The 115,343-nt window shown below is 49.0% G+C and carries 92 protein-coding genes (1 of these 92 only partly in view); 45 read left to right on the plus strand and 47 right to left on the minus strand.

What is annotated here, in order from left to right:
• The coding region (locus BFC18_RS19380; protein ID WP_070127263.1) for a PKD domain-containing protein at window positions 1-2,652 on the plus strand (2,652 nt) is incomplete at its 5' end.
• 49 nt (window positions 2,653-2,701) lie between these two features.
• Entirely contained in the window at window positions 2,702-3,289 is a 588-nt protein-coding gene (locus tag BFC18_RS19385; RefSeq protein ID WP_070127265.1) for a hypothetical protein, read from the plus strand.
• Here the strand turns inward: BFC18_RS19385 and BFC18_RS19390 are convergent.
• Window positions 3,279-5,402 carry a tetratricopeptide repeat protein gene (locus BFC18_RS19390; RefSeq protein ID WP_070127266.1) on the minus strand — a complete coding sequence of 708 codons (2,124 nt, stop codon included), beginning with the start codon at window positions 5,400-5,402 and terminating at the stop codon, window positions 3,279-3,281. The genes BFC18_RS19385 and BFC18_RS19390 overlap by 11 nt on opposite strands.
• Window positions 5,403-5,634: 232 nt before the next feature.
• Entirely contained in the window at window positions 5,635-6,459 is an 825-nt protein-coding gene (locus tag BFC18_RS19395) for an inositol monophosphatase family protein (RefSeq protein ID WP_070127267.1), read from the minus strand.
• A gap of 170 nt (window positions 6,460-6,629) precedes the next feature.
• Between BFC18_RS19395 and BFC18_RS19400 the strand changes: the two genes are divergently transcribed.
• On the plus strand, window positions 6,630-7,202 hold the full coding sequence (locus BFC18_RS19400; protein ID WP_070127268.1) for a DUF502 domain-containing protein: 573 nt from the start codon (window positions 6,630-6,632) through the stop codon (window positions 7,200-7,202).
• 18 nt (window positions 7,203-7,220) lie between these two features.
• Here BFC18_RS19400 and BFC18_RS19405 read toward each other — a convergent pair whose 3' ends face one another.
• On the minus strand, window positions 7,221-8,000 hold the full coding sequence (locus BFC18_RS19405) for a hypothetical protein (protein ID WP_070127269.1): 780 nt from the start codon (window positions 7,998-8,000) through the stop codon (window positions 7,221-7,223).
• Between the two features lie 288 nt (window positions 8,001-8,288).
• Here BFC18_RS19405 and BFC18_RS19410 point away from each other — a divergent pair, with 288 nt between their 5' ends.
• Window positions 8,289-9,188, plus strand: a complete 900-nt coding sequence (locus BFC18_RS19410; protein ID WP_070127271.1) for a LysR family transcriptional regulator — start codon at window positions 8,289-8,291, stop codon at window positions 9,186-9,188.
• Here the strand turns inward: BFC18_RS19410 and BFC18_RS19415 are convergent.
• Complete coding sequence (locus BFC18_RS19415) at window positions 9,185-9,796, minus strand: glutathione S-transferase family protein (RefSeq protein WP_083273192.1); 612 nt, start codon at window positions 9,794-9,796, stop codon at window positions 9,185-9,187. The genes BFC18_RS19410 and BFC18_RS19415 overlap by 4 nt on opposite strands.
• A 384-nt stretch (window positions 9,797-10,180) precedes the next feature.
• Here BFC18_RS19415 and BFC18_RS19420 point away from each other — a divergent pair, with 384 nt between their 5' ends.
• Together BFC18_RS19420 and BFC18_RS19425 are read left to right on the plus strand one after the other, a co-directional pair.
• Window positions 10,181-10,687 (plus strand): YgjP-like metallopeptidase domain-containing protein, encoded by a 507-nt coding sequence (locus BFC18_RS19420; RefSeq protein ID WP_070127273.1) that lies wholly within the window; start codon window positions 10,181-10,183, stop codon window positions 10,685-10,687.
• 28 nt (window positions 10,688-10,715) lie between these two features.
• Window positions 10,716-11,066, plus strand: coding sequence for a YacL family protein (locus BFC18_RS19425; RefSeq protein WP_070127563.1), 351 nt, complete (start codon window positions 10,716-10,718; stop codon window positions 11,064-11,066).
• Window positions 11,067-11,333: 267 nt separating this feature from the next.
• On the opposite strand, the gene BFC18_RS19430 is transcribed toward BFC18_RS19425, so the two are convergent.
• On the minus strand, window positions 11,334-12,005 hold the full coding sequence (locus BFC18_RS19430; RefSeq protein ID WP_070127275.1) for a hypothetical protein: 672 nt from the start codon (window positions 12,003-12,005) through the stop codon (window positions 11,334-11,336).
• 92 nt (window positions 12,006-12,097) lie between these two features.
• Window positions 12,098-13,003: an AraC family transcriptional regulator gene (locus BFC18_RS19435; RefSeq protein WP_070127276.1), complete on the minus strand. Its 906-nt coding sequence runs from the start codon at window positions 13,001-13,003 to the stop codon at window positions 12,098-12,100.
• Between the two features lie 397 nt (window positions 13,004-13,400).
• On the opposite strand from BFC18_RS19435, the gene BFC18_RS19440 reads away from it, so the two are divergent.
• Genes BFC18_RS19440 through BFC18_RS19450 form a run of 3 tightly spaced genes read left to right on the plus strand, consistent with a single transcriptional unit; the run spans window position 13,401 to window position 19,202 of the window.
• Complete coding sequence (locus BFC18_RS19440; protein WP_070127277.1) at window positions 13,401-14,627, plus strand: efflux RND transporter periplasmic adaptor subunit; 1,227 nt, start codon at window positions 13,401-13,403, stop codon at window positions 14,625-14,627.
• A gap of 20 nt (window positions 14,628-14,647) precedes the next feature.
• A complete protein-coding gene (locus tag BFC18_RS19445) occupies window positions 14,648-17,806 on the plus strand; it encodes an efflux RND transporter permease subunit (RefSeq protein WP_070127279.1) in 3,159 nt (1,052 codons plus the stop codon).
• The gene (locus tag BFC18_RS19450) at window positions 17,799-19,202 is read left to right on the plus strand and encodes an efflux transporter outer membrane subunit (protein ID WP_070127281.1); all 1,404 of its coding nucleotides are present in this window, start codon (window positions 17,799-17,801) and stop codon (window positions 19,200-19,202) included. Before BFC18_RS19445 ends, BFC18_RS19450 begins: the two co-directional genes overlap by 8 nt.
• 14 nt (window positions 19,203-19,216) lie before the next feature.
• Here BFC18_RS19450 and BFC18_RS19455 read toward each other — a convergent pair whose 3' ends face one another.
• Complete coding sequence (locus tag BFC18_RS19455) at window positions 19,217-19,936, minus strand: hypothetical protein (protein WP_070127283.1); 720 nt, start codon at window positions 19,934-19,936, stop codon at window positions 19,217-19,219.
• Between the two features lie 298 nt (window positions 19,937-20,234).
• Here BFC18_RS19455 and BFC18_RS19460 point away from each other — a divergent pair, with 298 nt between their 5' ends.
• Window positions 20,235-22,019 carry a tetratricopeptide repeat-containing sulfotransferase family protein gene (locus BFC18_RS19460; protein ID WP_070127285.1) on the plus strand — a complete coding sequence of 595 codons (1,785 nt, stop codon included), beginning with the start codon at window positions 20,235-20,237 and terminating at the stop codon, window positions 22,017-22,019.
• Between the two features lie 291 nt (window positions 22,020-22,310).
• Window positions 22,311-25,418, plus strand: coding sequence for a TonB-dependent receptor domain-containing protein (locus tag BFC18_RS19465; protein ID WP_070127287.1), 3,108 nt, complete (start codon window positions 22,311-22,313; stop codon window positions 25,416-25,418).
• A gap of 174 nt (window positions 25,419-25,592) precedes the next feature.
• Here the strand turns inward: BFC18_RS19465 and BFC18_RS19470 are convergent, their stop codons facing one another.
• The 3 genes from BFC18_RS19470 to BFC18_RS19480 are packed head-to-tail and all read right to left on the minus strand — an operon-like array spanning window position 25,593 to window position 28,432.
• Entirely contained in the window at window positions 25,593-26,612 is a 1,020-nt protein-coding gene (locus BFC18_RS19470) for an amidohydrolase family protein (protein ID WP_070127288.1), read from the minus strand.
• A 28-nt stretch (window positions 26,613-26,640) separates the two neighbouring features.
• Window positions 26,641-27,729 carry a 4-oxalomesaconate tautomerase gene (locus BFC18_RS19475; protein ID WP_245680439.1) on the minus strand — a complete coding sequence of 363 codons (1,089 nt, stop codon included), beginning with the start codon at window positions 27,727-27,729 and terminating at the stop codon, window positions 26,641-26,643.
• Window positions 27,730-27,733: 4 nt separating this feature from the next.
• Window positions 27,734-28,432 carry a 4-carboxy-4-hydroxy-2-oxoadipate aldolase/oxaloacetate decarboxylase gene (locus BFC18_RS19480; RefSeq protein WP_070127565.1) on the minus strand — a complete coding sequence of 233 codons (699 nt, stop codon included), beginning with the start codon at window positions 28,430-28,432 and terminating at the stop codon, window positions 27,734-27,736.
• 120 nt (window positions 28,433-28,552) lie between these two features.
• Between BFC18_RS19480 and BFC18_RS19485 the strand changes: the two genes are divergently transcribed.
• Window positions 28,553-29,764: a LysR family transcriptional regulator gene (locus tag BFC18_RS19485; protein ID WP_083273194.1), complete on the plus strand. Its 1,212-nt coding sequence runs from the start codon at window positions 28,553-28,555 to the stop codon at window positions 29,762-29,764.
• Window positions 29,765-29,809: 45 nt separating this feature from the next.
• Here BFC18_RS19485 and BFC18_RS19490 read toward each other — a convergent pair whose 3' ends face one another.
• Entirely contained in the window at window positions 29,810-30,694 is an 885-nt protein-coding gene (locus BFC18_RS19490) for a helix-turn-helix domain-containing protein (protein ID WP_083273195.1), read from the minus strand.
• A 105-nt stretch (window positions 30,695-30,799) separates the two neighbouring features.
• Here BFC18_RS19490 and BFC18_RS19495 point away from each other — a divergent pair, with 105 nt between their 5' ends.
• Both BFC18_RS19495 and BFC18_RS19500 read left to right on the plus strand, forming a co-directional pair.
• Entirely contained in the window at window positions 30,800-31,201 is a 402-nt protein-coding gene (locus BFC18_RS19495; RefSeq protein ID WP_070127293.1) for a protocatechuate 3,4-dioxygenase, read from the plus strand.
• Window positions 31,194-32,039 carry a class III extradiol dioxygenase family protein gene (locus BFC18_RS19500; protein ID WP_070127295.1) on the plus strand — a complete coding sequence of 282 codons (846 nt, stop codon included), beginning with the start codon at window positions 31,194-31,196 and terminating at the stop codon, window positions 32,037-32,039. Before BFC18_RS19495 ends, BFC18_RS19500 begins: the two co-directional genes overlap by 8 nt.
• Window positions 32,040-32,133: 94 nt before the next feature.
• Here BFC18_RS19500 and BFC18_RS19505 read toward each other — a convergent pair whose 3' ends face one another.
• Complete coding sequence (locus BFC18_RS19505; protein WP_070127297.1) at window positions 32,134-33,120, minus strand: aldo/keto reductase; 987 nt, start codon at window positions 33,118-33,120, stop codon at window positions 32,134-32,136.
• A gap of 50 nt (window positions 33,121-33,170) precedes the next feature.
• Here BFC18_RS19505 and BFC18_RS21790 point away from each other — a divergent pair, with 50 nt between their 5' ends.
• Complete coding sequence (locus BFC18_RS21790) at window positions 33,171-33,314, plus strand: hypothetical protein (protein ID WP_170826631.1); 144 nt, start codon at window positions 33,171-33,173, stop codon at window positions 33,312-33,314.
• Here the strand turns inward: BFC18_RS21790 and BFC18_RS19510 are convergent.
• From BFC18_RS19510 to BFC18_RS19520, 3 genes are all read right to left on the minus strand, one after another.
• Entirely contained in the window at window positions 33,303-34,244 is a 942-nt protein-coding gene (locus BFC18_RS19510; protein ID WP_070127569.1) for a Gfo/Idh/MocA family oxidoreductase, read from the minus strand. The two genes, BFC18_RS21790 and BFC18_RS19510, sit on opposite strands and share 12 nt — an antisense overlap.
• A gap of 69 nt (window positions 34,245-34,313) precedes the next feature.
• A complete protein-coding gene (locus BFC18_RS19515) occupies window positions 34,314-35,207 on the minus strand; it encodes an amidohydrolase family protein (RefSeq protein ID WP_070127298.1) in 894 nt (297 codons plus the stop codon).
• Between the two features lie 301 nt (window positions 35,208-35,508).
• The gene (locus BFC18_RS19520; protein ID WP_070127300.1) at window positions 35,509-36,396 is read right to left on the minus strand and encodes a helix-turn-helix domain-containing protein; all 888 of its coding nucleotides are present in this window, start codon (window positions 36,394-36,396) and stop codon (window positions 35,509-35,511) included.
• Window positions 36,397-36,516: 120 nt separating this feature from the next.
• Between BFC18_RS19520 and pobA the strand changes: the two genes are divergently transcribed.
• Window positions 36,517-37,725 carry a 4-hydroxybenzoate 3-monooxygenase gene (gene pobA / locus BFC18_RS19525; protein WP_070127301.1) on the plus strand — a complete coding sequence of 403 codons (1,209 nt, stop codon included), beginning with the start codon at window positions 36,517-36,519 and terminating at the stop codon, window positions 37,723-37,725.
• A gap of 77 nt (window positions 37,726-37,802) precedes the next feature.
• Here pobA and BFC18_RS19530 read toward each other — a convergent pair whose 3' ends face one another.
• Window positions 37,803-39,383, minus strand: a complete 1,581-nt coding sequence (locus tag BFC18_RS19530) for an L-lactate permease (RefSeq protein ID WP_070127303.1) — start codon at window positions 39,381-39,383, stop codon at window positions 37,803-37,805.
• A gap of 334 nt (window positions 39,384-39,717) precedes the next feature.
• On the opposite strand from BFC18_RS19530, the gene BFC18_RS19535 reads away from it, so the two are divergent.
• The gene (locus tag BFC18_RS19535) at window positions 39,718-40,461 is read left to right on the plus strand and encodes a class II aldolase/adducin family protein (protein ID WP_070127305.1); all 744 of its coding nucleotides are present in this window, start codon (window positions 39,718-39,720) and stop codon (window positions 40,459-40,461) included.
• A gap of 163 nt (window positions 40,462-40,624) precedes the next feature.
• On the opposite strand, the gene BFC18_RS19540 is transcribed toward BFC18_RS19535, so the two are convergent.
• A complete protein-coding gene (locus BFC18_RS19540) occupies window positions 40,625-41,527 on the minus strand; it encodes a lactate/malate family dehydrogenase (RefSeq protein ID WP_070127307.1) in 903 nt (300 codons plus the stop codon).
• Between the two features lie 233 nt (window positions 41,528-41,760).
• Window positions 41,761-42,711 (minus strand): LysR substrate-binding domain-containing protein, encoded by a 951-nt coding sequence (locus tag BFC18_RS19545; protein ID WP_170826632.1) that lies wholly within the window; start codon window positions 42,709-42,711, stop codon window positions 41,761-41,763.
• A 93-nt stretch (window positions 42,712-42,804) separates the two neighbouring features.
• Here BFC18_RS19545 and BFC18_RS19550 point away from each other — a divergent pair, with 93 nt between their 5' ends.
• Entirely contained in the window at window positions 42,805-43,719 is a 915-nt protein-coding gene (locus BFC18_RS19550) for a dimethylarginine dimethylaminohydrolase family protein (RefSeq protein WP_070127310.1), read from the plus strand.
• A gap of 10 nt (window positions 43,720-43,729) precedes the next feature.
• Window positions 43,730-44,968 (plus strand): M20 family metallo-hydrolase, encoded by a 1,239-nt coding sequence (locus tag BFC18_RS19555; protein WP_070127311.1) that lies wholly within the window; start codon window positions 43,730-43,732, stop codon window positions 44,966-44,968.
• A 73-nt stretch (window positions 44,969-45,041) separates the two neighbouring features.
• On the opposite strand, the gene BFC18_RS19560 is transcribed toward BFC18_RS19555, so the two are convergent.
• From BFC18_RS19560 to BFC18_RS19585, 6 genes are all read right to left on the minus strand, one after another.
• Entirely contained in the window at window positions 45,042-45,362 is a 321-nt protein-coding gene (locus BFC18_RS19560; RefSeq protein WP_070127313.1) for a 2Fe-2S iron-sulfur cluster-binding protein, read from the minus strand.
• A 109-nt stretch (window positions 45,363-45,471) separates the two neighbouring features.
• Window positions 45,472-46,608, minus strand: coding sequence for an aromatic ring-hydroxylating oxygenase subunit alpha (locus BFC18_RS19565; protein ID WP_070127315.1), 1,137 nt, complete (start codon window positions 46,606-46,608; stop codon window positions 45,472-45,474).
• Window positions 46,609-47,062: 454 nt separating this feature from the next.
• Complete coding sequence (locus BFC18_RS19570; RefSeq protein ID WP_070127317.1) at window positions 47,063-48,436, minus strand: YjiH family protein; 1,374 nt, start codon at window positions 48,434-48,436, stop codon at window positions 47,063-47,065.
• 402 nt (window positions 48,437-48,838) lie between these two features.
• On the minus strand, window positions 48,839-49,696 hold the full coding sequence (locus BFC18_RS19575; protein ID WP_070127319.1) for a hypothetical protein: 858 nt from the start codon (window positions 49,694-49,696) through the stop codon (window positions 48,839-48,841).
• Window positions 49,690-51,300 (minus strand): tetratricopeptide repeat-containing sulfotransferase family protein, encoded by a 1,611-nt coding sequence (locus BFC18_RS19580; RefSeq protein WP_070127321.1) that lies wholly within the window; start codon window positions 51,298-51,300, stop codon window positions 49,690-49,692. The genes BFC18_RS19575 and BFC18_RS19580 overlap by 7 nt, the downstream gene beginning before the upstream one ends.
• Before the next feature lie 79 nt (window positions 51,301-51,379).
• Window positions 51,380-53,755 (minus strand): TonB-dependent receptor, encoded by a 2,376-nt coding sequence (locus tag BFC18_RS19585; RefSeq protein ID WP_070127322.1) that lies wholly within the window; start codon window positions 53,753-53,755, stop codon window positions 51,380-51,382.
• Between the two features lie 320 nt (window positions 53,756-54,075).
• Here BFC18_RS19585 and BFC18_RS19590 point away from each other — a divergent pair, with 320 nt between their 5' ends.
• Together BFC18_RS19590 and BFC18_RS19595 are read left to right on the plus strand one after the other, a co-directional pair.
• Window positions 54,076-54,981, plus strand: a complete 906-nt coding sequence (locus BFC18_RS19590) for a LysR substrate-binding domain-containing protein (RefSeq protein ID WP_070127323.1) — start codon at window positions 54,076-54,078, stop codon at window positions 54,979-54,981.
• A complete protein-coding gene (locus BFC18_RS19595) occupies window positions 54,981-55,802 on the plus strand; it encodes a response regulator transcription factor (protein ID WP_070127325.1) in 822 nt (273 codons plus the stop codon). Before BFC18_RS19590 ends, BFC18_RS19595 begins: the two co-directional genes overlap by 1 nt.
• Here BFC18_RS19595 and BFC18_RS19600 read toward each other — a convergent pair.
• The 3 genes from BFC18_RS19600 to BFC18_RS19610 form a co-directional block, all read right to left on the minus strand.
• Window positions 55,782-56,210 carry a type II toxin-antitoxin system YhaV family toxin gene (locus tag BFC18_RS19600; protein WP_070127572.1) on the minus strand — a complete coding sequence of 143 codons (429 nt, stop codon included), beginning with the start codon at window positions 56,208-56,210 and terminating at the stop codon, window positions 55,782-55,784. The genes BFC18_RS19595 and BFC18_RS19600 overlap by 21 nt on opposite strands.
• Window positions 56,211-56,257: 47 nt before the next feature.
• Window positions 56,258-56,587 (minus strand): type II toxin-antitoxin system PrlF family antitoxin, encoded by a 330-nt coding sequence (locus tag BFC18_RS19605; protein WP_070127326.1) that lies wholly within the window; start codon window positions 56,585-56,587, stop codon window positions 56,258-56,260.
• A 161-nt stretch (window positions 56,588-56,748) separates the two neighbouring features.
• Window positions 56,749-57,699, minus strand: coding sequence for a LysR family transcriptional regulator (locus BFC18_RS19610; RefSeq protein ID WP_070127327.1), 951 nt, complete (start codon window positions 57,697-57,699; stop codon window positions 56,749-56,751).
• A 97-nt stretch (window positions 57,700-57,796) separates the two neighbouring features.
• On the opposite strand from BFC18_RS19610, the gene BFC18_RS19615 reads away from it, so the two are divergent.
• The 3 genes from BFC18_RS19615 to nadS all read left to right on the plus strand — a co-directional run bounded on the left by BFC18_RS19615 (window position 57,797) and on the right by nadS (window position 61,165).
• Complete coding sequence (locus BFC18_RS19615; RefSeq protein ID WP_070127329.1) at window positions 57,797-59,239, plus strand: NAD-dependent succinate-semialdehyde dehydrogenase; 1,443 nt, start codon at window positions 57,797-57,799, stop codon at window positions 59,237-59,239.
• Window positions 59,240-59,243: 4 nt separating this feature from the next.
• Window positions 59,244-60,530: a 4-aminobutyrate--2-oxoglutarate transaminase gene (gene gabT / locus BFC18_RS19620; RefSeq protein ID WP_070127330.1), complete on the plus strand. Its 1,287-nt coding sequence runs from the start codon at window positions 59,244-59,246 to the stop codon at window positions 60,528-60,530.
• Between the two features lie 347 nt (window positions 60,531-60,877).
• Window positions 60,878-61,165, plus strand: coding sequence for a NadS family protein (nadS, locus tag BFC18_RS19630; protein WP_070127331.1), 288 nt, complete (start codon window positions 60,878-60,880; stop codon window positions 61,163-61,165).
• 33 nt (window positions 61,166-61,198) lie between these two features.
• Here nadS and BFC18_RS19635 read toward each other — a convergent pair whose 3' ends face one another.
• Window positions 61,199-61,597: a rhodanese-like domain-containing protein gene (locus BFC18_RS19635; RefSeq protein ID WP_070127333.1), complete on the minus strand. Its 399-nt coding sequence runs from the start codon at window positions 61,595-61,597 to the stop codon at window positions 61,199-61,201.
• 104 nt (window positions 61,598-61,701) lie between these two features.
• Here BFC18_RS19635 and BFC18_RS19640 point away from each other — a divergent pair, with 104 nt between their 5' ends.
• Entirely contained in the window at window positions 61,702-62,655 is a 954-nt protein-coding gene (locus BFC18_RS19640) for a helix-turn-helix domain-containing protein (RefSeq protein ID WP_211481052.1), read from the plus strand.
• Window positions 62,656-62,773: 118 nt separating this feature from the next.
• On the opposite strand, the gene BFC18_RS19645 is transcribed toward BFC18_RS19640, so the two are convergent.
• The 3 genes from BFC18_RS19645 to BFC18_RS19655 form a co-directional block, all read right to left on the minus strand.
• The gene (locus tag BFC18_RS19645; protein WP_070127335.1) at window positions 62,774-63,208 is read right to left on the minus strand and encodes a (R)-mandelonitrile lyase; all 435 of its coding nucleotides are present in this window, start codon (window positions 63,206-63,208) and stop codon (window positions 62,774-62,776) included.
• A 62-nt stretch (window positions 63,209-63,270) separates the two neighbouring features.
• Complete coding sequence (locus BFC18_RS19650; protein ID WP_083273197.1) at window positions 63,271-64,065, minus strand: carboxymuconolactone decarboxylase family protein; 795 nt, start codon at window positions 64,063-64,065, stop codon at window positions 63,271-63,273.
• A gap of 9 nt (window positions 64,066-64,074) precedes the next feature.
• The gene (locus BFC18_RS19655; RefSeq protein WP_070127336.1) at window positions 64,075-64,539 is read right to left on the minus strand and encodes a (R)-mandelonitrile lyase; all 465 of its coding nucleotides are present in this window, start codon (window positions 64,537-64,539) and stop codon (window positions 64,075-64,077) included.
• A 398-nt stretch (window positions 64,540-64,937) separates the two neighbouring features.
• On the opposite strand from BFC18_RS19655, the gene BFC18_RS19660 reads away from it, so the two are divergent.
• Genes BFC18_RS19660 through BFC18_RS19670 form a run of 3 tightly spaced genes read left to right on the plus strand, consistent with a single transcriptional unit; the run spans window position 64,938 to window position 68,949 of the window.
• Entirely contained in the window at window positions 64,938-65,396 is a 459-nt protein-coding gene (locus tag BFC18_RS19660; protein WP_070127338.1) for a (2Fe-2S)-binding protein, read from the plus strand.
• A complete protein-coding gene (locus BFC18_RS19665; protein ID WP_070127340.1) occupies window positions 65,396-67,624 on the plus strand; it encodes a xanthine dehydrogenase family protein molybdopterin-binding subunit in 2,229 nt (742 codons plus the stop codon). Before BFC18_RS19660 ends, BFC18_RS19665 begins: the two co-directional genes overlap by 1 nt.
• 14 nt (window positions 67,625-67,638) lie before the next feature.
• Window positions 67,639-68,949, plus strand: a complete 1,311-nt coding sequence (locus BFC18_RS19670; RefSeq protein ID WP_070127342.1) for a c-type cytochrome — start codon at window positions 67,639-67,641, stop codon at window positions 68,947-68,949.
• 164 nt (window positions 68,950-69,113) lie between these two features.
• On the opposite strand, the gene BFC18_RS19675 is transcribed toward BFC18_RS19670, so the two are convergent.
• The 3 genes from BFC18_RS19675 to BFC18_RS19685 form a co-directional block, all read right to left on the minus strand.
• Window positions 69,114-69,332: a hypothetical protein gene (locus BFC18_RS19675; protein WP_070127344.1), complete on the minus strand. Its 219-nt coding sequence runs from the start codon at window positions 69,330-69,332 to the stop codon at window positions 69,114-69,116.
• Between the two features lie 56 nt (window positions 69,333-69,388).
• A complete protein-coding gene (locus BFC18_RS19680; RefSeq protein WP_211481053.1) occupies window positions 69,389-70,207 on the minus strand; it encodes a hypothetical protein in 819 nt (272 codons plus the stop codon).
• Window positions 70,208-70,787: 580 nt separating this feature from the next.
• Window positions 70,788-71,669 carry a LysR family transcriptional regulator gene (locus BFC18_RS19685; protein WP_070127349.1) on the minus strand — a complete coding sequence of 294 codons (882 nt, stop codon included), beginning with the start codon at window positions 71,667-71,669 and terminating at the stop codon, window positions 70,788-70,790.
• A gap of 154 nt (window positions 71,670-71,823) precedes the next feature.
• Here BFC18_RS19685 and BFC18_RS19690 point away from each other — a divergent pair, with 154 nt between their 5' ends.
• The 5 genes from BFC18_RS19690 to BFC18_RS19710 all read left to right on the plus strand — a co-directional run bounded on the left by BFC18_RS19690 (window position 71,824) and on the right by BFC18_RS19710 (window position 77,688).
• The gene (locus tag BFC18_RS19690; protein WP_070127350.1) at window positions 71,824-72,825 is read left to right on the plus strand and encodes an amidohydrolase family protein; all 1,002 of its coding nucleotides are present in this window, start codon (window positions 71,824-71,826) and stop codon (window positions 72,823-72,825) included.
• Window positions 72,826-72,990: 165 nt separating this feature from the next.
• The gene (locus BFC18_RS19695) at window positions 72,991-74,199 is read left to right on the plus strand and encodes a CaiB/BaiF CoA transferase family protein (protein WP_070127352.1); all 1,209 of its coding nucleotides are present in this window, start codon (window positions 72,991-72,993) and stop codon (window positions 74,197-74,199) included.
• Entirely contained in the window at window positions 74,196-75,479 is a 1,284-nt protein-coding gene (locus BFC18_RS19700; protein ID WP_070127353.1) for a serine hydrolase domain-containing protein, read from the plus strand. The genes BFC18_RS19695 and BFC18_RS19700 overlap by 4 nt, the downstream gene beginning before the upstream one ends.
• A gap of 9 nt (window positions 75,480-75,488) precedes the next feature.
• Entirely contained in the window at window positions 75,489-76,775 is a 1,287-nt protein-coding gene (locus BFC18_RS19705; protein WP_070127354.1) for a CitMHS family transporter, read from the plus strand.
• Window positions 76,776-76,782: 7 nt separating this feature from the next.
• The gene (locus tag BFC18_RS19710) at window positions 76,783-77,688 is read left to right on the plus strand and encodes a hydroxymethylglutaryl-CoA lyase (RefSeq protein ID WP_070127355.1); all 906 of its coding nucleotides are present in this window, start codon (window positions 76,783-76,785) and stop codon (window positions 77,686-77,688) included.
• A 5-nt stretch (window positions 77,689-77,693) separates the two neighbouring features.
• Here the strand turns inward: BFC18_RS19710 and BFC18_RS19715 are convergent, their stop codons facing one another.
• Together BFC18_RS19715 and BFC18_RS19720 are read right to left on the minus strand one after the other, a co-directional pair.
• Window positions 77,694-79,265 carry a sugar porter family MFS transporter gene (locus BFC18_RS19715; RefSeq protein WP_070127357.1) on the minus strand — a complete coding sequence of 524 codons (1,572 nt, stop codon included), beginning with the start codon at window positions 79,263-79,265 and terminating at the stop codon, window positions 77,694-77,696.
• A complete protein-coding gene (locus BFC18_RS19720) occupies window positions 79,252-80,253 on the minus strand; it encodes a LacI family DNA-binding transcriptional regulator (RefSeq protein WP_070127358.1) in 1,002 nt (333 codons plus the stop codon). Before BFC18_RS19720 ends, BFC18_RS19715 begins: the two co-directional genes overlap by 14 nt.
• Window positions 80,254-80,539: 286 nt before the next feature.
• On the opposite strand from BFC18_RS19720, the gene BFC18_RS19725 reads away from it, so the two are divergent.
• Entirely contained in the window at window positions 80,540-83,059 is a 2,520-nt protein-coding gene (locus BFC18_RS19725) for a glycoside hydrolase family 3 protein (RefSeq protein WP_070127360.1), read from the plus strand.
• A gap of 22 nt (window positions 83,060-83,081) precedes the next feature.
• On the opposite strand, the gene BFC18_RS19730 is transcribed toward BFC18_RS19725, so the two are convergent.
• Window positions 83,082-84,329, minus strand: coding sequence for a TolC family protein (locus BFC18_RS19730; RefSeq protein ID WP_070127362.1), 1,248 nt, complete (start codon window positions 84,327-84,329; stop codon window positions 83,082-83,084).
• Window positions 84,330-84,550: 221 nt separating this feature from the next.
• Here BFC18_RS19730 and BFC18_RS19735 point away from each other — a divergent pair, with 221 nt between their 5' ends.
• The 3 genes from BFC18_RS19735 (at window position 84,551) to BFC18_RS19745 (ending at window position 90,253) form a co-directional block, all read left to right on the plus strand.
• Entirely contained in the window at window positions 84,551-86,158 is a 1,608-nt protein-coding gene (locus BFC18_RS19735; RefSeq protein WP_083273198.1) for a BamA/TamA family outer membrane protein, read from the plus strand.
• Window positions 86,159-86,259: 101 nt separating this feature from the next.
• Complete coding sequence (locus tag BFC18_RS19740; protein ID WP_070127363.1) at window positions 86,260-87,210, plus strand: efflux RND transporter periplasmic adaptor subunit; 951 nt, start codon at window positions 86,260-86,262, stop codon at window positions 87,208-87,210.
• Window positions 87,203-90,253 (plus strand): efflux RND transporter permease subunit, encoded by a 3,051-nt coding sequence (locus BFC18_RS19745; protein WP_070127365.1) that lies wholly within the window; start codon window positions 87,203-87,205, stop codon window positions 90,251-90,253. Before BFC18_RS19740 ends, BFC18_RS19745 begins: the two co-directional genes overlap by 8 nt.
• Window positions 90,254-90,340: 87 nt before the next feature.
• On the opposite strand, the gene BFC18_RS19750 is transcribed toward BFC18_RS19745, so the two are convergent.
• Together BFC18_RS19750 and BFC18_RS19755 are read right to left on the minus strand one after the other, a co-directional pair.
• Window positions 90,341-91,768, minus strand: a complete 1,428-nt coding sequence (locus tag BFC18_RS19750; RefSeq protein WP_070127366.1) for a sensor histidine kinase — start codon at window positions 91,766-91,768, stop codon at window positions 90,341-90,343.
• The gene (locus tag BFC18_RS19755) at window positions 91,765-92,442 is read right to left on the minus strand and encodes a response regulator transcription factor (RefSeq protein ID WP_070127368.1); all 678 of its coding nucleotides are present in this window, start codon (window positions 92,440-92,442) and stop codon (window positions 91,765-91,767) included. Before BFC18_RS19755 ends, BFC18_RS19750 begins: the two co-directional genes overlap by 4 nt.
• Window positions 92,443-92,637: 195 nt before the next feature.
• Here BFC18_RS19755 and BFC18_RS19760 point away from each other — a divergent pair, with 195 nt between their 5' ends.
• A complete protein-coding gene (locus BFC18_RS19760; protein WP_070127370.1) occupies window positions 92,638-94,242 on the plus strand; it encodes a phosphoethanolamine transferase in 1,605 nt (534 codons plus the stop codon).
• On the plus strand, window positions 94,233-94,640 hold the full coding sequence (locus tag BFC18_RS19765) for a diacylglycerol kinase (protein ID WP_070127371.1): 408 nt from the start codon (window positions 94,233-94,235) through the stop codon (window positions 94,638-94,640). Before BFC18_RS19760 ends, BFC18_RS19765 begins: the two co-directional genes overlap by 10 nt.
• Window positions 94,641-94,656: 16 nt before the next feature.
• On the opposite strand, the gene BFC18_RS19770 is transcribed toward BFC18_RS19765, so the two are convergent.
• The 3 genes from BFC18_RS19770 to BFC18_RS19780 form a co-directional block, all read right to left on the minus strand.
• Window positions 94,657-97,035 carry a fatty acid cis/trans isomerase gene (locus tag BFC18_RS19770; RefSeq protein WP_425388401.1) on the minus strand — a complete coding sequence of 793 codons (2,379 nt, stop codon included), beginning with the start codon at window positions 97,033-97,035 and terminating at the stop codon, window positions 94,657-94,659.
• Window positions 97,036-97,195: 160 nt separating this feature from the next.
• Window positions 97,196-100,138 (minus strand): TonB-dependent receptor, encoded by a 2,943-nt coding sequence (locus BFC18_RS19775; protein WP_070127373.1) that lies wholly within the window; start codon window positions 100,136-100,138, stop codon window positions 97,196-97,198.
• 63 nt (window positions 100,139-100,201) lie between these two features.
• Window positions 100,202-102,868: a glycoside hydrolase family 16 protein gene (locus BFC18_RS19780; RefSeq protein ID WP_070127374.1), complete on the minus strand. Its 2,667-nt coding sequence runs from the start codon at window positions 102,866-102,868 to the stop codon at window positions 100,202-100,204.
• A 343-nt stretch (window positions 102,869-103,211) separates the two neighbouring features.
• Here BFC18_RS19780 and BFC18_RS19785 point away from each other — a divergent pair, with 343 nt between their 5' ends.
• The 6 genes from BFC18_RS19785 to BFC18_RS19810 all read left to right on the plus strand — a co-directional run bounded on the left by BFC18_RS19785 (window position 103,212) and on the right by BFC18_RS19810 (window position 109,578).
• A complete protein-coding gene (locus BFC18_RS19785) occupies window positions 103,212-104,804 on the plus strand; it encodes an ABC-F family ATPase (protein WP_070127582.1) in 1,593 nt (530 codons plus the stop codon).
• A gap of 91 nt (window positions 104,805-104,895) precedes the next feature.
• The gene (locus BFC18_RS19790) at window positions 104,896-105,750 is read left to right on the plus strand and encodes a patatin-like phospholipase family protein (protein ID WP_070127375.1); all 855 of its coding nucleotides are present in this window, start codon (window positions 104,896-104,898) and stop codon (window positions 105,748-105,750) included.
• Between the two features lie 75 nt (window positions 105,751-105,825).
• Window positions 105,826-106,251, plus strand: coding sequence for a Zn(2+)-responsive transcriptional regulator (gene zntR / locus BFC18_RS19795; protein WP_070127376.1), 426 nt, complete (start codon window positions 105,826-105,828; stop codon window positions 106,249-106,251).
• Complete coding sequence (locus tag BFC18_RS19800) at window positions 106,248-107,555, plus strand: SO_0444 family Cu/Zn efflux transporter (protein WP_070127378.1); 1,308 nt, start codon at window positions 106,248-106,250, stop codon at window positions 107,553-107,555. The genes zntR and BFC18_RS19800 overlap by 4 nt, the downstream gene beginning before the upstream one ends.
• Window positions 107,556-107,592: 37 nt before the next feature.
• A complete protein-coding gene (locus BFC18_RS19805) occupies window positions 107,593-107,970 on the plus strand; it encodes a DUF3703 domain-containing protein (RefSeq protein WP_070127379.1) in 378 nt (125 codons plus the stop codon).
• 102 nt (window positions 107,971-108,072) lie between these two features.
• Window positions 108,073-109,578, plus strand: coding sequence for a glycoside hydrolase family 30 beta sandwich domain-containing protein (locus BFC18_RS19810; protein ID WP_070127381.1), 1,506 nt, complete (start codon window positions 108,073-108,075; stop codon window positions 109,576-109,578).
• On the opposite strand, the gene BFC18_RS19815 is transcribed toward BFC18_RS19810, so the two are convergent.
• The 5 genes from BFC18_RS19815 to BFC18_RS19835 form a co-directional block, all read right to left on the minus strand.
• Window positions 109,568-111,130 (minus strand): tryptophan halogenase family protein, encoded by a 1,563-nt coding sequence (locus BFC18_RS19815; RefSeq protein ID WP_070127382.1) that lies wholly within the window; start codon window positions 111,128-111,130, stop codon window positions 109,568-109,570. The genes BFC18_RS19810 and BFC18_RS19815 overlap by 11 nt on opposite strands.
• Before the next feature lie 20 nt (window positions 111,131-111,150).
• A complete protein-coding gene (locus tag BFC18_RS19820; protein WP_070127384.1) occupies window positions 111,151-112,647 on the minus strand; it encodes a tryptophan halogenase family protein in 1,497 nt (498 codons plus the stop codon).
• A 10-nt stretch (window positions 112,648-112,657) separates the two neighbouring features.
• Entirely contained in the window at window positions 112,658-113,692 is a 1,035-nt protein-coding gene (locus BFC18_RS19825) for a cupin-like domain-containing protein (RefSeq protein ID WP_070127386.1), read from the minus strand.
• 38 nt (window positions 113,693-113,730) lie between these two features.
• On the minus strand, window positions 113,731-114,453 hold the full coding sequence (locus BFC18_RS19830; protein ID WP_070127388.1) for a SapC family protein: 723 nt from the start codon (window positions 114,451-114,453) through the stop codon (window positions 113,731-113,733).
• Between the two features lie 174 nt (window positions 114,454-114,627).
• Window positions 114,628-115,343, minus strand: partial view of a TonB-dependent receptor gene (locus tag BFC18_RS19835; RefSeq protein ID WP_070127390.1) — the 3' portion only. The gene runs 2,350 nt beyond the window's last position; the window shows 716 of its 3,066 coding nt (coding positions 2,351-3,066); the start codon falls outside the window, past its right edge; its stop codon occupies window positions 114,628-114,630.

Raw genomic sequence — 115,343 nt, forward strand, 5'->3', positions numbered from 1 at the left:
GGCTATGTGGAGGAAACCATCGAATTAGGTGATATTGATACCTGGCAGTTTGATGGTGACGCCGGCGACATTATCTCCATGCAGATTACTGATGAAGACTTAGCAGGGCTGGCACCGCTAGTTCGGATTTATACCCCTTCAGGCGCATTTCTGCAGAGCACCTATGATCACAATGTTGCTCGGTTCGACCGTTTAGAACTTCCCGAATCTGGCAGCTACACCGTGGTCATGCAGGACGCAAACATTTCGGGCTCCAGTGGTCATCACCAAACCGGTGACTATCGGATCTACTTTGTTAAGCCGCCAGTCAATGAGCATGGCTCCCTAATAAATGGTGGTTACGTTGAGGAAACCATCGAATTAGGCGATATCGATACTTGGCAATTTGATGGAGATGCAGGCGACATTATTTCCATACAGATTACTGATGAAGACTTAGCAGGGCTGGCGCCGCTGGTTCGTATCTATACTCCTTCTGGTGCATTTCTACAAAGTACTTATGCCCACGGGGTCGCACGCTTTAACCGTCTAGAGCTCCCCGAATCAGGCAATTACACCGTGGTGGTTCAGGACGCGGATATTTCCGGCTCGGGTGGTCATCATCAAACTGGCACCTACCGTATCTACTATGTTAAACCTCCTGTAAGCGAACATGGTGCGCTCGTAAGTGATGGATATGTCGAGCAAGTCACTGATTTCGGCGATCTCGATACATGGCACTTTGACGCAGCCAATGGCGACACTATCAGCATCGAAATATTCGACATAGACTTAGGCCCATTCGCGCCGTTTGGACAACTTTACGACCCTGACGGACTCTTCCTGACCAGATTTATTGATCACGACATTGCCTTACTAAACGAATACCCGCTACTCAAGACTGGAACTTACACTTTAGTTGTCCAGGATGCAGACATTTCTGGCTCATCGTCATATGAACAAACCGGCCCCTACCGCATCGGCTTCAACCTTGAACCCGGCGAGCCTGAACCGGTACCACCGTCTGCGTCAATCTATACGCCAGGCAGTGTCTATCGCTTCGAAACCATCACCCTGGATGGCTCAGGTTCGACCGATCCTGATGCCGCGCCGCTACCGTTAACCTACGACTGGACCATAGTGTCACTGCCCGTGGGTAGCGAACTAGACCCCGGCGCACTTGATGATGTGACATCGGATTCAGCGACAATCGTTCCCGACGTCAGCGGTGAATATGTCTTCTCGTTAACGGTTGACGATGGTTTGTTCACCGACATCGCTGAAGTAACGGTAACCGTGATGAACCGGGCTCCAGTAGCCATTGCCGGAGAAGACCGCGAAATGGCCACCGGTGGTGTGGTAAGCCTTGATGGTAGCGATTCCTACGATTCGGAAGGTGATACGCTGACATACAGTTGGAGCTTCGTTGACGTGCCTGCAGGTAGTTCGGCTGACATCGATGAGCCAGCAGCGGTTCTCACTAGCTTCGAGGCCGATATCCAAGGGGTATATGTGGTGGCACTGGTTGTGAACGATGGCGAAGCCAATAGCACTGCAGATACGGTAACCATAACCGTAATTGATGAAAATGTGGCTCCGGTTGCACTTTCTTCCGTGCCTCTGGAAGCATTGGTGGGTGATACCGTGATGCTTTACGGTACTGACAGTTACGATCCGGATAACGGCCCATCCCCGCTCAGCTATGAATGGTACTTTGGCAGCATTCCGGTGGATAGCGGTTTAACCAACGCAGACATTGCCGACAGCACTACTGATACGGCGAGCTTTGTCCCAGACGTAGACGGTAACTTCACTGTATGGCTTACCGTCAGTGATGGCGAACTTAGCAACAGTATATCAGCAACCACGTACATTGGTGCGTTGCCAGTGTGCTCCCTCAATGCCGAAGCGGGCGCTAACGTGACGGTGGATTTGGGCGATGTGGTATCGCTGGATGGCTCGAACTCATCGTTCACGGATGCGTGTACTGATGTTGCGTTCTCCTGGCAGTTCGTCTCGGTGCCAGGCGGCAGCGTGCTGGATAATGACGACATTGCCAACCGCAACACAAGTGAAGCGTCATTCATGCCTGATACCGACGGCGCATTTGTTCTTAGACTCATGCTGGAAAGCGGTGAAACAGTTTCAGCTGACAATGTGACGATTTCCGTTGAAGCGAATGAATCCCCCATTGCGATAGCGGGGGAAGATCAAACGCAGGAAGTACAAAGCACTATCACGTTAGATGGTTCAGCCAGTTACGATCCGGATAACGGGCCATCGCCGCTCACGTATCTATGGCAGGTCGTGAGTCAACCTTCAGGCAGTAATGTTGCCTTATCTACACCCACCGCTGCAGTTTCTGGCTTCTTTGCAATGCTGCCGGGAGACTACGTGTTAAGTCTCACAGTGAGTGACAGTGTGGCCAGTGATATTGACGAAATTGTCATCAGCATAGAAGCCGAAGAAGAACCTCTGCGTTGTGACGTAAACGGTGATAATGTAGTCGATAACACCGACATCATGGCTATCTTCGCCAGCCGTTATTCGCCAGCGACGGGGCCTGACGACCCTGCTGATTTCAATGGTGATGGTGTGATCAACGTACTGGATGCAAGGGGCTGCGTATTACAGTGCACCTATACGAACTGTGCTGTTCAACAACCACAATAATGTTTTAACGGGGCTCACCTGAGCCCCGAATATCAGACAAGGATTGACTATGAAACACTTATGTATTTTATCTTCGGTTATGTTAATGCTCGGTTCTGCAACAGCGAGTGCTGCGCCGGTGTTATCTTTTGGTGAGCTGGAACAGGATTATCTTTATAGCGCTTATGAGGGCGACAGCTTAGAGATCCCAGTTTGGATTTCTGGGTTAGATCCCGAAAATGTGGGTGGCTTCGATGTGACGTTTACCTTCGATGAACCCGTCACCGATCTTGTCAGCGTCGATTTCTCCCTCGACAGCGTTGGCACGTTCATTTATGACAGCGTAGATTCCTATGGAGAGGTAACACTTTCAGCAGTCAGTCTGGATTGGGATCTCAGCGGCCAACCATCCGCTTTCCAAATCGCTTCACTGACATTTTCTGCGGTAAGTGCAGGATTAGGGCAAATGATGTTTACCGATGTGCTGCTATCTGACGATTTTGGTTCTCCACTGAGCCTGGCCGACAGCTTTATCGCAGATATCAATGTAATGAGCGTGCAAGTGCCACCAACACCGGTTCCTGCGCCACCAGCGGCAGGCCTGATGCTGTTCAGTCTGCTCTTATTACCACTGCGAAAACGCCTGTTTAAATCGTAAAGTCTGGCGACGCAACAAATCCCGGGCAACTCCCCTCTATGGATTTTTTGAGGCGGATTGCCCGCTCTTTATCCCCCATATACAACCAACTCAGACTCAGGTGAAATCGTGTCAGCATGTCCTTGTTTTCTTCAAGGGCTAGGGCCTCTTTTTTCAAAGTGTCGAGCAGCGCTTCCGATGCCAGCGCTTTATCAATTTTCATCAATCGAACATACACACTAATACGCACGGCCTTTTGCATGTCGCTGGCCTCGCCTTTGGTTAAAATCGCATCGAGATAGTCCAGACTCTTAAGATACAACGCCCGCGCGTCATCAATTTGCCCCAGGTGATAATAGGTATCAGCCAAATTAACCCAATACTGGAACAGCTCAGTTTGATTAGACTCCTCACTTTCCAGTTTCTGGTACACGCTCAGTGCATCGTCGTACTGCTCAAGATAATAATACAGCGTCGCAAGGTTTGACGTGATGACCGGATGTTCTGGAGAAACGAGCAGTGCGTGTTGATAGGTGTTGCGAGCATCGGCTAAATCGCCGTGACAAAACTGATAAGTGCCAAGATTCGTAAGCGTTTCTAATCCCTCCCAATCCTGCACCGCTTCCTGAGACCAGGAAATCGCTTTCTCCACCTGACCGGTAAAAAAGTAAACCCTCGCTAGCGTGAAAGGCAGTTTCCATTGCTCTGGTTCAAGCGCAATCGCTTTGATTAACGCCTGCTCTGCAGACTTGATATATTGCTCTTCTCCCGACTGACGAAAGCGCTGTACCTCAACTTCAGCAAACAATTGCAACGCCGCTGTATTGTCTGGGTCGCGGGCAAACAACTGTTGCAAGTATTGTGCAGCCAAATTCGCGTCTCCCGCCTTGCGGGCAAGCGCTGAACTGGCCAAAAGCACCGTTGGCGAATCTGCATTTAACGCGCGAGCTCGCTCGCACTCAGACTCAGCCTCTGCAAGATAACTCTTCTCGCCACTGAAGATGTGTTGTTGCACCAGAACATTACACAGGGTGCCGTGGGCATCAGCAAAGTCCGGGCTTTGACGTATTACCCGGTGTAGGACATCAGATAATTTAAGCAACACGGCTTCGTTACGTTCGCCCTCTAACAGGGTTAACCCATCGACATAGCGTTTATAGTTTTCCCAGTCTGGCGTATCCGGTGTTGCCTCGCCCTTGTCGGCATGTTCAATGGCCGAAGAGATGGATTCACGGACATAGGTTGACGACGCCGACGCGATAAAATGACCAGACCAGAAATGTGACATCCCCTCTTCATCATAGAGCGACAGCCGCAGTAAGACATGCTTGCCTATTTTGAGCAGTTCACCGGTAACAACCAGTTCCGCCTTCTCATCTGAAATAATCGAGGGTGGACTTAGCGCAGCCCCATAGCGAAAGCCAGAGCCCGGCACAAATGTACTCACACTGGCTACGGCCTCTTCCAACATTTGTGTGTAGGTGAGCTGTCCGTCGTCGCCCTCTATCGGCATCACAGCAACCACATTGCGGTGAAAAAGCCCCTGCTCTGAAGACACAATGTCTGATTTTTGTGGTGCAATATCTTCCGGCACCTGATTCACGATGCCAAAAGCAACGGCAATCACCACAGCAACAGAAGCCACTAACCACTTCCATCGACCCGGATGCTGCTGTACTGATTCGGATTGCGGATCGGACGCCGTGACTGGAGAATCAAGTGCATCTGAAGTGGTTGCTAGTGGTGAGGGAGAAGCTGAAGTAGCTGTTACGTCGTCTGCATTTGAATATAACGACCACGTGGGGCATGACAGAGCGTTTGCCACCCGTTCCAGACTTTTCAAATCGACTGGCTGACTAAATACCCTGCTTACCAGCGAACGCGGGATTTTATCTAACCCCTCGATTTCCTGAATTTTGCGTGCAAGTTCGGTTTTAGATCGAATTCCTGCTTGGGCCATGGCCTGATTGAGCTTTATCTGCGACGCAATAACGCCGCGTTCCCGACTAGCAGAAGCATCTGGCACTGAGGTGTCGGCGCTTTTATTATCGGTACTTTTGTTATCGTTGCTGGGATTGCTAGCGCTAGGATTACCGTCACGCTTATTACTGGTGCTATCGTTGTTGCTTTTCACGATCACTCCTAATGTTCCATCATCAGGTGTACAGCCTCACTCACCACTACGTTGTAATGTATTATCATGAGAACGCGCAGCATCACAACAAACAGCCGCCGCGAATTCACGATTCCAGGTCAAAATAAAAAGAAGTATTTACACGAAACGGTGCTAATGATTTCTCATCGCATTTAAAAAAAACTGAAAGCTGAATTTATCGTTATTCGACAAGTCGTTATTCAACATGTCGTTATTTAACAAATAGGGCAGCCACTTCCTGCCAGCGCGTTTCGCTTTCAGCCACCAGCAATTTACCGGTGATCTGAGGTGAATATTCGCTTCCATCAATCATTCGTGCCACAGCCCCAGCCTCCTGAGTAATTAGCAAACCCGCACCATGATCCCAAATATTCAACTTATTCTGGAAAATCACAAACGACACCGCACCGGTATTCAGCAAGCGGTATTCGGCAGCGGCACAGCGGTAATCCATGATTCGGCCCATTTTGTTGGCCACTTCAATAGCTTGCTGACGCTCGGCATCTTTAGTCACGCCAAAGGAATAGCAACACATGGTATCGGTAAGTGACAGTGCGTTATGACGACCCGCGGTTAATGGTTGGTCAACACCATTAATGCGCTGAAAAGCACCCTGCCCTTTTATCGCCCACAGGTAATCGCCTGTCACAGGCTCCAGAATAATGCCGCCAATCACTGTTCCTCGCGTAGCGATGGCAAGCATAACACCAAAATTTACTGACCCATTCGCGTAGTGCCAGGTGCCATCGATGGGGTCAAGCACGAAAGAAAGCTCTGCTTCAGCGAACTTATCCAGCGATGCAGGATCGTCGTACACACTTTCCTCACCAATCAACAATGCATCGGGGTACAACGCCACTAACCTGGAGAGTATGAAGTCCTCAGCCGCTTTATCTGCCACCGTTACTAAATCGTGATGATTGAGCTTCTCTTCAATTTGTCCGCTTTGTAATTGTCTGAATCGCGGCATGATTTCCACTTCTGCCGCTTGCAAACAGATTTCCGCTAGCTGATGAATTTGTTCTTGGGTGATCACGATGAATATCCTTTTTAGGCGTGGCAGATTCTTAATCATCTTATCATGACAGGTTGCCGATGGTATGACAGCAGCTTTCACTGTATTGCTTCAACGCTGCACTAGCTTTCTCTGGAGAAGTACTTACAGAGTGGTCTACAATGCCACACTCGCTTCCTTTCAGGTTTACCATGTTTAACAAATTGCTGTTGTTGCCCGTAAAGGGCTTAGTCACCATTCTACCCTTCGCCATAACCATTTATTTTCTGGTGTGGCTGGTAAGCACCACCGAAGCCCTACTCTCGCCCTTTATCCCGGCCGAATATTATTTTCCCGGATTAGGCGTGGTTACCGTCATCATCGCCCTTTCTGTTATCGGTATTCTGATTAATGCTTATCTGTTTAACTGGGTGATTTCGCTAGGTGAGCGTATTTTTGCCCGTCTGCCGGTTATAAAAACCCTGTTTGGCGCGGTAAAAGATGCGGTAGAGCTGTTTGAAGTGAAAAAGGGCGAGGAGACTAAAAAAGCCGTGGCCGTAGATATGGACAACGGCATTAAGCTTATTGGGTTCATGACCAACGACAAAGTGGCCAACAAGCTCTTTCCCGGGGAAGATAAAGTCGCTGTTTATCTGCCCATGAGTTACCAGATTGGCGGTTATACGCTCTACCTTTCCCGGGACAAAATCACACCACTGGATATTGATGTAGAAACCGCTATGCGCATTGCAGTAACGGGCGGTAATTCGATAGAAAAAGAGTAATTCAGGCCTACAGAAAACCTAGAAAAAATGCATTATCTCAATGTCCATCAGGGTGTGCTCTTTTGGACATTGAATGAAATCGATGATCCAGCCCCGCCCATTTTCTAGCGGCGGATGGGTCACACTCATCGCGCTATTTGGATAATGCTTGTTACAGGTTACGCAGTAACTTTGGCCAATCCCTGCCGCCACCATATTTCTGATGATATAGCGAAATTCTCCGCGACAACCGGCGATTTCGCTGTAAAACTCCATACTACTGTCGGCACACTCGGCCCAGCGCTGGATAAGCTGCGTATCGCTTACTTCATCAGGATCGTCTTCCCGCAAATTAATGGTTAGTGTCTCGCTATTCTCAATTTCATAAGGCGAACCATGACGCCCTTCAGCCAAAAACGCCGCCACATCCTTGGCTTCGAAAATAAAGATTCCACTGTCGTCTTTATCGAACCCTCTGAACCCACTGCCATATTCATAAATATATTTACCGCAGAAAGGCGGATTTTTGTAAACACCCTGACGAAAAGCGATTCTTCTTCTCTCTTCTTCAGGGTCGATAGGCATGGGTTTTGGCAGTCTAAAAGACTTCGATTGTTCGAGAACCGGTTTAAAAGAACCCCGACTTAACGCTGCAATAAAGAATAGTGGCCAGAACAGCAATTCGAAAGGAAAGAAGATTGCCAACGCCTTTTTGGAATATGGCCGTTCTAGTGTTTTACGATAGTAGAGATGAAACCCAAGGGTAACCGAGGCGGTTACCAGCCCGATGAGCAAATAATAAGAAAAAAAGCGCAGCAAACCCGGTTACTCCTTTATCCAGTTCGCGTTTTTTACATAAATACCAGTTTATGCGCATAACTTCTTCAAAAAATTGATTTTTCTGTTTATTGACTTAGAGAAAGTCGAAATTTTTAGAACAAAGGAAACTCAGTCAATACAAAAAAAGCATTATTTCCAGCCTTAGAATGTTCAAATATCAACATTTGAAGAAGTTTTATATTTATTTGATTGTCGTGAAAAACCATTTTTCGTAAGTTTGCATACAAAATTAATAATAATTTAAGAAAAACTAATTAAGGAGGCAGAATGCGACTCGACCCTCGCATGCTCAGGCAGTTTTTGGCCGTCTGCCGCGAAGGAACGATAAGCGGCGCCGCCAAAGCTGAACATGTTTCTCAACCTTCTATCTCTATGGCCATGAACCAATTGGAGCGGGTATTAGAGGTAAAGCTGTTTCAACGCTCGTCAAAAGGCATGATGTTAACTTCTGCAGGTAAAGCCCTGAAGTTGAAAGCCATGAGCGTGGAAAACTTACTGCAAACTGCACAACACGAAATAAGATTACTCGCAGAACAGGTCAATGGCCCCCTCCATATTGGCGGTACGCCAGGAGCGCTTTCATCCGTGATGGGCCAGGTAATGAGCAGCTTTTGCGAAATGTACCCCACGTTCAATTTGCAGCTGACAGAATGCGACGAAGACAATGCACACCACCTGCTAAGAACCTATAAATTAGATATCGCCATTCTGACGACTGGCATGGCCAGTCCGCCGGAAGAGTTTTGTGAGGAAACCTTATATTCAGACGCCTTCTCACTGGTTGTCGGCCAGGCCAACAGCCATTTGCCCAATGAGGTTAAGCTTGAATCACTGAGTACCATGCGTTGGTTAATGCCAGATAAGGTAGGCGGTTTCAGACATCAATTGAATGCACTGTTTTTGGGGCATTATACCAGCCTTCCGAAAAATATTGTGGTAACAGATTCGGTGCTCGCCACTAAACAGATACTCATCAATACCGATTACATTGCGTTATTGCCCACGGAATTAGTGAAAACAGAACTGGAGCACGGCTTACTGCGCGCGATCAATATCGCCAATGTAACTGCCAACCGAAAGGTTGGCCTGCTATGGCTGGCTGAGCGACAAATGAGTCCTTTTGCCCAGGCATTCATTGATCACGCGAGTCACTTTACCTATCGCTAATACAGACTGTCTTTTGATTGCGCACGGTAAATTACCGGAATGCGCGTCAACCTCTCATAATGTTCGGTGATTCTGCCGAACGCAGAAAAATCGAACCCAGCTTCTTTTAGATGTCTCACCATGCAGTACAAATAAACATCGAGCACGCTCCAGTCTTCTTCGCACCAGAACATGGAGTTTTTCAGGCGCTTCTGAATAACCTCAAAAGCCGATTTCAATTGTTCTTCAGCCTGATTTTTTAATACCAGCGCATCGAAGGAAAGCCCACTGGCATAGTTACAATACTGCATGCAGTGGGGCTGAATGTGGCTGGTTATCCAGGAGAGGAAGCAGGTCGACTCGATGAACGTTAACGACCGGGGTAAGATCTGCGCCACAGGATATTTCTTATGCAGGTAGAAGATAATGCCTAACGCCTCGGTAATGGTACCATCAGGCGTAAGCAGAGACGGCACTCTTCCCTTAGGATTAACTTTTAAATACTCTGGGCTTTCATGCTCTAATTTATCAATATCAATTCTATTTAACTTGTACTCTACCCTCGCTTTTTCAAGCGCGACGGTAACCACCATAGAGCATGGGCTGTGAGAGGCAAATAACGTCAACATGCTTTGACTGCCCTACACAAAGCGAATCGTGCATCTGTCTTGCTCACCTTTCTAGTGAAGGTGTTTAAGCGCACCATAAACAACGGTCTAATTCCTATTTACAATCTTAAAACCGCGCCACACTACCCCGAAAAATAGCATCTGAATAGTATTGATTTTTATGTGTGATATAACTCAATTTGATACCATAAGATCCGACCAGAAAAGTTAAATTATGTGTTTTTTCAGTATGATAAACAGAGTGAATATCAACCTACAATAATGTAAATCGGCAGTTCGCAATCCATTCACGGATATTATTTTATACTGTCGATAAAGTACGAAGGTTATGATGAAGGTAAGGTATAATTACTGCGTTCAAGCGTTACAGAGAAACCGTCAGATATGTCGCAGTCGTTGACTTACCTTTCCCACTATCCGCAGCATTTACAAGATCAGATTCAACAACTGATAAACAAAAATCAGTTGGGCGACTGGCTGCGTTCCCGCTATTCCAGTGTGCATAACATCAACAATGACAAGGATTTACGGGAGTACGCGCTGGAGATTAAGAATCACTACATGAAGAAAACCCAGCCGTTAAGTAAGGTGATATACGACAGTAAAATTCATGTGGTAAACCACGCCCTCGGCCTACACTCATATGTGTCTCGCGTTCAGGGCGGAAAATTAAAAAGTAAAAATGAATTGCGTGTCAGTGATCTTTTTAAACGCACCCCAGAACCATTTTTAAATATGATAGTGGTTCACGAGCTGGCGCACTTAAAAGAAAAAGATCACAACAAAGCGTTCTATAAGCTATGTCAGCACATGCTGCCCGACTACCATCAGATTGAATTTGATGTCCGGGTGTATCTCACCGAAATGGATGCCAATGGCACCGTGTTTTAATTCAATAAAAAACAGTAGTGAAAGAAGTATGGATTTTGAGTTTCTAACCGATGTCACCGGGCAACCTCTTGCGCGATGCGACATGGAAAGTGAATATTTTGGCGATTGGCTAAGTCATGACATTGGCAGCGACAAAGCGCTGATCACGTCATTACTGCATAATCTCGACCGTTTATTAGGAAGACAAATCCCCGACTACGAATTTGTTGGCAAAATTTATCACCTTACTATTGCCGATGAAGAAGTCGATTTGTTTCTCAATAACAATGACATTGCCGACAGCCAATTTGAAGATGAACAACCTGATGGTCCGGTCGCGGGCTGTGGCTTAGTGGAACTTAAGCACCTGCTAGCAAGTTGGCAGGCGTTTATAGCCTAACTGTAGCTTTCCTGCTAACGATAACGTGCTAATGATTCTCTGAATTGGCCAGTAACTTTACTAGTCCACCAAAGGCCAGCGCAGTACCTGCAGATAACAGCAAAAACAATATCGATTCCATTTCATTGCCTCCCAGTATCTAATGATCTACGTGATTTAACCAAAAAAACTCTGCCCAACTGGGCAGAGAACTACACGATTTACGTTTTGGATGGGTCCTGAACTACAATACGCCGGCATGAGCACATTTGCAAATGATAATTATTTTTATTTGAGAGGTGTAGCACTTATGCTTTGTTTACTTTGTAAATGCTTCATCTGCAACAGCACAGCACCGCGGGTAATCACGCTTGCCCCATTAAGTACAAGTAACGGCCATGCTTGCGCAAAAGGCATGGTCAATCCAAACAATAACGTACTGATATCTTTCGCTAAGATACCGTAAAACAATCCGAATGACAGTGAACCTATGTGCTGACGACGACGCAACAACAACCACTGATGCAGCGTACCTTGAATGAGGATCACCGTTACCAGCAACATCAGCGTGTTGGCCCCGAGTTGCGCCAAGGCTGGAAACGGCCGGAACCCCATAGAAATGAATCCGCCCACCAGCGCCGCTGCCGCCAACAACGACACCCCAGCGGCTGAGCTCGTGCGCCTTAATCGCCATATGCGCACAAGAATGACCAATGTCAGCAAACATGCGCCACAGCGTGTCCACACTAGATAATGATTAAACGGCTCAACCCCAATGCCAAAAATGAACATGGCGTAAAAGGCGAAGAAACTGGAGCCAAACTGGTTCAGCGACAGACTGTGGTTATCCTCTTCTACCTTTAATTGTTGTTGACTGATGCGCCGGATTTGCGCAAGCAAGCCCACCCAGGTGAAAATGAAAATGGCAGAACTGAGTAATCCCAGCAAGTGGTAAAGCATAATGGTGAAGCATTACAAATGAAAAGAGCATGGATTGTACCATGCTCTTTTTAATAAACCGCTTACGCGTTTAACTCACTTTTTCCCGTGACTCAGGCACCGACACTATTGCGCACGCGGTTAATATCCGCCGCTGGCGGCGCACCAAATAGTCGGCTGTACTCCCGGCTAAACTGAGACGGGCTGCCGTAACCCACTTTGTAGCCTGCCGTGGCTGCTTCCAGCCCTTCGTGGATCATAATTCGTCGCGCTTCGTTTAAGCGTAACTGCTTTTGATATTGCAGCGGCGACATACTGGTGACCGACTTAAAGCTGTTATAAAGCGCTGATTCGCTCATGTTTACCGCGTTTGCCAAATGCTTAACTTTCAAAGGCTCATCAAAATTGTCGCGGATCATTTCAATCACCTTGCTCATTCTGCTCGCGTTGCTGTCGTGCATCAAAAACTGGCGCAACTGCACGCCGCCAGGGCCATTCAGCACGCGGTACATCAACTCCCGTTTCAACATGGGCAGCAGCACCGGGATGTCTTTAGGGGTTTCATGTAACTGTAGCAGCCGTTGAAATACTGAAAGAATGCCTTCATCCACGTCGTAATTATTCATGCAACAGCCATTCGGCCCGTTTGCATAAAAGCCTTCGCCGATATCGCTCACCAATTCGGACAAAATGCGCATATCCAAATCGATGCTTACACCCACATAGGGTTTCTCGTTACAGGCATTCACTATTTCGCCGATAACCGGCAACATTACCGGCACCATAAGATAAGACATCTCTTTAAAGTTGATTTCTTTTTCACCCATTCGTAGCTTTTTTCCACCCTGCAATAACAGGCAGAACATGGGCTCGTAAATAGTGGGGTGCGTGCAACTTGTATTGCAGGAGCGTACGGTTTTTAACCCCGGAACGTTAGTTTGCCTGACACCATCGCCATCGTTAATTCGCGATGTAATATCGATAAGCTCTTGCTGATAAAGTTGGATTTTTTCATTCATTTTGGCGGTTCCGGTATTGCGTTCATGCGTCAATATGATGATAAGATAGCGCAATATTAAAGAATTATGCAATCAAACAATTTGCTGACCTAAAGTTTTCCATAAAGTAAAAATTGTTAACTACGCTTAAAATTAAAACGCAACACATTGATTTAGATAAAAATAATACCAAGACAACCGTTTTAAGCCATTTTTAACGTCACTTGTACAATTCTTTTCAATCATTGCACAATCCTACAAGTTAAACAGAATCGTGCAATCATCAACAAGTATCGTGTATTAAACAAACTGTTTAGAAACACTAAAATAGCTTCCATCAAATTTCTGCGATCAGCCTGTTTTATTTATCAGTGAAAACGGGGCGGGATCGTTTTCTCAAAATTTAAGGGAGTAACCCATGTCCAGATTTATCACCCCCACACTCGTTACAAGTGCAATTTTGGCCAGCGCGGTACTTGGCGGTTGCAGTGAAGCCAAAGATCCCGCTATGCAGGCAGCCACAGCCCCGGAAGTGAATGTGGCCAATGTTGTTTCAATGCGCCTCAGTGAATGGGATGAGTTCAGCGGTCGTTTGCAAGCACCAGAATCCGTTACCCTGATCCCTCGCATTTCAGGTTACGTTGAACAAATCCTGTTTGAAGAAGGTGCGCTGGTAAAAGCGGGTGACGTACTGGTTAAAATTGACCCTCGCCCTTTTGAAGTGGATGTGGAGCGACTACAAGCACAGCTGGATAGCGCTGAAAGCCATATGAACCTCACTGAATCCTTATTTCAACGGGGTGAGTCGTTGGTGAGTAAAAATGCTATTTCGCAGGAAGCGCTGGATAATCGCCGGGCAGAATGGCTTGAAGCAAAAGCACAGACAGCAGCGATTCGCGCTGAATTGAAACAGGCGGAGTTGTCGTTATCCTACACCGAAGTGGTTGCCCCCGTGAGCGGACGGGTGTCAAACGCCACCATCACTAAAGGTAACTACGTGTCTGCGGGTAGCAGTGAACTCACCCGCATTGTGTCCACAGAAAAGATGTATGCCTGGTTCAGCGTGGATGAGCAAACCTATTTGCAATACGCCCGCAATGGTCTGATCAACAACCCGAAAACGGCAGCGCAAACCGTATCGATGGGTCTATCTGGTGACGACGATTTTCGTTATCACGGAGCGATTGAGTTCGTTGATAACCGCATCGATGCACAAACCGGTTCCATTCGTATTCGTGCCACTTTCCGTAACGAAGATGGCTCGCTGATGCCGGGCATGTACTCAAAAATCCGCCTTGCTGGCAGTGATGTTCACGATGGCATTCTGATTGATGAAAAAGCCATCGGTACAGACCTTAACAATAAATTCGTGCTGGTTGTCGACAGCAACAACACCGTGACCTACCGGAAAATCGACCTTGGCGAATCGCTGGGTGATTTACGCATTGTGGAAAACGGCTTGAGCGAAGGCGAGAGCATTATCGTTAATGGTCTGCAACGTGTTATGCCCGGCATGCAAATCACCCCGGCAACCGTAGATATGGCCGATGAATCCACCCTGGCCGCCATTCGCACCAGTCAGCAGCAACTTGAACCAGAAAGCCTGGCACTGAATGTGTCGGTTAATGGCGTAGTTGTAGAATAATAACAGGAACAAGCACACCTATGTTTTCACGATTTTTTATCCACCGGCCTATCTTTGCCACTGTGCTGTCACTGCTGTTTGTGATCACCGGTGGCATTGCAGTCTGGCAATTGCCCATTACCGAATATCCGGAAGTCGTACCGCCCACGGTGGTGGTTACCGCCAGCTATCCTGGAGCCAACCCGCAGATCATTGCTGACACAGTAGCATCGCCACTGGAGCAGGAAATCAACGGCGTTGAGAATATGCTCTACATGTCGTCGCAATCTACAGCAGACGGCACCATGACACTTACCGTCACTTTCGCCATCGGCACCAATGCCGACCTGGCGCAGTCTCAGGTTCAGGCACGGGTCGACCGTGCGGTACCTCGTCTGCCGCAAGAAGTACAACGTCTGGGCGTGGTGGCTGAGAAGTCATCGCCAAACCTTACGCTGGTAGTGCATTTGTACTCGCCGGATGAACGTTATGACATGCTGTATTTGTCTAACTTCGCGACCCTGAACGTGCGTGATGAACTCGCTAAGATCAGTGGCGTAGGACAAGTCCGCCAGTTCGGTGCCGGTGAATTCAGTATGCGCGTGTGGCTTGATCCTTCGCGGGTTGCCGCGCTTGGTTTAACGCCAGTAGATATCTCCAACGCCATTCAGGAACAAAATCAGCAAGTTGTTGCCGGAAGCCTGGGTGCGCAGCCTGTTAAAAATGCCGATTTCAACATTTTGATGAATGTGAAAGGTCGTCTCGCTTCAGTAGATGAGTTTGAAGACATCATCATCAAAGTGGGCGAAAACGGTGAAATCAGTCGTTTGAAAGACGTAGCACGGGTCGAGCTGGGTGCCGATTCCTACGCCCTGCGTTCTACCATTGATAACAATCCGGCCGTGGGCATGGGCGTGTTTCAGATGGCAGGCTCTAACGCCATTCAGATCTCCGAAAATGTACGCGCCACCATGGACAATTTGTCGCAGACATTTCCGGAAGGCGTGAGTTATGAAATCGCCTACGACCCTACTGTGTTCGTTCGCGGCTCCATTCAGGCAGTAGTAAAAACCCTGCTTGAAGCCATCGTGCTAGTGGTGATTGTGGTTGTGCTGTTTCTACAAACCTGGCGCGCCTCTATTATCCCTCTGGTTGCCGTGCCGGTATCGTTAATTGGTACCTTTGCTTTTATGCAGGTGATGGGCTTCTCGCTTAACGCCCTGTCGCTGTTCGGACTAGTACTGGCGATTGGTATCGTGGTAGACGACGCCATCGTGGTAGTGGAAAACGTTGAACGTAATATCAGTGAAGGCCTGGCACCAGTGGAAGCCACCATCAAGGCAATGAAAGAAGTGACCGGCCCCATTGTTGCCACAACGTTGGTGTTGGCGTCGGTATTCATTCCAACCGCTTTTATGACCGGGCTCACAGGCCAGTTTTACAAGCAGTTCGCGCTCACTATTACTATTTCTACCTTTATCTCAGCGATTAACTCACTGACTTTGAGCCCTGCCCTGTCAGCTGTGCTGTTGAAAGGTCATGACGCCCCTAAAGACTGGCTGTCTAAAGGTATCGACACCCTGTTCGGACGCTGGTTGTTTGCGCCCTTTAACCGGTTCTTCAGCAAGCTTTCTGACGGCTACGGTTTTGTGGTTAAACGCATCATCCGGGCTGGTGCACTGGTACTGGTGGTGTATGCAGGACTGGTAGCACTCACTGGCGTTCAGTTTCAATCTACGCCAACCGGTTATATCCCGGCACAGGATAAACAATATCTGATTGCGTTTGCACAACTGCCCAATGCAGCCTCGCTGGATCGCACCGATAAGGTGATCGAACAAATGTCAGCCATGGCGCTGGAACACCCGGGTGTTGCCAATACCATTGCGTTTCCTGGTCTTAGCATCAATGGCTTCACCAATGCTACTAACAGCGGGATTGTGTTTGTCACGCTGGATGATTTTGACGAGCGCAAAGATCCGTCGCTTTCTGCTAATGCCATTGCGGCACAGCTGAATGGGAAGTACAGCACCTTAAAAGATGCCTTCGTTGCCATATTCCCGCCACCACCGGTAATGGGTCTGGGTACCATTGGTGGGTTCCGTCTGCAACTGGAAGACCGTGCCGGTTACGGCTTTGAGGAACTGAACCGGGTGACCATGGAGATCATGCAAAAAGCCGCCACAACACCAGAACTGGCCGGAGTATTCTCGGGATATCAGGTGAACGTGCCGCAAATCGATATCGATGTGGATCGTGAAAAAGCCAAGCAACAAGGCATCGATCTCAACACGCTGTTCAGCACGCTACAGGGCTACATGAGCTCGACTTACGTAAACGACTTCAACTTGTTTGGTCGCACCTACCAGGTGAACATGCAGGCCGATCAGCAGTTCCGAGCCTCAGCCCAGCAAGTTGGTCAGCTAAAGGTAAGTAATGCGCAGGGAGAAATGGTCTCGCTGGACTCGTTTATCCGCGTTAACGACACCGCTGCGCCAGACCGGGTAATGCACTACAACGGCTTTACTACCGCAGAGATTAACGGCGGTGCAGCACCGGGATACAGCTCTGGTGAAGCGCAGGCAGCTATTGAGCGTATTCTCGATGAAACTCTGCCAAACGGCATGACTTACGAGTGGACAGAGCTGACCTATCAGCAAATTCTCACCGGTGATGCCAATATGCTGGTGTTCCCGCTGGTCATCGTACTGGTATTCATGGTGTTAGCTGCACAATACGAGAGTCTGCGTTTGCCTCTGGCCATTGTGTTGATTATACCGATGACGTTGTTGTCGGCACTGAGCGGCGTCATGCTGTACCACGGTGACAACAACATTCTCACGCAAATTGGACTCATCGTATTAGTCGGCCTGGCCACCAAAAACGCCATCCTGATTGTGGAATTTGCCAAAGAACTGCAGGAACAAGGATTAAGCCGGATGGATGCCATTCTGGAAGCTGGACGTTTACGTCTTCGCCCCATCCTCATGACTTCCATCGCTTTCATTATGGGCGTGGCACCGCTCGTGTTTTCTACCGGTGCGGGTGCAGAAATGCGTCAGGCCATGGGTGTTGCCGTATTCTCAGGCATGATTGGCGTTACCTTGTTCGGCTTGCTGCTTACCCCACTGTTTTACTACCTGCTCACGCGTGAAACGCCGACACAGAAGCCATTACAAGGAGAACAGGATAATGCGTAGATCTGTTACTTTCCTGGCAACCGCAGTGGCGGTTGCCACCCTGGCGGGCTGCACGGTCGGCCCAGACTATGAAAAGCCGCAACAGGTTGCCAACGTAGCGCTTGCTGACTACGTGGCTGCCCCAGCGTTACAAACCTGGTGGACTGAGTTTGAAGATCCCGCCCTGTCTGTGCTTATCGCTACCGCAATAAAGCAAAACCGGGATTTACAACAAGCGGCGGCGAATGTGGCAAAAGCCAATGCGGCGTTTCGTCAGGCTGGCGCGAATCGTTGGCCCGACGGTGACCTGTCGTCATCCTATCAGGTGAGTGAAAATGCCACCTTGTTTGCCGCCGACGATAACGTGATTAATCGCAGTTACACCAACGGCCTGTCGTTAAGCTGGAATGCCGACCTCGCCGGTGGCCTGAAGCGTGCGCAGGAAGCCGCTTCAGCCCAGGCGCAACAGGCAACCATGCTATGGCAAGACGCGAAATTGCAAATTATTAGCCAGGTAGCTGCCAGTTATGGCGACTACCGCGGTGCCCAGCGCCGCCTGTTTTACGCCGAGATGAACCGCAATTTTCTGCAACAAAGCATGGACGTGATCCAGGCACAGATTGAAGCTGGCAGCGCTACCGAATTTGAAAAAGCCCAGCTTGAAGTTCAAATGCGCCAGGTAGAAACGCAGATCCCCGCCATCCGGGTAACGCAGAAAACCGCGCATAACACACTGGCGGCATTGCTGGGCCAAACGGCTGAATCACTGACCATCGGCGGTGGCGCGGGTATTCCCGCACTGCAAACCCCGGTAAAAATCGATGACAGCATCAATTACCTGCAATATCGCCCTGACGTGGCCTCTGCCGAACGAAACCTGGCTGCCATGACAGCTCAGCAGGGAGTGGCAACGGCAGAGCTTTACCCCGACGTTTCGGTGAGCGGTTTTCTTGGCTTTTTATCCTCGCCGTCACTTGCGCTGAACAGTGCCAGTCAGAGCTGGAATGTTACACCGTCAATTCGACTATTACCGCTCAACCTGGCCGCAGTGAATACCCGTATTGATATGGCAGAAGCCGATACGGCCATCGCGCTTTCACAGTTTGAGCAAACGGTTGTTGAAGCGGCCAATGACATGCAACTGTCTTTCGACACGTATGGCCTTACGCGGGAACAGCTGGTAAGTGCACAGAGTCAGTTCGAAGCCAGTGAACGGGCAGCCAAAATTGCCCGGGCCCGTTATCGCTCAGGCACCACAGATTTCCTGCAATTACTCGATAGTGAACGGGAATTGCTGGATAGCCGGGATCAACTTGCGGTAGTGGAAGTCGCGCATTTTCAGCGGTTGGTTGGGGTGTACCGGGCGTTTTCCGGTGCTTTACAGACCGAATCTGAATTACAGGCATCAGCCCGATAACAGTAAAGGGCGCGTTACGCGCCCTGTGCTGTAAACAAAGAAGAAGAGACAGTTTGTGTTCTGGGCGTTGGCGATACATTAAACACGATAAACATCAGAAAGGTGCAATATACAGTCGCGACCAGTAAAATGAACGCGCTGAGATCCTGTTGCATCAGCATCGCCAGCGGCACAAACAAGGCGACGGGCACGAAGGCCAGAAAGGTTTTCCACCGCAGCATCAACGTCATCCAGATATGCTCCCCCTGCTGACGGGAAAGGTTCAGGCCATTACAGAAATGGGCAATCACGTAAGGCATCAGTTGAGCAACACAAATTGCCGCGCCCGCAACCACGATTCCCATCACCGAAAAACCGTCCCACGTCATCGCCTGTTGCCCTTCAACAGAAGGCATCATCGCTGCTAAAGACGTTGCTACGACATAACCCACCCAACTCAGTGCTGTCATCGCCACAACGGCAGGCAAGAATAAGCGTTGCTGGTGTTTAAGTTCGTCGAACAATCCAGTAAGTGTTCCAAAACGATAGTGAATACTTACACAACACACTACCATTGTAACCAGTAGTCCGTAGGCACCCATTTTGAGCGGGAACAGAGAAAAAGGAATGGCCGTAACCGCAAAAGCTAATAGCAGTAAAGCACCAGATACAATGGGCGCATTGCCAATAAAGCGGCACATTTCCTTGTAGCCCCGGATATAATCCATTGAAGAAAGATTAGTATTAATTTGCATAAGGAAGACCTCTGAAGACAAGTGGTTACTATATGCACAACGCTTAAAATTTGAAGACTTCAAACATTAAACCGGGTATCACTAATACTACCCACGTATAGCTGACAATACCTTTTAAGCGCTACCTATCCACACAAATTGCCTGCATTTCAGCGTGTTCGGTTCTCGCCAACCACGCTTCTGCAATAAATAATTGCTGCAGTGATAAATGATTGCTGTTAGCCTTTTCGATGAAATTTCCGCTGCATGCCACCATCGGCCTTAATACAATACCCATAACTCAGGTCTTTCTTTACCCATGTCTCACGCATCTAAACAACAACTGCTAGACCAGGCTAATCACTACATTGTTGCGCAACAGTGGGATGAAGCCGTGAAGGTGCTGTACGTAGGCGTTAAGCAATTCCCTGAATTTTATGAGGCGTGGTTGCTATTTAGTCGCGGCTTATATGAGGTGGGACATATCAGGGAAGCCGTGCAAATTGTTCAGCATGCTGAACAGTTAGATCCGCTACAACCCGACTTTCTACATATACAGCAATGTATGCAACGCAAAGCGCTTGCTGAGGCAGAGCAGAGAGCCAGACAAATGCTCTCACACACTGCAAATCACCCGAAAGCGTGTTTTACCCTGGCAAGTATCGCGTTAACGCAAAATCAACCCGATGAAAGCACTGCCTGCCTGGAACCCGCAACTAAGGTGCACCCTGCCAATGCAACCCTGTGTCATTTGTTGTCTACCTCCTACGATAAGGCCGGGCGCTTTGAGCATGCAATAAAAGAGGCGACAAGGTTAGTCTCGCTCGATAATGGGCCAGACCCATTATGGATACTCATTAATTTGCTACTCAAGTATGGTCAATACTCGGCACTGCTTGCGCGCTGCGACGAGGCTGAGAAGCACCTTGCCAGCAATCCCCAAGCGCTTAGCAAACTCAATGTTATTCGCGGTCAGGCATACCGCATTCTGGGTAAACGTGAGCAGAGTATTCGTTGTTTACAAGCCAGTATTAATGCCAATGCTAATAATGCTGACGCCTGGTGGGCGCTGGCAGACTTTAAAAATTACCATTTCAGTAACGATGAAAAAGCAAAATTGGGCGGCTTGGTTAATAGTAACGTTCCTGCCCACATTCGTTGCCCGGCCACCTTTGCGTATGCCAAATTAAGTGAAGCTGAAAACCGTCCCGCAGAATCGTTTGCGCTGTACAAACAAGCTAATGCACTGAAGAACACGGCAGGGTTTACTCCGTTAGCAATACAAAAAGAGTGTGAAAATCGCATTCATACGTATCGGCGTCAGTCGCTCGCCTCACAGGCAGCAATAGACCACCAGCAACCGGTGCCCATATTTATTGTGGGCCTGCCCCGCTCCGGCTCTACCTTAATAGAGCAAATGCTGGCAAGTCACACCCAAATTGAAGGCACCATTGAACAACCCACGCTGCCCGCCATTGAACGCCAGGCAGAACGGCTGGCAGCGAAGCAATATGGCTGCAACTTGTCGGACGCGCTGCACCAGCTCAAATCGGATGACCTTGCCTCTCTTGGGCAAGCCTATCTCGATAATGGAAGATTATTCCGTACAGGCGAACGTCAGTTTTTTACCGACAAACAGCCCTTCAATTACCGTTTGGTAGGACTCATTCATAAAATTCTGCCGCAAGCGAAGATCATCGATGTCAGACGCAATCCCATGGATTGTGGATACAGCCTATATAAACAGTACTTCCCCCACGGTGTTTATTTCAGTTATGACCTTGCCCATATTGCCGATGCGTTTAATGCCTATGAGGCGCTAATGCATCATTGGGATGATGTACTGCCTGGAAAAGTGCTAAAGGTGCAATATGAGAATTTGGTGGCAGCACCGGAAGACGAGTTGACGCATATTTTGCACTATATTGGTTTGCCCTTTGAGCAATCATGCCTCAACTTTCAACATTCCGGGCGAGCCGTTCACACTGCAAGCAGCGAACAGGTGCGCCAACCTATCAATTTTGATGGTATTGATAGATGGAAGCCGGTTGCAAACGAGCTTGATGATCTAAAAAAGCGCCTGAATTCACTTAAAATGGCGTAAAAATAGTTATTCAGCCAAATAAGATATCTATTCAACTTGATTAGTTATCCATTCAACGATAAATTTCCGCCCAAAAAAACACAGACTGCTGTAAGCGCACCTTAAAAGTGCAAACTGTCGCACCAAATTGGTTTATCGCCCCTTTTTTTTGCTCTTTTCGTGCTCACTGTCCGCACCATTCAGCTCCATAAAACTTGGTATGAAGTGTGCTCAGTACATTACTTAGTCATATCGTGTCATAAAAATTACAAAAACATACATAAATAAAAATCCGTTTCACAGGAAACCACTATGAAAGAACACACACATCAACTCGGCAGAAAGCGTTCTGCGGTCTCTTTATGTATTGCTGCGGCGTTAAGCTCAGGATATGCCTTCGCTCAGGAAGCCGAAGAAAACCTGCAAGACGTTGAGGTGGTGAATATCACCGGTTCTCGCATTCCAACCGATCCTAACGTGATTTCTTCTGTCCCTGTTCAGTCGCTGAACAGCAAAGATATCTCAATGTCCGGTGAGCTTAACCTGGCTGATGTGGTGGCCGACATTCCTGCCCTGATTTCGTCGCAAACAGCAGAGAACTCCGCTAACGGCGGAAATGCGCTAAACCTGCGTGGTATGGGTGATGAAAGAACCCTGACTCTGGTTAACGGCCGTCGTCACGTTGCAGGTTTCCGTGGTACGTCTGCGGTTGATATCGGTACCATTCCCCGCGCTCTGGTTGAACGTGTTGAAGTGACCACTGGTGGTGCTTCTGCAATTTACGGTGCCGATGCGGTAACCGGTGTGGTTAACTTCATCCTGAAAGATGACTTTGAGGGTGTTCAAATTAATGCGACCGGCGCACTGCCAGAAGAATCGGGCGGTGATTCCTATGCGTTAGACGGAGCGTTCGGTAAGAACTTCGACGATGACAAGGGTAACATTGTGCTTACCTTGTCTTACGAAAAAGAACAGGAACTGCTGCACGGCGACCGTTCATGGTCTCGAAATAATGGCATTTCTCGAATTGTACCAAACCCAGGCGGTGACACCCAACTGCAGTTAGCTGATGACGTTCGTTACTGGCTCACCTCAAACGAAGGCTCTGTAGCCCCAGGTTTTGATGGTCGTGATGTCACTTACCTCGATATTAACAGCAATGGTATTGCTGACTGTCAGGAGTCTTTAGGAGGTCAAACTGGCTATCTGGCAGGCTGCTGGATCACTAATCCGGATGGCACAATCCGGGTTAACAGCGATGGTCCAATTTATAATGGTCTGCTCAGTAGTGGCGGCGACGGTGCAAGAGCGACCTTCGACAACGACACGTTAATGCCGAATACCGATAAAGTCATTGTTAACCTGAATGGTAATTACCAGATAAACGATGAACTGAATGCGTTTTTCGAAGCCAAATATGTGAAGGCGGATACCACGTCTTACGCAGAATACGATTCATACTACGATACTCTGGCTATCCTGCCAGATAACCCGTTTGTCCCGCAACAATTACAACCTGTAATGGATGAAACCGGCTATTTGTTGATTACCCAGGATGCCATCGGCTGGGATGACGATGAAACTACATACACCCGTGAAACTCAGCGCTTTGTTGGCGGTTTCACCTGGGATTATTCTTACGACCACTCGTTAGAATTTGCCGTTAACTACGGTCGTTTCACCCGTGAAGACGAATACTCTGAACAAATCACCGACCGCGTATTTGCGGCAATGGACGCCACCACCGATGCAAACGGAAACATTGTTTGTCGTTCCGACATCGACCCTACTGCGGCATACGAAATCGACTATTTTGTTGCCCAGAATAATTACGCCAACGGTGCTTATTCAAGCAGCAACTACTACACCTTCACGCCTGGCGATGGCCAGTGTGCTCCGCTGAATCCTTTTGGTACTTTTGCCGCAAGTCAGGCAGCACAAGATTTCATTACTGCCCGCATGCGCGACAAAACCACTCTTGAGCAAACCGTGGTTAGTCTTACCGGTGTTGGTCAGTTTGAAGTGATGGAAAGCGTATTGGATGGCCCATTAGGTTATGCAGCGGGTCTTGAATACCGTGAAGAGTCGAGTGAAAGCGTACTGGACCCACTTGCCCGCGGTATTTTGCCTGAAGGCACATCATTCACAGCTGGTCAGCAGGTTAGTGAAGTTTCACCTTGGCTGTACTTCCTTACCGGCATTGATAATGTTCAGCAATTCAACACGTCAGGTGAATATGACGTGATTGATGCATTTGTAGAAGTGCGCTTGCCAATCTTTATGGATCGTGAGTTTGCCTACGAATTTACCCTCGATGGCGCCATTCGTATGGCTGACTACTCCACACTGGGTAATGCAACCACCTGGAAAGTCGGCTTCTCTTACAGCCCCATTGAGGACCTTAACCTGCGTGGTACCTACTCTGAAGCGGTACGGGCACCTAATATTTCAGAGCTGTACGACCCGCAAATTCCTATAACTGTTGATCTGGACGAAGATCCTTGTGATCCAGCCAACATTGGTGCAGGTACCTCATCACGGGTTGCTAACTGTGTTGCTGGCCTTGAAGCCGCTGGCGTACCTACCGAAGACATCGTCGACGCCGATGGTAACTACATCTGGCTTAACCCGCTGACAGCCCGTTTCTCAGGTACTTCCGGTGGTAACCCAGAACTTGATGTTGAAACTGCAGAGACAGTAACAATTGGTACTGTATATCGCCCGAGTTACCTTGAAGGTTTCAGCATTACACTCGATTACTGGAGCGTGGAAATCGAAGATGCTATCGCAGCAGTAGATGCTGCAGATATCCTGAACGGTTGTTACGATTCAGCAAACTTCCCGGGTATTGATTATTGTAACCAGTTTACCCGTCGTGCTGATGGTGGTCTTAACGGCTTGGATACTTTCTCACAAAACTTCGCTTCAATCGAAGCTGAAGGTTATGACGTGTCTGTAAACTACCTCTTCAGTATTGGCGCCAACGACTTCGGTGTAAGTTTAGTAGGAACCCGTCAGGAAAAACTGAACCGATACATCAATCCGCTTGATATGTCTGACGTTGATGTTGATCTCGAAGAAATTCGAACGCCGGAAACAGTAGGGAACATCGAACTGAGCTGGACCCGCGGCGACCTGAGCATGGCCTTCCAGACTACGTATCAGAGCCGTCAGGCTTATGATGAAATGGAAGAATCGCTGGGTATCAACGGTTATCAACAACTGTTTGGCGCCGGTGGTGGTTTCTTTGGCAGCACGCTTATTCACGATATCAACGTAAGCTACCAGCTTGAAGAAGGTCTGGCAGTATTTGGTGGTATCAACAACCTGGCTGACGAAGAACCGTTCGCAACGCAAACAGCATGGCCTGTTGGCCCACGCGGTCGAACTCTGTTCTTAGGTGTTAATTACACAATGTAATTCCACCGTGTGACTGACGGCGGGCTGGTAAGCATTATCGTTCCGCCAATCCAGTTCACTGTATAGCAGCGCAAATAAAAACGGTTGGTTACATCAGTAACCAACCGTTTTTTATTGCGTTTTGAGGCAAAACTCACTGGAGAAAGCAGAAAGGGCTGCCTTCCCAGTAACGTACTACATACTCATAGATTTCAGTTTAGCGTCGAGACGCGGGTAGACCCGTCGTGCATTGCCTGAGTAAACCTGCTCGCGGTGCGCTTCGCTTAAATCCAGCGTATCCACATACCGCTTTGTATCATCAAAATAATTACCGGTTTCCGGATCAATACCCCGCACTGCACCCACCATTTCTGAGCCAAACAGAATGTTGTCGATGTCGATTACGTCGAACAACAGGTCGATACCCGGCTGGTGATACACACAGGTATCAAAATATACGTTCTTCATTACATGCTCTCGCAATGGCGGCTGCCCAAGCATGTCTGCAAGTCCACGATAGCGACCCCAGTGATAAGGCACCGCACCACCGCCGTGAGGAATAACGAAGCGTAGCTCAGGAAAGTCTTTAAACAGATTGCCTTGCAGGAATTGCATGAAAGCGGTGGTATCCGCATTCATATAATGGGCACCGGTGGCGTGGAAGTTGGCGTTACAGGAACCGGAGACGTGCACCATGGCAGGCACATCCAGCTCTACCATCTTCTCATAAAACGGATACCAGCTTTCGTCGGTGAGCGGCTTTGATGTCCAGTGTCCGCCTGATGGATCAGGGTTGAGGTTACAACCCACAAAACCCAGTTCAGTCACACAGCGTTCCAGTTCTTCCACCGAGTTTTGAATTGGTACGCCGGGCGACTGGGGCAACTGACAAACGCCAATGAACCGTTCAGGGTAAAGATCCACCACGCGCTTGATGAGGTCGTTACATGCTCTGGTCCACTGCTTGGATACAGCCTCATCACCCACGTGATGTGCCATGGCAGACGCCCGTGGGGAGAAAATCGTCATGTCCAGACCACGCTCATTCAATAGTCTGAGCTGATTCTTCTCGATACTCTCCCGGATCTGATCGTCGCTGATATGAGGGACTTCTGGTAGCGCTTTACCGGTCTTGTACGCTTCAATCTGCGCTTCGCGGAACAACTGAAGTGGTTCCGGTGCCGTTGTGTAATGGCCGTGGCAATCAATAATCATAATGCTTCCTACCTACTTTAATTCAGGTTCAGCGCGATAAAAACGCGCTTTCAGGGATCATCACTTCACCGCGCATTAGCAGCCGGGCAGTTCGCACCAGTGCGGCTTTTTCAACGGTGAGCGTATCCAGCGAATCAGCACCGCTAACTTGCATAGCAACAGTAAACTGACCGGTGGGATGTTCAACCTGAATGGATGACAGGTTGCCCCAGCCTTTGCAGTATCCGTAGGCGATGGAACCGTCTACCACGCAGGCTGTTGCAACACTAACTGAACCGAGTACACCAATTGCATCGTGAACCCGGTGTGGAATAAAGGAACGGGTATTTATCTGCCCGCCATTCTGTGCCGCCGAGACCAGCGTCATCTTCGGCACGGTTTTGCTGGTAACGTCGCCCAGGTTCATTGCCCTGCCTGCTTCCAGTCGTATCGCTTCAACTTTTTCTTTCAGTGCACTATTGGCTTCCAGCGTTTCCGGGCTCTCATCACCTGCAACGCCTAACGCTGCAGCATCGAGGATCACCACTGGCATGCCATTATCAATACAGGTAACTTCTACACCCGCGAATTCGTCTTTCACGTTTCCGGTGGGAAACAGTGCGCCACAGCTAGAGCCGGCCACATTTTCAAAGTCGATCAGCACCGCTGCTGCCGTTCCGGGCACACCGTCGATGGCGGTATCACCTTCGTAAACCGGCTTGCCATCACGCACTTCAACCTGAGCTGTTGCCAGCGCACCGGTGTTCACCATGTGGATACGCACGTTGGTTACACCGTCTTCAACCTCAACCAGACCATGTTCAATGGCGAACGGACCCACACCAGCGAGGATATTGCCGCAGTTCTGCGCGTCGCTCACCACGGCTTTATCAACAACCACTTGTAGAAACAAATAGTCAACGTCCGCATCGTCACGGGTTGACGGACTGACCACTGCAACCTTGCTGGTGAGCGGATGGGCGCCGCCCACACCGTCAATTTGACGGGGATCGGGAGAACCCATGGCGGCGAGTAGTACCGCGTTCCGGGTTTCAGCGTCAGCAGGTAAATCGCTGGCCATAAAATACAGGCCTTTAGACGTACCGCCGCGCATCAAACTACAGGGAATGGCGCGCACTACCCTATTCTCCCTTGCTGTGTTCTTCGTAGGTCACGTACTTGAGACCTTTTTCAGCCAGACGGCCACGCATGTTGTATATATCCAAGCCTAACTCGCCAGCAGCCAGACGGTCGCGCTTTGAGGCTTCGTTTTCAACACGCTTTAATACTTTCTCATGCACTGCATCGGCTTCGCTGCGAGCAACCACAACCACACCGTCGTCATCAGCTACAATCATGTCGCCGGGATTAATCAGCGCACCAGCACACACCACCGGCACGTTTACACTAGCGATGGTCTCTTTGACTGTGCCTTGAGCAAAAATGGCTTTCGACCACACCGGAAATTCGATTTCTTTCAGGGTGGCAGTATCGCGCACGCCGCCGTCGATGATCAGGCCTTTCACGCCACGGGCTTTTAACGAGGTCGCTAACAAGTCGCCAAAAAAACCATCGATACACGGGCTGGTTGGCGTAACTACCAGCACATCACCTGGCTGACACTGTTCAACGGCAACGTGGATCATCCAGTTATCGCCAGGGGCAACCTGACAGGTCACCGCAGGGCCAGCAATAGCAGCGGGACGATAAATCGGACGCATATAGTCGGCTAACAAGCCTTTACGGCCTTGCGCTTCATGTACGGTGGCCGTTTCGGCCCCCTGATAGTTTGCAATAGTTTCGTCGCCCGGACGCGGGCAGCCAGTCACACAAATTGCCATGTTCATAACCTTCTTTGTTCTGATGACAAAAGTATGCGCCTGCGAACCCAACAAATCCGTTTAGAAAGATGTAAAAATCCATTAGTATTTGCTATATCGAATTAAAGCTCAGAGTTCATAGTGCTGTTACTGAATATCCGCCATCTTTACTGCGCCCTTGAAATACGGAAGTTTTCCAACCTTTCCGAAGCCGCAAGGCAGGTTCACCTTACCCAGTCTGCCCTCACGCAAAGCATTAAGAAGCTGGAAGATAAGATTGGTTTCCGACTGTTCTCAAGGGGCACCACCGGTATGTATGTCAGTGAAGCGGGTGACGTGTTTCTCAAGCGTTTTGAAAGGGCTTTTGCGCTACTTGAGCAATATGCCAGCGGGCAATTCACCACCGATCGCACGGCGCGTATCACCTTTTTGCGTGGTATTAATTCCCGACAACTGTCAGCCATTATAAAAATGGTAGAGCTTCAAAATTATACCCATGCCGCACGTGTACTTGATATTGCTCAACCGACCTTGCATCGAACCATGCGTGATTTAGAAGCGCTGTGCAGTGTTACCTTGTTCAACCGTTCGCCTTCCGGGGCAGAACCCACGTGGCGAGCCCGCCGTCTTGCCCGTGTGGCAGGTCTGTATTTTGCTGAGTTGCAGCAAGGCTTTGATGAGGTAAAGGCCCTCGACGGTAAACACTTTGGTACTCTGAAAATCGGCAGCTTGCCACTGGCGCTTTCAGAACTTGTGCCCGCAACGGTGCTAAAAGTCATGGACGCAGTACCGCAGTCCGATGTGAGTATTGTTGATGGCCCCTATGAGGAACAGCTACATGCCTTGCTGCATGGTGACATTGATGTGCTGATTGGTGCGCTGCGTCCACCAGATATGGAAGAGCTTCTGGAACAGGTTCCTCTGTTTGAAGACAGATTGTCGTTGGTCGCTCGCGCCAACCATCCCATTCTACATGCAGACTCAATGGAAAGTGGCGACTGGCAACAGGTTCAGTGGATTGTGCCGAAAAAAGAAACCCCAGCACGGCTTATCTTCGATGAATTTATCGTGTCGCGTAAACTTCCGGTGCCCCATGATGTGATTGAATGTAATTCTCTCACCGCCATTCGTGGCCTGCTGATGAAGAGCGATCGGGTAGCCATGCTCCCAGCCAGACAAGTAGAAGTGGATGTTCGCGCGGGCCTACTGGCGATTTGTGATATGAAATTAAAAGATCCGCCACGGGCCATTGGTTACACTATTCGTAAAGACTGGATACCCACCAAACTGCAAAATATGTTTATTTCCGTATTGCACGCTGAATGCGCTGCAGAATCGACAATCTCGGTTTAAATAAAGTTTCGCAACAGCACTAAGTCCGCGAGGGTGAAAACACCTTCAAGCTTTCCCTTCGCGATCATGGCTGCGTGACTGTTCCCGAAACCCTTTGGGCGACAACTTTTCGTGTTTGCGAAAAAATCGAGAAAAATGTGAGGGCTCGTTAAAACCGAGGCGGTCGGAAATGGTAGCAATACTCATGTCAGCAAACACCAGATAGCGTTTAGCCTCTGTTAACAAATACTGATGAATGAGTGCCAGCGCATTTGCGTTAGTGGCAGTTAAACAAATTTGGTTAAGATGCGCGGCGGTGACACCAATTTGCTGTGCGTACCATGCAACATTGTGCCGACTGGCGCCATGCTGTTGAATGAGCTGTCTGAACTGCGTAAATTTTTGCTCCGGCTTCGATGGGCGACCAGACTGTTCGGGTAGCGATTGCTTAATACGCGCCAGTGAAATAAACAACTGCTTTAGCAGCACCTGGATCATTTCAACACGATAGCTGTGCCAATTGGTATCTTCCGTTTCGAGCCGCGAAGCCACTTCAGCAACGTCTTTTTCATCACCCGGCGGTACCGCAATTACTTTACCTTCGTTGAGGAAGTCTGTGCCCGCGGCAGGTAGCCACAATTCGTTGACAATAGGCGACGCCACTGAAAATACTGTGCCTTCTGAGCCTTCCCGCCAGCGAAAACCGTGTATAAGCCCCTCTGGCACCGACACCACGCACGGCGCACTCACTGTTAACGTCTTTCCATCAAGCACAACTTCTCCACCACCTTTTAACACCAGAAAAAGTTGATGTATGCCTTTATGACGGTGCGGACTGATTAACCAGTCATGCCGGGCACTGCGAGAATAAAGCGGCTCACTGTAAAAGAACTCTTTGTGACTGGTTTGTGGATCACCATAAAAATCCACATAGTCCATGGGAGTTAACATTAAATTAATAAATCCATGAAATTGACAAGTAATAGCTAAATATAGGCATTCTTTCGTCAATAAATCTACCTAAAATACAACAATCTTTGTTAATAGGAGAGCATCATGGGATGGCAGGAACGAGATTATGACAGCATTCCAGGCACGTATGTGTTCGACGGCAAGCGTGCTAACCCAGCGTATGCGCTGAATAAATTACTGTATACCCTCAACGAGGAGCACTGTCGTTTGGAGTTTGCTGCTGACCCGGAAGCATACTGCGACAAACTTGGTGTAAAAGGCGAATTTAAAAAAGCCGTTCTGGAAGAAGACTTCCTTGGCATGCTTCGGATGGGTGCCAATATTTACTTCATGGCTAAAATGGCAATTCCACGGGGCACCTCTGTACAGGATGCAGGGGCAGCATTTCAGGGTATTACCACTGAAGAGTTTATCGCCAATCTGCAAAAACGTGCGGAAGGCCTGACAGACAAAATTAAATCAAGAGGAGACTACTGGAATGGCTAAAATTATTGGCGGAATCACCAGCTCCCACATTCCAGCGGTAGGCAATGCCATCAGCAATAATCTGCAACAGGAACCCTACTGGAAACGCTTTTTCGATGGCTACGGCCCAGCGAAAGAATGGCTTAAAAACGCACGTCCAGATGTTGTCATCGTGGTGTATAACGACCATGGACTTAACTTCTTTTTAGATACTGTGCCAACCTTTGCCCTTGGCTGCGCCGACGAATATTTTAATGCCGATGAAGGTTGGGGATTAAAACCGGTTGCGCCGTTCAAAGGCAATGCACCACTTTCCTGGCACCTTGCCGAGTCATTGGTGGAGCAGGAATTCGACATCACGATGTGTCAGGAGATGAAAGTGGATCACGGCTTTGTGAACCCCATTCGCGCATTGTATGGTGACCACGAAATCTGGCCGGTGGAGGCAATTCCGTTGGCAGTGAATACCGTGCAACACCCCGTGCCAACGGCTCGTCGCTGTTACAAGCTGGGTAAAGCGCTCGGTAAGGCGCTGGAAAGCTACCCTGAAGATACCCGCGTCGTGATCCTGGGTACCGGTGGTATGTCACATCAGCTGCAAGGAGAACGGGCCGGTATCATCGACACCGATTTCGATTTGGAGTGTATGGACAAAATTGCCACTGATCCTGAATGGTTTGCCAACCTCTCCAACACCGACATTATGCGGATTGCCGGTACCGAAGGTATTGAAACCATTATGTGGATGGTCATGCGCGGGGCATTAAAAGACGATGCCAAAGTCATTCACAAGCACTATCACGCGCCTATCTCAAACACGGGAGCGGGTGTATTAGTGCTGGATAACGAAGCGGAGTAAGGGCCTTTTTCAACTTCTTCGTTATAACATTCGCCCATAAAAAATGGCCTGCCAGTGAAAACTGACAGGCCATTTTTCATTTGCGATAACGCGTTTAAAAATCTTCGGTATCGATATCTGCTTGAGCGCCCGCACCATAACGTGCGCCCTGCACACTTTGACGGTTAATAATGTCGTCGGCGTGAGCCAGTACAGACTCTGCGATGTCAGCGTCACTGGCACCGATATCTTCAGTAAGATGGGTTTCACTTTTTGTACCAGGCAGCGCATGAATATGTTCGCCCTGCGCCAGTACCCACGCAATCGCCAACTGCGCCGGTGTCACGCCGTTGTTTTTCGCCAGGTCTGCAAATTCTGCATAAAGGGATTTATTGGCAATCCAGTTTTCGCCCTGGAATCTCGGCATCCCTTTTCGAATATCGCCCTCAGCCAAAGCAGCCGGATCATCAATACCACCAGCAAGGTAGCCCCGGGCCAACGGACTGAATGCCACAAAATCGATGCCCAGATCTTTACAAGCCTCCAGAACAGCAATTTCTGCATTGCGCGTCCACAGAGAATATTCGGTTTGTAATGCTGCAATAGGATATTCTTTATGTGCCCTTCGCAATGATTCTGCAGACACCTCAGACAAGCCAACGGCGGCAATTTTGCCTGCTTTCACCATATCGCCTAACACGCCCACGCTTTCTTCCAAGGGTACGTCTTTATCGATGCGGTGCAGGTAATACAAATCGATTTGCTCTACCTGTAAGCTTTGTAATGCGGTATCTAAGGTTTTCACCAAGGTTTCAGGACGACCGTCGATAACACGTTTGCCGTTAACGCCGGTCATGCCGCACTTACTGGCCAGAAAAATCTCGTTGCGGAAACCTTTGATGGCTTCGCCCACCAGTTTTTCATTCTCGCCAAAACCATAAAGCGCGGCAGTATCGAAATGGGTAATACCCTGCTCAAATGCAGAGGCCAGCAAACTGCTGGCCTGTTGTTGAGAAACGGAATCACCATAAGCATGGTTGAGGTTCATACAGCCGAGACCGATCTCGGACACTGACTTACCTGCCAGCACTCGTTGTTTCACTTTTTCTCTCCTTTGCTCAAACAAGGCCGCCTCTTACGGTGTGCGCGCGGGTGAAGTCAGAAACACGCCGTGAATCCATCCTTGGAGGCTCTGCTGCAGCATCCATGCTGCAGAAGGTTTCTGACTTTACCCGCGCTCCCATCAGCGAGGCGGCACCTTTGCTTATTCGCGCTTCAATTAAATTACGCGTTTAACTGCTGCTCAAGATCGTGCAGTACTTTGTAGCAGTTAATGACTTTGTGTACGCTGCTGTTCGGTTCACGGCCTTCTTTAATGGCTGCCAGGAACTCGCGATCCTGCAATTCGATACCGTTCATAGACACGTCTACTTTTGATACATCGATCGCGTTTTCGCGACCATCAACCAAATCATCGTAACGGGCAATGTAAGTGCCGTTGTCACAGATGTAACGGAAGAAGGTACCTAAAGGACCATCGTTATTGAACGACAGTGACAACGTACAAATTGCCCCATTTTCTGCCTGCAGTTGAATAGACATATCCAGTGCAATGCCCAGTTCTGGGTGAATCGGGCCCTGGATTGCGTTCGCTTTCACAATGGGTGATCCGGCTTGGTATTCAAACAAATCAACGGTGTGCGCAGCATGGTGCCACAGCAGGTGATCGGTCCACGAGCGGGGCTCGCCTTTGGCGTTAATGTTCTTGCGGCGGAAGAAATAGGTTTGTACATCCATTTGTTGGATATTCAGTTCGCCAGCGGTAATTTTGTTATGCACATACTGGTGTGACGGATTAAAGCGACGAGTATGACCTACCATGCAAATCTTGCCGGTTTCCTGCTGGGTTTTTACTACCGCTTCGGAATCTTCCCAGCTATCCGCCAGTGGAATTTCAACCTGTACATGTTTGCCCGCCTTCATACATTGAATAGACTGGGCCGCATGTTGTTGTGTAGGCGTACAGAGGATGACTGCATCGGCGTCTGATTCCAGCGCGTCTTCCAGCGAGGTGTAAACGTTTGGAATGCCATAGTCGTTGGCAACGGCTTGCGTTTTTTCTGCATTGCGTCCAACCAGACCAACGACTTCTGCGCCGTCGATGTTTTTCAGACCATCCAAATGTTTAATCCCGAAAGCGCCGGGACCTACCACGATTACTTTCATTTTATTCTCCAAAATACTGTTCTGCATTCACTCGGGTAGCGCAGCATAGGTTTGCTACCCTACTGAAGATTAATCCGCCCAATAAAGGCGCATAGGGTTATCAATCAATAATTTTCGTTGAAGTGCCTCGGTAGGCGCGATTTTCGGGATCACGTCAACCAGATGACCATCATCAGGCATATGATTTTTCATATTCGGGTGCGGCCAGTCGGTGCCCCACAGAACGCGATCTTCAAAGCGGGTTACCACTTCGCGGGCAAACGGCACCACATCTTCATAGCGGCCTTCAGGACCCACCAACGATAACCGTTCCGGACAGCTCACCTTCGACCAGAAGTTCTTGTTCTCTTCCATTAATTTCAGGAACAGCGCAAACTCAGAGCCATCGACCGGTTTGGAAATATCCGGGCGCCCCATGTGATCGACCACAACCGTGGTGGGCAAGCTAGTAAAGAAATCGTACAATTCTGGCAATTCCTGTGATTCAAAATAAATCACGATATGCCAGCCCAGTGGCTTAATCTTTTCTGCAATGGTGCCCAGTGAGTCGAAAGGTAATGCATCAACCAAACGTTTCACGAAATTAAAGCGAACTCCACGCACACCAGCGGCATGCAAAGCCTGAAGCTCTTCATCGGTAATGTCAGCTTTTACCGTGGCGACGCCCCGGGCCATCCCATTGGAATGGTTAAGGGCATCAACCAGAGCGCGATTGTCGGCACCATGACACGTCGCCTGTACAATGACATTGCGACTGAAGCCAAGGTAATCTCTCAATGCCCAAAGCTGGTCTTTAGAGGCATCGCAAGGGGTGTATTTTCGTTCTTGTGCAAAAGGGAACTGATCGCCGGGGCCAAATACATGACAATGCGCATCGACCGCACCTTCCGGCACCACAAATTCTGGTTTTGACGGCGACTGATGCCAGTGCAACCAGTCAGCATCAACAGTAAATTTACCCATTCAGTAATCCTTGGCTTGCAGATTAAATTGTACAATCAGTACATTAAGAAAGATGCTGTTCGCGGTAACCAGTCGATAATTAAGGCCCGAAATACCGTGAACATATTCACATATCACCAGTATGCCTAATTGAGATACGTGCTGCTCTTTAGAAATTCGTAAACAGACATTACTTTTTTCTATATCTAAACCTTAAAATAGCCACAACAATTACTCACAACGCCATATTTTATGGGGCTCAGGCTGAAATAAATAAATTTGATATTCAGTTTTAATTTAATGGCATCAAGACACCACGATACTAGAGATCGCTGTTGCGCCGGAAGTCACCTGCGGTGACACCTTCAGACTGTTTGAAGAACCGACAAAAATAGCCGGTATCCTTAAAGCCTAACGTGGTGGCAATTTCTTCTAGTGACTGACGGGTATAGATAAGCCGCCTTTTGGTTTCGTTAATGAGTTTCTGCTGGATCAGTTTTTTCGGCGTGGTGTGCAGGTGATGCTGACAAATACGACTTAAGGTAGATACCGAAATAAACAATCTAGCTGCATAATCCGCCACCGTAAGATGTTCGATAAAATGTTTATCGATAAGTTCACGAAATCCCAGCAGTACTTTTGAATCACGGCCAGAAATGCTGGCGTGAGAACTGCCTTCCTTGACCTGACGGGCAATAGAAATGAACAACAATTTGATAATCATGTTAATGCTGAGCGCCGCCCCCACACCAGGGTTTTGCATTTCTTCGGCCAGTAATTTCAAGTAGTTGGAGAAGCGCTGCGCCTGTTCTTTACCCTTAAATTCAATGGCTCTCGGGGTCCACACTGCCTGGGTAAATTCAGCAATGTCTCCACCGGAATTGATTTCATTGATCACATCGGTATTCACCGATAACACATAGCCATGGGTGTAAGGAGCAAAATTAAAACCATGTACCACGCCGGGGGGAATGGTCACCAGCCAGTCTCCGGAGAGTTCCAGCGTTTCGTCATCTAACTGCACCGTCCAGTTGTTGTCGAACACGCAAAGAATTTGCAACAGCTTGGCATGCCGGTGAAGCGAAATTTCCCATTCCAATCCCGCACTGCGGGCGCGAATATCTTCTAAGTGCACGAAATCGGCACTGAGCTTCAGAAAAGACTCACCGTACAAGTCGTAAAACGGGATATCCGGAGACTTAGAAACCATTTACATTAATTACAAATCGCTAACTTGATTAAAAAGTACAATAGAATGCACCGAATTTGAATTATTCTTTGCAATAATTTTACGCACTATGAAGCATATTCCCCTGAGTCAGGAAAGATTATGCAAACAGTAAAAACACAAGTCGCCATCATTGGCGCCGGTCCTTCAGGGCTGCTTCTGGGTCAGCTGCTGGCAAAAGCAGGCATCGACAACGTCATTATTGAACGGGTATCGGGTGAGTACATTCTCGGTCGGATCCGCGCAGGTATTTTAGAACAAGGGTTTGTCGATTTGGTCCGCGAGGCCGGTGTGAATGCGCGAATGGATGCCGAAGGCCACGTTCACGACGGTTTTGATATTGCTTACTACGGAAAGCGTTTCCGTATTGATTTAAACAAACTGACCGGTGGTAGCACCGTTATGTGTTATGGCCAGACAGAGATCACCCGCGACCTGATGGAAGCGCGTGAAAGCAGTGGCCTGACAACCTTTTATGAGTCGTCAGATGTTGAGTTACACGGCGTTAAAGATGCGCCTCATGTAACCTTCACCCAGAATGGCGAGAAGATCACCGTGCAATGTGATTTCATCGCTGGCTGCGACGGCTTCCACGGCGTGTCTCGCAAAACCATTCCCGAAGAAAAACGCAAAGAACATGAACGCGTTTACCCGTTTGGCTGGTTAGGTGTGCTCAGTGATACGCCACCGGTTAGCGATGAACTGATTTACTGTAAAACGGCCCGCGGCTTTGCCCTGGCCAGTATGCGTTCAGAAACCCGTTCACGCTATTACCTGCAGGTGCCGCTTACCGATAAGGTGGAAAACTGGAGTGATGAGCTGTTTTGGGAAGAGCTGAAGAAGCGGTTACCGGAAGATGCCGCCAACCGTTTGGTAACCGGCCCGAGTATTGAAAAATCTATCGCTCCCCTGCGCAGTTTCGTATGCGAACCCATGCAATGGGGCAACTTGTTCCTGGTGGGCGATGCCGCTCATATTGTACCGCCTACCGGTGCAAAAGGCCTGAACCTGGCAGCCTCAGATGTCTCCACGCTGTATAAACTGTTACAGAAGTTCTACAAAGATGGTGATGAAAATGCGCCTACCCGTTACTCAGAAATTGCATTACGCCGGGTGTGGCACGGCGAACGTTTCTCGTGGTGGATGAGTAATATGCTGCATGATTTTGATGAAACAAACGCATCAGGAATGGATAAAGCCACCTTTGACCGCTTTATGCAGTCTGAACTGGATTTTTACCTCAATTACGAAGAAGGCCAGAAAGTGATAGCCCGACAATATGTGGGCATGCCTTACGAAGCCATTGAATAACCTGATTTGTTTTCGCGAATGTAAGCCGGGCGCTAGCCCGGCTTTGACAACGTATTTTACAGCATCAGCACATACTCTTATAAAAGCACGCGCAGAATAACTTGCCCCATAAGCGCGGCAACCAGCGCATAAACCAGCATGGGCAGAATGGTTCTTTTTATCAGCGCCCCCTCCTGATTTTTAATTCCCAGAATAGAACACACGGCAATAATGTTGTTCAGGCAAATCATGTTGCCCATGGAAGCGCCCACCGATTGCAACGCCAACACCACCGTTACAGGCAAACTGGTTTGCAACGCAATGCTGTGCTGAATACCACCAAAAGTGAGATTTGAAACGGTAGCAGAACCTGAGAAAAAAGAGCCCAGCGCACCAAGCAGCGAAGCCACGTAACTCCAGTTTGCTCCCATGGTGTCTGCCAGCGTATTTGCAATAATGAAGATGGGTGCATTGTCATCGCCCTGCATCATAAAGTTGACCATCATCAAGGCACCAACAAGGGCCAGAGCAGGCAATTTTATGCGCTGCCAGGTATCGGAAGTGGCTCGCTGGAGCTGACATTTTGTTAAGGCGAGTATAGGAATTAGCAGAATGACGGTGACCACAAAGGGAATGATCGCCGGTACATAAAGTGTTTTATACGACCATGCCACGGTAGTACCAAAGATGTTCGACCACGATAGTATGAGTGCCTGACTCACACCAAAATCGCCAACCGAAAACCAGAGGCTAGTGTCGTTAAGCCAACCTTTAATTGGCCATTGTTTGATGCGGGTGACGATAAGAATCGCGATCAGCAGTAAGAACGGCGACAGTGCTTTGAAGACCGCTGCCGGATTCAGTGAAGCCTCCTTCAAATCGTTGTTATCGCTTTGTCGCGCAAGACCAATATGAAACTTCGCCGCCAAAATGGTAAGACAAAGCCCCACGGCCCCGCCAATTAACGATGGAAATTCATAATTCACCTGCGCCAGCAGGTAATACGGTGCGGTGCAGCTTAATGCACTCATCACAACAAAAATGCCGTTGTCGCGAATCGCTTTCCAGCTCACCAGAAACCGTAATGCCAACGCAGGAATGATCAGGCTAGCAACCAAATGAATCAGCGCCGTCCATTGCGATGTGGCCAGAAGCTGCGCTTCACTAAGTTCCAGCGCTGCAAAACCAAACCAGGCGGGCGTCCCCACTGCGCCAAACGACACTGGAACACTGTTCATCACCAGTGTAAGCAGCGCCACCCGCATAGGATTAAACCCTAACCCCACTAAAATTGGCGCGGCAATCGCAGCCGGGGTACCAAAGCCAGACGCCCCTTCCAACATAAACGCAAACGCCCAGCCTATGATCATAAGCTGTGCAACCTGATTACGGCTTATCGATTCCAGCCATTGCCTTAAGGTATTCTCGGCACCGGATATGACCAGCACACGATTAAGTAAAATAGCCCCGGCAACAATAGAAATAGGCGTAAGCACAGACAGCCCTCCGGCCACGGCATTAGCCAGTAACGTAAGCCTGTCTGCCTGAAAATAGAAAACCTGTAGCAAACCCGCGAAAAGCGCAGTAAGTGGTAATGCCACATGGGCCGCCAGCGGATGCTGCTTAGTCATACTCCAAACGAGAAATACAACGGGAAGTGCAGCGATTAACGTATCCATGTCAGGCTCCGGAATAAATAATAGGAAGGCGCGCCTTATGGCGGTGATTTACAAATACTGTATCATCGGTCAGATAATTTAATGATGACTTTACTGTTTATACTGACAAATATTAAGTCAGTAAGTATTGATCTTCGTACCTCAAATGCTTTGCTGCACAACAGTCTCCCGGGGTTTCACCATCATATATGCAAACCTTGTTAAGACACCTTTCTCACCAGACACCAATTGCCATGAACTTTACGCATAGCATCAGAAAAATAAATTAGTTGAGACAGAGCCAAAGAATTATTACCGTTTACGGCAAACCATTTAATGACTTAGGAATAAACGAATGGCAGTGAGTGACCAGGACGAAAAGCAGTTGAGGATCGACCTCGCCGCGGCATACCGATTACTAGATCTCAACAACTGGAGCGACATGATCTTTACCCATCTGTCTGCCCGTGTGCCAGGTTCAGAAGATCGCTTCCTGCTCAACGCCTATGGCCTGCTACCAGAAGAAGTGTGCGCGTCCAACCTCATAGAAGTGGATGTTAAAGGTGAAAACGCTAACATCAGCCCCGAGTCGGTTAACCCGGCTGGTTTTACCATTCACAGTGCGTTGCACCTTGCTCGCGAAGACGCCCACTGTGTTATGCACACCCACACCATGGCGGGCATGGCGGTGTCTGCGCTGGAGGAAGGTTTGCTGCCAGTGAACCAGACCAATATGGAATTCTACAACCGCGTGGCTTACTACGATTATCAGGGCGTGCCGCTGGAATGTGACGAGCGTGAAGCCATCGTAGCTGCCATGGGCGATAAGAACAGCATGATCCTGCGTAATCACGGCCTGCTGACCGTTGGCCGAAGTGTGGAAGAAGCCTTCTATCGCATGTACTACCTGAACAAAGCCTGTGAAATTCAGGTTGAAGCCATGAAGACCGGCGGCAAGTTGCTGTTACCTGATGATGATGTATGTGAACACGTTGCCGAGCAGATGGCCAACCCGCGTTATAACGCGCAAAGTATTGATCTCATCTGGAAAGCCATGCTGCGTAAACTCGACCGTATCGACACCAGCTATCGCGATTAATCGAGCCAGGCATTGAGCGAGTAACTGGAGCGGTGAGCGAATTATTCCTCACCGCTTTTTTGTAGACCAGCTAAGCGAACTGAAAAAAAGACCCGCAACGAGGCGGGCCCAACGGAGAGCGAAAAAACCGGAAATCTGGCCTTTCGCGAACACTCAGGAAAATCTATTGATTGACAAATTTGCGGATTATCGCCGCCGAACCATCGAACTTAATCTGTTCCTGTTCATTTAGACTCAGGGTAAAACGCATCCCCAGCCCGCTACGCATAATCTGCGTGGGATGGCTGATATAGCACCCCGCCCTTTCATCGAACACCGACACCGAAAACACCTTTTCGCTGTCGTCAAAAATCGCTTCACAAATTTTGCTGGTGATACCAGCAATACCATATTCAGTGCACTTTTTGCCGTTGTATATTGCCGTAGCAGCATGAGCAACCTGTCGCTCCAGCTCGTCTTTCGCTCCCTGGGGAATATCCCAGCTATTGATGTGACGATTTGCCACATGCACAGACGACCACACCACAAATTGTGAATCGCCATGCTCACCGCCCATGAAACCATGCACATCGCTGGGACTTACCTTCAGCAAATTACCCAGCAGGCGTTGCAGGCGCAGGGTATCTAACGAGGTGCCAGTACCGAAAACACGACTTTTCGGTAATCCGGACGCTTCCTGCAACACCTGTGTGATGACGTCACATGGGTTCGTGATATTCAGGACGATGCCGGTAAACCCAACCGTCTTAAGCTTGCTGGCAAGCTCAAGTATACCGGCGCTGTTCTCATTGAACTCGTCCAGACGATCAATCGACGTAATCACCTTCGGACCGATGGCCACGACGATAATATCGGCGCGAAGCATGGCAGACGTGTCGTTTGCGCGGATAGTCACATTACCGTCAAACGCGATGTTAGCATCCTGGAGATCAAGGGCATGACCTTCTGCCTTGCCGTTGTCTGCATCCACCAATGTCAATTCTGAAACCATTCCTCTGGTTACCAAAACGTGTGCCAGTGATGAGCCGACATTCCCACAGCCAAATATCGCTACATGTCTGTTCATTGTTACTACTCCGATTAATCTGCGTACAGTTTAACCAGCTAAAAACCGCGGTTTCTAACGGCGTTTTTTAATGGTGCTATGAGTTTTTGTAATGGCATTTGCGGAGCGGTACCGTGGACGGGATAAGATATTGTGAAAATGAACCGTCTGCCGCAGGGATGCGGCAGCCGAGCCCACATGGATGTGTTCACGGCGTGTTCATGAAGGCTACCACCCACACCGGCCAAAAGGCCTCAAACCCCCTCGATGGCTTCGTAGACGGCGCGATTCAGGCGCGCGCCGCCTTTTTCCAAGCTGCTGATGATGGTTTTGAGTACGAGCAACGTGCGTTGGTTCATCCGCTCTCTGGGCTCTGTAACCAGGTATACAGATTCACCGATTTGATAATCCGTTTCGATGATTTTCATTAGCCTACCTTGCTGAATATCTTCTTGCACTTCCATCACATCCGCCAGCGCAAGCCCCATCCCTAACCGCGCAGCTTCAATTGCCTGGTAAGCGTAATCGAAATAGGTGTGCCGGGTTACGTCGCGAATATCAAGCCCATGGGAAGCCATCCACTGCGGCCACTGATTCAGCCTGTCGTGCAATAACGGATGAGCCAGTAATGCCGCGGGGGATGCCTGCCGCTGGCCATTCACCAGCTTCGGACTACAAACCGGCACATAGTATTCATCGTAGAGCTTACGTATCACCCTGCCTTTATCCGTTGGCGCCCCCAACGTTAATGCAATATCGTACTCCTGACTCAGCGATTCCTGTAGCGGCTCCAGCGTTTTAATCCGCAGGGTTATTTCCGGATATTGCTTTTGCACATTCGATAAAATCGGCATCAACCAATTCATCGAAATAGTTGCTGTACACGCTACGATTAATTCACCTTCGATCTGCGTGGGATTCATGTAGTGCAAGCCCCGGTTTAGCTCTAAGAACGCTGTCTGCACCGACGCCAACAACCTGCTGCCTGCCGGTGTCAGCTGCACGCCATTACCCTCCCGGTGAAACAGATTACTTCCCAGGCGCTCTTCTAGCTGCCGAATATGACGACTAAGCGCAGAATGAGAAACGTTCAGCTCTTCTGCTGCACGGCGCACATGACTATGTCGGCCCGCCGCCTCAAACGCACGCAATGCCGTTAGCGGTATCTGTCGCAAATCCAGATAGGGAGATTGCTCTGGTCTCATTTTGTCACCAAGGTGGTAGATTTTCGTTACTTGCCTACACCAATTAACACCATAAACTGGAAAAAACATCAATGCTTATGGAGCAAAAAGTCGATGACTGATACCAGTTTTTTCCGTCGCCGGGTTGATAACGGTGGTACTGAAAGGATGCCTCATTGGGGCATGAATTCTGAATATGGCGTACTACAAGATGTACTGATTGGTCCTATGGACAACTACACATGGCAGATGGGCAACGCCATGTCACGCCGTTCAGTTCGCCTCGGTCGCAGCTTCGACAAAGAAATCGCCAAACAGCAATACCAGGAAATGGTCGATATTTACGAGCACTGTGGCGTGAAAACGCACTTTCTCAAGCCAGATTCAAACCTGCCGTATCAAATTTATGCCCGTGACTCATCGGTGATGACACCGTGGGGCCCAATTGTTACCCAAATGTACAGCCCCTGGCGTCGTGGAGAATGGCTAGAAGTCGTGAAGTTTTATCAGCAAGCCGACATTCCTCTTTACGATGTGGTGACAGCCGGCACCTTTGAAGGCGGCGACTTCATGGTGCTTGAGCCCGGTGTGATCTTGTGTGGTTACACCGGCGAGCGCACCAGTCAGGAAGGCCTTGACCAGGTGCGGGGCTGGCTGGAAAAAGAAGGCTGGGAATTCCGCGCTTATCAGTTCGACCCGTACTTTCTGCATCTCGATGTAAAAGTGGCCATGCTGGCCGAGAAACTTGCCGCTGTATGTACTCAGGCCGTTGAACAAGAACAGCTGGACTGGTTCAAATCCCGTGGTATCGAAATTATCGATCTGTCTTATCGCTCTGTTCTTGAATTAGGTGTTAACGTAGTAGCACTGGGTAACGACCGCGTACTGGTGCCTGCAGGCAGCACAGAATTGGTAGAAAAAGCCAAGGCCCACGGACTGGAAGTGTTCAGCCCGGATATGTCACAGTTCACATCGGGCGGTGGCGGTGTTCACTGCATGTGTCAGCCATTAAGCCGTAAAGATGCATAGGAGATAAAGGATGTCAGTACTAGCCATAAATGGTGAACGTCTGTGGTCTACCCTGATGGAAATGGCCCAAATCGGTGGCACCGCAAAAGGGGGCTGTAATCGCCAGGCATTAACCGACGAAGATAAAATTGGCCGTGAATTGTTTATTGGCTGGTGCAAGGACATTGGTTGCACGCTGCGCGTTGACCAGATGGGCAATATGTTCTTGCGAATGGCCGGTCAGGATAACTCTCTGGCTCCGGTGATTACAGGTAGTCACCTCGATACTCAGCCTACCGGCGGTAAATTCGACGGTGTTTACGGTGTACTCGCTGGTTTGGAAGTGCTTCGAACTCTTCATGACGCCGGTATTACGCCTCTGCGCCCCATTGAGGTTGCCGTATGGACCAATGAAGAAGGTGCCCGCTTCTCCCCGGCGATGGTCGGTTCAGGTGTCTGGTGCGGCGAGTTTGATCTGGAATACGGATTGAGCCGCACCGACAAACAAGGCGTGTCGATTAAAGAGGCACTGGAAAAAATCGGCTTTCTGGGCGATGAACCCTGTAAGCCCTTCCCGGTAAAAGCCGCATTCGAATTGCATATCGAGCAAGGACCTATTCTGGAGTCGTTGGAAAAGCCCATCGGCGTGGTTAAAGGTGTGCAGGGTATGCGCTGGTACGACTTAATCATTGACGGTCAGCCGGTTCATGCGGGCCCGACTCCCATGGAGCAGCGTCGTGACCCATTTATGGCACAGTCCGCTATCGTAACGGAACTGTATGCCTTGGCAGCCGAATATTCGCCCTTAGCGCGCGCCACGTTTGGTGATATAAAAGCCGAACCAGGGTCTCGCAATACGGTTCCCGCACGTATTACCCTGGCCGTTGATTTACGCCATCCCGATCAGACCATCCTCGATGAAATGGACGCTAAGTTCCGCGAAATCGCGAAAAATGCCTGCGAAAAATTCAATCTTGATTTTGAAATCAAAGATGAATGGAACTCCCCGGCTGTCGAGTTTGATAAAACCTGTGTCGATGCGATGCGTGAATCAGTGCAAGAAAAAGGCTATGCCTTCGAGGAAATGTTCTCGGGTGCCGGTCATGATTCGGTATACACGTCGCGGGTTATTCCCACATCAATGATTTTCATCCCGTGCGAGAAAGGCATTAGCCACAACGAAGCCGAGAACGCCACGCCCGAAGACATCGAAGCTGGCTGCAATGTTCTACTTGGGGCCATGCTGAAAGTGGCGAATAGTGCGGAATAAGCAGGATTTCGGTGTCCTGAATTAAACATATAAAAAAGGGCGCATCAGCGCCCTTTATGCTTTGATAAGCGACTTACCACTCTGCTTCAGGCACATGAATAATGGCACCATCGAGGATGTCGGTCACTTTGATCTGACATGACAAACGGCTGTTCGGCTGTGGCTCTATAGCGCTCTCCATTACCGAAAATTCTACTTCATCAGCGGTACCAATTTTGTCAATCCAGGCATCATCAATGATGCAGTGGCAGGTGGCACAAGAACTATTACCACCACAATCAGCAGTGATTTCCTCAATTCCCGCATCTACCGCGGTTTGCATGATTGAATCACCCTCAAAAGCATCAACAACTTTTATGCTTTCGTCAGGCAGGATAAATGTAATATTTGGCATTGTTTGACTCCAACAGGTCTTTTTCTTGGCCTGGTATAAACGATTGAACGTGCGATGTAGCAGTTGGTTACTGACTACACCGCAGCAATGATGAAGGGCTGTTAAGCGCCTATTTAGCCTGCATCTTTGACAACCACATTTTATGGAATGCCATGCCCACCTGATCCCAGGCTTGCACCAAATGTCCCTGATCCGCCACTGATGAGGTGCGGGAATGCTGAAGCTTGTCCAACAGTTCGATGTCCTGCTGGTTTACCTCGTTCAACACATCACTTAAGCGGGTGCGTTCTTCCACGAACTCGTCACTGGCCGCTTCGTCACTGGTAACGTAAATCGTCAGGGTCTCATCGGTTTTCGCTACGCTTGTGGGTTTCACCACAATGGTCTGTACCCAGCACGGATCAACAAAAAACAGGGTGTTGGGGAAAATGCCGAACCACTGCTGGGTTCCGCGTTTCTCTTCTGCCAGACCGTTCCAGTGCGGCAGTTGTTTAGCGGTTTTCGCCGGTTTGCTGCTGGCGCCATGAGGTAAACGCAGGCCAACAATATCGTCAGACAGGAACAAATCATCCTGCCCCAGCGCAGACTCAATGGAGCAGGCCTGAGAATGCACGAACGGCACGTGGTAGCCGTCGAGGAAGTTGTCTACGGCGAGCTTCCAGTTCACCTCACCGGAATAGTCGGTGGAACTCACATGACGCATATCCTGATGGGGATACTCAGCGAGCAGTTCGTCCAGCGGCTTTATGAACTCTTCAAACGGCTGGGCATCGCCAGACACGTTAACGAAAATAATGTCCCACCAGATCGCAAAACGCACTGGGATAAGGCCTTTATCGGCTTTGTCTTCTGCAGAGATGGGCTTGTTTTCACTGCCATAGAAACGGGGCGCGCCCATCAACTCACCATCAAGTTTGAACGACCATTTGTGGTACGGGCAAACCAGTGTGCGCTTGTTGCAGGGTCCATCCACCAGCGGTGCGCTCTTGTGGCGGCACACGTTATGGAATACCCCAATGCCGCCATCTTTGTTTCGGATTGCAATGAGAGACACACCGGCGATACGTACCGGCATAATGTCCCCGGGCTTTTTCAGCTGTTGAGCACAGCCAATGCTGGCCCAGCCTTTGGCAAAAACGTTGTCTTTCTCTTGTTCGTAGAGGGTTTGTTCTGCAAAAACAAAACCCGGCAAACCGTGTTTCGAAACCGCTTCGCTATCGATGTTTTCTACTTGGGTAATGCGCATTTATTTCACTCGCCTGTTGACTCTGTTTTATCTTTTTTCTATCTCCGAATCAGACCATATTCGCAGTCAATCCGGTATACGAAGAATGTTATGTTTTGCTGCTGAGGCTGGCATGCTGCACGAACGCCGACAGGGCTAAGCGCATTACGCCCTGTATCGAGCATGGCGTAACCCCTTCTGGCCCGGGGAGGGCATTACCTTCGAGAACACGGCGTAAACCCATCCCTGGGGCCTCGGCTGCCGCTTCCCTGCGGCAGACGGTTCACTCCGGTAATACCCTCCCCGGTCCGCGGGTTTAACGTTCGCGACACACAGGGCGTAATGCACAGCCCGAACTGTGGCGTTCTCTCCGGTTGCTTATAGCCTCTTCGGCCTTAGACAAAGTTGATAATTGCCAAGAAAAAAGCACGGCTTTCCCCGGGCCAGAAGGGCTTATGCTATCCCTCCATCCGCATCAGAACAGCAGGTGCGCTATCACGGTGAGAATGGGCAGCGCAATGATGGTTCTGATGATGAATATCAGTATTAAGTGTTTCACTGATAACGGAATGCTGGAGCGCATGATCAGAATGGCGCTTTCTGCGAAGAAGATGAGCTGAGTAACAGACAAACCAGCCAGTACAAACTTGGTGATTGACGAGGTCAGTTCACCCGCAATAATGGTGGGAACAAACTGATCGAAAAGCCCCAATACCACGCCCGGCGCCGCTGCTGAGGCTTCCGGAATATTCATCACATCCAGCAGCATACTGATTGGGTATGTGAGGGTTTGGAATACTTCGGTGTTGTAATATAGTGCTAACGTGAACAGTTCGATGGTCATCGCTGCAGGCATCATCATCAGATAAATATCCATCATCGAGTGCCAACCACGGGCCAGAGACTGCTTAGGCGACGGTGCTTTTTCAGCCACGCCAACGGCGCGGGCGACAGCGTGTTTGATACGGGATTCACCGTCATCCACGTCTTCATTCAGTGTTTTACCGTGGGCAGGATAATACTCATCTTTAATCCAGCTCAGCGGTGGTAAACGGGGCGTGATCACAGCGCATAAGGTACAAATCAGGAACATGGTGCCATACAGCTGCAGGAAGTAATCGCCTATGCCCGCCACGTTGGCGGTGAGTAGAACAAAGGGAACCGATACTACTGAGAAATTCGTCGCGATAACCGAAGATTCGCGAGCACTGTAGTAGCCTCTTTCGTACTGCGCATTGGTGAGTACCACGGCAATAGACGATGAACCGACCCAGGAGGCAATGGTGTCGATGGTAGCGCGACCCGGCAGGTTAAACAGTTTCTGGAAAGGACGCTGCAGCATGGTACCGACGAATTCCAGCAGACCGTAGTCGGTGAGGAATGGCAGCAGCAGACAGCCTAAACCCACCAGCAGAAATACCGCACCAGCAACGTCAACATAAGCCGTCACGCCAGTCTGATCGGAAATAAGCCACTGCGGCCCAACCTGCATCACCGTCATCACGGCAAAAATGGCGGCGCTCACGTTCACCACAACCCAGACCCAATGTGAGGCAATGAGCCGATCAGACATGGGTAGCTTTTGCGCCATGTGTTTTGGCGATACGTTGTAGATGACTGAAACCACTGCCGCCAGCACAAAACAGCCTGAAGTAAAAATCCCCATGCTGTCGCCGAGCCAGTCAGATATCTTACCGGTAAGAATACCTAGCGCGATGGTCCAAGAACCCTCCACGTAAAGCGGGGTAAGGAAAAATAAGACCCCGAAAAGGGAACAGCCAAGAAGCTTTGACCATGTTACTAAACTGCTGGAATCCTGCATGTCTAATGCCTGCTCGTTATCACTCATTTTTGTATCTCCGTAACACGTAATGTCGGCCTCAGTTCCGATCCAACCGCGTTTTCAAATTGCTTCCCGCTTACTGGATAGCTTGGCAATATCTTGTACATTAATATCGATAATGTGTTGCTTGAACCATGCCAGTCTTCGCTTAATAGCGTGGTTATCCCGCTAATGACTGTTTGGTCAGATTTGCGGCATCAATGGCCCATAATTGTGTGTAAATCGGCCAAAATATTTTGTTCAGAGGCGTAACGCTAAACCGGTTTTTGCTGAGTGAAGCGTTCGCATGGCTTGAGTTTCAAAACCGCACCTCTTTGGCGCACCTGTTGCCTACCCATGGTGCGCACGCCCCATATCGGTTCATCCATACCAACACACATATTTAACGTCCGTTTATTCTTCGCGAAGTCACGCGGATGTAACGGCCTTATCCCACAAACTCTCTGCGGTTTCTTTCAACAGCAGGGCTTCTTCCCAGCGATCGCTGAGCTCGTATCCATCGGCGCCAGTCATGGCATAAACAGGCGGACCGAGTTCGCTTAAGAATACGCAGCGGGCATCGCTGTCTTTGCCGTGGCGTGCGATGTACTGCTCGAAACCTTCCAGCCACCAGCTCTGGAACAATTCAAACCAAGGTTTGTGTTGGGGGAATAGAATCGGCACCTGAACTTGCTCACGGGTAGCAACACGGCCATGGAAGGCCTCGGCGCGGGTAAGAAACTGGGACATACGCTTATGCGCATTTTCGTGAAGTGGCAAGTACCATTCTTGGTTGACCAATGTGTGCGACAGGTCTGCCACCATCAGCAACTCAGGCACCCGCTCCATCAGTTGCAGCGTAAAAAGCAAATCGTTGGTCATGCAGTTACGGTGAATTTCAACATGGGTTTTCACCCCACCTTCCTCACCAATGCGCAGCCATTCTTTGGTAGTGGCGGCCACGTCGTCAACGCTCCATGGCTCTATCTGACCGACGATGGCAATGAATCGAGGCTGTACAGGCTGGCGGGTAACAAAGCTAACAATTTCCTCGTAATGAGGAACGCTTTGCACGAAAGCGTTGTAGCAAAGGGCGAGGCCAAATTCCTGCAGCAACGGCATGGCTTCTTCAACAACCTCTTCAGTGTGATAACCGAGGTCAAAACTCACGCCTTTGAATCCCGCACCGGCGATTTTTTCTATCTTTTCCCGAAGGGTCCACTCGAACCCATCAGGCCGCTTGAATTCCATCGCCCACATGGACTGAAATACATCCAGTGCTACCATTTTATGTCCTCTTCAGTTAAGGGAGTCACACCCTCTTTTTCCAGTTGTTTTTTTAGTGATAAAAGCGCGTCTTCGTAGTGTTTCCACTGCCCTACATAGCGGCTGTGCAGTGGTTCTTTTATTTGACTGGCGCTGGCGGTTTGCGTGGCGCCAGCCTGGTTATGAAATGCAAGGCAGGCTGGCTCCCAGCTGAGATTGCAGAAATCCAGCATGCTGCGAACGGTGTTTTCAGGCTGCGCAACGAGGGTCTCATAATTCACCGTGTGCACGCGCTCGCCGTAGGTTTGCTGCCATTGATTCATCATCTGCTGATAGGCCGGCATGTAGGCGGCAATATCATCCAGCGAATAGGAATAGTCGTAGCCTCGGGTGAACAGCATTTTGAAATTGCTGAACGCGGTATCCATGGTGTTACGGGTGACCTGAATAATCCTGGCGTTGGGAATAGCAGCCAAAATAACCGGCACAAACAGCGCATTTAGCGGCAGTTTGTCGGTGAATATTCCGGTGCAGGCTAGCAAGTCACGGCTAAGGGCCATATAGCGTTCGCCGATGGCGTTAAAATTGACGCCGGATATTTTTTTAAGCGCTTCAGCCGTCACGCCTTCCGGCCCTTCAAACCAGCTTTTGCCACTGGCTTCCAGTAGCGTCATCGGCATAAAGTTCAGCTCGCCGCCGCTGGTAACAGCAGAATGGGTTGTGAGAATACGCTCAACCAAGGTAGTCCCCGTGCGCGGCATACCAACGATAAATACCGGGCCGGGTTCATCAGACTGAGTCAGCGCGGGAAATGCGTTATTTGAAACCAGCGACTGCATGGCCCGGATGCGAGCAATTTCGTGTTCAGTGGTGAAAGTCTGCTGGGCTTTTTTTGCCGCAGCGCCCAGACTGAATACTTCAAAGGCAGAAGCAAAATCCCCCTGCTCTTCCAGCACTTTACCTCGGGCGTATTGTAGAGACGCCAGCACCATATCGCTTGACGTTGCATCCCTTGAATGTGTGCTCAGGCATGCGTCAATTCGGGCCAGCGTGTCGTCATCAGCCCGGTGCTTTTTCACATGCGCCAGCGCGCTGCAGGCTTCTACACTGGCGGGGTTGCCGTTAAGTACTGCACGCAATAGTGCAGCTGCTTCGTCCAGCTTACCGGTATAGCGCAAAATGGCTGCCAGATTATATTTCGCTTCAACATTGTCACTGTCGACGCTGAGAAGTTGCCTGTAGACATTTTCCGCTTTCGCGTAATCCAGCCCCTGAAAGTACAGCAGTGCCAGAGCGGCTAAGTCAGACACAGTCATGATCGATGTCAAAGCATCAAGCCGATTTAGCACTTTACGGGTGGCATTCCAGGCGCTGAATCCGGCATACACCTTTGCCAGATGCAACAGATAGGTGGGGTTTTCAGGTACAAGGTCCACGGCTTTCAACGCCGCATTTACCGCCATACGGTTTTGCTTCAAACGCAAACTGACTTCAGACAACAACTGCCAGCCGCGGGCATCATCAGCATGGGTTTTGACAAGTTGAATACAGTCCGCCGCAGCCGCATCGAAATTACGCTGTGCAATATATTGCTCAATTCTGGCGTGGGTTTCAGACTGGTTCATGTTTTACTCCGACTGTATTCAACTTAACAAAATGAGAGAGCTGGCTGACCGCAACCGGTCAGCCGTGCTCTTTATTGAATCAGAAAGAATAACTAGCTGAAATACCAATGGTACGCGGGCGCACGCGGTAAGCTGGATCAGCTAGCTGATCGGCATACTGCAAACCATATTTCGGACTGGAGTACAGTTCGTCATTACCACTGCTTGTCATGTCATCGGCGTTGGTCAGGTTGTCGGCGTAAACGCGCAGCGTCCAGTCGTCTTTACTGAAGGCGATGGCGGCATTAAGCAGAGTGGAACTGTCGATGGTATCAATGGTTTGCTCGTCATACCCGGTGATGAATGACCCTTTGTACGACACGCCTAAACGACTCACCATTGCTATGCCATCGAACACTTCGGTACTGTGAACCAGACTGGCAGTGAAGGTATTTTCAGGCACGCCCGGCATGGTTTCACCGGCACTTGCCACCAGCAATTCTGACTCCACGCCATCAGCCACATTCGGACGGTAAAAGTCTTTGGTCAACTCTGCCTGGGTATAACTCCAGCCGAAATTCAGTTTCAGCGAATCGGTTAACGCGGCATTAATTTCCATCTCGAAACCTTTCGACTCAGCCTCGTCCGCATTGAACATCACCGGGAAACCGCCATTCGGGGTTTTGAAGTTCAAAATCGGGTTTTCCCAATCGATGTAGAAAAGCGCCACCGAGTAATTTACCTGGCCATCTAACAACATGCCCTTGGCACCGATTTCGTAGTTGGTCGTTTTGTCCGGATCGAAGTACAGGTAATCCGGGTGTTCAGCGTAAACGCCGCCTTCTACGGTGTCTGTAGAGAGATCATCAACCGGCGCACCGTTTGCACCACCATGGCGGAAACCCTGGGCGATGTTGAAATACACTTTGGTATCTAAATTCAAATCGTAAGACGTATTCAGGCGATATAGCACATCATCGAAGTCACGCTCACCTTCACCGGAACTGTAGCCGGTTGGGCCTTCACCACAATAAATGCCGCAGGGAGGTAATTGTACTGATTGGAATGCCCAAAACGTTTGGTCGAAATAACGTAAGCCACCGGTCACCTGCCAATCTTCTGATATGTGATAGGTTAACTCTCCAAATATCGCCCGATCTTCAAATTCGGTGGCTTGCACATTACGGTAACCAAGATCTGAGGCGATGGGGTTTACCATGGCGTAGAAGGTATCCACACCAAAAATGAAGTCATCGGCGGTTTCATCGTAATCCTGGTCGGCGTAATACCCGCCAACTAGCCAATCGATGGTGTCAGTGGAACCAGCCAAACGCACTTCCTGGGTGAAAGTATCGGTTTTATATTGCTTTACACCCTGCACCACTTCTCGGGGAATACCGGCATAGAACTGCCAAAAGCCTTGATATGAATAGCCATAGCTTTGGTCGTGCATGTTGTTTGCTTCATTAGACGTAAACGACGTCGCCGATGTGAGCATGGCGTCGCCCAATTCGTGTTCAATGACCAGTGATGTGATATCTACTTCACGCTCAAACTCACCAATCATTTTCTCGCCGGTGTTGTAACCGCCTAAACCTTCTGACGCGGCTGTAGACCCTTTTACTTCGTCTTTCTGATAGGCGTACGTTAATGTAACGTCGGTCTCGGCTGATGGCGCCCAGCGTGCAGCGACTCGCGCCATGGTCACGTCAACTTCGTTGATATCATCACGCGAGTACACTTCGCCGGTAGGCTGGCGGTTTTCATCGAGGCCTTCCAAGTAGTCAGCGTCGATGTAGCCGGCTTCATGAATTTTGGCGAACACACCGCGTACTGCAAATTCGTCAGACAGTGGCACGTTCAGTACAATATCGCCGTCGAAATCAGTACTGTCTGATTCTGCGTTTTGTGCCACCTTGCCGCTGACTTTGCCGCTAAATTCGTCAAATTCAGGCTTGTTTGGAATGTAGCGTAAGGTACCACTCAGCGAGCCTGAACCGTACAGTGTAGACTGCGGGCCGCGAAGCACTTCCACACGATTAATATCGCGGATTTCCAGGTTAGCTGACATGGGCGTTTCACCCAGGTATACCGAGACTGCAGGGTCAGTTTTAGAACCGAAGTTTTCAAAACCTGACGCGTTAGCGTTGATACCGCGGATGAAAATACCGTTAGAGATACCGTTCTTGCCACGACCTACATCGTTTAATGTCAGGCCCGGAATGTTGCGAGCGAGGGTGGAGAAGTCTGTGATGCCGTTTTCTTCCAGCGATTCACCGCCGTAGGCAGAGATGCTGTACGGTACTTCCTGAATAGTCGTTTCACGACGGGTTGCCGTGACGCTGATCACTTCCAGGTTACTTTTTTCTTTTGCTTCCGGTTGTACTTCATCTGCAGCTGTCTGGGCCAGAGAACACAAAGGTAATCCTAGCAAGGCACAACCGATGGCGACATTCACTTTACTCAACTTCAACATTGTTGTTTCCCATTACACTCTTAAGTTTATAAATTCATTTTTTTATTTATTGCTCTTATGAAATTCATACTAGGGCCGCTGATTTTCACCATCAAACGATGAAAAGTTTTGCTGCCATTCCAAAATGTAATACCCCTGTCATATTGACGCGTCATGGGCTTTCAGGGTGTGTTGACTACAACAGGTGAAGCGCGCTCAGCCTGCAAAAAGCAATGAGCGAGTAAAACTTCGTGATATGCTATCGGCCATCAAACAGGTATCGAACTGCCCTATTCCCCTCGCGACGGTGCAGTTTTAAAAGAAGACAAGGTGTTGTCTCGATGGCAAGAAAACTCCCCAGCATTACTTCTTTGCAGTGCTTTGATGAAGTGGCAAGGCACCTGAATATGACCTATGCAGGCGACACATTGCACCTTACCCAAAGTGCGGTGAGCAGGCAGATAAAAAACCTCGAAGCTTTCGTTGGCAGACCACTCTTTTATCGTCAGGATAACCAGCTCAGCCTGACGCCGGTGGGCGAACAATACGCCGAAGAAGTGCATAAGATCCTGAAACACCTGGATGCAGCTACTCAGAAAATCTCTTTGAACAACGTATCGAAAAAAGCGGTTGAGTTAAAAGTGGTTACCGAGCCAACGTTTGCCATTGCCTGGCTGATGCCCCGCCTCACCGAGTTTTACCTGAACTATCCAGATATCGAAATTACACTGGGTACAGACTATGAAACGGTTACCCGAAATACCCGCAAATGTGATTTTGCGATTTTATGGGGGCATGGTGAATGGCCGCCTTATGCCTCAGAACCCTATCGGAAAGATACGTACCTGGCAGTAAGTACGCCACGCTACATGAAAGGTCGTCAGCCTGCGAGAACCATGCGGGATGTAACCCAATTCAATTTTATTCACCAAAGTAGTACGCCCTCCACCAGCCATGAATGGCTAAAAAAGGCAGGTCTCACCGACCAGGAAATTTCGCAAATGGGTGGGCAAAGCTTCGAATATTTTATGTATTTACTGCAAGCAGTGAAAAGTCACCTCGGGGTATCTGTGTTTCCTGAATATTTGGTGAAAGATAGCCTGGCTTCCGGTGAACTTATTCTGGCTTGTTACGAGACCTTCGAGCCGGAAGAATCCTTCTATCTGCTGTACCCGGAAGAACGCAAGGAAGACTACGCCATTCGTCAATTTCGTAAATGGTTATTAACCCACAAAGACGATCGTTAATGAACCCGTTGCCTACTGCATTAGCCCCACAGGAATTGCATCGCCACTTGCCTGCCGTTATCCGTGAGTTGGGCACCACCGCTTTCTGGTCTGCATTAAATGACTGGCTGTGCCGATTTATTCCCGTAGATAGCGTATCGGTGATCGCCTATTCAGAGAATCAGCCACCGGTGCTGCTATTTGCAGTATTGACCGAACGTGAGCGGGATATTTTTTTCGCCCGCTTCATGGATGGTACCTACATTGCCAGCCCGTCGTACCGTGGAGTATTGGAAAATTTTCCGGCGGGCGTGTACTTGTGGCCAGAACTCATGCCCGATGACTTCCGCGAATCCGATTTATACAAATCTTATTATCAGGCTAGTCAGATTGAAGATCTGGCTTACGTGTTCTGTTCACCCATTCCAGGCTTACATATCCAGTTAGGCTTAGGTCGACATCATCCCAATCCGCCATTCAGTGAAAACGACATTGCGAATCTCTATGAACTGGAAACACTGGTGTTGGAATTAGTGAACAAACATTGGCGACTGAATGGCGAGCAGGTTCCACCTGATTCCCGGTCGTTATCAATGCACGTTACCCAGCGCGTGAAAGAAGTGTTAAACGGCTTTGGCGAGAACATTCTTACTGACAGAGAACGGGACATTGCCCGCTTGATCATTTCCGGCTATTCCTCGCAAGCCGCCGCCGACAAACTGAATATTTCACCGGGCACTGAGCGGGTGCACCGCGCCAAGGTTTACGCCAAACTTAACCTACGCTCTAACTCTGAACTGTTTTCGCTGTTTCTTAGCCAGTTAACGGCGTTGTCGGAGTGAATTAGAGGCTTCTAGCAGGGCATCCCAATCGTCCGGCGGATTTCCGGAAGGCAGCATGTGAGCAAAAACTCGATAAGCATCGCTTTTGCTCTCATAAGCACGTTTACTTTTTTCGTCGTTAACCCAGGCGTAGACAATAATTCGAGCGCGACGGTGATAACGAAAAAACAGTCGATACTGCTGAAAAAACTTAGCCCTAAACCAGTGCTTATTTTTTTCACCCAGGGTTTTACTCTGCCTAAACTCGGGGTTCGCTGGGTTAGATGGAATGATGTTGTAAATCAATCTATTAATCGCCGCAAGCCGCTTCGTTGCATGTTTGTTTTGATATTCGTCAGGATTTATTTGCTTGAGGCGGGTAACTTCAGTAATCAGTGATCGGTATTGTTCTTCAAATAGTGGATGCATACACAGCGTCCATCCATTCACGTTGCAGATGGAAGGCTCGGCCAAGTTCAATCGTCCTCTTCATGCAGTACAGAATCTAAATCGACCGGTATACCATCAGTCAACGTCAGAGCCTGCTTTTGCAGATTCTCACTTAACGGGACCAGGTGCTCTGGACGATTCACCATGTCATTTTCCAGAAAAGACAAGAACTTATCCAGTACAGGATCGTCGCTATGGTTTTCGACTTTCGAAATCATGACATTGCCATCGCCAAGGATCGTGTATTTAATTTTGTCTCTTTTTGTCAGGTTAAGTGCCTTTCTGACAGGTGTTGGCACTGTGGTCTGGTAACGATCAGTCATAGTTGATTGAGACTCAATTGATAGCTTGCTCATTGTTCACCTGTTAGCTTTGCTTCTGCAATTTTGACTGAGCAAATAATAGCCTGCGGCCAAAGGTAATGCAATTGCATTACCTTAAAGTTATGCTTTCAGCTTACCGTCCAATCGAACGTATTCCGACTGTCCCTAAGAACAGATATTTTCAGATTTGAAACTCATTCCTCACCCGCACTCTTATCCCTAATCTCCGGATAATCCTTCACACACTGTTCGAGTAATTCCAAAAACAGCTTTATCTTCTTGGGCTCTGCGGGTACTTCTTTGTGCACCACCGATTGCGAGAAGTGATACACATAGCGACTGGCAGATAGCACTTTGAACCTACCCTCCTGTATATCATCTTCAATATGACTGTGCGGTAAATAGCCGATGTAACGCCCTGAAGCAATCAATGCTTTACGGGAATCGAACTGATAGGCCGTGGCGCCGGGTGTGAGCTTTTTAACCTGCGCCCTACCCGCCTGACTGATTTCCACGCCGGGTACCACCGCCTGATGATCTAGTAAGATTTCATCAGTAATCTCCTTCTCATCGGCAGTGAATAATGGGTGGTGCTGACTGCAACACAGAAATATCTTTTCATCAAAAGCCGGCTTGTATCGTAAACCGGCCATGCGACGATAATCGGGAAACAGTCCCACATGGGCCTTGTCTTTCATCAGTGCCCGTTCGATATTTTCTATGCGATCGCCGTCAACGGTAAGCTTAAGTTCTGGTGCGCGCTCACTGATTTGCGCCACAATATCGGCCAATAACCGACTGCGGGTCTGGTCCAGAATATCCGAATGCAGGATCACCAGACTACCGCTCACCTGCTGACTGAGTTGGGATACCGAATTAGAAAAATCACTCAAAGCATCAAATAAAGTCAGTGACGCCTGATACACCTGACGACCATCAGGTGTAAGCACGAACCCCCCTCTTCCGCGCTGGCACAATGTCAGGCGTAACCGGGTTTCGAGGTTATTCATATGAATGCTGATAGTCGAGCGTGCGAGCCCGAGTTCATCTTCTGCAGCAGCAAAACCACCGTTTTCCACAACCGATTTAAAAACGTTTAACAGTTTTATGTCGTACTCAGTGATAACACGCCCAGCAATTTTCATAAGTTTAATATTTTCAAACTTTAGGTTTAATGTTTGGTATTTAACTTCTTTAAATCTGCTGCTTCAATAGAATCATGAAAAATAATCAGGTGATGATATGAAAGAACAAATTTCTGCACTGTTTCAATCTGGCTCATTTGTAGATGGTCAATGGCTTAGCGGAGACAACACCTTTGCCGTGTATGACAAAGCCACCGGCGAGAAGCTTGCCGACATCGCCGATGCGGGTGAAGCAGAAATGCAAACTGCGGTTCAGGCAGCAAAAGCCGCTTTTGAAAGTTGGTCTGCCATGCCCGCCATCGAGCGCAGCAAACTACTGCGCAACTGGTTTACCCTGATGACCGAGCGCAGCGACGAGCTGGCTGAATTAATGACCCTGGAACAGGGCAAGCCGCTTGCCGAATCCAAGGGCGAAATCGCCTACGGCGCGGGCTACGTTGAATGGTTTGCTGAAGAGGCCCGCCGACTGGATGGCGACATTTTGCCTGCCAACAGCGCCGGTCAGCGCATTTATGTAAGCCGTCAGCCGGTAGGTGTTGTGGGCGCTGTCACGCCCTGGAACTTTCCGAACGCGATGATCACCCGTAAAGCCGCCGCCGCATTGGCAGCAGGCTGTACCTTCGTGGTGAAACCAGCCAGCGAAACGCCATTATCGGCACTGGCGCTAGGCAAATTGGCAAAAGAAGCCGGTATTCCAGATGGTGTCATCAATATTGTTGCGGGAACCAATTCAAAAGCCCTTGGGAAAGTATTAACCCAAAGTCCTGATGTGGCGAAGTTTTCTTTTACCGGTTCTACCAAAGTCGGAAAAATTCTTACCGCCGACTGTACCAGCACCATGAAACGGGTAAGTATGGAATTAGGCGGTAATGCGCCATTTGTCGTTTTTGATGACGCCGACCTTGATGCGGCAGCTAGTGGCGCGATGGCTTCTAAGTTCCGTAACGCCGGACAAACCTGCGTGTGTGCGAACCGATTTATCGTTCATGAAGATGTGAAAGACGCGTTTGTCGACAAGCTGCTGGCAAAAATGGCCGACCTGAAAGTCGGCAACGGCATGGATGAAGGCATAACGATTGGTCCATTGATTAAAGAAGGCGCAGCAGAAAATGTACACCGCCTGGTGACATCGGCCATTGAACAGGGCGCGACTCTGAAAGTGGGTGGAGAGTGGAAAGCAGGTAGCTTTTATCCACCCACGCTGCTGGATAATGTCAGCACCAACATGGACATCGTCAACGAAGAAATATTTGGTCCGGTAGTCACCATTATGACATTTAAGACCGATGACGAAGCCGCAAAGCTGGCAAATGACACCCCATTTGGTTTGGCCAGCTATTTCTATTCACAAAATATTAGTCGTATCCATCGATTCTCCGACGCATTGCAATTCGGCATGGTTGGCATCAACGAAGGTGCTATTTCCAACCCTGCCGCGCCATTTGGCGGTGTGAAGGAATCGGGCTACGGCCGCGAAGGTTCAAAATACGGGCTGGATGACTACTCATTTATTCAGTACCGGTGCTTAGGAGGAATTTAAAATCATGTCAGTGAATGCTGAGCTGCACGCTAGAAGAAATGCCGCCATTGCCAATGGCCAGGGTACCCTTTATCCCGCTTACATCGAACGCGCAAAAAATGCGGAATTGTGGGATGTGGAAGGTAACCGCTTTATCGATTTCGGTGCCGGTATTGCCGTGTGTAACACCGGTCACGCCCACCCTAAGTTGGTGAAAGCGGTAACTGAACAAATGGAAAAGTTTAGTCATACCTGCGTAATGGTGAACCCCTACGAGTCTGCCGTTTTACTGGCAGAAAAATTAAATGCGGCAGCGCCTGGCGATTCACCGAAAAAATTAGCATTTATCACCACCGGGGCGGAAGCCGTTGAGAACACGATCAAAATCGCCCGTGCTTATACCGGTCGTCGTGGAGTGATTGCGTTTAACGGTGGCTTCCATGGTCGTACCAATCTGACAATGGGACTTACCGGCAAGGTTACCCCGTACAAAGATAAATTCGGTCCGTTCCCGGGCGAAATTTATCATGTGCCATTTCCTATTCCAATGCACGGTGTGAGCGAGCAGGATTCACTGAAAGCGATTAAAAATCTTTTCAAAGTAGATATCGTGCCCAGCGACGTGGCAGCGCTGATCATTGAGCCTATTCAGGGTGAAGGTGGTTTCTACGAAGCCTCTCCGGCATTCTTAAAAGCCCTGCGTGAACTGTGTGACGAACACGGTATCGTGATGATTTGTGATGAAATCCAGTCTGGCTTTGCCCGTACCGGAAAAATGTTCTGCACCGAATACGCCGGTATCGAACCAGACCTTATCACCATGGCAAAAGGCATCGCCGGTGGTGTACCACTGTCTGCCGTGGTCGGTAAACAGCACATCATGGATGCATCACCGGTTGGTGGATTAGGTGGTACCTACGGTGGTTCTCCACTGGCCACTGCGGCGGCGCTGGCCGTGCTGGAAGTTATCGAAGAAGAAAATCTGATTGAACGAGCCCAGTTCATCGAAAGCCAGTTCCGTGAAACCTTAGGCAAACTGGAAGCGGAATTCCCACAACTGGTTGGCGACATTCGCGGTAAAGGTGCCATGATGGCCATAGAACTGGTTGAAGACGGCGATGCTGACAAGCCCAACGTCGATCTCACCAAAGCCATTATCGCAGGCGCCATGGAACACGGCCTCATCTTGCTGGCTTGTGGATTCTACGGCAACGTTATCCGTTTCCTGCCGCCACTGACCATTGACGATGCCACCTTGGCTGAAGGTCTGAACGCGTTCTGCGAACTATTCCGTAAGGCAGCAGCGAAGTAACAGACGTTACTCTCAAAAAGACTATCCGATGTGAATGCCGGTCAGCACTGCTGCCGGCATTTTTTGTTGTTTTGAAAAATTGTAAACCGGATTTCAGTTCAGTAGTGACTTTACAATTGCAGAGTAATAATTGGTTTCTAATGTTCGGTATTAGTACACCTTTTACCACATCGCCAGAAGGTGTACTATGTACAACAAGTTCATTCACAGGAAGTGATATATGAACCATGCGATAGAATTTATTGAAACTTCTGTTTTTACCCGACAGATTAAAGCAATAGCTACTGACGACGAACTTCGACAATTACAGGAACAGTTGATCGCCCAACCCTACAAAGGTGAACACCATGACCCTTTTCAGTGAACTTGAAACCTCTCTTGAAGAAGCTGTTGATATTCATCAGGGAAAGATGCAGGCCACACGCTCAACCCGATACGAAGTCGCAGATGTAAAGGCTATTCGTAAGCAGCTCCTGAAAGTGACCCAAGCCGAATTTGCCAAAACCATGGGCGTGAGCATCGATACGGTAAAGAGCTGGGAAAGCCGGAGAAGAAACCCTGCGGGTCTGGCAGCGAAAGTCCTTGCCGCCATTCAGGCAGATCCAGCAATCTATTCGGCGCTGGCATCACAGTAAAATTGTGGTTACTTTCCCAATCACCTCACCACTCTATTCATCACACTCAAGTTCAAACCCTTCATCCAGCCAGCCGGTCACGCCGCCAATCATTTTCTTCACCGGCCTGCCTAGACGGGCCAGACGGATAGCGGCTTTTTCCGTGGCGTTACAGTGTGGACCAGCACAATACACCACAAAGCAGGTATCGTCAGGATATTCAGCCAGGGCTGCTTCATTAATGGTGGCATGAGGCATAAATACCGCGCCTTTGATGTAACCTCTCTTTGCCACCTCAATTCCGCGAACATCCAGTAACACAAAGTCATGCAGGTCGTTACTCATGGCATAGTGCACGTCCCAGCAGTCGGTTTCAAATCGCAGCAAATCCTGAAAGTGACGCAGTGCTTCTTCGCTTGGGGCGGGTTTTGGTCTGACAACATTTGAATGCATGATAAATCTCCTTGTGTGATGGTTCGGAGATCATTATTGCGCGATTCAAAAAACAGCGTTATTGTCTAAATAGACATACACCGTAATTTTTTGGACAAATCTTCGTGAACAACATCCGTGTAGTCATTCTGCTCACCGAAAGCCTGTCATTGTTTGAATATGCCTGCGCCACTGAGCTGTTCGCCCTGCGCCGTGATGAATTCGACAGATGGTACGACACCACCACAGTGTCGCTTTCGGCGACGCAGTACGAAGGGCTGGCAGACAGTCAGTTACACTGCCGTCAGGTAGATACCCTCCCAGACTGCGATTTGCTGATCGTGCCCAGCTTCCCGACATCCATAGAACAGGTGCCGGAGAAGCTTCTGCAGGCGGTCCGGCAACACCACGAGCGCGGCGGCCGCACCATCAGTTTCTGTTCCGGCTCATTTCTGTTGGCAGCCGCAGGGCTACTCGACGGACGCACTGCCATAACCCATTGGCGCTATGCGGATGTTTTCCGGCAACGCTTCGGGCACATCGCGTTTCGTGATGACATGCTGTATCACTACGATGGTCAGGTGGGTTGTTCGGCGGGCAGCGCGGCCGGTATTGATTTAGGCATAGAAGTAATAAGACAGGATTTCGGTCACGCCGCTGCCAACGTGGTGGCTCGCAGGCTGGTGTTACCGGCTCACCGAAGTGGTGGACAGTCTCAGTTTGTTGAAAAGCCTTCATCGGTGGGGGCTTCGGGTTTATCGAAAAGTCTGGAATGGGCGGTGAAAAACCTGAGCCATGAACTCACCGTTGAAGATATTGCCACAAAGGCGAATATGACCCGGCGCACCTTCGACCGCCATTTCAAAAAGATTTTCAACCAGACCCCGCAAGTGTGGCTGACTCAGCGCAGACTGGAAATAGCTCAGGAGTTGCTGGAAAACTCAAATTTGAACATCGAACAGATTGCCCTTAAAGCAGGCTATGAGAACAGCACCTCGTTGCGAATTAACTTTAAGAAATATTTGTCTGTTTCACCGAGCGTTTATCGGGAGCAGTTCGGACGGATGAACTTTAAATAAAAAAGCCCGGTCACGCTTCACAGCGAACCGGGCTTTTACTTACTTTTCAGTTTATACGTGTAAACTTTTACTTGTCACAGGGAGCTACACGTTCTGAATTAATTGCCTAAGCGTAGACCTAAGTGACCGGAGTTTCCAGAAACTGTTCATCGGTCACAGGTTCCATCCAATCTACAACGTTGCCATCTTTATTTTCGTTAATAGCAATGTGCTGCATGGATGTTTTGTCAGTAGCCCCGTGCCAATGACGACGACCGCAGTTACACCAGATGATGTCACCTTCACGGATCTCGTGTTTTGGGCCACCTTCGCATTGGTGCCAACCCACACCGCGAGTGACCACAAGGATTTGCCCTAATGGATGCGTATGCCAGTGACTGCGTGCGCCCACATCAAAATTAACGATACCAACGCCCACCTTCGATGGCTCTGGTGCAGAAAATAAACCTGATAGATGCACACGTCCGGTAAAGGTTTTATTGCCTCCATCTATGGCTTCGAATTCGCTGGCACGTACTATTTTAAAATCTTTATTTTTTAGCTCTTCGCTCATGGTTACTAACCTTTATGTTGCTTACGACCGTCAGGCAGTCCCTTGTCGGGCGGACAGATAAATTACTTCTCGTTGCGTTTCTCAAAGATTTCTTTGAACACAGGGAGTGCTGAAAACGCTTTCGGCCAGCCGCTGTAAAACGCTAACGTGGTCAGCACTTCACCGGCTTCTTCTTGGGTCAGACCATTGTCCATGGCTTTATTCAAATGGAAGTTAACCTGCTCAACCTGACCCGTCGCTACCAGCGCAGCAACGGTTGCCAGACTGCGGTCGCGGGGCTCAAGACCCGGGCGTAGCCATAAGTCACGGAACAGCGCATCGGTAGTGTACTGGACAGTACCCGGCGAGACGTCACCGAAAGTGCTGCCGACGTAATTCGCACGCTGTTTTTCCTGCTCTTCATTCAGTGGCAGTAATTCCAGTTCAGAAGACGGTAACTGCTGCGCTTTAATATCGCGAGCCGCATAAACAGGTCCGATGGAAGCAATGGCCGATTTTGCGTTAGCAAAGCCGGTATAAAACGCGAGGTGATTTACAATTTCAGCAATTTCATCAGGAGACACATCACTGTCCAGCGCCTTGCCTACAATCTCTGGCATCGCATCAAGCTGGCCACGGGCAATCAAACCGGAAAGGGTAACAATGCTGCGGTCTCGGGAAGACAGTGCTTTACGTTTCCATAAATCGTTGTCGATGACATTATCAAGGTTTCGTTGTACCTGAGGCGCAACGGTTTCTGCATAATTAGACTGTGTCACTGTAGTTTGTCCTGTTGCATAAAATGAGAATGAAAAAAGCGCCGCGAGGGCGGTCTGTGTCGCAAGCTGGGGAGCACGTTTCAGAGCAGTTAAAGTCATTCAAGCTCCTTACTTGCTGTACTGTTCGTCAGTTACTTTTTCCATCCACTCAACGTTTTTGCCATCTTCAAACATTTGCACGGCAATATGCGTCAACGTAGTGCTCTCGGCCGCGCCATGCCAGTGCTTTACGCCTGGTGGCGTCCAGACGACATCACCGGATTTAATGGTTTGTTTAGGCTGGCCCCACTCCTGAACATAACCGCTGCCTGCAGTTACCACCAGATACTGGCCTTTAGGATGGGTGTGCCAATTTGAACGTGAAGCAGGCGCAAAGGTAACGCTGGCGGCAGAAACACCATTTTCCTTACTACTGAAATACGGGTTAACGATACTGGTGCCAGTGAAGATTTTTTCTGCACCGGTGATGGCTTTTTGAGTGCCGTTTTTTGTGATCTCCATAGATTGCGCTGCAGCGAAGCCACATGCAGAAAGGAGTAATGTCACGCTAAGTAATTTTACGGTAAATCGCATATTTTCAGTTACCTTCCATTTAAACGTATTTGAGAAAACGCGTACTAGAGGTTACGTGAAATGGATGGCGAAGTTTTCCCGTTGTAGTGCAATGCTGTTATGAGCGAAGTTCATTAATCTTTTTCACCTAACCAGCAGTATTTTTCACTACAAGCTCTTTTCCTTTCTGCTCTCAACTCTCGGAGTTTCAGGCAAGAATTTCACAGGATTGTGGCTTACCTTTTCAGTTTACAGGCAGTAACGTAATCAACTGGAGAGTTGGATGATTAACCCGGCCATCAACACCTATGGCTACCGGGCGTGTCACCACAACGCCAATCGTGACTCATCTCTCCTACATTCAAATTACTGCCTTCAACTGAAGTTGTTCGAACAGGCTCTCTTCTCAGGGAAAAAACATGATTAAACTCACCATAAATGGTCAGCCTCAAACTTTTGAAGGCGACGCGGAAATGCCGTTGCTCTGGTATCTGCGTGACGAAAAAGACATGACCGGCACCAAGTTCGGTTGTGGTATGGCACTGTGCGGTGCCTGTACTGTGCACATTGACGGTCGCCCTGCCCGTTCCTGCATGACGCCTATGCGCTCGGTAGACGGTGCAAGCATCAGTACTATCGAAGCCGCCGAAGAGGATCGTATCGGCGCGGCGGTGCAAGCAGCATGGATTGAGGAACAGGCCCCACAGTGTGGCTATTGTCAGTCTGGCCAGGTGATGTCAGCCATCGCGCTGCTGAAAGAAAAGCCCTCCCCTACGGATGAAGATATCGATGCCGCCATGAGCGGGAATATCTGTCGTTGCGCGGCTTACCCGCGGATCCGTCAGGCTATTCATCGTGCAGCTCGGGAGATCAAATAATGTCGATTAAACATTCTCTTACTGAATCATCTGAAGGTTTTCGCCTCAATCGTCGTCAGTTTCTTGGAGGACTGGGCGCGCTAACGCTGGCCGTTGGCTTTGGTGGCCGCATTGCTGTTGCCGCAGAAGGTAGCCTGCAAGCAGGTGAGTTTGTGCCTAATGCCTTTATCCGCATCGACAAAGACGGCTTTGTAACCGTGATTTCCAGCTATCTGGAAATGGGTCAGGGTACCTTTACCGGGCTGGCAACCCTGGCGGCGGAAGAGCTGGATATAACGCCAGAACAACTAAAGGTTGTCGGCTCTCCGGCAGATGCAGAAAAATACATGAACCCGGTACTGGCTGCCGGTGGATTTAAAGTCCAGGGTACCGGCGGCAGTACAGCCATGGCTGGCGCGTGGACAACCATGCGTAAAGCCGCAGCTTCTGCCCGTGCAATGTTACTTCAGGCCGCCGCAAATACCTGGAAAGTGCCGGTAACAGAACTTCAGGTGAAAGACGGTATTGTTTCTCACACATCTGGGAAGCAAGGAAGTTACGGCGAATTTATTGATAGTGCTTCTGCGCTGCCACTCCCTGCAGACGATCAGATATCACTGAAAGACAAATCAACTTACACCCGCGTTGGCAAAGCCGATGGCATGATGCGGGTGGATATCCCCGACAAGGTAAACGGCAAAGCTATTTTTACCCAGGACATAAAATTGCCGGGTATGTTGGTGGCCGTTATTGCCCACCCTCCCCGTAAGTTTGCCAAAGTGGCCAGCGTGGACAAAACCGCCGCAATGAAAATTCCGGGTGTGGAAGCGGTACTGGCGATCCCTGGCGACAACATTATCCAGGGTGGTGTTGCGGTACTGGCTAAAAATACCTGGATTGCGAAGAAAGGCCGGGATGCCCTTACTATCACCTGGGATGAGAGCACGGGCAGCCGGGAAGATTCTGAAGCGCTGTTCACAGAATACAAAAAGTTGGCAGCGACCCGCGGCCTTGAAGTCGGCAATAAAGGTCAACAGGTTGAAGAGGCACCCGACGGGGGCAAAGTGATTGAAGCCGTATTCGAGTTGCCCTATCTGGCCCACTCGCCTATGGAACCGATGAATGCCTTAGTGGAAATTACCGATGACGGTGCCCATTTATGGAATGGCGAGCAATGGCACACCGCCGATCAGGCAGCTATGGCGAAAGAGTTAGGATTAGCGCCAGAAAAAGTGACCGTGACACAGCTGTATGCCGGTGGTAGTTTTGGCCGCCGCGCCTGCCCCATGTCGGATTACATCATTGAAGCGACCCGCATTGCGAAAATAGCAAAACAAAACGGTGTTACCGGACCAGTGAAACTGGTGTGGATGCGTGAGGAAGATGTGGGTGGCCTGTTTTACCGGCCAATGACCGTACACAACAACCGTATCGTACTTAATGCCGATGGTTCTGTGGCTTCCTGGCGCTGGCGCGTGGTAGGGCAAAGCTTCTTTCCCACACCGGAAGATCAGGTAGATAGCGGTTTGATGGAAGGTACCCATGAACTTCCCTACGCCATCGACAATATGCTGGTAGAACAACATCTTTATCAAGGCGATATCCCGGTATCCTGGCTGCGTTCGGTAGGCCATACCCACACGGCATTGGTGGGTGAAGTGTTGATTGATGAAATCGCCGCATTTAGTGGAAAAGACCCTTACCAGTACCGTCGGGCATTATTAGCCGAACATCCCCGCTTCCTGAAAGTACTGGATTTGGTGGCGGAAAAGGCTAACTGGAACAGTCCGTTACCGCAGGGCAAGAATGGCGAGCGTCGCGCCCGGGGCATCGCTATCCGGGAATCTTTCGGCACCGTGGTCGCTCAGGTTGCTGAAGTGACCGTGCGGGCAGACAACACCTATAAAGTAGATAAGGTTTACTGTGCTGTAGATTGTGGTCAGGTAATTAACCCGGTGAACATTGCCAGTCAGGTAGAAGGTGGCGTTGGCTTTGGCATGTCCTTCCTGCGTCAGCAAATTACGCTAAAAGGCGGCGTGGTTCAGCAGACCAACTTCAACAATTACCCTGCATTACGCATCAACGAAGCGCCTGCCGTGGAAACCTTTATGGTTGATTCTTCTAATCCGCCAACCGGTATTGGCGAACCTGGTGTTCCTCCCACAGTACCTGCCGTGCTGAACGCCATCAGTGCGATTACCGGTAAATTTATTCGTCGTATGCCCCTTGGCGCACACGTTCAGGCTTAAGAGAAGGATTAAGAATGAAAGTATTAAAATGGATCCTGCTCATTGGTGTGGTCGTGGCCGTTGTGCTTGGCGGTATGGTGATCTGGACAAAAGTGGCGCCTCAGGGCGACGACCCGGTTTCGCCTATTGCGGGCATTCCTCACGATATGCCAGATACCATGACCCGGGGCGAATATCTCACCCGTGCGGCGGATTGCTTTGCCTGCCACTCTCCCGTTGAAGGCAAGATGTTGTCGGGTGGACGTCCGTTTAAATTACCGTTCGGAACGATCTACGCCACCAACCTGACGCCAGATCCGGAAACCGGTATCGGAAACATGTCTGATGAAGCCTTTATCGCCGCCGTTCGCGACGGTATTGGTTCAAAAGGCCACGAATACCCAGCTATGCCGTATACCAAGTACAGTCAACTGAGTACGCAGGATGTGCTGGATATTAAAGCGTATCTGATGTCCGTAGAGCCGGTGAACAAGCCCACCCCGGAAAGCGATTTAATCTTCCCGTTTAATCAACGCTGGGGCATGGCGTTATGGAACGCAGTTTTCTTCGAAAATCATCGTTATGAAGCAGATGAAGAGAAAAGTGACGAATGGAATCGTGGTGCATATCTGGCCTCTGCCCTTGCTCACTGTGGAGAGTGTCATACACCGAGAAATATTGGTTACGCCACCAAATCCCGGGAGTATATGGCGGGCACAAAAGTGCAGGGCTGGAAAGCGTTCAACACCACCTCTGACGGTACTTACGGTATTGGCGACTGGAGTGACGAGCAGCTTCGCAGCTATCTTACTACAGGTCATGCACCGGGCAGAAGCTCAGCGTCTGGCCCAATGGCAGAAGTGGTTGAGCTAAGTTTGCAATATATGACGGACAGCGATATTGATGCACTTATGGCTTATCTGCGCGCCGTCGATCCCAGCCTGGGTGGCAGTGAAACCGCGGTAAATACGAGTCCTGACTCGCTGAAAAACGCCACTGCCGTACTGCCTAACTCAACGTCATCACAGCAACGGGGTAAAATGTTGTTTGAAGGCGATTGTGCGGGCTGCCACCAATGGGATGGTCAGGGGCGTCAAACAAAGTATGCGTCATTAAAAGGCAGCAGTGCCGCCAACGACAGCGAAGCGCTGGCAGTCACTCAGGTAATTCTGAATGGTACGTCTATCAGCATCGGTGAACGGCATGAGTACATGCCTGGCTTTGGCAGTATTTATTCAGACAGTGACGTAGCCGCATTAGCAAACTACGTGGTGTCTCACTTCGGTGGTAAAGACGGTATTGTTACCGCAGAAGATGTCGCTGAAACCCGGGCTCAGGGAGAGTAATTCTTTCGTATCCCGTTCCGACAGATAATTTACCTTTAGCATGGCCTGAACCATAGAAGCGATAAACCACAGAGAAAAAGCCAGCACTGATATCAGATGCTGGCTTTTATTTTTAAGACTTAATACTTGCTCAATTGTCAGGCTCTCTTCATTATCAGACTTAATTACGGCTTAGCTGGTGCATCTTTGAGAATTTTCAGCATCTTTGGGTCGCCATTCAGTTCGGCGATGTCAATAAGATAGCTTTTCTGCAGTTCATCCAATGTTTGCCCGGCAAGAAGTTGCTTAACCCGATCCACTTCGTTATTCGCAATGGCCGATTGAAGCCCCTCCATATTGGCGATAGAACGGGATTCTGCACTCTGACTGCTTTGTGTTGACATAATAGCTTCCTCAGAAAAAAAGCCCTCATTGGAGGGCTGGAATATGGAATCAAATATTAGCTTTTCATCTTCATCAAACCTTCAGCTTCCACGGTAAAGGTATTGAAAAACTCTTCTTCCATCTCGCCGGTCACACGAACACGTTCGCCTTTCATCAATGAAAGTTTACCGTCTTCATCCAGCGGCGGTAGTTCGTCTAAATCATCCAGCTCTACCGTAAGTGTTGAATCACCCACTTCTAACTGTAGCGCTTTTTTACCAATAGATTTTACGGTACCAACAAGTACCATTTCTTCATCATCCACATCCAAAGCACTTGCAGCGCTTAGGTACATGTCTGCTGCGTGTTGGTCTACATCATCAGCAAGGTATGTGGTTTCCATCTCGTCAACGAAAACACTTTGTGCTTTGATACGCTCGTCGGAAAACAGACTGTCGTCAAGTTGTGCCGTCACCATTACATCTTTACCTTCGAGTTGCTCATACGCTTGCGCATCGAGATCGGTATTATTAAGCTCTACGAAAATGGTGCCCTCACCATAATCAAGAGTGAAGAATTTGGAATCTACATCAACCACTTCACCGGTAAGGGTTATCCAGGTGCGAGGCTCGGTGCTGACTTGCGTCATCGTAGTGGAATCCTGCGCCTGCATCTTTGCTTTCTTCATACGCTCATCCACGTATGACATTTCATCTTGTTTCATCTCGGTTGCGGAGTGCTGCATTGCTTCAGCTTGAGAATTGATTTGCTTTGCCGCAGCAGCGCCAGATACTGTCGCCAGTGTTGTTGTAACCATTACAGCAGCAAGTGTTTTATTCATGTTCATCATAATGACCTCCAGATTGATATGTCTTTCGAGAACGCTTAAACTCATGCAAGGCCAATACCTTCCATAAAATTCAGTTACTTATAGTGATTTCGTAGTCTTATATCATCCAGATGGTCAGAAAAATTCGCATGATTTTTGTAGAGTTTACAGGGAGAGTAATCTGAAACTTGTAAGATACTTTTCGACCTGCTGCAACTATGGGAAGGAGTAATTTGATTGCAAAAGCGCACTCAAACGTGCGCTTACGTATTTGACAGCGACAGTTTCAATTTCCGATAGAAGTGAAATAGCGGTAATAAACCGGCTCCCACCAGAATTATGATTCTGACTGCCTCGTATTCGACAAACCACGATGGCCTGAGAAAGCAACTGATAATAAGCGCTGCAGATACCAACGAAAACAGGTCTCGGCTCAGTTCACTCAGGCTTTCATATTTCATGCGCGTGACATCTGTCGATATTGGTCAGTGGACAGAGGATTAACTTTTAGAATTTCCATATTCATTCCTCGTGTAAGTTAATGTTATCCAACTTAGATAACAAACTTAGTTTCTATTGGAATCACAGCCGGAACAACTGCCTTCTGGTCCAGTATCAGGGGACTATAATTGCATTTACGACCTTCCTACCCCACCGCATCAAGCAACAACTGTCGCATGGCACTCGCCGCTGGCGATAGTGCAATACCACGACGGCGAAGAATAGAAATATTTCTCTCAACACTGGGATTTATAAGTGCAATTGCCTTCAATGAATCAGGCAATTTATCGGGAACGCCTGAACTTGGCAGGATAGCAACACCAATTTCGTTTTGTACATAAGCGAGTGCCGACGTCATCTGTTTAGGTTCAAGCACGATGTCGAGTTTCATGTCTAATGACAGCGCCGTGCTATCTATGATGGTGCGAATAGTGGTGCCTTTATCCATGGCTATTACTGCCTGATTCGCCAGGTGTTTCCACATCACAGATGATTTGGTGGCGAGTGCGTGATGGGCCGGGCATACCACCACCATAGAATCTTTAATCAGCGTAGTGGCTTCTATTTCTTTATCTGACTGCGCATAGCAAATGCCAAAATCAATACGCTTCTCATTTAGCGCTTCAATAATTTCATATCCGGCGCAGTCCATTACATTGAGTTTGATATCCGGATACTGAACATTGAATTGTTTAAGCACTTTGGGCATTAGCGATGAACACACTGATGGAAGCACGGCAATGTCGAGTCTGCCCCGCTTGACCGACTTATACGTTTTTACATCGTAAAGGGCCTGCTCGAAATCACCCACCAGCTTTTCGGCAGTCTCTTTGAATTCCGCACCGGCAGGTGTCAGCTCAACCTGACGGGTGTGTCGCCTCACGAGCTGAATTCCAAATTCCTGCTCCAACTGTTGAATAAGCGTACTTAGCGCAGGTTGCGTTAAACAGACTCGCTCAGCAGCACGGGTAAAGTGTAGCTCGGTAGCAACCGCCAGAAAGGCTTTGAGATGTTTAATATTGACCACGAGTCCACACCAGATTAATTGAATTAACCTATAGATTTATACGATTAATTTATTGGAGTTATGGATTATAGAAAATCATAGTATGAATAAAATGTAAACATCAAATCACAATAAGGTTAAGCTGAGAGTGATGATCCACAACAAGGAAACGTTTATGAATATCCAAACTTCCCCTCGTGCCCTTATTCCGAGTCTCGCTCTGTTTTTCGGGCTTGCCTCAACGTCGTTAACGGTACAAAGCAAACCAGAACCTGTCATTGATGTGCACGTTCATGCCATGCAAGTGAATGGAAAAGCAGGCCCTATGTGTCCGTGGTTTCTCACCGATATGCCGGGCGGCGATCCCCACCTTCCCCCGCCGTCATTTATGAATACTCAATGTGAAGAGCCGTTAGTGGCAGCAAGCTCAACGGAAGATTACATTGAGCAGGCGATAAGTGAAGCAAAACGTCTGAACGTAACAATGGTAGCCAGCGGCGACGACACCGTGCTTAGAGCCATGCACGAAGCCGCGCCGAACAGGGTTATTCCGTCGTTAGGCATGGCGTTAAGTCTTACTGGCGATATGTCACCTGAAGATTTCCGAGAAGCCTTAGAAAGCGGTTTTTACAAAGTGGTTGGAGAAGTCGCGCCACAATACCGTGGGATGTCGCCGTCGGATATGAGTCTAGCTCCTTACTTTGCTATTGCTGAAGAACTTAAGATCCCCGTTGCGATTCATATGGGCACTGGTGGTAACGGCATGGCGAATATCACCTCGCCCGACTACCGTGCCTCTCTCGGCAATCCGTTTTTACTGGAAGATCTACTGGCCAGACACCCGAAGTTAAAGATCTGGGTGATGCACGCGGGTTACCCGATGGCGGATGAAATGATCGCACTGATGGGCGCGCATGCCTACGTGTATGTTGATATTGCCGGGATGATCTGGAGCTATCCGTTATCTGAAGTGAATCGGTATATAGAGCGTATGGTCTCCGCAGGATTCGGACGTCGCGTATTGTACGGCACGGATTTACTCGTCTGGCCGGGGCTGATGGAAACCTCTATCAATGTGATAAAAGACGCTGACTATCTCACTGAAAAACAAAAGCGGGACATCTTGTTTAATAACGCGGTGCGATTCTTCAACCTGAACGCTGAAGATTTTAAATAAACGTTTTAACGCACTGAGGCGGGCAGATCGATTTATACATTTTGCTTATCAATTTATATAATTTATTGATTTGCCTGATGACTCCAGTGAAAGCATAGTACAGGAAAGACTCAAACTAAGTAGCCATCACACTATGATTTTAGTTGTAAATTCTGGAGTAGCAGTATGTTTTCACTTCTGAAAGGGATTAAGGTTCTGGACCTTACCACCATTGTCCTTGGGCCCTACGCAACACAATTCATTGGTGACTTTGGTGCTGATGTCATAAAGGTCGAAAACCTGAATGGTGATTTATTCAGAACGGTCAGACCGGGGCGCTCCGACGATATGGGTGCCGGGTTCATTAATTGTAACCGGAATAAACGCGCCATCGCTGTCGATTTAAAAAGCGACGAAGGCCAGTCTGTGCTTAGAAAACTGATAGCGGAATGCGACGTGGTTGTTCACAACATGCGTTCTTCAACAGCAGGCAGATTAGGCATTGATTATGACTCGGTAAAAGCAATCAACAGCAAGGTTGTTTATTGCTTTGCCCCTGGCTACGGTCAAAACGGCGAGTATGCACACAAACCCGCTTACGACGACATTATTCAGGCAGAAAGTGGCATCGCATACCTGAACCGCAGTCAGGATGGCCAGCCCCGATTTATCCCGACGATTATCTGCGACAAAGTGGGCGGAATGAACCTGGCCATGTCGATTCTGGCGGGGTTAGTTCACCGACTTAAGCATGATGAAGGCACCTGCATTGAAACCCCCATGTTTGAAGGTATGGTGTCATTTTTAATGACCGAGCAGCTGGCCGGAGAATCCTTTGTTCCCTCATTGGGTGGTACCGGCTATGAAAGACTGAATTCGCCCTACAGGAAGCCCTTTCCTACTGCCGACGGATACATCAGTATTCTGCCTTACAGTACCCGACACTGGCAGCAGTTTTTCAGTTTAATTGGCCGGGACGATTTAACCGAAGTAGACATTGTTTGCGATCCGGTAAAGCGCAGTGAGAATGTGGGCACGCTGTATAAAATTGTCAGTGAGGCTACACCGTCACGGTCAACGTCAGAATGGTGCACGGCACTCACTGCTATCGATGTTCCTTTTGCACGAGTAAACGATATTGATAGCTTATTGGACGATCCGCATCTTACTTCTCAGCAGTTCTTTACTGAGTATGAACACCCTACGGAAGGACGATTGCGCCAGCCCGGCAAGGCCTTTTATGTGAACGGAGACAGTCAACAGGACGACCTCCCGCCCCCGGTTCTTGGCCAGCATTCTGCATCGATCCTTACTGAAATCGGCTTCTCTGAAAATGACATTCAGGATCTCATTAACAAAGAAGTTATCTTCGCAACAACAAGGACTGCGAAATGAAAATCCGCTTTCGTTTGCCTGCACGACGTTCAGGTCTGTTAGGACTACTTACACTGGTTTGTGTGATCGGTTGCGCTCAGCAATCCGACGAAGCCCCTTCCCGTTTTGACACGCTGACACAACGCCTCGACGCACTGGTTGAGTCAGGGACTGTGCCCGGCACCATCACCACAGTGATAGAGCACAACAAAATTGTGTATCACCATGTCAATGGGTATCAGGATATTGCCAGCAAAACACCGATGGCAGAAGACACCCTGTTCCGCTTGTATTCCATGTCAAAGCCAATTACCAGCGTGGCAATTATGATGCTGCAGGAACAGGGAAAGTTATCGGTATCGGATCCGGTGGCTAACTATCTACCTGCATTCAGCAACATGCAGGTTTATGTTTCAGGCGGGCTGGAAGATATGGTCACGGAACCGGCCAAACGCCCCATCACTATTAGCGATCTGTTGGCACACAAATCAGGCATAACCTACCACTTCACCGGTACTACCCCCGTTCATCAATATTATAGAAAGTACGGTGTTAAACGAGACACGCCGGTGGGCGCATTACCTACCGATGGCGCGCCGGCAAAAAATCTTACTCAGCTTGCAGAACGACTGGCTGGCGCGCCGTTGTTGCATCACCCGGGTGAAACCTTCGATTACAGTTATTCCACCACACTGCTTGGAAAAGTAGTGGAGGCCGTAAGTGGGGAGCGGCTGGACAACTGGCTGGAGAAAAACCTCTTTAAGCCACTGGGAATGACAAGCACATCGTTTTTCGTCACCGGCGACGATCTCAACCGTTTTGTCACCAACTACCTGATGACAGAAAATGGTCTTAACGTGATCGAGACGGCAGACAACACCGATTACAAAGATCCACAGCGGTTACTCGATGGTGGTGGCGCATTGGCAGGCACCGCAGAAGACTACATAAAGTTTGCCTCCATGCTTGCCAATAAAGGCACGTATAATCAGCATCGTTTTCTGTCTGAAGCCTCTGTCAGCGCCCTGTTGGCTCCCAGCATTGCCATCAGGGATTTCGGCAATGACTCACCTATTGAATTCGGATACGGTTTTGCCATTGGCTCAGAAGCCACTGAGGCTGAGGCGTATATGCCCGACGGCACCTTTGGCTGGGCAGGTTCTGGAAATACGATATTCTGGGTCGATCCTGAAACCCAAAGCCTTGTGGTATTCATGACCCAGGTAATCACACCGCCGCCTTTTGCCAACCAGGTACCGTTCAGGCAGTACCTGGTTGACGCCACCTCTGTGGCAAAGTAGCAAGCTTATATGCTGGCTCTCATCGGACTGCTCACCATTCTGACCGTTTTGCTGACCATCGTCAGCAAACGGCTCTCTCCTTTGGTGGCCCTGATAGTTTTACCAATAATTGGGGCAATGTTTGCAGGACTTGGGCAGCAAATCCCTGAATTTCTGGTAAAAGGGATCACCAGCATCGCGCCGGTAGCGGTGATGTTTATGTTCGCCATTTTGTTCTTCGGTATCATGAATGACAATTATGTGTTTGCGCCCTTCATAAATGCCGTACTTAAATTGTGCGCGAATGATCCGCGCAAATTGTTTGTTGGCGTTGTGCTTATCACTGCCCTTGTGCATCTGGATGGTTCTGGTGCCAGTACCTTTCTGATTGTGATCCCGGCGGTGTTACCGGTTTTCGATGCGATGCAAATTCGTCGCCGGAAACTTGCCGCCCTGGTTGCGATGTCTGCGGGTGTGAACAATATGCTGCCCTGGGGAGGCCCCACCATTCGTGCAGCGGCCGCCCTTGATATTCCGGTAATGGAACTGTACGCCCCGTTATTCCCGGTCCACTTGAGCGGTTTTATCTTTGTGGTGGTCATTGCCTTTTGGATGGGCGTGCGTGAACGCGTATCCCACACAGGTAACGCGACGCAACCTGAACCTACCTCAGCCACAACTTTACTGCCTCACACGACAGATCTTCGCTGGCTGCTGAATATTTGCCTTATCGTTGCAGTTATCGGCTGTATGATTACCGGTATCGTTCCGCCAGTGATTGCTTTTCTGGGCGGTGCCATTATTGCGCTTTTACTGAATTCAACGTCGCAGGATGCGCAAAAAACGTCGATTGAGAAACATGCCGCACCGGTATTTATGATGGTCAGTATTTTGTTCGCCGCGGGCTGTTTTACCGGCATTCTGAAACACTCCGGCATGCTCGACGCCATGGCCACAAGTGGTAGCGAACTTCTACCTGGTGCTCTGGCGCAGAATATCCCGTTGGTAGTTGCACTGTCTTCCATGCCCTTAAGCCTGCTGTTTGACCCGGATTCCTTTTACTTCGGCATCATGCCAGTACTTTCAGGCATTGCCGTTGACTCGGGACTGCCCGCCACCAGCGTGGCGCACGCAGCCTTACTCGGGCAAATGACAACAGGCTTTCCAGTTAGTCCGTTAACACCGGCTACCTTTCTACTTATTGGGCTAACCAATATCAGCCTGGCTGATCACCAACGCTACACCCTGCCGCTGCTGGCCTGTATTTCTTTTTTTATGACAGCAGTAGCCCTGATATTGGGTCTCATCCCCGCTTAGGAATTTCATGAACGACAACGCGATTAAAATTGTAGAGATGGCGGCCAGAGACGGCCTGCAAAGTGAGCGCCAGCCAGTTCCACTGGAAACAAAAGTGAACCTGATTGAACGCCTCGCAGACTGTGGGCTTCAGTTTATTGAATCGGGCAGCTTTGTTCGCGCTGACCGCGTACCGCAAATGGCTAATTCATCTGACGTATACTCGCAACTAAAAAGAAAACCCGGTGTGATTTATTCGGCATTAACGCCTAACCTGCGGGGATTCAATCAGGCGATAGATGCCGATGCAGATGAAGTGGCTATTTTCGCCTCGGCATCGGAAGGATTTTCACAGAAAAACCTGAATTGTGATATTGACACCAGTCTGCGTAGATTTGAGGAAGTAACGCAAGCTGCATTGGAAGCGGGTGTACCTGTCAGAGGATACGTGTCATGTATTCTTGGTTGCCCATATGACGGCGAGATCCCTACTAAACAGGTAATCGATGTTACGCAGAAACTGTTTGCGATGGGCTGCCATGAAGTGGCCCTGGGCGATACCATCGGCACCGGTACAGCGGGGCGAACCAAAGCATTACTAAAAACCCTGAGTAACGAAATGCCATTAGCAAACATCGCCATGCACCTACACGATACCTACGGCCAGGCAGTCGCCAATATTTATGCGTCGCTGGAAGCTGGCGTACGCACCTTTGATGGTTCGGTAGGCGGCATTGGCGGCTGTCCCTATGCAAAAGGTGCCACCGGCAATGTAGCTACCGAAGATTTGGTGTATCTGCTCGACAGAGAAGGCTTCGTTCATGGCACCGACCTGTTAAAACTGTGCGAAACGGGCCAGTGGATAAGCCAGCAACTCGGCAGACAAACGGCTTCTAAAGTTGGGCTGGCTCTACTCAGCAAGCGAGAACCCTAACACCACTAAAGACCTTGCCCGATTTGCTCTAATGTCCGCCCCCGGGTTTCAGGGAATATTTTGATAACCAACACCAGGCTAATAAACGCAAAAGCGCCATATAAAGAGAATGTCAGGGCCGCTCCCAAATACATCAACTCCCAGGGGAACAACAGTTGCACCATAAAGCTTGAAAGGGAATTCACTACGCCAACCAGCGAGATAGCGAGTGCCCGACTCTGGTTGGGAAATATTTCAGCGAGCATGGCCCACATCACCGGCCCCAGTGACATGGCGTACGAGGCGACAAAGGCAATAATGCCAAACAACACCAGCGGCGCATTCATGTCGATGCCTTTACTCAAAAGCGTACGCTGATACTGGTGATACGACTCATCCCCCAGCGCGCTACGCAGTGCATGCTTGAATTCAACATCAGAATCAAATGCAATGCCTTCCAGTGGTGTTAACGCCGACTGCAGTTCAGCTGAGCCAAGGGAAATTTCAGCTACCTCCACACTGTCCAGCTTGTATGTTGCCTGCTGGAAGCCATACGCGCACACCGACATACTCAGGATCACGCCGCACAAGCCAGTGATCAGCAGCGGTTTTCGACCCCAGCGATCAATGGTCACCATGGCGACTACGGTAAAAATGATGTTCACCAGACCAATAAAAATGGCCTGCATAAAGGCTGCATCGGTGCCCACGCCGCTATGTTCAAATATGGTGGGCGCATAGAAAAAAATGACATTGATTCCGGTAATTTGCTGCGCAACGCCAAGAATAAGCCCGATAAGTAAAGGAAAGCGCATTTTCGGTGTCAGCAGGAACCCCAGCCGTTCCCGCCATTGCCAACTCTTCTGCTCCAATGAATCGCCGATAGCGGCGAGCTGCTTTTCAGCCTGTTCGCTGTCGAACAGCGAATGAACGACCTGACGAGCTTCATCATGACGATTATTTAGCATCAGCCAACGAGGGCTTCGTGGTACTGTGAACAATAGCGTAAACCACAGCGCCGCCGGTATCACCTCCATGCCCACCATGAAACGCCACGCATGGTCATTAATGCCTAACTGGTGAACCCACTGAGCTTCACTGCTACTGAGTTGTAAAAACATGAAATTGCTGAAGTAAGACACGGCAAAACCAAGCACGATATTCAGCTGATTAACAGAAATCATTCTTCCCCGGTGGAAGGGAGCGCTGATTTCAGCAATGTACATGGGCGCGATGAGTAAGCAGCAGAACGCCATGCCGCCGACAAAGCGGGCGCAAACCAGCATGGTGTAGTTTACCGACATGGCAGACGTTAACGACGACATGAAATACAGTGCGGCGATGAATATGAGCATTTTTCGCCGCCCTATCACATCACTCACCGCACCGGCGCAGCACATGGCGAACAACGCTCCCAGGGTGGGTGAACTCACCACCAACCCCTGTTGCCATGCACTCAGACCAAACTCGGTATCGATGAATCCAATGGCCCCGGAGATAACGCTGGCGTCGAAGCCAAAAATGAATCCGCCAATGGCAACAACCAGCGTATGTCGCAGCGTGGGGGAGACCCGACTAAACGGACTAAAGCGGCCCAAGCGAGTCCCGCTCTACGAGTTCAGGTTCGAATACATGAACAATGGGCTCAGGAGATTTAATGTCGTAAACATTTTCCAGGATCCAGGCTGCCGCCATTTCTCCCATGGAATGTACCGGGTTATTGATGGTGGTGAGCTTAGGGTGCAAATAACGTGAGAACAACACATTATCAAAACCAATGACGGAGAGATCGTCTGGAATATTCAGGCCCGCTTCCCGGGCAGCTGTCATGGCACCTGATGCCATTTCATCGTTTGCGCACACCAACACTGAAAGATCTGCATTGTCGCTGAATAACTTACCGAAGCCTTCTTGGCCGGAGGACTCATGATAGTCGCCCTCAAAAAGCAACGTGGGCTCGTTGTCGATACCCGCATCGTTCAATGCCCGAACATGACCATTTAATCGTTCGGTGGCGTCCTGCTTAAACAGCGGACCGCTGATGTAGCCAATTTTTTTGTGCCCGTTGTCGATAGCAGCTTTGGTGGCCAGGTAGCCGCCGTTTTCGTTGTCTGCAACAAAACACTGATCTTCCATGCCTTCCACTTTACGGTTCACAACCGCTACCGGCACCCCACTCTTGCCGAGTTTCGTCAGATAATCATCCGATACTGCTTCTGCGTGCAGAATAAGGGCATCACAACGGCGACTGGTCAGGAAGTCTATCGCTTCTGTCTCTCTGTGTTCTTCCACGTGCCCTGCCGTTATGATCACGTGTTTGCCGTGCTTTTTAAGAATGAGTTCAATGGTGCTCATCAACTCACCAAAGTACGAGCCATGCAGCTCCGAAACCAGTAAACCAATACTGTTCGTGCGATTTGAGGCCAGAGACTGCGCAATCGCGTTTGGTCGATATCCCAGCGCATCCATGGCATCCAACACCTTCTGACGCGTACGCTCACTCACCCTGGCATTCCCGTTCATTACCCGGGAAACCGTTGCCAGCGACACGCCGGCCGCTTCAGAGACTTCGTAGATGGTAGCCATAATTGTCTAATTGCTTCTTATGTAAGTGGTTTTGTTTTGTTGATTATATTTTAACAGTAATGTACCGAGAAAAGCCTTTTCGAACCAGTGTTTCACACTCCACCGCAACGAGAGCGGAATGCTATGTTAATTGGTGACTGTTCACCACCCGTTTACGGCTGCTAAAACAAAGGCTATTGAACTCGTTCACACTTCATGTAATTATCATGTTAAAAAATGTAAGCGCTTTCAAACGAAATGTAAACTGGAATGTAAGCGCTTTCAAATCTTAATTGAAAGGACACCCATGGGTAAGAATCTACTTTCCGCTCTGATTGCCAGCGCGCTGCTATCAGGTTGCGCGCAATCTCCTGAAACAACCGCTAATGATCAATCAGAAGCCGCAACGTTATGGCCAACGCTTGAAATTGCTGTGAAGCAAGACCCTGCTGTAGAAAGGCGAGTTGCCAGCATTTTGGCATCGATGACCGTTGAACAAAAAGTGGCGCAAATTATTCAGCCAGAAATCCGCAGTGTTACGGTAGAGGACATGCGCCATTATGGTTTCGGTTCTTACCTCAATGGCGGTGGCTCCTTCCCCGGCGATAACAAACATGCCACGCCAGAAGAATGGATTAATTTAGCAGAGGCCATGTATCAGGCGTCTGTTGATGACAGCCTGGATGGCTCAACGATTCCAACCATGTGGGGAACAGATGCGGTGCACGGCCACAATAATGTAGTCGGTGCCACGCTGTTTCCCCACAACATTGGTTTGGGTGCAGCAAACAACCCGGCGTTAATGGAAAAAATAGCGAATATCACCGCGCAGGAAGTCATGGCCACGGGCATCGATTGGGTATTTGCGCCAACCGTCGCCGTAGTACGTGACGATCGCTGGGGCCGAACCTATGAGAGTTATTCGGAAAATCCTGACATCGTTAAGGCCTACGCGGCGGCGGTGGTAAAAGGGCTGCAAGGCCATGCTGATGCCGATGATTTCCTGGGTGACGAGCGAGTGATCAGCACCGTAAAACACTTTGTTGGCGATGGCGGCACAGTACAGGGCGACGACCAAGGCGACAACATCGCTACTGAACAAGCCCTGTTTGATATTCACGCTCAGGGCTACGTGGGTGGCCTTACCGTTGGCGCGCAATCGGTGATGGCGTCGTTTAACAGCTGGCACGGCAAAAAGCTTCATGGCCACCAGTACCTGCTCACCGATGTGCTTAAAAATCGCATGGGTTTCGATGGCTTTGTGGTGGGCGACTGGAACGGTCACGGTCAGATCGCAGGATGCACCAACAATAACTGTGCCCAGGCGATTAACGCTGGCCTCGATATTTACATGGTACCTTCCGACTGGAAAGCCCTGTATGAAAACACCCTGGCACAGGTAAAAGATGGCACCGTTAACGCCGCTCGGTTAGACGATGCCGTGCGCCGTATCCTGCGGGTTAAAGTTCGTGCGGGCTTATTTGATAAACCAAGTCCGGCGGCACGGCCGCTTTCAGGTAACAAGTCACTCATTGGCAGCGAAGCACACCGGGAAGTGGCACGTCAGGCTGTGCGTGAATCACTGGTGTTGCTGAAGAATAAGCACAACCTGCTACCACTGAGCGCGAGCAGTAAGATCCTGGTTGCCGGTGACGGTGCAGACAATATCGGCAAACAATCCGGCGGCTGGACCATTACCTGGCAAGGTACCAACAATACTAACGACGACTTCCCCGGCGGTAGCTCCATTTACCACGGTATCGCCGCACAGGTCGACGCCGCCGGCGGTGAAGTAAGTTTATCGGCAGACGGCAGTTACACCGAAAAACCGGATGTGGCTATTGTCGTATTTGGCGAGGAACCTTATGCAGAAGGTGTTGGCGATCGCGACACACTGGTTTACCAACCTGAGGGCAAAACAGATTTAGCGTTGTTAAAGCAACTGCAAAGCGACGGAATTCCGGTGGTTTCAGTCTTTATTAGCGGCCGCCCGATGTGGGTCAACCCAGAACTTAATGCCTCCGATGCGTTTGTCGCCGCCTGGTTACCGGGCTCAGAGGGCGCAGCTGTGGCGGATGTGTTATTCGGTCTGCAGGATTTTAACGGCACCCTACCCTTTTCGTGGCCTGCTTCCGGCTCACAAATTGTGAATATCGGCGATGAAGACTACACGCCTCTGCTGCCTTATGGTTTTGGTTTAACGTACGGCGATAAAAACGTATTGCCTGATAACCTGAACGAAAAAGACGAAAGCCTGAAGCAACAATCTGCAGAATCTGTTGCCATTTTACAGGGCGGCGTTCGCGCACCATGGTCATTACAGCTTACCTCCGGCAATAAACACAAAACTGTTACCGCTAGCGCTGAATCTTTTGGCAGCATTGCTTACCGCACCAGCGACAAAGTGGTACAGGAAGATGCGATCACCGTCACCTTCGATGGAAAGGCGCCGGCCGGTATTGCTTTCACGCGCACTGAAAAAGCTGAATTAGTCGCATCGGATGCGCAGACGGAAAACCCTGCGCTGGTTTTCAGTGCCAATGTCTCGCAGCCTTTTTCAGATGACGTTTTCGTTACCTTGTGTTCTGAACAGCAAGACGGCGATGAAGCCTGCCCGTCCGGCGTCAATATCGCACCGGCGCTGTCGGGCTTTGAAGCTGACACTTGGCAATCAATGGCATTGCCCCTTAAATGTTTCGCCTCCCCTGACAGAAACACACTGACAACTGCCTTCGCCCTGCACACATCAGGTAGCGGAAGTTTGAGTCTCGCAGATATGTTTATTCAACAAACACCAGAGCAATCAAGGGTGCTGGCATGTGAGTAACTTTGATAGCAGAGAATCGCACCTACGGGAACGTGTAGTTATTCTGCATGCTTTCTGTGAGACCTGAAATGGCAAGCCAGTTTACCAGTTGAAGATGGTATTCGGCTTCAATGTCGATTCCCGCCTGGAGAGCAGCAGCTCGCTGTTCAAGAGAGGTGATATACTCAGTGAGAGTTATATCGCCTCCTTCCAGCAAGATTTTCAAATCTTCTGCTAGACGTTTTTCCCGCTCATAGGTCAGGCTCTGCCATTCTTTCAATGCCGCTTTGTAAACCGCTGTGTTTTTAGAGGCCGCTATAACTGCTTCACGAGCTCTTAATATTGCATCTTTATACAGTGCCTCCATACCAATACTAGTACTTACAGCAGCCCGCACATTTGCGGAATAATCATTTCTCACAGCCAAAGGCATAGCAAAATTTAATCCATAGACAGTAGCACCACCATTCTTCCCGGTGCTTATGCCGATTGTGGGGTCCTGACCGGCAGCACTTTCTGAAACCAGAATGCCTTGTTTACTGAGTAGCCATTGTGCTTTGGCAATACGGACATCCGGATTATTCTGGCTATCAGTTAGCGGCGCTGATACCAGTAAATTATCGACATCTTGCCAGATGTCTTGCGGCATTTTTTCATAGGTACCCTGCCAATCGGGTAACAAAACAGATAACGACAATTGCGCTTCAATCTTAGCTTGCTTAGCCAGAGCAACCATTGACAACTGCCGGACCTGATTCAGAATACTCAAATCTTCACCAGTCCTTGTTTCTTCTCCTGACCTCCGCTGGCTTCGTATTCTTTCGGCCAGTCTTTGCAGTCTTTCAAGCTCCTCATCAGCAAGTTTCAGACTGCTTTCGACCTTTTTGAGAGTGATGAATCCGGAAAGAATTTGGGCAAACATCGTTTGCCGGAGTGCTGCCAGTTGCTTTTCTGCCACGATTAAATTTAACAATGCTTCTTGTTTCAGATTTGCGCGTTTATCGTGTAAATCTATTGTCTGAGAAAGACCAATAATATAGTTATTGTAGCTTCCCTCTCTTGAATAATCGGCGGAAAGAGACGGGTTATAAACCGCCTTGCTGTTGCCATCGACAAGCGCCTTATGTTGCCGGACAGTCTCTTCGGCGGCGATAATTTTTGGATGAGCATTTAGTTGCTTAGCAATCCCCTGCAGCCATGTTGTATCAGCATTAGCTTGTAAGCTTAATGCAGCAAGGGTAAAGAATATCAAAGTGCGGCAGACCCAAACTTCGACAATGGCGCTATTCATAATTAATACACTTAATAACTGTTGTCGCAAAATGCTAAAACAAGTTTCTTAGGTTTATCTGAAGAATTGCTATTGGTTTGAAAACACTTGTTTTGTTTATCCGGTCATTTATTGCAGATTGCACGCAATCTACAGTGTTAAACCGGGCACTGATATTGAAGGTAATTTCAGTCTGTCTTAAGTAAATCATAAGCAAGTCCATTTAGGCTTTACCTCATCTTATGTATCAGAAGCACCGCCAGATGGTATGCACCAGGACACTCTCGTTATTTCTCATCTTTTCCATTCCTTCACTTGCTCATGCAGAGACCTGTGCCGGCAATGAAGAAAGCCATGTAGCCATCAAAACCAATGACATTTTTGATTTAGATGACCCAGGTACTTTTTGGCTCCATAAGCTTGCAAATACGCTTCATGTGATAACTAAACCAGATACAATTTCAAACGAAATTGCTTTTATGAATGAAAAATGCGTCGTCTCAGAGAGAGATTTGCAGGAAGTTGAAAGGCACCTCAGGAAACTGAAATACATCAATACAGCATCAGTAGTCAGAGATGATAAAGGCCTGATAAGTGTAACGACAAGCGATAAATGGTCCCTGATGCCGACCATTAATTTTGGACGGAAAGGCGGACAAAACAAGTTTTCATCAGGTTTAAAGGACAGGAACCTTCTTGGCTATGGCATCGACACTGAAATGGAATACTTCAAGGATGTTCAACGCTCTGGTTATAACCTGAATATTCAGTTTCCACTTTTCACTAATAATAATATTCAGGGTAGCGTAACGCTCTCTGACACCGACGATGGTTCTGCTCAGGGCATAAGTATTGCCAGGCCTTTTGTCAGTCTGAATACGAATAATGCATTTTTTCTGTCAGCCTATTCCGGCGATCTCCGGCAACAATACTTTCTGAACGGTAAAAACTACTTCTCTGTTGCCTATTCTGACAAACAGGCAAATGCCTGGTGGGGAAAGCGATATAGCAGAGATGAGACCTCCGTGATTCGGTATATTCTGGGGGTGGATTATGAAAAGAAAACCTTCGGTGATATTGAAGTTTCTGACACTGCGTTAAAACTACCATTACCTGAGGACAGGGAATACTTCACCCCTTTTTTTGAACTGGAATACATAGAGGATGATTTCAGAGAACTGAGTAATGTCCATGTCATCAACCAGATTGAAGATTTTAATATGGGATGGCACTTTCAAACCTGGTTCGGCGTCAATATCGCAGAAAGAAAAAACAATGAATCATTATACGTTGCACGTTTTTCCGCAGGAAAAGGCACTCAATTTACTCCAACAACCTTATTACTGTCAGATGTATCGCTGCTGACTAACTTTGGTAGTACAAGCCGGAGCCGGGCTGTTCTGAATGTAAATAATGAAATTTTCCATCGCCTTTCAGAACAGTTCGGCCTGTATGGTTCGCAACATTTTACCTATTCCAATGGTCAGTTTGCCGACCTTCCGGTAGTAATAGGTGAAGAGAACGGCGTAAGAGGTTACGCACTTGAATTTCAACGCGGCTCAAGCTCTGCTGCGTTTACCGGTGAACTGAGATACTACCCGAATATCAGTATTTACAACCTGTTTGAGTTGGGCGCTGCAGCTTTCATTGATACCGGTAAAGCGTTCGGTACCAGTGAGTTTGCTCCCCAAACTGACCAGTGGCTGTCCAGTGCAGGAATCGGCGCCAGGCTCTACTCGCGCCATGCATCGGACACAAAAGTTATTCACTTCGACATGTCTTTCCCTATGTTAAGTCATGAAAATGTGAATAACGTTGAATTCCTGATTACGACCAAATCCAGTTTCTAATCACCGCAGAGAATCCCATGCAAAACATTATAAAATTTTATTTTATGACGAGTCTTCTCACTGTTACTTTTTTTGTCCGGGCGGGAGGTGTCCCCACGGCAATGCATGTTACAGCTCGTCCGGCAGACACTGAAATCATCAGCATGGACATTACCATGCCTGGTGCCGTGCGGAGTCAAATAAACGCAGTACATTCTGTCAGTCTTCCATATAGCGGTAGAGTAAATCAAATAGAAGTAACTGAGGGCATGCACATTGACGAAGGCGCCCCGTTGCTAACGCTATCGGCTCTGCCCGGTGATACCCAATCATTGCAAGACGCCAGAAATGCAGTCAATTATCTGCGAAGGCAGAAAGAACATTTTACTGAACTTCGCAAACAGGAATTGGCAACGCAAACACAACTTCGGGATATCAGTAAGCAGCTCAAAGATGCGATAGCAACACTGGACACCATAGAAAAACAGGGGATCAGTGAGCATGGTATTACCCTTCCTTCCCCTGTATCCGGAAATATCGTAAAGATACTTGCCGGCCCCGGCGACCAGATCGCAGCCGGATCCGTACTGGCAACCATTATTGAAACCAGCCGTTTGAAAATAGAGTTTTCAATATCACCAGACAATGCCAGACGATTGTCACCGGAAACCCAATGCCATTTCAGCCCCGTATTTTCACAGGCTGAGCCAACGCCCGTAACCATAGATGCGATTAACCGACAGGTGGATGCTCAAACAGGTTTGCTTACTGCCTACAGCACTCCAATACCACGCGAGACCGATTTGTATGTTGACGAAGCTGTCAGCGTGACATGCCAGACCAATCCTCATCGGGGAATAACAGTGCCATTGAATGCTGTGATGTCTGATGCTGACGGGCAGTTTGTTTTTATTTTTAAGGATGGAGAAGCTAAAAAAGTCACCGTCGAAACGGGCATTATTACAAATCAGAAACAGGAAATTCTCAGTGGCATCTCACCGGAAGATAATGTCATTACCGACGGTAATTATGTATTAAGCAACGGTGACAAAGTGGACGTAACTTATGAATAATCGCATTGTTCACTGGAGCCACAATCATAAAAGGTCATTGATTTTTTTAACACTTGTCCTGGCGATAATCGGGTTGATTTTCAGCCGGGCGATTCCGGTTTCACTTTTTCCTCAGGTCAATTTCCCCCGGATTGCCGTTGCTATAGACGTCGGCGACATCCCTGCGAATCAAATGGTTAACAATGTCACCAGGCCGCTGGAAGAAGCGATTCGTGCTGTTCAGGGGGTACAAAGTCTGCGTTCCACTTCAAGCAGAGGAAGCGCGGAGATTTCAGTAGCCTTCAACTGGTCTCAAAATATGATTGAAGCAGAGGCACTTGTTCAGGGGGCCATAAGTCAGATTCGGGATGTATTACCACCTTCTTTACACTATGAAATACGCAGGATGGACCCCACAATTTTTCCTGTCATGGCGCTCAGCCTCTCATCAGAATCGGCGTCACTTACAGAGTTAAGAGATATTGCCACCTTCGATATCGTTCCGAGAGTATCAGCTGTGCAAGGACTCGCTAAAGCCACAGTGACAGGTGGCACACGGGCTGAATATCGCATAGAAACCGACCCAGATAAACTGTTGGCATTGGGTTTGAACCAGGACGATGTATCCGCCGCAATTGCAGCTAACAACTTGTTGCAATCTGAAGGCCGCATACAACAACAATATAAATTGTTTTTGTTGATGGCTGATGCGCAGCTACAAACATTAGACGATATACGCAACACAGTATTACGTCATCGCCCCGGGGCTGATATTACTGTCGCTGATGTTGCGGCTGTCTATCGCACGGTCAAACCAGAATGGATCAAAGTCTCTGCCAACGGCAAAAATGCGGTGCTTGTACAGTTATTCCAACAGCCTGATGGAGATACCATACATATCGCCGCACAAGTTGACGCGATGCTGGACACCATCAGGCAAACGCTACCGGCGGACAGTGAATTACAGGTCTGGTACGATCAGAGTTTACTGGTATCCCAATCCGCTTTTAGTGTGGGAGACGCCATGATAACGGGCGTACTGCTGGCAGCTATTGTATTGTTTGCGTTCCTTCGCAGCTTCAAAACCATTCTTATTGCCATACTTGTTGTGCCGGTCACACTTGCAGTAACAATTTTGCTTCTCAAAGCAACGGGCTTGAGCTTTAACATCATGACATTGGGTGGCATGGCTGCCGCAATAGGTCTGATTATTGATGATGCCATCGTAATGATTGAACATATCATCAGTTGCATAAGAAAGAATACTGAAAGTGTCAGGCATTCAATATTCCTTGCTGCCACTGAGATTTCAAAGCCACTTACAGGCTCATCGCTGGCTACCATTATTATTTTTTGTCCGCTGGCTTTTCTTGATGGCGTGACAGGTGCATTTTTTAAAGCACTGTCTCTGACGATGGCCTTCAGCCTTATTGTTTCATTTCTTATATCCTGGCTTTGTATTCCGCTTCTCGCCGGTAGTCTTTTTTCTGAAAACGACGCACAGGCCGACGATTCCGGCCCGGTAACCCGATGTTTGTTAAAATGGTATCAAAATGGCTTTCATACACTAAGCCGGAAACCCTTGTTGTTACTCTTCGCTATTGCAGGCCTGCTTTGCCTTTCTGCGGTTAGCTACACGAAAGTTGGTACCGGTTTTATGCCTACAATGGACGAAGGAGGTTTTGTTCTCGATTACAGGGCTAACGCCGGCACATCTCTTGAGGAAACAGACAGACAAATAAGGCAACTGGAAACCCTCATCCGGCAAACACCGGAAGTAGAATCTTATTCGCGAAGAACCGGAGCTGGCCTGGGAGGAGGATTGTCAGAAGCCAACGAGGGCGATTTTTTCATAAAACTAAAACCTTTCCCGAGAGCGCCGGTAGACGAAGTAATGTCAAAATTACGTAGCCAGATCGCATCTAACCTGCCCGGTTTGGAGGTCGAGTTAATTCTGCTTATGGAGGATCTGATTGGAGATTTAACGTCAGTCCCCCAGCCAATAGAAATAAAGCTCTATTCAGACAACACAGAGGCACTTCTTTCCACTGCCCCAAAAATCGCTGAACTTATTTCAAAAACAAAAGGCGTGGTGGATATCAATGACGGAGTCACTATTGCCGGCGACTCCTTCAATTTTACTATTAATGAAACCAAAGCAGCACAATTTGGTGTGACAAGGCAATGGATAGCAGCTCAACTTGGAAATCTGTTTGAAGGCACTGTCGCAACTACTATTAATGAATCATTGAAATCTGTGGATGTCAGGGTGTGGCCAGCGCTCAATCACCGCCAGAATGTTAATTCACTTGAAAATTATTGGGCCGTCGGTACCGGCGGAACGCCGATACCGCTTGCAGAAGTGGTCTCGATCAAGAAAATACGTGGAGAACCTCAGATAACACGTGAAAATCTAAAACGGATGGTAGCCGTTACTGCGCGGATCGAGGGCAGAGACATGGGATCAACAGTTACAGAAATTGAAAAGCTGCTGAATATACCGGGTACTCTACCGGATAAAATGTACTATCAGATGGGCGGCCTATATGCTCAGCAACAGCAATCATTTACCGGTCTGATGTATGTCTTTACAGCCGCTCTTGCCATACTCTTCGCACTGATATTGTTTCTCTACGAGGATATTCTCATTGCCATCTCCATAATGGGAACGTCTCTGCTTGCTGTTGGCTGTGTCTTTACAGGGCTCTGGTTTACAGGCACAGATCTGAACATTACCGCGATGATGGGAATGACAATGATCCTGGGTATTGTTACAGAAGTTGCCGTGTTCTTCTATTCAGAATATCAGGCAATCCTCACAGAGAAGTCTGACTGGAAGGAAGCACTCTGGCAGGCAGGGAGTAATCGTTTGCGCCCGATTATGATGACAACGCTTGCTGCTATTATGGCACTGGCTCCACTTGCATTTGCTATGAGCACAGGGTCAGAAATGCAGCAACCATTGGCTATTGCCATCATTTCAGGGCTACTGGTTCAACTACCTCTGGTGCTGATGATTTCTCCGGCAGTGTATATATTTCTGAGGCAAATACAGGATAAGTAGTGACAGTCCTCTGAACGTCAGAGATGAACTGCACGGTTTTGACAAAGTGCAGTTCTGTCCGCGTTTCGCGTCAGGTAATTCTGTTTTTTACATTTGTTGGGTGTTCCGTAACGTTAGCCGAAAGGCGATATCGCCCTCATCAGCACTCACCCTTATTCCGGCATCCACCGCTTTCAGGAGTGTTTTGACGATAGCCAGTCCGAGGCCAAAGTTTTCTGTCGAAGTACGGGCGGGATCGTGTTGCCATAAAGGCTCGAACATCAATTGCAACTCTTCGTCGCTCACCGGTTTTTGCATGGTATTGCTTACCACAATATCCAGAGTATCACCGGTAAGCTTTTCAATATTACAAGTCACCTTCGAGTCAGTCGGACTGTACTGTAATGCGTTAGCTATCAGGTTGGTAAACACGGACTCCAGCGCAAATAAATTGCTTTTCACGGTTGCGTCAGTAGCTTCGTCAATGACCAGATGTACCCTTCCACTTCCCTCAGAATCAATCACTTTTGTAAGCAGATCGCAAACATCGATGATGTCTGCACAAGCCAATTTCTGATTAGAGTATTTGTGCAGAAGCATTAGCCCTGAAATGATACTTTTCATTCTTAGACCAATCGTTAAGACATCGGGTTTAAAGTGAGCTTCTAACTCTTCATCGCCCGGGAACCGGGTCGCTATTTCAGCCATGGTGATAAGTTCAGTCACGGGAGTTTTCAGTTCATGAGCAATATCAGACGTTAACCTTCTTTCCCGTTGATAGTGCTTACTGTTTTCTGCAATAAAGTAATTAAGGCTCTCCACCACGGGAAGTAATTCCTCAACCGGTACTTTCATTTGCATTGGTTCAGGTTTATCGATTAACCGCGTATTACGAATTTGACCTATGAAGGCATCCAAAGGTGTTAATGCATAAGCCACTGTGTTTTTCACGGTAAAGCGCACCGTTAATGGAACAATGATGAGTGCCAGAATGAAAGCGGCGTCGATTAGCCAGAGTGAGTACTGCAATTGCTCTATAGATACTGCGTAGGCTAGTGTCATCGGTTTACGCTCGCCTTTTTGCTTTGTGGCGAAATAAGCCTCTCTGTTTTCGGTATCTATTTGAGGAATGAATCGGGTGTAAGCTATACGCCCGTTCCTGCCATCTGGCAAAACGATATCTTCCAATACCGTTTCGCCTTCCTTAACAGCCTTAAATGGCAAGGCATTCATACTGTGCATGTGCAGTGTGGCTGACTTCTCGAACGTTTCTCCGTCGTACCATAATTGAAAATACTCAGGATCATTGGTGCCGGTAAATTCCGGATAGTATTCACCGGCGAACTCAAATTCGACGCCGGTCGTGTCTTCATCGACCAGCGTTTCTAACAGGCCAATTTTGTCATGTACCGCATGATTGAACTGACGTTCTACCCAACCATCCACGGCAATATCTGTAATTAACAGAGCGGCTACAATGAGTAAAGAAATAGCAACAGATAAGCGTCGGGTGAGTGTTTTTCGAATAGAGATCATAGTTCCTCTGCGACCATATAGCCGAACCCCCGCTTATTTTTAACCGGTAATTCGCCGCCCAGTTTACGCACTTTCTTTCTTACCGCAGACAAATGGGCTTCAATGGCATTTTTAGACACCATGTCATAGCTCCCGGCAATAGACTCACTCAGGCGCTCTGATGTCACTATGCGGTTTTTATTGTGAAACAAGCACTCCACAATCCGGTATTCGTTGGGGGTCAGGTCTACCGGCGTTTGATTCAGCAGTAAAAGCTTACTTTGCAGATCTAACGTAAAGTCTCCCACCACCACTTTGTCATCACTGTGAACCAGCTTTCCCCGACGCATCAGGTTAACCATACGGGCACATAATTCATCGAAGGAAAACGGCTTTGCCAGATAATCATCCGCACCGGCAATGATACCGTTAACTTTATCGTCAGGTTCAGAGCGGGCCGACAAGATTATTACCCGGGTATCGATGTTTTTCTTCCTTAATACCGTCAGAATTTCCATACCATCAAGGTGAGGCAACATAAGATCAAGGATCACAATGTCGTATTCACCCAGAAGCGCCATGTTCAGCCCATCCGTACCGGTAGCAGCGTTGTCCACGGCATAACCTAACTTTTTAAGTCCGATGGTGATATTTCGTCTGAGCGCATCGGAATCTTCAATCAGCAATACTCTCATCGCCAACCTCTTTTAAAATCAAAATCGTCGAAGTATATACCAGAAAACTTAAGATTAGCTGAAGATGTAACTCTTTGCTTTTTATGCACATATTTATTTGTATTACGCCCCCCGGAACAATCAGTTTGTCTTAAGACATTCTTAAGGATCCAGCCCTAAGATGCAGCGAAATAAGATTAACCCGGTCCCGACAGGATGCGTATTTTCGCTTTACTAAAATTCAGGCTGACCCCGGCACAAACGCTTGTGTCTTCCTGCTTGCTCATTACCCTGCTTTTTAATGCTCCCTTTTTGAGCACTGTATGGCAAGCCGTATCGCCTGACAGCGTGAAGGATTATGCGTTTCTGGCAACGGTACCTGTGTTGCTGTTCAGCCTGCTCATACTTTTTACTACTCTGAGCGGGGGATTAATTTTTCCGCGGATGATTTCCGCGTTACACATCATTATTGCGTCACTGATATTTTACGGCATGACAGCATACGGCCTGCTGTTCGATAAAAGCATGATTCAAAACCTGATAGAAACGAATTCAGGAGAAGCATTTTCTTATCTCAACGCGAGCTTTGTCTTGTTCTTCTGTGTACTGGGCATTTTGCCTGTATTCGCACTGTGTAATATGGAAATCAAAACGGCGTTCAGTAAAAGTATTAAGCATATTCTTATGATTAATGGCATTGCTATTGTGGCAATTGCACTTATCGCAGCACTTTTTTACAAAGATTATGCGGCAGTTGGCAGAAACAACCGGAACATCATCAAACAAATTACGCCCCTCGCTTTCTACGATGCTGGCTACAAATACTTGCGCGATAATTATTTATCCCCCCCTTTGCCATATCGTATTTTAGACAGCCACCCCACCCTTGCTGAAAGCAACCGGGACTTACCCGACACTATCGTCATGGTGGTGGGCGAAACAGCCAGAGCCGATCGCTTTAGTCTGAATGGCTACAGTAAAAATACTAACCCACTGTTGTCAGATGAGAAGGTGGTCAGTTTTACTCAGGTTACTTCCTGCGGCACAGCAACTGCCGTAAGCGTACCCTGTATGTTTTCCCGTTTAAGCCGGGACAACTATGACAGCCGTATAGCTCATAGCCAGGACAATGTGCTGGATATCATTCATCGAGCCGGTTATTCAGTGACATGGATTGATAATAACAGCACCTGCAAAGGGGTTTGCAGCCGCATTAAAACAATCCCTTACGACCCGGCGCGGGATGAACGTTTCTGCGACGGCGATTATTGTCTGGATGCAATATTGCTTAACCAACTTAAAGAAACGCTTAAACAAAACACACAGAAGAAGCGCTTGATTGTCTTACATATGATCGGGTCCCACGGACCGACTTACTATCGCCGGTATCCAGGTGATTTCAAAGGCTTTACCCCTGACTGTCCGAGGAGCGATATTCAAAATTGCGACATGACGCAGTTATCGAATACCTACGACAATACCATTTTATATACCGACTTCGTTTTAAGCCACATTATCGAACAGCTTAAAACCGTGGAAAACGCACAGTTGCTTTACCTGTCTGATCATGGTGAATCGTTGGGAGAAAAAGGCTTATACCTTCACGGTTTTCCTTACAGTTTAGCGCCGGAAGAGCAAACCCACGTCCCTATGCTTTACTGGCGAAACGGCGACGATATGACGGCTAAGATAAGTTGCGCGAAATCACTGAAAGATCGACCGTATTCTCAGGATAATTTGTATGACACGCTGTTAGGACTTACAGGCGTAGTCAGCACTACCTACCAACCAGAACAGGATATATTCGCCTCATGCCAGTAAATAAATCTACCAGTAATGTTATTTACTTCAATAACACGAAAAAGCCAGGCGGTATACGCCGCATCATACTTGCGGCCGGTCACTCCTTGCGGGCTTTTAAATGGCTTGCGGCAAACGAGGCTGCATTCAGACAAGAACTACTGCTTCTGGCAGGCGCGCTTATTATACTGGCAGTATGGGACATTCCGATTCAGCAAAAAGGTTTATTACTGATTTCAGTCCTGTTCGTCATGTTTGCGGAGATTATTAATACCGCCATTGAGGTCACCATTGACCGTATCGGACTGGAGTTACACCCCATGTCGGGACTTGCAAAAGATCTCGCTTCAGCAGCCGTCATGGTTGCTATTGCTATGGCTGCTGTTGCGTGGGGTGTAACGCTTATTGGCTGGATATGATATTCAGCCAATCGCTTTATCTGTCTTCCAACCGGTTATAATCCAGCAGTCCACCTTCAATGGGGTAACGGCTTAGCGCCCACTGAATCACTTCATCGCTAAATTGCCAGAACGCCGGATTGGTTCGTCTTACGCCATAGTCGGTGATAAACGCTTCGTAATCGGATTCCGATTTAATCCGTTTTACTTTCGCTACCATGTTCTGCACCTCTGACGCATTTATCTGCCAGAACACATCGGGATAGCTCCCTAATAAACCTTGTACCAAGGTAACCGAATCTTGGCCGTAGTTACGGTTTTCGTCTTCCTCAAACAAACTACTGACATTGTAATGCGCGCTATTTCGTAACAGGGTGAACATTTCAGGTTCACCTTCGCCGTTGTCCGGACGAACCATTAGCATAGTAATTTCTGGCAAGATAGTGGCTTGCTCCGGTGACAACGTATCCAGACTCCCTAAAAGCGCCAGTTGGTCGTCTGACAGCCAGTTACTGCGAAGGCTACTGCTTTTAGGCTGCACGTTTTCAAGGGCTTGTTTCAGCATGCTATAGAGCTCGGATTTGGGGTTATCGGAGGAATACTCGATACCGGTATCCTGTTCAAAGCTATTGATGTCGCCTTCGATGAAATCAGTCAGCTCCGGCCCCGCCTGCTGGTACCATTCCGACAGTTGTTGATGACGGGTTTGTGGTGGTAACAACGCCAGAAAGTTCGACTCACCCTCCATACGGAGAAAGTCCATATACAAGCGGGTCATCAGCTGATGACCGTAGTTCCCATACACATCAAAACCGGCCACCAGCAGGTAATGAATTCGCTCGAGCAGGGCATAGTCAATAACCCAGGCCGTCTTTGTGGGCTCGCCCACCAGCCCTTTCGCCACCGTGGCATTGTCGAAATGTCGGAATACGGTTAGGGTGGCATTGGTGTTATTGCCATCCCCGTCCCAGATACTCTTAAGGCTTAAATGCTGACCCTGCCGGAAGGTATCGTTCATAAAATCGGTGCGGGCGCGAAGATAATCGCCCTGATGCTCAGCGTATTTGACCCAGCTTACGGCCAACGCAGTCGACTCCTGCTCTGCTGGCAGGTGTAAGTTTTCTTTTTGCGACGCATAGAAGCGATTCAACTTTTCAGACGTTGCTACTTCGGGATCAACAAAGAATACCCAGAAGCGGTCGTTAATTACGTTAAGTGCCACCTGACCACGACACACTGGCCCTTTGATGTAACCCATAATGGTATTCTGCGCGCGCTCCAGCATAAAACGGTAGCGGGTGTTAACCGGCATTAAGGTAAAGGCGGTAAGCGGGTTCGCGGCCACTTCAGGTTTATAAGAAGGCAACTCAGGCACATCAAATTCGGCCTCGACAAACCATGCATTCCATTTCGCCATAAGGTCGTCATTGATTGCGTACGGCTGATGCGTTTTACTCACGATAGTCGACGTGACAGGCTGCAGGCGATACCACACTCTGTCCGTGCCAGGGTGATCGAAGGGGCGGCGGGTTGCCACCACATCCAGCGGCTCACCGGGCGGTGTTAGCGAACGTACCAGATTAAAAAACTGTGGCGTCACGCCTTCTTCAGAAAGCGCTTCGAAGTAAAGGTGCGACGTAAACAGGTGCTCGTAGATATAGCGGGCAGAAAGCTGCGCTTTATTCGAGTTGCCATTCAGCCAGGCTTCGAATTTATCGGCACGCTTCAACAGTGCATCAGGCAAAGGTTGAGCTTTGGGTAAGGGTGCGCCATTGTGTAGCCAGCGCATCAACGTTTGCTGCTCTTCGTTGGTCAGTCCTGGCAGCGCGTAGGGCATGCCGCCTAACGGTTGCTCGGCAATGTAACTCCCCATTTCATCCAACGTGGGACACTGCTGCGGGCGGTTCAGACTAATATCAAAACCTTCGCCTAAGTGAGTCGTTTCGGGTAGCGGATTGGCCTGTTTTAACAATAGCATTTGCGCCAGCACGGAAGATTGCGTAGGCGGTGGCGAATCTTCAGTTTCCACGGTTTCGGGCAACACGGTGAAGAAATCCCGCTGGCGCCATTCATCCACATTCTGCGCGTCGATGAACAATCGGTTTGGCGTGGCCGCCGTTAGCCTTGTGCCCTGATACACTTTCTCTTTATTGGCACCTCGGGCAAGCCCTTCAGCGGAGGACATTTTTAACTGGCAAGGGGCATCGTAACAGGCATGACAAACCACACAGCGTTGGGTTAAAACAGGCTCTACGTGTTGATCAAAAAAACCAGCAGACAATGGCTTCATTGACTCTGACGTTGTGGAATCGTTTAATAGCGGCGCCTCTTGTGGTTCCCACTGCCAAATGGCTACGGCAATAACCAATCCGAGAATAGCCAACAGCCCAGCTTTCCACCCACCCAATTTCATCATTCACCTGTTTCCTTCAAAAACCGGCGCCAGTCTACCATCAAGTGGTCGGGCCTTAATACACAAAAACGCCTAAGAAAAATTCACAATAAAAAAGGGCTGCGATGGTTTCCCATGCAGCCTCAAGTCGTCAGGTTGCTCTTGTTATTAGTGTTATCAGCTATCAGAAGGTATAGCGAGCACCCAGTGTATAACGCGGTCCATATTGGCGTGCGTAAAGGAATTGCTCCTGAAAACGCCCGTAGCCTCGTTCGGTTTCATTATTTACATTCACGCCTTCAACAAACACAGTGAAGTGATCGTTGAAATCGTAGTTCACGCTGAAGTCCCATTGACCAAATGAATCAGCCTGTGTGGGTGGTACATCGGCGGAACCCTGTGCCTGCCCCATGCCTTGCAAATAACCTGCACGCCAGGCGTAAGTGACTTTTACCGACAACGCTTCTTTTTCGTAGAACACCTGGAAGTTGGCAGAATCACCAATACCCACCAGCGGGTTCTGACCACTTTCGAGAATGTACGGATCGTAAGTCACATCGCCGTCAACCAGCGTACCGTTCACGCCCACACCGAAACCGGTGTCACCGAAAGTATGCTGAACGGCCAGTTCAATACCATCCACTGTGCGGGAATCCGGCAAATTACGCGGCTTGGTCACACGCCACGTGATGAGTGGATCATCGGCATTTGGCTCAATCACACCTTCCGCATTGGCATAGCCGTTATCCTGGAAATACTGGAAGATGGCACTGTCTGTGGCCTGTACACCATCAGCTTGTAGAGCCGCTACCGCTTCGTTCCACCGCGGTCCCTGGTAAATATCACGCAACCCTTCGAAGGTCTGATCGCCCCCCGTGGTTTCGATATACTCACTCACTTTCTTACGGAACAGGCCCACAGAGGCATAGCTGTCTTCGCTGTAATACCACTCCAGTGATAAGTCGAGGTTTTGCGACTCGTAGGGCTTCAGGCTGGTGTTGCCTTCAGACGCTGTGCGCGCACCAATTTTCGGGCTACCACTGAACGAACGCCCCCCTTGCAGCAAGCCAATAGGCGCACGGGTTATCGATTTACCCCACGAGAAACGGGCAACCACGTCTTCGGTTACGTCCACTTTAATGTCGAACATGGGCAGCAAGATGTCATATTCACCGGTGAAATCCTGCAGGATAAGTTCCGACTGATATTCAGTGATCCACTCAGAAGGGGCTACCCAGTTCACCTGCGTAGGCACCCGCACCTGCGCGGAACTGGGCACTTCAGTTTCTTCGTAGCGCACACCGGCATTCACCTGCACATAGAAATCACCAATATCAAAATCCCACTCGGTTTGTACGTAAACAGAATCGGTGATCTCTTCAACAAAATTCACTGTTGGCGCATTAAAGAACGGATCGATGGAGTAAACGTTGCTGTCACCGGTCACATCTGCCGTAAGGTAAGCCAACTGCCGGGTGATCGCTTCGTCAAAGCTGTAGGTGTAAAAATAATTCGGATTCAGCGCATCACCGCCGCCACTGAATGCATCCAGGAAATCACCGGTATCATGGCGGGTAAACATGCTATCCGGGAAAATTTCAGTGTAAGACGGACTGAAGCCAGGACCGCCTCGCAAACCACCCCATGCGTCGGTTGCACCCAACGACTGTTCGGTACGGGCATAACCAAAGTCGACTTTCACCAGTGGAATACTGTCGAAAACCGAGTTGTACCAGGTACTGTCAATTTGTAGCTGTTCAATATCCGAACGGCCCTGATTGCGGGTAAACTGACTAAAGTTAGAATCAATTTCACTGGGCATCAGCTCGTTGGTGCCGTTATTCCAATTGATGTAATAACTCGGAATATCACCTTCCCGATAATCGTACACTTTGGAAATCAGCTTATCGGAGCCAAGAATGACCTGGCCACTGCCGCCTAACCCTTTGTCCTTGCCGTTATCAATCTGATTGTAGGAGTCGTGATAATCCACTGACACTTCCCAATCATCGGTGATTTGCCACTCGAGATTTACACCCAGAGAGCGGGCATTCACCTCGGTGGTGTTACGGCTGGCTGTAGCAGAACCGTCGTCACCGGCAATATCGGCATACAATGCAGTGCCATTTTCGTCCAGTTCATAAGCATTAATATTCGGCCCGAAGTTGTTCCAAATCCCCCAGCCAAAGCTGTTAGTGCCGGTGACGGCGTCTGATGCGGTGTAATCCACCGTTGCAGTGAAATTATCGGTAGGACGGAACTGGAAAGTAACCTGCGCGTTGGTCCGCTCACGCTGTACATCGGCAAAACCAAAGTTCAGATCTTTCGGAAAGAATGCCGCATCAGTGATAACAGAACGGTTATCTACCACCATAGACGGGTCAAGCTCGGGCAGATCTGCATCAGGCACTTGTACCCACCCCTGAATACTGGCGGACTGTTGACGGAAATCCCGTTCCTGGTGAGAAACCGACAGCCCGATGCCGAACATATCGTCGGCAAACGTGTTAGTGAACACACCTGCTACTTCCGGCGTAATGTCGCTGCCTTCCTCATTAGAGGTATCCATAATGCCTTTGGCCGATACCGAGAATTGCTGGCCTGGGTTGTCCATGGGGCGCATAGTCAGAATATTCACCGTTGCGCCAAGACCACCACTGGGGTTTTCAGCCCTTGCCGTTTTCTGCAGTTCCAGGGTTTTTACCCCTTCCGAAGACAAGTTCTGTAAGTCGTAAGAACGAGTGAAGCCGGTGCCCGGCATCTGACGACCATTCAGGGTGATAAGGTTAAATTCAGGGCCAAAACCACGCACTGTGATCTGGCTACCTTCACCGTTTGCGCGGCTGATGGTTACACCGGTAATACGCTGTAACGCTTCCGCCAGGTTGGTATCCGGGAATTTACCCAGTTCTTCGGCGGAAATGGCATCGACGACACCGCTTGAATTCCGCTTGAGGTCTTGCGAGCGCATCAGCGAGCCACGTATCCCCTTAACCTGAATGACTTCCATGCTTTCGTCAGCAACGGCTTCGGCTTCCTGTGCCTGCACGCTGAATATGCTTGTTGTACCCAGTAACAAAGCCATTGATGTGGCGACCCGGGTCTTTTTAAATGTATTGTTTTTCATAGTTGACCTACTCATCATAATCAATTGTTCCGGCGAGCCAGCCTGGCGTCGCCGGAGGCTTTGTTATTGCGCTGCAATTTCTGCGTTATCGATACGGTAAACCGCGCCGTCGCCCTGTCCCCAGGCCGGGAACACCATCACTACGTTAATGTCTGAAACATCGAGACCAAGATCAGATAGCGTTTGCAGTGGGAAGGTATAGGTTTGCCATTCGCCCGCTACTGGGTCGACGCCTTCAAGGCTTTCCGACAGCGGCAACTCAACGGCAGTAGCAGCACCGGTAGATTCAATTTTAAACAGCCAAGGGGCTGTGCTGTCAGCAGGCATAGAAGTCACTTTCATTTCAAAACGAACAGCGCCAGTGGTAAGCAGTGCTGAAGCATCGAAAGACACCTCTTCGTCTGCCAGGAAGCCCATTACTGTTGGGGTACCGCCAATGCGGAACTCGGCGACGTCTCCGTGGGCGTCATCATCGGCTTCGATTGTCGGAGTAGAACCGCCACAGCAATCCCACACGCTCCACATGTCCGCAGCGGTATCAGCGAACAGGGTTAAACCAGCAGCCGCACCGGCATCCGGGTGGTACAGTTTCATGTTGTCGATACGATATGCCGCACCTTCACCGGCGCCCCAGGCCGGGAACACCATGATCACGTCAATGGCACTGATATCCAGACCACCGGCCTGCAGGTCAGCTATGGGGAAGGTGTAGGTTTGCCACTCCCCTTCAAACGGCGCTTCCCCTTCCACACTTTCGGTGATGGGTAATTCAATGGCCGTAGAAGCACCGTTTGATTCCACCTTGAATAACCAGGCTGCAGAGGCATCGTTTGGTAAGCTCACAACGCGCATATCGAACTGCAACAGACCACCGTCTGCCAGCGCTGTAGCATCAAACGGTGTATCACCGCCACCGTCCAAAGAACGGGTAGTAAAGCCCATCACAGTAGGTTCGGCACCAATACGGAATTCAGCAGTCAAGCCGTGGGCATCGTCATCCATTTCTTCTGTGGGAGTTGAGCCGCCGCAGCAGTCCCACATGGGCCAGTTTGGGTTTGTAGCATCTTCAAAAATCACCAGTTCCGGGTAGTTGGATTCCGCAGAAATTTCCACGTTGGCCATGCGGTATGTGGCACCGTCACCCGCGCCCCAGGCTGGGAACACCATGATGACGTCAATAGCGCTCACATCCAGGCCGGCTTCATCTAGCATGGACAGAGGGAATTCATAAGTTTCCCACACACCCTCTTCCGGCGTATCTCCGGCAGATTCATTCGGGCCCACGTAGCCGGTTGACAGTGGAAACTCTACAGCGGTTGATCCTTCCGAACTTTCAATTTTGAACAACCAGGCAGCGCTGGCATCGGAAGGCAGCGATGTGACTTTCAGATCAAACTTTACACTGCCGGTTTCAACCATAGGTGCACCATCAAAAGGGGTTGCCTGCCCGTCCGGATCGGTAATGAAAGTACTGCGACTGACAAAGCCCATTACAGTAGGTGTTGCGCCAATAGAAAATTCGTAGACGTCGCCTTTTTCGACATCGTCGATGATGGTTGGCGTTGAACCACCACAGCAGTCCCAGGCTGGCCAGTTCGGATTAGTGGTACCGCCAAAGATAGTCAGGTTCTGCGCTACGCCACTGGAAGGGGGTGAAGGAATGGGCGCTTCACCTTCTACCAGTGCATCATCTGTAGAGGCATAACCCGGACGCACGGTTTCACAGCCTTTACCGGTATCTGGATTAGTTGAACATTGATAAACATGCACATAGTCGATTTCGTACGTTTGCCCTTCCGCAAAGGCTTCCGCATCGATGCCCAGCTCATTCACGTTAGATGGCCAGTCGCCGCCCACCGCCAGGTTCAGGATCATGAAGAACTCCTGATCGAAAGGGGCATTGGTATAGTAGTTCTGCAATTCGCCGCTGGTCTGATCGAAGTATTCTGTGTACCAGCCTCGATGTGCCAGGCCTGTTGCTTCGCCTTTGCTGTTATATCGCACCGTTGATTTTCGCTGTGTGGCGTACAGGTAATCATCCATGTACCAGCGAATTTCCCCTTCCTGCCATTCCACGGCATAAGTGTGGAAATCGTCAGCCGGGTTGGAACCATCTGGTAATTTATACGCCTTGCCACTGTATTTATTGTTCGGCCACTCACTGCCGTAATGCAGGGTACCGTGGATGTTTGCTTCCGGGTTGCCGTCGGCATCCATGGCTTTCAGGTTCACCGCTTCCATGATGTCGATTTCACCACTGCGGGGCCAGCCACCATAAACAGAATCGGTAGGCATCATCCAGAATGCTGGCCAGCTTCCCTGACCAGAGGGCAACTTTGCGCGCATCTCAAAACGGCCGTATTTAAAATCTGCTTTGTACTGTGTAACGAGTCGGGCTGAGGTATAAGGCTTTTCCGCCCCCTCTTCGGCTGGCAGTGCAACAATGTGCAGCGCACCATCCGCTACATAGGAGTTAGCATCACTGTCGGTATAACATTGCGATTCATTATTTCCGCCGCCAGCGCAATTTACCTCGTGGGTCCACTTGCTATCGTCGATGCTTGTTCCGTCGAAGTCATCGCTCCATACCAGTTCCCAATCTGTCACCGGTTGCGTGGTATCAACGATGTTGATATCGGTATCTGTTGTGGCGCCCCCACCGCACCCAACAAGGGTCGTGACCGATATCGCGGCCGCTAACCGCGAGAGTTGCGTGATTTTCTTAGTCATTATTTTTCAGCCCTGATCGATTAATTATAAGTTGTGTTCCGCCGAGTGGAGGCGTCGAACCGCATTTTTGTAAGCGCTTACAAATTCAAATAAAAAGAAAGCACTTCTGAATGAAAGCGCTTTCATTACATTAATTGAGGGTAAAATAAAGATCAACAATATTTTCATTACATTAACAATTCATTTCATTAAAAACCGATGAACGGGTTGTTTTCCGCCAGCGCTGTAATCTGCGCGACATTTAACCAATTTACCCTCGACATAACGGGCGCGATTCTTTATATTGCGCGGCCCTGCACGCATACCGTGTTTCATTTATCTGTTCAGCATCTGGGAAAGAATTTTGATTACCACCGCCAATATCACCATGCAGTTTGGCTCCGCGCCGCTTTTTGAAAACATTTCCGCCAAATTTGGTAATGGCAACCGATACGGCCTGATTGGTGCCAACGGCTGTGGTAAGTCCACGTTCATGAAAATCCTGAGTGGTAAACTCACGCCGACAGCGGGAAATGTGTCGATGTCGCCAGGTACGAAGCTTGGGATCTTGAGCCAGGATCAGTTTGCTTTTGAAGAAATGTCGGTGGTTGACGCTGTGATCATGGGCGACCGCGAATTGTGGGAAGTAAAACGCGAGCGTGACGAGATCTACAGTAATCCGGATATGAGCGAAGAAGACGGCATGCGTGTGGCCGACTTAGAAGTGCAATTTGCTGAAATGGATGGCTACACCGCTGAAGCCCGTGCCGGCGACATACTGATTTCTGCAGGCATTGAAGAAGACTATCACTTTGGTCTGATGAAGGAAGTGGCTCCCGGTAAGAAAGTACGTGTGCTGTTAGCTCAGGCGCTGTTCGCGGAACCGGATATTCTGCTTCTGGACGAACCCACCAACAACTTGGATATTTACACCATCAACTGGCTGGCGGAAGAGCTGAACAAGCGTAAATCCACCATGATTATCATCTCCCACGATCGCCACTTCCTGAACTCAGTATGTACTCACATGGCTGACATTGACTACGGCGAGTTACGTATTTATCCGGGTAACTATGACGACTTCTCTGAAGCCGCTGCGGCAGCGCTAGAGCAACTTCATCATGAAAATGATAAGAAGAAAGCAGAAATTGAAGAACTACAAAGCTTCGTTGCCCGTTTCTCGGCTAACGCGTCTAAAGCTAAGCAAGCAACCTCCCGGGCTAAGCGTCTGGAAAAAATTGAGCTGAACGAAATCAAAGCGTCCAGCCGCCGCAAGCCTTACATCATTTTCAAACAGCACAAAAAGCTGCACCGTCTGGCAATTACACTGGAAGAGCTTGGTCATGGCTTCCCAGAATTACCTTTGTTCAGTGGCGGTAACCTGTTACTGGAAGCTGGCGCACGACTGGCAATTATCGGTGAAAACGGTGCCGGTAAAACCACCCTGCTGAAATGTCTTATTAATGAGCTGGACGCCAATGAAGGTGTGGTGAAATGGGCTGAAAATGCTGCTGTAGGCTATGTACCGCAGGACAGCAACCGTGACTTCGCCAACGATCTCACCCTGTTTGAGTGGATGAGTCAGTGGCGTGGACCAAAGCATGATGATCTGCAGGTTAAAGCCATGCTCGGTCGCCTGCTGTTTGGCTCTGACGATTTCAATAAGAAAGTCAGCGTGTGCTCTGGTGGTGAGAAGAACCGCCTGTTGTTCGGCAAGTTGATGCTGCAGGATATCAATGTGTTGGTGATGGATGAACCGACCAACCACCTTGATATGGAATCTATCGAAGCATTGAATAACGCCCTGCTCCACTACGACGGCACGGTTATTTTTGTCAGCCACGACCGCGAATTTGTGTCGTCACTGGCTACCCAGATCATTGAAATTAAAGATCAGAAAATCAATCATTTCGAAGGGACTTACGAAGAGTTTCTGGCTCACAGCGCCGGCGCTTAGTATTTTTCTTAATACCTTTTCGACGACTGACACTATCGCCTTTTGACTTACTGGACTATGTTTAACAGTAAGGCGCAAAAGGTGATGGTGTATGTCAGTATCCAGAATCTACCCTAAACAAATCGTTCCAATCCTCTCCGGCGGCGGTACCCGGCTACCCGCTCATATCGGTATTTTGCAAGCCCTCGACGATCTCAACGTAAAACATGAAACCATTGTGGGTGTGTCCGGTGGCTCCATTATTGCCGCCATGTACGCTAAAGGTTTTTCTGTTGCGGAAATGAAGCATCTGGCGCTGAATACCGACTTCCGGCAGTTTGCTGATTTTTCTCTGTGGCGTTTGCTACGCGAAGGCGGGCTGGCCTCTGGCGACGTATTCGAAAAATGGCTCGATGAACAGCTGGACGGCGCCACCTTTGCGTCGCTCAAATACCCCTTACATATTCTTGCCACCGACGTAAACGGTGGCGGCCCGGCTTTATTCAATAAAGAAACCACCCCCGATGTGCATGTGTCTGCTGCTGTGCGGGCATCCATGTCTATTCCGCTGATTTTCTCGTTCAAGCAATTTGGCGACAAACTATTAGTAGATGGTGCCGTCCTTTCGGAAGATGCCCTATTCCGCGACTGGCAGCAGGATGGTACGCCCTCAGTATGTTTCCGCCTGCAAAGTCGGCAGAAAAAAGAGCCGTTAAACAAGAAAGCGCGGTTCGCTCTGCCCACCTATGTCATGCTGCTCATCAGAACCTTCATGTCTGCGCTGTCACGGGAATACGTGCACGCTGAACATTGGCACCACACGATTCTGGTGGATACCGGCGAGGTCTCTGCCGTAGACTTTGACGCTAACGATATCGATAAAGAAGCCCTTTTCGAGATTGGTTACAACACCACCCTGGCTTACCTGCCTGATAAGCTAAAGAAGCAGTACACCCAAATTAGTTAGTTCATCGGCCTTTTTCACTGATTTTATCGCAAACCCTTGACTCTAGAGTTAACTCCAGGGTTTATAGTAGCTCATATGAAAAAATCAGACTTGCTGAAAATAGGCGAATTGGCGCGCCTGACTGACCTGAGTAATGACACCATTCGCTTTTACGAAAGCAAAGGCTTACTCACCCCTTCTGAACGCTCTGATGCAGGTTACCGGCTCTATTCTGCGGATGACGTGGAAAAGCTTTTGTTTATTCAGCGTACCAAAACGGTGGGGTTCACACTGAATGAAATCAGCGAACTCATGGAGCTGAAACTCCACCCGGATACGCACACCTGTGGCGAGGTAAAGAAAGTCACCGAACAAAAGCTGCAGCAAGTCACGGCTAAAATTAATGAACTTGAGCGAATTCGTCAATCGCTCCTGCAAATGAACGATTTGTGTGATGGCGGCCCGAAAAGCGCCCAACACTGTACCATTTTACAACTTCTGGACTCAGAAAAACCGTTATGAATGACATTACGCTTTTACTTACCAACTTCTTTGGACTGTTCATGGAGTCAGCCCCATGGTTATTAATGGGTCTACTGGTCGCCGGAATCATGCACGAACTAGTACCTGTTAGCCTGCTGCAAAAACACATGGGCAAAAATAGCACCGGGGCGGTGGTAAAGTCGGCTTTAATTGGTGCGCCTTTACCCCTATGTTCCTGCGGCGTTATTCCTGCTGCACTGGGTTTACGCCGTAGTGGTGCATCCAAACCGGCAACCGCGTCCTTTCTGGTATCGACGCCAGAAACCGGGGTGGACTCAATTTCTGTTTCCTACGCCCTTCTCGGCCCGGTATTCGCCATCGTACGTCCCTTTGCCGCCATCTTCAGCGCCATTTACACCGGTATGATGGTGAAATGGTTTGTGAAGGAAGACACTAACATACAGAAAGCTGTCGATGATTCCACAAAGGTAACGCCCGTTGAGTCATGTTGCAGCAGCGAAAAGCCTGCTGAGAAATCGCAGACATCGTCATGCTGCTCGTCAGAAAAAGCGCCCGTACAACAGGCGACTTCATCTTGTTGTGGTAGCGAAAAAGCGGCCAAACCGGAAGTGACAAGTTGTTGTAGTTCGAAAACGCCGGAACCCGCGGCATCATCCTGTTGTAGCGCTGAACAAACAAAAGCGGTGAAAGCCGAATCCAGTTGTTGTAACACGTCTACGCAGGCCGCTCAACAAGAAAGCAAACTGGTGCAGGTGTGGAAATTCTCCACGGGCAAGCTGCTTGAAGATATCACCATGTGGCTGTTATTGGGTTTAGGCCTTGCTGCCGCTATTCAGACCTGGGTTCCTACTTCATTTTTAACGCAATGGGGTGACGGATTCCTCGCCATGCTAGTGATGGCGCTAATTGGTGTGCCCATGTACATCTGTGCCACTGCCTCGACACCATTGGCGGTTGGCTTTTTATCAGCGGGCCTCTCACCTGGTGCCATTCTGGTGTTCCTGTTAGCAGGCCCGGCCACCAATATTTCTACCATGGGCATGATTGGCCGTGAACTGGGCAGACGCTCACTGGTCATTTATCTGTTCTGTATTCTTACCGCCAGTATCGGTCTTGGTTATTTACTTAATTTCGCTGTTGATGCCTTTAACTTACAAGCACTAATCCCGACCGGTGAAGGTGCCCATATTCACGGTGAAGGTGTGAGTGCCATTTACGCCTTGTGTGCGGTCGTGCTGGGCGGTCTGATGGTACGGAATCTGTGGCAGTTGGCGAAAGCCAAGATTGCACCGGCCGGCGGTGCACAAAGTAGCTGTCACTAACCGTTGCTAACCATTAGCGAAGAAAAAGGAGGGTTTTATGTTTTCATTTGCCAGAAACATCAGCTTTCCCGTTCGGCGGGAACTGGTGTTGTCCCGCCGGGCAATGCGCAATCGCAACCAAAAAAACGCATTCAAACACCTTGAAAATGCCCATGTACTAGGCCAGCTGTCAACCTACTGGCATACCCGGGTTCACTGGCTGATGTTTGTGTGGGCATGGCAGCAACATGACTTTCGAGAACTTCGCGGTCAGACCGTCCGCTTAGTGGGCGCCATAACAAAAACGGCTATCGGCCTTTTACCTACAGGAAATACTGGTGGGAGCAATGTAAGCGCCTTTATGCCTATGCCGTTATCAACTAAGCACCATTCAATCATTACGCGTGCGCGACTGCGCGGAGACTGTCACCGGTAGCCACACAAAAACATAATTTCATCGGCAAAAAAGGTTAAGCTCCAATCGCTTAGGGTTCTGTTACTGTTAGCGTCTAGCACTATAACTAACGGAACACGTTTCATGCCTATTAATCGCAGACAATTTCTTGTTGGCGGTAGCGGTCTTGCTGCTGCAGCCAGCATTCCGAATGCTTTAGCATCTTCAGCCCCCTCACTAAGCCAACTCAAAACGCCAGAGCTTGGTAGCAATGACGGTGTCACCTGGGTCTCCACCAGTCAAACCCATGCCTGGCAGTCGCGAAAAGGCATCGATATTTTTGTGCCTGGCGACCTAAGTATCGTTGATGTGAATGTGTATGTGGAATTTGATAATCCCCAGCAAACCATGACAGGCTTTGGCGGGGCGTTTAGCGAGTTGGGCTGGCAGGCGATGTCAGGACTGACTGAAGAGAAACAAGAAGAGGTATTGGCACTATTATTTGATGAACAGCTAGGTGCAAACTTTTCGATTTGCCGAACACCAGTGGCTGCTAATGATTTCGCACTGAAGTGGTATAGTTACAATGATAATGACGGTGACTTTGCGATGAAATCGTTCTCGGTGAAGAACGACGAATCCACCCTTATTCCGTTTATTCAAGCTGCACAAAAAGTACGAAACGATTTAACCATATGGAGTTCGCCATGGAGTCCACCGGTATGGATGAAAACCAATGGCCACTACGCCATGGCTCAGCCTTGGCCTGGTGGATTTGCAAATGGCATTAAACCGGAACAGACCGGTACGGAAGGAAATGACTATTTCAGATTGGAAGACAAATACCTGAAAGCTTACGCCCTGTACTTCAAAAAGTATGTTCAGGCGTATCAGGAACATGACATCGTGATAAGCGCAGTGATGCCTCAGAACGAGTGGAATTCAGCTCAACCTTTCCCCAGCTGTTGTTGGACACCAGAAGGGCTCGCACAGTTTATACCGCATTTGGGTAAAGCGATGGGGCCTATGGGTGTTGATGTGCATTTGGGCACGTTGGAGCGCCCTTCCATTGATATGGTAAATACGGTTCTCCAAGATGAAGCTTCAGCCAATTACATCAAAGGGATTGGCGTTCAGTGGGCCGGCAAAGGCGCGCTGCCATACATCAACAAGCAGCATCCCGATCTGGCAATCTGGGGCACAGAGCAGGAATGTGGTACAGGAACTAACGACTGGCATTACGCTCGTTACGCCTGGGGCCTGTTGAAGAAGTATATCCAAAACGGTGCCAACGTATACGAGTACTGGAATATGGTGCTAGGTCAAGATCCACGTAGTACCTGGGGCTGGCCGCAAAATTCCCTGTTTACAGTGGAGAACGGTAACTACCGGATTAACCCTGAGTATTACCTAATGCGTCACCTGAGCAGCTTTGTTAAGCCCGGCGCTAAATACATCCCAGCCACCAGCTTCACTGGATTTGAAAATCAACTGGCGTTTCAAAACCCTGACGGTAGCCTGGTATTGGTTATTCAGAATGAAATGGCTGAACCACTAAACGTAAAAGTGTCGTTGGGCAAAAAACTGATGACGGTACCCATGTCAGCCGATTCCTTCAATACCATCGTGGTTGACAAAGCTATGCTCTAGCGCGGGCATTTTCCTGCACTTTACCAGCCAGCCGGGTGAGATATTCCCGGTTGGAGAGTAGCAAACCCAGCAATTCTGCTGTGGAGCGCTGTACACCGCCTAACGCTTTATCTGCCACTCGCATTTCATGTTGGCTCAGTCCTACACAAGCATCGCTGCAGGTAGCCTGCATGCCCATTAGAATGTACTGCTTACTGGCGGACGAGAACAACTCTAACCGCCGATCGGTTTCGTACAACCAAGGTGGCTGAGTTTGCCACAAGAGTAGCGACTCTTTCAGGCTCTCCGGAATAGACGCGCCTTCCCGGTGAGCACGCCAGTATTCGCTGTCGTCGCGAGAAGACAACACATAATGTAGCTTGATGAAATCGATGATCTCTTCCCACCGTTTGTGAGTCATCTCATTGTAACGCTTCGCTAATACTGTCATTGCATTGCGGCAACGAGGGAACTGGTGGCTGATCCACTCGACGGACTTCTCAACCAGCACTAAAGCAGTAGCTTCAAGTGGTTCTACAAAACCAGCAGACACCCCAATACCCACACAGTTACGGTGCCAGAACGTTGAGCGATGGCCGGGTTCAAACGTGATCAAACGAGGCTCTGCACCAGAGGCATCAAGATGCGGATCACTTTTGACATAATTCATTAGCGCTTCCCGAGCTTGTTCTTCAGAACAATGCTGACGGGAGAAAACGTGTCCGATCCCGCGACGGCTAGACAGGGCGATATCCCAAATCCAGCCATGTTGCTGCGCTGTCGCTACGGTTGCAGAAGCAATGGGGGCGGTGTCATCTTTGTAAGGCACTTGCAACGCCAATGCGGCATCGTTGAAAAGTTGATCCCGTTTACTCACCAGGGGAATATTGTAGAAGCCGTTGAGCAGTAATGCTTTAAAACCACTGCAATCGATAAACAGATCGCCGTCGATCTGACGTCCATCATCTAGTGTCAGAGAGGCAATATCACCATTCGCTGCGCCATTGACGTTTTCCACATGACCCAACGTATGTACCACGCCCAGTTTCTGCGTGCAGTGTAATCGCAACATTTCGGTGAATTTACCCGCATTCAGGTGATAACCGTAATTCATTGCAAAAGCGTATTCAGGCATGGCCAGGGTTTTCGGTGCCAAAGACTGTTCGCATACTGCGCCTTGAGCACAGACCATAGACTCGAAATCTGCACCGGGACGGTTCTTTACAAAATGACTGGATAAGTTGACAGCACCATAGCCAGCTGGCGCTGTGAAAGGATGATAATAATGCTCGCCATTGCCATACTGCCAATTAACAAACTTTGAAGCTTGTTTGAAGCCCGCATTACAAAATCGCATGAAGTCTTGTTCAGACAAGCCGATTTGTCGAAGCGTGTCGCGCATGGTAGGCCAGGTTCCCTCGCCCACCATGAGGTTTTTTACATTGGGTGATTCAACCAGCTCAATATGAACAGGATTGGTACACCCGGAATGGATGCCATTTTTTGCAGCAAGGATACCAGCAGTAAGCCAACCCGCGGCTCCACCACCTACAATCACAACACGGTTAGTCATTTTTCAGGCTCCTGAAAAAATTAACCCACCTTCCCTGCCGGGCAATATTTTTGAATAAATTGCTCATGGGGTGGCAACTGTGCCACCTGGTTTTCAATTTGTTGCTTCAAAGCGGCTAACTGTTGTTTTAATCCTTCGGGTGGAAGCATCTTGCCCGCATGATGGTATTGCTTGGGCTGTAAGCCCTGCCCCATCATCACCTGAATCCAGGAATCCACTCTGAACAGCGACACGTCGTCCGGCCAGACATAACCATTTTCAGCAAAAATGGTCATTCTGTGTCTGAGAGAATCCGGAATATCCATAGTCCGGTAATGATCCCAGAACGGACTGTCATCGCGCGCAGTCTGATGATAATGAAGGATAATAAAGTCACGGATAGTTTCAAGTTCAACCGCCGATTCCTGGTTAAACCTTTCGGCTAATATTCCGAAATTATCCGAGAACGGAAATAATTTCATAAGCCGGATCAGTGCCGTGGTCACTAGGTGAATACTGGTAGATTCAAGAGGCTCTAAGAAGCCGCTCGATAAGCCAATGGCAACACAGTTTTTGTGCCAGGTTTTTACCCTGCGGCCGGTTTTGAACTTAATGCGACGGGGCTCTGTTAAGGGTTTCCCGGTCAGATTGGCCAGCAAGGTTTTCTCAGCATCTTCATCGCTCAGGAAACGACTGGAATAAACGATGCCATTACCCGTGCGGGTTTGTAAGGGGATACGCCATTGCCAGCCAGCATCGTGGGCAATCGCCCGGGTGTAAGGCCGTGGTGGTTCAGGAGATTCAGTCTGCACAGCAATGGCGCTGTCGGCTGCCAGGTAGTGACTCCAGTCTTCATACTCCACGCCAAGCGCATCGCCGATTAATAAGCCACGGAAACCAGTACAGTCAATGAAAACGTCACCCTGTACGCATTCACCATTATCTAATTCTAAGCTACGGATGTTTCCGCTTTGCTCATCAACAACGATGTTGTTAATTTTACCTTCTACCCGTTTAACGCCTGCGGCTTCTGCCTTTTTGCGCAACCAGGCTGCATAAGCGGTGGCATCTAAATGGAAGGCATAATTAACCGGCTTCTTGCCTGCGGCGAGGGCGAACTTGCCGGCTTTCGCTGCTTTCAATTCCAGACAGTAGTCATCTAAACTGTCGTTCAATCCACTGTCACGGGCCGCCATCCAGAATGCATGAAATTCAGCCATCCAGGCACGTTGACCTATTTCGCCAAACGAGTGGATGTAACTTTCGTTTTTCTGCCCCCAGTTTTCAAACTCAATGCCGAGCTTGAACGTCGCCTGTGTGGCCGACATAAACTCTCGTTCATCGATGCCCATTAACTGATGGAAATTGCGCATGGTTGGAATGGTTGCTTCGCCTACCCCAACGGTACCGATTTGCTCTGATTCCACCAATGTAATATCAAGCAAGTTTCCCAGTCGGGTAACCAAACTAAAGGCACTTAACCAGCCAGCAGTACCACCACCGGCGACAACAACACGCGTCTTCGTCGCTGAAGTCATCTTGGGCTCCTTATCGATTCAGGTTACTGATTAACATGGCGCGCAGACGGCGGGCGTTTATCTCGGTCATCTCCCCCAGTGCGCCCTGACATTCAGGCGGCAGATGCTCACGCACCACTTCGCCTTCACCAAATACGTAATAATCGAACAGTGCTTTCCATGCACGCTTTTCGTCTTCCGGCTTGTCTCGTAGACTCATCATGCCATTTAACAACACATCCATCGGATTGCCTTTATAGCGCTCTGTGGTCATCCACCAGAAGTTCACCATAATGTTAAAACGCTCGAACGCTGTCACCTCGTGCCACCACATACTCGGATAATACAGTCCATCACCAGGCTCAAGATCGGCAATCCATGCATTTTCAAGCGCCGTTTTTAGGCGAGGAAACTTTTCAAAATCCGGCTCAGCGAGGTTAGCAATCGTCACTACCTGACCACCCGGTGTAGGATGCAGTGGACCTGGATACAAGTTTTCAATCTGGTCTGGCGGAAACAAGGTGAAACGGCGTTTTCCCAGCACACAACACGCGAGATTCTTGGGTTGATCAAAGTGACAGGCCGCCAACGACTCAGTGCCAATCCAGATTTTGGCCAGCACCTGATTTTGCTCGAATTCAGGATGATTAAAAGCCAGCGAGTGAGAGGCAGCTAATGCGGGAAAGCCCTCGTTGAGGATTAACGAATTAACATACAGATATTCATGCTCTTCTTTATCCAGCTCATTGCGAATAATGTCCAGCACATTGGGAATCGTTGAACGTTCTGCGGCGAAGTTAAAACCGGTGTAGTTGTCGTTGTAACCAAAGCGCCCTTTTATGGAAGCGGGCGCACGGTAAACAAGCATGGGCTTCTGACTGTAATTGTCTTCCAGCATCTGCATGGCAGGCAATATACCCTGCTGACCGGTTTTAACCAGCGGCCAGTCTTTTACCAGCCCTTTGAGGATAACCGGTTTATCCAGAGCAAAGAGTTCATCAAAAGGAATGTTGTCCGGCGTAATGCCTTCCCACACGGTTACTTTCTGTTGAGATGCCTGCACCATAGCGAGTTCCGTTTGTGATTATCAGGAAATTGCGGACTTTACAGCAATGATGACTTCGCGTTCTTGAGGTCAATCAAGCGCTGGAAATTTGCAAGCGAAGAGACAATAAAATACAACGGCCCAAGCATGCCGAACTGGCTCAATCGCGCTAGTGCTTCGCCACTTAGCTGGCTAAGTTTATCTTGATTAATCGTGTAGTAATTACTGAAGTTAACCTGTTCCACGTTGCTGAGCTTCACCTCAATGTTAACGTGTTCAAGCAGCTCCATTTCTTCCACCAGCGCAAACAACGTTTTATTGTATTGGGTACCCGCTTCAATAGTCTGCAGAGCGCGTTTTACATAGCTCAAATAACCTGACTCGCCGCCCATGGGCATGAATACAGGTTCCCCTTCCGTTTCGTTGATTCGGGGATCATCGGTATCCACACAAATGAAAGGTTGCGGTGCGGCATCATCAGACTCGCGATAGGCAATGCTAAAAGGCCCTCTACCTAACAATGCAGGTACATAACGAGTAATCCAACCATTGTCATCGAGGAACAGGTTTTCGTCTTTGCTCAGGCCAAGTATGGCGTGGATTTGGATGTCGCCTGACTCACTGTCTTTATGAAACACCAGCGGAAATTCTTTGTGCAACTCACTTACTTCTGAGGCATAAATCCGAGTTCGGTTTACCTGATAACCCGTAAAAGCGGATGGGCGAGTATCGACTTTCAGATCTTTGTGGTCAACGTTATTTAACACGGTGGGTGTAGACATAGATTGGTCCCCGGTTACTGCGGGTTAAACGAATGGTATACGCGGGATGTTATCGCGCTACCTTGTTATGCGCAATGTCGTGATGGTTTTGAAAGTGTAAACTGGCCGACCGATGTCGGCCAGGAAATTAATCCGCCACAGTGAAGAACCACAGTGGCGGGTTGCTAACAGCGATTAGAAGCTGTAGCGCGCACTCAGTACGATACGTCTATCAAGTTCCTGGATGAAGAACGTATTGTTGTAGCTACGGCCATATTGACGCGCACCTTCTTCCAGTAAGTTGATTACGTCCAGGCTCATGGTGAAATCTTCAGTGAAGTCATAGCTCACGTTCAGATCCAGCTGCTTGTATTCGTCAACAAACAGAGGGTTACGAACTGCAGATACACCACGGTTTACTTCCGCAAGGAAAGAGTCACGCCAGTTGTATGCTACGCGAGTAGACAGACCTTCTTTTTCGTAAATCAGTACCAGGTTAGCTGAGTCGCTCAGACCTTCCAGGGCGAATTGGTCGATTGAAGGATCTGCACCGATGTCGTAACCGATATCACCGTCTACGATAGTGAAGTTAGCCTGATAACCAAAACCGCTGTCACCGAAGAAGTGCTGCCATGCAAACTCGTAACCGGAGATACGTGCACTCTGGTTGTTTACAGGCTGTGTAACTTCAAATTGTAACTCTGGATCACCAGCTTGTGGAGACACGCTGTAGTTAGCGAATACGCTATCAGCGAAAGCCTGACCTTCAACGAACTCATCTGCACCGCCTGGATAAGCTTCAGGGTTAGCTAATAGTGCTGTCATGGTGAAGAAATCACGCTCAGTCACTGCCAAACCACGCGCTTCCAGTTCAGCAATTGCCTGACCTGAAAGCGTACCTTCTGCACCTG

Source organism: Alteromonas confluentis (assembly GCF_001757105.1).
GTDB lineage: Bacteria > Pseudomonadota > Gammaproteobacteria > Enterobacterales > Alteromonadaceae > Alteromonas > Alteromonas confluentis.

What these genes read in the sequence shown, in the direction of transcription:
- BFC18_RS19450 (WP_070127281.1), top strand. Translation starts at nt 17,799, where the DNA reads ATGCGTAGATCTGTTACTTTCCTGGCAACCGCAGTGGCGGTTGCCACC.
- BFC18_RS19415 (WP_083273192.1), bottom strand. Translation starts at nt 9,796, where the DNA reads ATGTTGACGTTATTTGCCTCTCACAGCCCATGCTCTATGGTGGTTACC.
- BFC18_RS19425 (WP_070127563.1), top strand. Translation starts at nt 10,716, where the DNA reads ATGGATTTTGAGTTTCTAACCGATGTCACCGGGCAACCTCTTGCGCGA.
- BFC18_RS19735 (WP_083273198.1), top strand. Translation starts at nt 84,551, where the DNA reads ATGTATCAGAAGCACCGCCAGATGGTATGCACCAGGACACTCTCGTTA.
- BFC18_RS19615 (WP_070127329.1), top strand. Translation starts at nt 57,797, where the DNA reads ATGAAAGAACAAATTTCTGCACTGTTTCAATCTGGCTCATTTGTAGAT.
- BFC18_RS19610 (WP_070127327.1), bottom strand. Translation starts at nt 57,699, where the DNA reads ATGAAAATTGCTGGGCGTGTTATCACTGAGTACGACATAAAACTGTTA.
- BFC18_RS19575 (WP_070127319.1), bottom strand. Translation starts at nt 49,696, where the DNA reads ATGGTAGCACTGGATGTATTTCAGTCCATGTGGGCGATGGAATTCAAG.
- BFC18_RS19675 (WP_070127344.1), bottom strand. Translation starts at nt 69,332, where the DNA reads ATGTCAACACAAAGCAGTCAGAGTGCAGAATCCCGTTCTATCGCCAAT.
- BFC18_RS19655 (WP_070127336.1), bottom strand. Translation starts at nt 64,539, where the DNA reads ATGCGATTTACCGTAAAATTACTTAGCGTGACATTACTCCTTTCTGCA.
- BFC18_RS19705 (WP_070127354.1), top strand. Translation starts at nt 75,489, where the DNA reads ATGCTGGCTCTCATCGGACTGCTCACCATTCTGACCGTTTTGCTGACC.
- BFC18_RS19510 (WP_070127569.1), bottom strand. Translation starts at nt 34,244, where the DNA reads ATGAAAGTAATCGTGGTAGGTCCCGGCGCTTTCGGGATTAAACATTTG.
- pobA (WP_070127301.1), top strand. Translation starts at nt 36,517, where the DNA reads ATGCAAACAGTAAAAACACAAGTCGCCATCATTGGCGCCGGTCCTTCA.
- BFC18_RS19830 (WP_070127388.1), bottom strand. Translation starts at nt 114,453, where the DNA reads ATGTCTACACCCACCGTGTTAAATAACGTTGACCACAAAGATCTGAAA.
- BFC18_RS19445 (WP_070127279.1), top strand. Translation starts at nt 14,648, where the DNA reads ATGTTTTCACGATTTTTTATCCACCGGCCTATCTTTGCCACTGTGCTG.
- BFC18_RS19535 (WP_070127305.1), top strand. Translation starts at nt 39,718, where the DNA reads ATGGCAGTGAGTGACCAGGACGAAAAGCAGTTGAGGATCGACCTCGCC.
- BFC18_RS19460 (WP_070127285.1), top strand. Translation starts at nt 20,235, where the DNA reads ATGTCTCACGCATCTAAACAACAACTGCTAGACCAGGCTAATCACTAC.
- BFC18_RS19515 (WP_070127298.1), bottom strand. Translation starts at nt 35,207, where the DNA reads ATGGGTAAATTTACTGTTGATGCTGACTGGTTGCACTGGCATCAGTCG.
- BFC18_RS19720 (WP_070127358.1), bottom strand. Translation starts at nt 80,253, where the DNA reads ATGGCTACCATCTACGAAGTCTCTGAAGCGGCCGGCGTGTCGCTGGCA.
- BFC18_RS19455 (WP_070127283.1), bottom strand. Translation starts at nt 19,936, where the DNA reads ATGCAAATTAATACTAATCTTTCTTCAATGGATTATATCCGGGGCTAC.
- BFC18_RS19775 (WP_070127373.1), bottom strand. Translation starts at nt 100,138, where the DNA reads ATGAAAAACAATACATTTAAAAAGACCCGGGTCGCCACATCAATGGCT.
- BFC18_RS19585 (WP_070127322.1), bottom strand. Translation starts at nt 53,755, where the DNA reads ATGTTGAAGTTGAGTAAAGTGAATGTCGCCATCGGTTGTGCCTTGCTA.
- BFC18_RS19495 (WP_070127293.1), top strand. Translation starts at nt 30,800, where the DNA reads ATGGGATGGCAGGAACGAGATTATGACAGCATTCCAGGCACGTATGTG.
- gabT (WP_070127330.1), top strand. Translation starts at nt 59,244, where the DNA reads ATGTCAGTGAATGCTGAGCTGCACGCTAGAAGAAATGCCGCCATTGCC.
- BFC18_RS19725 (WP_070127360.1), top strand. Translation starts at nt 80,540, where the DNA reads ATGGGTAAGAATCTACTTTCCGCTCTGATTGCCAGCGCGCTGCTATCA.
- BFC18_RS19480 (WP_070127565.1), bottom strand. Translation starts at nt 28,432, where the DNA reads ATGGCAATTTGTGTGACTGGCTGCCCGCGTCCGGGCGACGAAACTATT.
- BFC18_RS19600 (WP_070127572.1), bottom strand. Translation starts at nt 56,210, where the DNA reads ATGCATCCACTATTTGAAGAACAATACCGATCACTGATTACTGAAGTT.
- BFC18_RS19605 (WP_070127326.1), bottom strand. Translation starts at nt 56,587, where the DNA reads ATGAGCAAGCTATCAATTGAGTCTCAATCAACTATGACTGATCGTTAC.
- BFC18_RS19530 (WP_070127303.1), bottom strand. Translation starts at nt 39,383, where the DNA reads ATGGATACGTTAATCGCTGCACTTCCCGTTGTATTTCTCGTTTGGAGT.
- BFC18_RS19580 (WP_070127321.1), bottom strand. Translation starts at nt 51,300, where the DNA reads ATGAACCAGTCTGAAACCCACGCCAGAATTGAGCAATATATTGCACAG.
- nadS (WP_070127331.1), top strand. Translation starts at nt 60,878, where the DNA reads ATGACCCTTTTCAGTGAACTTGAAACCTCTCTTGAAGAAGCTGTTGAT.
- BFC18_RS19645 (WP_070127335.1), bottom strand. Translation starts at nt 63,208, where the DNA reads ATGAGCGAAGAGCTAAAAAATAAAGATTTTAAAATAGTACGTGCCAGC.
- BFC18_RS19745 (WP_070127365.1), top strand. Translation starts at nt 87,203, where the DNA reads ATGAATAATCGCATTGTTCACTGGAGCCACAATCATAAAAGGTCATTG.
- BFC18_RS19695 (WP_070127352.1), top strand. Translation starts at nt 72,991, where the DNA reads ATGTTTTCACTTCTGAAAGGGATTAAGGTTCTGGACCTTACCACCATT.
- BFC18_RS19755 (WP_070127368.1), bottom strand. Translation starts at nt 92,442, where the DNA reads ATGAGAGTATTGCTGATTGAAGATTCCGATGCGCTCAGACGAAATATC.
- BFC18_RS19665 (WP_070127340.1), top strand. Translation starts at nt 65,396, where the DNA reads ATGTCGATTAAACATTCTCTTACTGAATCATCTGAAGGTTTTCGCCTC.
- BFC18_RS19710 (WP_070127355.1), top strand. Translation starts at nt 76,783, where the DNA reads ATGAACGACAACGCGATTAAAATTGTAGAGATGGCGGCCAGAGACGGC.
- BFC18_RS19500 (WP_070127295.1), top strand. Translation starts at nt 31,194, where the DNA reads ATGGCTAAAATTATTGGCGGAATCACCAGCTCCCACATTCCAGCGGTA.
- BFC18_RS19820 (WP_070127384.1), bottom strand. Translation starts at nt 112,647, where the DNA reads ATGACTTCAGCGACGAAGACGCGTGTTGTTGTCGCCGGTGGTGGTACT.
- BFC18_RS19740 (WP_070127363.1), top strand. Translation starts at nt 86,260, where the DNA reads ATGCATGTTACAGCTCGTCCGGCAGACACTGAAATCATCAGCATGGAC.
- BFC18_RS19680 (WP_211481053.1), bottom strand. Translation starts at nt 70,207, where the DNA reads ATGAGTTTAAGCGTTCTCGAAAGACATATCAATCTGGAGGTCATTATG.
- BFC18_RS19520 (WP_070127300.1), bottom strand. Translation starts at nt 36,396, where the DNA reads ATGGTTTCTAAGTCTCCGGATATCCCGTTTTACGACTTGTACGGTGAG.
- BFC18_RS19440 (WP_070127277.1), top strand. Translation starts at nt 13,401, where the DNA reads ATGTCCAGATTTATCACCCCCACACTCGTTACAAGTGCAATTTTGGCC.
- BFC18_RS19790 (WP_070127375.1), top strand. Translation starts at nt 104,896, where the DNA reads ATGTCAGTATCCAGAATCTACCCTAAACAAATCGTTCCAATCCTCTCC.
- BFC18_RS19435 (WP_070127276.1), bottom strand. Translation starts at nt 13,003, where the DNA reads ATGAATGAAAAAATCCAACTTTATCAGCAAGAGCTTATCGATATTACA.
- BFC18_RS19470 (WP_070127288.1), bottom strand. Translation starts at nt 26,612, where the DNA reads ATGATTATTGATTGCCACGGCCATTACACAACGGCACCGGAACCACTT.
- BFC18_RS19805 (WP_070127379.1), top strand. Translation starts at nt 107,593, where the DNA reads ATGTTTTCATTTGCCAGAAACATCAGCTTTCCCGTTCGGCGGGAACTG.
- BFC18_RS19690 (WP_070127350.1), top strand. Translation starts at nt 71,824, where the DNA reads ATGAATATCCAAACTTCCCCTCGTGCCCTTATTCCGAGTCTCGCTCTG.
- BFC18_RS19465 (WP_070127287.1), top strand. Translation starts at nt 22,311, where the DNA reads ATGAAAGAACACACACATCAACTCGGCAGAAAGCGTTCTGCGGTCTCT.
- BFC18_RS19810 (WP_070127381.1), top strand. Translation starts at nt 108,073, where the DNA reads ATGCCTATTAATCGCAGACAATTTCTTGTTGGCGGTAGCGGTCTTGCT.
- BFC18_RS19570 (WP_070127317.1), bottom strand. Translation starts at nt 48,436, where the DNA reads ATGAGTGATAACGAGCAGGCATTAGACATGCAGGATTCCAGCAGTTTA.
- BFC18_RS19555 (WP_070127311.1), top strand. Translation starts at nt 43,730, where the DNA reads ATGTCAGTACTAGCCATAAATGGTGAACGTCTGTGGTCTACCCTGATG.
- BFC18_RS19765 (WP_070127371.1), top strand. Translation starts at nt 94,233, where the DNA reads ATGCCAGTAAATAAATCTACCAGTAATGTTATTTACTTCAATAACACG.
- BFC18_RS19635 (WP_070127333.1), bottom strand. Translation starts at nt 61,597, where the DNA reads ATGCATTCAAATGTTGTCAGACCAAAACCCGCCCCAAGCGAAGAAGCA.
- BFC18_RS19650 (WP_083273197.1), bottom strand. Translation starts at nt 64,065, where the DNA reads ATGACTTTAACTGCTCTGAAACGTGCTCCCCAGCTTGCGACACAGACC.
- BFC18_RS19780 (WP_070127374.1), bottom strand. Translation starts at nt 102,868, where the DNA reads ATGACTAAGAAAATCACGCAACTCTCGCGGTTAGCGGCCGCGATATCG.
- BFC18_RS19400 (WP_070127268.1), top strand. Translation starts at nt 6,630, where the DNA reads ATGTTTAACAAATTGCTGTTGTTGCCCGTAAAGGGCTTAGTCACCATT.
- BFC18_RS19825 (WP_070127386.1), bottom strand. Translation starts at nt 113,692, where the DNA reads ATGGTGCAGGCATCTCAACAGAAAGTAACCGTGTGGGAAGGCATTACG.
- BFC18_RS19490 (WP_083273195.1), bottom strand. Translation starts at nt 30,694, where the DNA reads ATGTTAACTCCCATGGACTATGTGGATTTTTATGGTGATCCACAAACC.
- BFC18_RS19660 (WP_070127338.1), top strand. Translation starts at nt 64,938, where the DNA reads ATGATTAAACTCACCATAAATGGTCAGCCTCAAACTTTTGAAGGCGAC.
- BFC18_RS19800 (WP_070127378.1), top strand. Translation starts at nt 106,248, where the DNA reads ATGAATGACATTACGCTTTTACTTACCAACTTCTTTGGACTGTTCATG.
- zntR (WP_070127376.1), top strand. Translation starts at nt 105,826, where the DNA reads ATGAAAAAATCAGACTTGCTGAAAATAGGCGAATTGGCGCGCCTGACT.
- BFC18_RS19410 (WP_070127271.1), top strand. Translation starts at nt 8,289, where the DNA reads ATGCGACTCGACCCTCGCATGCTCAGGCAGTTTTTGGCCGTCTGCCGC.
- BFC18_RS19540 (WP_070127307.1), bottom strand. Translation starts at nt 41,527, where the DNA reads ATGAACAGACATGTAGCGATATTTGGCTGTGGGAATGTCGGCTCATCA.
- BFC18_RS19760 (WP_070127370.1), top strand. Translation starts at nt 92,638, where the DNA reads ATGCGTATTTTCGCTTTACTAAAATTCAGGCTGACCCCGGCACAAACG.
- BFC18_RS19430 (WP_070127275.1), bottom strand. Translation starts at nt 12,005, where the DNA reads ATGCTTTACCACTTGCTGGGATTACTCAGTTCTGCCATTTTCATTTTC.
- BFC18_RS19550 (WP_070127310.1), top strand. Translation starts at nt 42,805, where the DNA reads ATGACTGATACCAGTTTTTTCCGTCGCCGGGTTGATAACGGTGGTACT.
- BFC18_RS19590 (WP_070127323.1), top strand. Translation starts at nt 54,076, where the DNA reads ATGGCAAGAAAACTCCCCAGCATTACTTCTTTGCAGTGCTTTGATGAA.
- BFC18_RS19700 (WP_070127353.1), top strand. Translation starts at nt 74,196, where the DNA reads ATGAAAATCCGCTTTCGTTTGCCTGCACGACGTTCAGGTCTGTTAGGA.
- BFC18_RS19560 (WP_070127313.1), bottom strand. Translation starts at nt 45,362, where the DNA reads ATGCCAAATATTACATTTATCCTGCCTGACGAAAGCATAAAAGTTGTT.
- BFC18_RS19385 (WP_070127265.1), top strand. Translation starts at nt 2,702, where the DNA reads ATGAAACACTTATGTATTTTATCTTCGGTTATGTTAATGCTCGGTTCT.
- BFC18_RS19750 (WP_070127366.1), bottom strand. Translation starts at nt 91,768, where the DNA reads ATGATCTCTATTCGAAAAACACTCACCCGACGCTTATCTGTTGCTATT.
- BFC18_RS19770 (WP_425388401.1), bottom strand. Translation starts at nt 97,035, where the DNA reads ATGATGAAATTGGGTGGGTGGAAAGCTGGGCTGTTGGCTATTCTCGGA.
- BFC18_RS19565 (WP_070127315.1), bottom strand. Translation starts at nt 46,608, where the DNA reads ATGCGCATTACCCAAGTAGAAAACATCGATAGCGAAGCGGTTTCGAAA.
- BFC18_RS19815 (WP_070127382.1), bottom strand. Translation starts at nt 111,130, where the DNA reads ATGACTAACCGTGTTGTGATTGTAGGTGGTGGAGCCGCGGGTTGGCTT.
- BFC18_RS19595 (WP_070127325.1), top strand. Translation starts at nt 54,981, where the DNA reads ATGAACCCGTTGCCTACTGCATTAGCCCCACAGGAATTGCATCGCCAC.
- BFC18_RS19420 (WP_070127273.1), top strand. Translation starts at nt 10,181, where the DNA reads ATGTCGCAGTCGTTGACTTACCTTTCCCACTATCCGCAGCATTTACAA.
- BFC18_RS19545 (WP_170826632.1), bottom strand. Translation starts at nt 42,711, where the DNA reads ATGAGACCAGAGCAATCTCCCTATCTGGATTTGCGACAGATACCGCTA.
- BFC18_RS19730 (WP_070127362.1), bottom strand. Translation starts at nt 84,329, where the DNA reads ATGAATAGCGCCATTGTCGAAGTTTGGGTCTGCCGCACTTTGATATTC.
- BFC18_RS19670 (WP_070127342.1), top strand. Translation starts at nt 67,639, where the DNA reads ATGAAAGTATTAAAATGGATCCTGCTCATTGGTGTGGTCGTGGCCGTT.